The organism is Phocaeicola dorei, assembly GCF_013009555.1.
Classification (GTDB): domain Bacteria; phylum Bacteroidota; class Bacteroidia; order Bacteroidales; family Bacteroidaceae; genus Phocaeicola; species Phocaeicola dorei.
Genome location: NZ_CP046176.1, coordinates 4909227 through 5024569, shown reverse-complemented (window position 1 = coordinate 5024569; position 115343 = coordinate 4909227). Strand labels below are relative to the sequence as shown.

The 115343-nt window shown below is 41.1% G+C and carries 80 protein-coding genes, 7 tRNA genes and 2 pseudogenes (2 of these 89 cut by a window edge); 63 read left to right on the top strand and 26 right to left on the bottom strand.

Features of this window, described 5'->3' with window-relative positions; all coding sequences use genetic code 11:
* The 17 genes from GKD17_RS20535 to GKD17_RS20455 all read left to right on the top strand — a co-directional run.
* Positions 1 to 1249 carry the 3' portion of a RagB/SusD family nutrient uptake outer membrane protein gene (locus GKD17_RS20535; protein ID WP_032933493.1) on the top strand. Its footprint begins 395 nt before the window's first position, so only the last 1249 of its 1644 coding nucleotides appear in the window; the start codon falls outside the window, past its left edge; it ends in the stop codon at positions 1247 to 1249.
* 102 nt (positions 1250 to 1351) lie between these two features.
* Positions 1352 to 3979: a glycoside hydrolase family 2 gene (locus GKD17_RS20530; protein WP_007839070.1), complete on the top strand. Its 2628-nt coding sequence runs from the start codon at positions 1352 to 1354 to the stop codon at positions 3977 to 3979.
* 125 nt (positions 3980 to 4104) lie between these two features.
* Entirely contained in the window at positions 4105 to 6174 is a 2070-nt protein-coding gene (locus GKD17_RS20525; protein WP_007839068.1) for a beta-L-arabinofuranosidase domain-containing protein, read from the top strand.
* 12 nt (positions 6175 to 6186) lie between these two features.
* Positions 6187 to 7731: a family 43 glycosylhydrolase gene (locus GKD17_RS20520; protein WP_007839066.1), complete on the top strand. Its 1545-nt coding sequence runs from the start codon at positions 6187 to 6189 to the stop codon at positions 7729 to 7731.
* A 26-nt stretch (positions 7732 to 7757) separates the two neighbouring features.
* Entirely contained in the window at positions 7758 to 10151 is a 2394-nt protein-coding gene (locus GKD17_RS20515) for a beta-L-arabinofuranosidase domain-containing protein (RefSeq protein ID WP_032936873.1), read from the top strand.
* A gap of 19 nt (positions 10152 to 10170) precedes the next feature.
* Positions 10171 to 12594 carry a glycoside hydrolase family 127 protein gene (locus GKD17_RS20510; RefSeq protein ID WP_007839062.1) on the top strand — a complete coding sequence of 808 codons (2424 nt, stop codon included), beginning with the start codon at positions 10171 to 10173 and terminating at the stop codon, positions 12592 to 12594.
* A 4-nt stretch (positions 12595 to 12598) separates the two neighbouring features.
* On the top strand, positions 12599 to 13597 hold the full coding sequence (locus GKD17_RS20505; protein ID WP_007841253.1) for a family 43 glycosylhydrolase: 999 nt from the start codon (positions 12599 to 12601) through the stop codon (positions 13595 to 13597).
* A 2-nt stretch (positions 13598 to 13599) separates the two neighbouring features.
* Positions 13600 to 16026: a glycoside hydrolase family 127 protein gene (locus tag GKD17_RS20500; protein WP_007839060.1), complete on the top strand. Its 2427-nt coding sequence runs from the start codon at positions 13600 to 13602 to the stop codon at positions 16024 to 16026.
* Between the two features lie 80 nt (positions 16027 to 16106).
* The gene (locus GKD17_RS20495; protein WP_007841252.1) at positions 16107 to 16346 is read left to right on the top strand and encodes a hypothetical protein; all 240 of its coding nucleotides are present in this window, start codon (positions 16107 to 16109) and stop codon (positions 16344 to 16346) included.
* A gap of 300 nt (positions 16347 to 16646) precedes the next feature.
* On the top strand, positions 16647 to 19526 hold the full coding sequence (locus tag GKD17_RS20490; protein WP_032936869.1) for a two-component regulator propeller domain-containing protein: 2880 nt from the start codon (positions 16647 to 16649) through the stop codon (positions 19524 to 19526).
* 152 nt (positions 19527 to 19678) lie between these two features.
* Positions 19679 to 23005 (top strand): SusC/RagA family TonB-linked outer membrane protein, encoded by a 3327-nt coding sequence (locus GKD17_RS20485; protein ID WP_007839057.1) that lies wholly within the window; start codon positions 19679 to 19681, stop codon positions 23003 to 23005.
* 22 nt (positions 23006 to 23027) lie between these two features.
* Positions 23028 to 24725: a RagB/SusD family nutrient uptake outer membrane protein gene (locus GKD17_RS20480; RefSeq protein WP_007841246.1), complete on the top strand. Its 1698-nt coding sequence runs from the start codon at positions 23028 to 23030 to the stop codon at positions 24723 to 24725.
* 97 nt (positions 24726 to 24822) lie between these two features.
* Complete coding sequence (locus GKD17_RS20475; RefSeq protein ID WP_007839055.1) at positions 24823 to 27405, top strand: glycosyl hydrolase 115 family protein; 2583 nt, start codon at positions 24823 to 24825, stop codon at positions 27403 to 27405.
* A 15-nt stretch (positions 27406 to 27420) separates the two neighbouring features.
* Entirely contained in the window at positions 27421 to 30261 is a 2841-nt protein-coding gene (locus tag GKD17_RS20470; RefSeq protein ID WP_007839054.1) for a glycoside hydrolase family 2 TIM barrel-domain containing protein, read from the top strand.
* A 253-nt stretch (positions 30262 to 30514) separates the two neighbouring features.
* Complete coding sequence (locus GKD17_RS20465) at positions 30515 to 32815, top strand: TonB-dependent receptor domain-containing protein (protein WP_371741505.1); 2301 nt, start codon at positions 30515 to 30517, stop codon at positions 32813 to 32815.
* A 54-nt stretch (positions 32816 to 32869) separates the two neighbouring features.
* Complete coding sequence (locus GKD17_RS20460) at positions 32870 to 34270, top strand: DUF4374 domain-containing protein (RefSeq protein WP_007839052.1); 1401 nt, start codon at positions 32870 to 32872, stop codon at positions 34268 to 34270.
* Positions 34271 to 34349: 79 nt separating this feature from the next.
* The gene (locus GKD17_RS20455) at positions 34350 to 35483 is read left to right on the top strand and encodes a PepSY-associated TM helix domain-containing protein (protein ID WP_371741504.1); all 1134 of its coding nucleotides are present in this window, start codon (positions 34350 to 34352) and stop codon (positions 35481 to 35483) included.
* Positions 35484 to 35585: 102 nt separating this feature from the next.
* Here GKD17_RS20455 and GKD17_RS20450 read toward each other — a convergent pair whose 3' ends face one another.
* Both GKD17_RS20450 and eno read right to left on the bottom strand, forming a co-directional pair.
* A complete protein-coding gene (locus GKD17_RS20450; protein WP_005850609.1) occupies positions 35586 to 36509 on the bottom strand; it encodes a magnesium transporter CorA family protein in 924 nt (307 codons plus the stop codon).
* Between the two features lie 288 nt (positions 36510 to 36797).
* Positions 36798 to 38078: a phosphopyruvate hydratase gene (gene eno / locus GKD17_RS20445; protein ID WP_007839046.1), complete on the bottom strand. Its 1281-nt coding sequence runs from the start codon at positions 38076 to 38078 to the stop codon at positions 36798 to 36800.
* A gap of 240 nt (positions 38079 to 38318) precedes the next feature.
* Here eno and ahpC point away from each other — a divergent pair, with 240 nt between their 5' ends.
* From ahpC to GKD17_RS20430, 3 genes are all read left to right on the top strand, one after another.
* Positions 38319 to 38885, top strand: a complete 567-nt coding sequence (gene ahpC / locus GKD17_RS20440) for an alkyl hydroperoxide reductase subunit C (RefSeq protein ID WP_007839044.1) — start codon at positions 38319 to 38321, stop codon at positions 38883 to 38885.
* A 12-nt stretch (positions 38886 to 38897) separates the two neighbouring features.
* Positions 38898 to 40448 carry an alkyl hydroperoxide reductase subunit F gene (gene ahpF / locus GKD17_RS20435; protein WP_007839042.1) on the top strand — a complete coding sequence of 517 codons (1551 nt, stop codon included), beginning with the start codon at positions 38898 to 38900 and terminating at the stop codon, positions 40446 to 40448.
* Positions 40449 to 40587: 139 nt separating this feature from the next.
* Positions 40588 to 41610 (top strand): LacI family DNA-binding transcriptional regulator, encoded by a 1023-nt coding sequence (locus GKD17_RS20430; protein ID WP_005844540.1) that lies wholly within the window; start codon positions 40588 to 40590, stop codon positions 41608 to 41610.
* Between the two features lie 80 nt (positions 41611 to 41690).
* On the opposite strand, the gene GKD17_RS20425 is transcribed toward GKD17_RS20430, so the two are convergent.
* The 5 genes from GKD17_RS20425 to GKD17_RS20405 all read right to left on the bottom strand — a co-directional run bounded on the left by GKD17_RS20425 (position 41691) and on the right by GKD17_RS20405 (position 51220).
* Complete coding sequence (locus GKD17_RS20425) at positions 41691 to 43256, bottom strand: glycoside hydrolase (protein ID WP_007839040.1); 1566 nt, start codon at positions 43254 to 43256, stop codon at positions 41691 to 41693.
* Between the two features lie 12 nt (positions 43257 to 43268).
* On the bottom strand, positions 43269 to 44867 hold the full coding sequence (locus tag GKD17_RS20420) for a glycoside hydrolase (RefSeq protein ID WP_007839038.1): 1599 nt from the start codon (positions 44865 to 44867) through the stop codon (positions 43269 to 43271).
* A 116-nt stretch (positions 44868 to 44983) separates the two neighbouring features.
* Complete coding sequence (locus tag GKD17_RS20415; RefSeq protein ID WP_007839031.1) at positions 44984 to 46642, bottom strand: RagB/SusD family nutrient uptake outer membrane protein; 1659 nt, start codon at positions 46640 to 46642, stop codon at positions 44984 to 44986.
* A 17-nt stretch (positions 46643 to 46659) separates the two neighbouring features.
* The gene (locus GKD17_RS20410; RefSeq protein ID WP_007839026.1) at positions 46660 to 49698 is read right to left on the bottom strand and encodes a SusC/RagA family TonB-linked outer membrane protein; all 3039 of its coding nucleotides are present in this window, start codon (positions 49696 to 49698) and stop codon (positions 46660 to 46662) included.
* 22 nt (positions 49699 to 49720) lie between these two features.
* Positions 49721 to 51220: a hypothetical protein gene (locus GKD17_RS20405; RefSeq protein WP_005844552.1), complete on the bottom strand. Its 1500-nt coding sequence runs from the start codon at positions 51218 to 51220 to the stop codon at positions 49721 to 49723.
* Between the two features lie 213 nt (positions 51221 to 51433).
* Between GKD17_RS20405 and GKD17_RS20400 the strand changes: the two genes are divergently transcribed.
* Entirely contained in the window at positions 51434 to 55474 is a 4041-nt protein-coding gene (locus tag GKD17_RS20400; protein WP_007839023.1) for a hybrid sensor histidine kinase/response regulator transcription factor, read from the top strand.
* Positions 55475 to 55722: 248 nt separating this feature from the next.
* Here GKD17_RS20400 and GKD17_RS20395 read toward each other — a convergent pair whose 3' ends face one another.
* From GKD17_RS20395 to GKD17_RS20360, 8 genes are all read right to left on the bottom strand, one after another.
* Entirely contained in the window at positions 55723 to 57462 is a 1740-nt protein-coding gene (locus GKD17_RS20395) for a histidine-type phosphatase (protein WP_007839021.1), read from the bottom strand.
* A gap of 6 nt (positions 57463 to 57468) precedes the next feature.
* Positions 57469 to 59748 (bottom strand): GH92 family glycosyl hydrolase, encoded by a 2280-nt coding sequence (locus tag GKD17_RS20390; RefSeq protein WP_007839019.1) that lies wholly within the window; start codon positions 59746 to 59748, stop codon positions 57469 to 57471.
* A 2-nt stretch (positions 59749 to 59750) separates the two neighbouring features.
* Entirely contained in the window at positions 59751 to 61163 is a 1413-nt protein-coding gene (locus GKD17_RS20385) for a glycoside hydrolase family 28 protein (protein ID WP_007839016.1), read from the bottom strand.
* A 25-nt stretch (positions 61164 to 61188) separates the two neighbouring features.
* Positions 61189 to 63522 (bottom strand): GH92 family glycosyl hydrolase, encoded by a 2334-nt coding sequence (locus tag GKD17_RS20380; RefSeq protein WP_032936861.1) that lies wholly within the window; start codon positions 63520 to 63522, stop codon positions 61189 to 61191.
* Between the two features lie 19 nt (positions 63523 to 63541).
* Positions 63542 to 64354, bottom strand: coding sequence for a glycerophosphodiester phosphodiesterase family protein (locus GKD17_RS20375; RefSeq protein WP_007839010.1), 813 nt, complete (start codon positions 64352 to 64354; stop codon positions 63542 to 63544).
* 73 nt (positions 64355 to 64427) lie between these two features.
* Positions 64428 to 66068 carry a RagB/SusD family nutrient uptake outer membrane protein gene (locus GKD17_RS20370; protein WP_007839009.1) on the bottom strand — a complete coding sequence of 547 codons (1641 nt, stop codon included), beginning with the start codon at positions 66066 to 66068 and terminating at the stop codon, positions 64428 to 64430.
* Positions 66069 to 66088: 20 nt separating this feature from the next.
* Positions 66089 to 69112 carry a SusC/RagA family TonB-linked outer membrane protein gene (locus GKD17_RS20365; protein ID WP_007839008.1) on the bottom strand — a complete coding sequence of 1008 codons (3024 nt, stop codon included), beginning with the start codon at positions 69110 to 69112 and terminating at the stop codon, positions 66089 to 66091.
* Between the two features lie 75 nt (positions 69113 to 69187).
* A complete protein-coding gene (locus GKD17_RS20360; protein WP_257229903.1) occupies positions 69188 to 69454 on the bottom strand; it encodes a hypothetical protein in 267 nt (88 codons plus the stop codon).
* Between the two features lie 113 nt (positions 69455 to 69567).
* On the opposite strand from GKD17_RS20360, the gene GKD17_RS20355 reads away from it, so the two are divergent.
* Positions 69568 to 70341, top strand: a complete 774-nt coding sequence (locus tag GKD17_RS20355) for an IS5 family transposase (protein ID WP_007839296.1) — start codon at positions 69568 to 69570, stop codon at positions 70339 to 70341.
* A 1-nt stretch (position 70342) separates the two neighbouring features.
* Here the strand turns inward: GKD17_RS20355 and GKD17_RS20350 are convergent.
* The 3 genes and pseudogenes from GKD17_RS20350 to GKD17_RS20340 form a co-directional block, all read right to left on the bottom strand.
* Positions 70343 to 71209: pseudogene (locus GKD17_RS20350) on the bottom strand (acyltransferase family protein); the annotation flags it as partial.
* 7 nt (positions 71210 to 71216) lie between these two features.
* The gene (locus GKD17_RS20345) at positions 71217 to 73481 is read right to left on the bottom strand and encodes an alpha-N-acetylglucosaminidase (protein WP_007839002.1); all 2265 of its coding nucleotides are present in this window, start codon (positions 73479 to 73481) and stop codon (positions 71217 to 71219) included.
* 82 nt (positions 73482 to 73563) lie between these two features.
* Positions 73564 to 77748: a hybrid sensor histidine kinase/response regulator transcription factor gene (locus GKD17_RS20340; RefSeq protein WP_257229901.1), complete on the bottom strand. Its 4185-nt coding sequence runs from the start codon at positions 77746 to 77748 to the stop codon at positions 73564 to 73566.
* A gap of 8 nt (positions 77749 to 77756) precedes the next feature.
* Between GKD17_RS20340 and GKD17_RS20335 the strand changes: the two genes are divergently transcribed.
* The gene (locus GKD17_RS20335) at positions 77757 to 78098 is read left to right on the top strand and encodes an ISAon1 family transposase N-terminal region protein (RefSeq protein ID WP_007843962.1); all 342 of its coding nucleotides are present in this window, start codon (positions 77757 to 77759) and stop codon (positions 78096 to 78098) included.
* 25 nt (positions 78099 to 78123) lie between these two features.
* Positions 78124 to 79077: an ISAon1 family transposase gene (locus GKD17_RS20330; RefSeq protein WP_229103367.1), complete on the top strand. Its 954-nt coding sequence runs from the start codon at positions 78124 to 78126 to the stop codon at positions 79075 to 79077.
* Positions 79078 to 79197: 120 nt separating this feature from the next.
* Here the strand turns inward: GKD17_RS20330 and GKD17_RS20325 are convergent.
* Together GKD17_RS20325 and GKD17_RS20320 are read right to left on the bottom strand one after the other, a co-directional pair.
* Positions 79198 to 79271, bottom strand: a tRNA-Asn gene (locus GKD17_RS20325).
* A gap of 24 nt (positions 79272 to 79295) precedes the next feature.
* Positions 79296 to 79369: transfer RNA gene (locus GKD17_RS20320), tRNA-Asn, on the bottom strand.
* Between the two features lie 80 nt (positions 79370 to 79449).
* On the opposite strand from GKD17_RS20320, the gene GKD17_RS20315 reads away from it, so the two are divergent.
* Both GKD17_RS20315 and GKD17_RS20310 read left to right on the top strand, forming a co-directional pair.
* Positions 79450 to 80436: an adenosine kinase gene (locus GKD17_RS20315; RefSeq protein WP_007838998.1), complete on the top strand. Its 987-nt coding sequence runs from the start codon at positions 79450 to 79452 to the stop codon at positions 80434 to 80436.
* Positions 80437 to 80479: 43 nt separating this feature from the next.
* Positions 80480 to 82174: a S41 family peptidase gene (locus tag GKD17_RS20310; RefSeq protein WP_007838996.1), complete on the top strand. Its 1695-nt coding sequence runs from the start codon at positions 80480 to 80482 to the stop codon at positions 82172 to 82174.
* Between the two features lie 65 nt (positions 82175 to 82239).
* Here the strand turns inward: GKD17_RS20310 and GKD17_RS20305 are convergent, their stop codons facing one another.
* A complete protein-coding gene (locus GKD17_RS20305; RefSeq protein ID WP_007838994.1) occupies positions 82240 to 84537 on the bottom strand; it encodes an outer membrane beta-barrel family protein in 2298 nt (765 codons plus the stop codon).
* Positions 84538 to 84658: 121 nt separating this feature from the next.
* Here GKD17_RS20305 and GKD17_RS20300 point away from each other — a divergent pair, with 121 nt between their 5' ends.
* Positions 84659 to 86044: a sensor histidine kinase gene (locus tag GKD17_RS20300; protein ID WP_007838992.1), complete on the top strand. Its 1386-nt coding sequence runs from the start codon at positions 84659 to 84661 to the stop codon at positions 86042 to 86044.
* Between the two features lie 25 nt (positions 86045 to 86069).
* Entirely contained in the window at positions 86070 to 86771 is a 702-nt protein-coding gene (locus GKD17_RS20295) for a response regulator transcription factor (RefSeq protein WP_007848306.1), read from the top strand.
* Positions 86772 to 86821: 50 nt separating this feature from the next.
* Here GKD17_RS20295 and GKD17_RS23650 read toward each other — a convergent pair whose 3' ends face one another.
* From GKD17_RS23650 to GKD17_RS20275, 5 genes and pseudogenes are all read right to left on the bottom strand, one after another.
* Complete coding sequence (locus GKD17_RS23650) at positions 86822 to 87358, bottom strand: GNAT family N-acetyltransferase (RefSeq protein ID WP_032936881.1); 537 nt, start codon at positions 87356 to 87358, stop codon at positions 86822 to 86824.
* A gap of 51 nt (positions 87359 to 87409) precedes the next feature.
* Positions 87410 to 87778, bottom strand: a pseudogene (locus GKD17_RS23645) (GNAT family N-acetyltransferase); the annotation flags it as partial.
* A 114-nt stretch (positions 87779 to 87892) separates the two neighbouring features.
* A complete protein-coding gene (locus GKD17_RS20285) occupies positions 87893 to 88384 on the bottom strand; it encodes an outer membrane protein (protein WP_007838985.1) in 492 nt (163 codons plus the stop codon).
* Between the two features lie 45 nt (positions 88385 to 88429).
* The gene (locus GKD17_RS20280) at positions 88430 to 88954 is read right to left on the bottom strand and encodes a gamma carbonic anhydrase family protein (RefSeq protein ID WP_007838983.1); all 525 of its coding nucleotides are present in this window, start codon (positions 88952 to 88954) and stop codon (positions 88430 to 88432) included.
* 9 nt (positions 88955 to 88963) lie between these two features.
* Positions 88964 to 90745, bottom strand: a complete 1782-nt coding sequence (locus GKD17_RS20275) for an aminopeptidase P family protein (protein WP_007838981.1) — start codon at positions 90743 to 90745, stop codon at positions 88964 to 88966.
* 168 nt (positions 90746 to 90913) lie between these two features.
* Here GKD17_RS20275 and rpsU point away from each other — a divergent pair, with 168 nt between their 5' ends.
* From rpsU to rplE, 35 genes are all read left to right on the top strand, one after another.
* A complete protein-coding gene (gene rpsU, locus GKD17_RS20270) occupies positions 90914 to 91105 on the top strand; it encodes a 30S ribosomal protein S21 (protein ID WP_005844817.1) in 192 nt (63 codons plus the stop codon).
* Positions 91106 to 91182: 77 nt separating this feature from the next.
* On the top strand, positions 91183 to 92064 hold the full coding sequence (locus GKD17_RS20265) for a tyrosine-type recombinase/integrase (RefSeq protein ID WP_007838977.1): 882 nt from the start codon (positions 91183 to 91185) through the stop codon (positions 92062 to 92064).
* Positions 92065 to 92079: 15 nt separating this feature from the next.
* On the top strand, positions 92080 to 92379 hold the full coding sequence (gene hpf / locus GKD17_RS20260; RefSeq protein WP_007838975.1) for a ribosome hibernation-promoting factor, HPF/YfiA family: 300 nt from the start codon (positions 92080 to 92082) through the stop codon (positions 92377 to 92379).
* Positions 92380 to 92477: 98 nt separating this feature from the next.
* A tRNA-Thr gene (locus GKD17_RS20255) sits at positions 92478 to 92551 on the top strand.
* Between the two features lie 45 nt (positions 92552 to 92596).
* Positions 92597 to 92679 (top strand) — tRNA-Tyr (locus tag GKD17_RS20250).
* Between the two features lie 33 nt (positions 92680 to 92712).
* Positions 92713 to 92785 (top strand) — tRNA-Gly (locus GKD17_RS20245).
* Positions 92786 to 92794: 9 nt separating this feature from the next.
* Positions 92795 to 92866, top strand: a tRNA-Thr gene (locus GKD17_RS20240).
* Between the two features lie 51 nt (positions 92867 to 92917).
* A complete protein-coding gene (tuf, locus tag GKD17_RS20235) occupies positions 92918 to 94102 on the top strand; it encodes an elongation factor Tu (protein WP_007838973.1) in 1185 nt (394 codons plus the stop codon).
* A gap of 58 nt (positions 94103 to 94160) precedes the next feature.
* A tRNA-Trp gene (locus GKD17_RS20230) sits at positions 94161 to 94233 on the top strand.
* A 16-nt stretch (positions 94234 to 94249) separates the two neighbouring features.
* Entirely contained in the window at positions 94250 to 94444 is a 195-nt protein-coding gene (gene secE, locus GKD17_RS20225) for a preprotein translocase subunit SecE (protein WP_007838971.1), read from the top strand.
* A gap of 13 nt (positions 94445 to 94457) precedes the next feature.
* Positions 94458 to 95000 carry a transcription termination/antitermination protein NusG gene (gene nusG, locus GKD17_RS20220; protein WP_007838969.1) on the top strand — a complete coding sequence of 181 codons (543 nt, stop codon included), beginning with the start codon at positions 94458 to 94460 and terminating at the stop codon, positions 94998 to 95000.
* A 60-nt stretch (positions 95001 to 95060) separates the two neighbouring features.
* The gene (rplK, locus tag GKD17_RS20215; protein ID WP_005844826.1) at positions 95061 to 95504 is read left to right on the top strand and encodes a 50S ribosomal protein L11; all 444 of its coding nucleotides are present in this window, start codon (positions 95061 to 95063) and stop codon (positions 95502 to 95504) included.
* A 15-nt stretch (positions 95505 to 95519) separates the two neighbouring features.
* On the top strand, positions 95520 to 96218 hold the full coding sequence (rplA, locus tag GKD17_RS20210) for a 50S ribosomal protein L1 (protein ID WP_007838960.1): 699 nt from the start codon (positions 95520 to 95522) through the stop codon (positions 96216 to 96218).
* Positions 96219 to 96233: 15 nt separating this feature from the next.
* Entirely contained in the window at positions 96234 to 96752 is a 519-nt protein-coding gene (gene rplJ / locus GKD17_RS20205; protein WP_007838958.1) for a 50S ribosomal protein L10, read from the top strand.
* A 46-nt stretch (positions 96753 to 96798) separates the two neighbouring features.
* Positions 96799 to 97173 (top strand): 50S ribosomal protein L7/L12, encoded by a 375-nt coding sequence (gene rplL / locus GKD17_RS20200; RefSeq protein WP_005844832.1) that lies wholly within the window; start codon positions 96799 to 96801, stop codon positions 97171 to 97173.
* Between the two features lie 102 nt (positions 97174 to 97275).
* A complete protein-coding gene (rpoB, locus tag GKD17_RS20195; protein ID WP_007838957.1) occupies positions 97276 to 101088 on the top strand; it encodes a DNA-directed RNA polymerase subunit beta in 3813 nt (1270 codons plus the stop codon).
* Between the two features lie 38 nt (positions 101089 to 101126).
* Positions 101127 to 105413 (top strand): DNA-directed RNA polymerase subunit beta', encoded by a 4287-nt coding sequence (rpoC, locus tag GKD17_RS20190; protein ID WP_007838956.1) that lies wholly within the window; start codon positions 101127 to 101129, stop codon positions 105411 to 105413.
* A gap of 209 nt (positions 105414 to 105622) precedes the next feature.
* A complete protein-coding gene (locus GKD17_RS20185) occupies positions 105623 to 105964 on the top strand; it encodes a DUF3467 domain-containing protein (protein ID WP_005844838.1) in 342 nt (113 codons plus the stop codon).
* Between the two features lie 189 nt (positions 105965 to 106153).
* Entirely contained in the window at positions 106154 to 106567 is a 414-nt protein-coding gene (gene rpsL, locus GKD17_RS20180) for a 30S ribosomal protein S12 (RefSeq protein WP_005844840.1), read from the top strand.
* A gap of 150 nt (positions 106568 to 106717) precedes the next feature.
* The gene (gene rpsG, locus GKD17_RS20175; protein ID WP_007838948.1) at positions 106718 to 107194 is read left to right on the top strand and encodes a 30S ribosomal protein S7; all 477 of its coding nucleotides are present in this window, start codon (positions 106718 to 106720) and stop codon (positions 107192 to 107194) included.
* A gap of 31 nt (positions 107195 to 107225) precedes the next feature.
* A complete protein-coding gene (gene fusA, locus GKD17_RS20170) occupies positions 107226 to 109343 on the top strand; it encodes an elongation factor G (protein ID WP_007838947.1) in 2118 nt (705 codons plus the stop codon).
* Positions 109344 to 109425: 82 nt separating this feature from the next.
* A complete protein-coding gene (gene rpsJ, locus GKD17_RS20165; protein WP_002558075.1) occupies positions 109426 to 109731 on the top strand; it encodes a 30S ribosomal protein S10 in 306 nt (101 codons plus the stop codon).
* Between the two features lie 21 nt (positions 109732 to 109752).
* Complete coding sequence (gene rplC, locus GKD17_RS20160) at positions 109753 to 110370, top strand: 50S ribosomal protein L3 (RefSeq protein WP_005844847.1); 618 nt, start codon at positions 109753 to 109755, stop codon at positions 110368 to 110370.
* Positions 110370 to 110996, top strand: a complete 627-nt coding sequence (gene rplD / locus GKD17_RS20155) for a 50S ribosomal protein L4 (RefSeq protein ID WP_007838944.1) — start codon at positions 110370 to 110372, stop codon at positions 110994 to 110996. Before rplC ends, rplD begins: the two co-directional genes overlap by 1 nt.
* Before the next feature lie 21 nt (positions 110997 to 111017).
* Positions 111018 to 111308, top strand: a complete 291-nt coding sequence (rplW, locus tag GKD17_RS20150; RefSeq protein WP_007838943.1) for a 50S ribosomal protein L23 — start codon at positions 111018 to 111020, stop codon at positions 111306 to 111308.
* A gap of 5 nt (positions 111309 to 111313) precedes the next feature.
* Positions 111314 to 112135 carry a 50S ribosomal protein L2 gene (rplB, locus tag GKD17_RS20145; protein ID WP_005844853.1) on the top strand — a complete coding sequence of 274 codons (822 nt, stop codon included), beginning with the start codon at positions 111314 to 111316 and terminating at the stop codon, positions 112133 to 112135.
* 22 nt (positions 112136 to 112157) lie between these two features.
* A complete protein-coding gene (gene rpsS, locus GKD17_RS20140) occupies positions 112158 to 112427 on the top strand; it encodes a 30S ribosomal protein S19 (protein WP_002558070.1) in 270 nt (89 codons plus the stop codon).
* A 36-nt stretch (positions 112428 to 112463) separates the two neighbouring features.
* The gene (gene rplV / locus GKD17_RS20135; protein ID WP_005844856.1) at positions 112464 to 112874 is read left to right on the top strand and encodes a 50S ribosomal protein L22; all 411 of its coding nucleotides are present in this window, start codon (positions 112464 to 112466) and stop codon (positions 112872 to 112874) included.
* Between the two features lie 6 nt (positions 112875 to 112880).
* Positions 112881 to 113612 (top strand): 30S ribosomal protein S3, encoded by a 732-nt coding sequence (gene rpsC / locus GKD17_RS20130; protein ID WP_005844858.1) that lies wholly within the window; start codon positions 112881 to 112883, stop codon positions 113610 to 113612.
* A 21-nt stretch (positions 113613 to 113633) separates the two neighbouring features.
* A complete protein-coding gene (gene rplP, locus GKD17_RS20125; RefSeq protein ID WP_005844860.1) occupies positions 113634 to 114068 on the top strand; it encodes a 50S ribosomal protein L16 in 435 nt (144 codons plus the stop codon).
* A gap of 6 nt (positions 114069 to 114074) precedes the next feature.
* Complete coding sequence (rpmC, locus tag GKD17_RS20120; RefSeq protein ID WP_005844862.1) at positions 114075 to 114269, top strand: 50S ribosomal protein L29; 195 nt, start codon at positions 114075 to 114077, stop codon at positions 114267 to 114269.
* An 11-nt stretch (positions 114270 to 114280) separates the two neighbouring features.
* Entirely contained in the window at positions 114281 to 114538 is a 258-nt protein-coding gene (gene rpsQ, locus GKD17_RS20115; RefSeq protein ID WP_005844864.1) for a 30S ribosomal protein S17, read from the top strand.
* Between the two features lie 2 nt (positions 114539 to 114540).
* Positions 114541 to 114906: a 50S ribosomal protein L14 gene (gene rplN / locus GKD17_RS20110; protein WP_005844866.1), complete on the top strand. Its 366-nt coding sequence runs from the start codon at positions 114541 to 114543 to the stop codon at positions 114904 to 114906.
* A 20-nt stretch (positions 114907 to 114926) separates the two neighbouring features.
* Positions 114927 to 115250 (top strand): 50S ribosomal protein L24, encoded by a 324-nt coding sequence (gene rplX / locus GKD17_RS20105; RefSeq protein ID WP_007838941.1) that lies wholly within the window; start codon positions 114927 to 114929, stop codon positions 115248 to 115250.
* A protein-coding gene (gene rplE / locus GKD17_RS20100) for a 50S ribosomal protein L5 (protein WP_005844870.1) crosses the window boundary here: on the top strand, positions 115250 to 115343 show its beginning. The gene runs 464 nt beyond the window's last position; the window shows 94 of its 558 coding nt (coding positions 1-94); its start codon is at positions 115250 to 115252; the stop codon falls past the right edge of the window. Before rplX ends, rplE begins: the two co-directional genes overlap by 1 nt.

The following is a 115343-nucleotide window of genomic DNA, read 5'->3' as shown; positions in this document are numbered from 1 at the left end:
GCCTGTGACGGAAGGTAAGGATAATTATTTGGCGGAGTTAAAAGCGGTAAGGGCTTCTTATTATTATATGCTTTGTGATTATTACGGCAATGTACCCTATCTGACCCGTTTTGATGTTCCTCAAGGTTTTCTTCCCGAACAAATCAGTCGTAAAGCCTTGAATGATTCTATCATTGCCGAAGTGACAGCCGCCCTTCCTTTATTACCGGAGAATGTTGATGAATCGACTTACGGACGTTTTACCAAATGGGCTGCTTATGCTTTATTGGCCAAGATGTATATCAATGCGGAGGTGTATACGGGAACCCCACAATGGCAAAAGTGTCTGGATGCCTGTGAGGAGATCATAAAATCTGGTAAATTCTCGTTGGCGGGAAATCAGAAAGATGTATTCAAGGCTGATAATGAGGATTGTACGGAAGCTGTTTTTGCTGTTCCTTTTGATCAAAGTTACGCCGGTGGATTGAATATATTCAATTACGCTCTAAACGGTCAGTTCTCTCAGGTATATTCCACTAAGAGTTTTGGTGGTTGGGGAGGTTCGGTTGCTGTTCCGCAATTTATAAATACATTTGATCCGGATGACAGTCGTCTGACCGAGAATTATTTGATGGGACAGCAAGTGTATCCCGATGGTTCCAATGTGTTGTGCGAGATAGGCAACAGTCAGGGGATTCCTATGAATATTGTAAATGTGGTTCCGGGGGTTGATTGGGCTGAGGAATTACATGGATATCATTTGGCAAAGTATGAGTATGTTGCCGGTATGTCTCCTGGTGCTATGAGTAACGATGTTTTCCCCTTCCGCTATACAGATATATTGATGATGAAAGCTGAATGTTTGTTAAGGACTGGAAAAGCGGACGAAGCGGCACAAATTGTAACAGAAATCAGACAACGCGCATTCAAGTCTGCTCCGGAAAAAGCGGTAGTCACTGGTGCGGAACTGATGGGAGGGAGTACCTATGATTATGGATTGCGCGAAACAACCTATTTGGACAAGATTAAAAGTCCTAGAACAACTCATGAAGGTGGAGCAGATATAAAATATGGTCGCTTTTTGGATGAATTGGGTTGGGAGTTTAACCAAGAAGGAAGAAGAAGGCAGGACTTGATTCGTTTTGGAGTATGGACAACTAAATCATGGCTTTCTCATTCTGCTACAAATGATATAAATAAGAACTTGTATCCTATTCCAAGAGCTGAATTGGATAAGAATGGTAAGTTAAAGCAGAATCCGGGATATTAGTGGATTGGTAATGAACAGACTGTCCGAAAACCTGTTTGGCACTTTTTGTCATGTGCGGTTCCGGACAGTCTTTTTCTTTTAATATTTATTTGAAGTGATGGTATGAAAAGGTTTGCCGGTTGGTTGTTGTTTTTCTGGGGATGTATATGTTGTATATGTGCCTCTGAAATTTCTATAACAGATTCATGGAAGTATAAAGCAGAGAATGATGAACGTTTTTCCAGTATGGATTGGAATGATTCTGATTGGGTAACTGTAGATTTGCCCCATACTTGGAATGCCGGAGATGTGATTGACGAGCAACGGGGATATAGGCGCGGCATATCTTGGTATAGGAAGAAGTTGTTCATTCCTTCAGAGGCACGGGATAAGAAAATAACTCTTCGTTTTGATGGAGTGGCCAGCAAGGCAGACGTCTATTTAAATGGGAAATTATTGCAAACTCATTTGGGGGCATATACCGCTTTCGGAGTTGATATAACTGATATCTGTGAAGTTGGAAAGGAAAATCTGTTGGCGGTAAAAGTGGATAATAGTTCTTCTTTGGGGGAAATCCTTCCATCGGTTTCCGGAGATTTTTCTATTTTTGGGGGTATTTATCGCAGGGTGTTCTTGCAATGGACGGAAAGAGTGCATTTTGTGACAGAACCTTATGCAGCTGTTCCAGTAAGGATACAAACCCCTGAAGTGTCGGTATCTGAGGCGTCAATGCAAATTGTGGCTTTTCTTAAAAATGACTTTACCGATACAAAGCACGTGCACGTCAATGTTTTTCTTTGCGATGAAATGAATCGGATTGTGAAAGAGAAACAGTTGAAACTGAAACTGATTCCAGGCAGGAAATATCCTATATCCACTTCTGTAGGAAGGATAGAGAATCCTCATTTGTGGTCTCCTGAATTACCTTATTTATATACGGTAAAAGTGCAGGTATGCGATGCCAAGAATGGAGAAATGTATCAAGAAGTAATTTCTCCGGTTGGATTCAGATGGTTTTCGGTGGACAAGACAGGCTTTTATCTGAACGGGAAGTATCTTAAATTGAGGGGAGCTGCACGGCATCAGGATTATGCAGGTTTGGGAACGGCTATTCCCGTTGAAATGAATCGTAGGGATATGCGGTTGCTGAAAGAAATGGGAGCTAATTTTGTGCGTATCAGTCATTATCCTCAAGATCCGGAAATATATCGAGCCTGTGACGAATTGGGGTTGATAGTATGGTCTGAAATTTGTGTTGTGAATGAAGTGAGAAAAAATACGAAATTCGCTCATAACTGCAAAGAAATGTTGAAAGAGATGATTCTTCAGAACTACAATCATCCATCGGTGGTACTATGGGGGGCTATGAATGAATTATGGGATTACCATAAGCAAGCTATTGTGTTGGCTAGGGAATTGGAGGCTTTGAAAAAAGAGCTGGATCCTTATCGTCTTTCTTGTGTCGCCTTTCATGCTTTTACTTGGGAGAAACCCTATACACAGTCTAGTAAGGAGATGTTTAATATTTCGGATGTTAACGGGGTAAATGTATATGAATCTTGGTATCAGGGAGATTCTGCTACGATTGCACCTATGTTTGATAAATTTTGTAGTTATTCTACTGCAAAACCTCGTTTTTTGTCGGAATTTGGAGCAGGAAGCGATGAACGTATCCATTCTTATACTCCGCGTACATTTGATTTTACTCCGGAATTTCAATTGGATTTTAATCGCAGATATATCAATGAAATGGAGAAACGTCCGGATTATATAGGTTATTCTATTTGGAATTTGGTTGATTTTCAGGTGGACGGTCGTGGTGATAGCAAGCCTAATCTGAATCAAAAAGGAATGTTGACAGAGGATCGTCGGAAGAAAGAGATTTATTATTACTGTCAGGCTCGTTGGTCGGACATTCCGATGATTCATATTGCCGGGGCCGATTGGACGAAAAGGGTGGAAATTTGTGATGATAGTATAAATGTGCGTAAGATCAGTGTTTTTTCTAATCAGAAAACGGTGGAGTTAATTCATAATGGAAAGTCTTTGGGAGTGCGTGAAGTGGTAAATGGGGAAGCTGTTTTCGTAGTTCCTTTTATAAACGGAGAGAATCTGCTGGATGCCCGAAGTGGGGCACTTTCAGACAGGCTGAAGATACAGATGAGATTGTTATCTTCCCGTCTTACTGACAGTGATGTGCTTTTGGACGGTCTTTGTATTAATTTGGGACAGGAGCATTGTTATTTTATAGACCCGCAGCTTCAGGAAATATGGATACCCGATAAACCTTATACAAAGGGAAGTTGGGGATATATGGATGGAAAACCTTTTAACTCCTGGCCGGGATCATCACATGATGGAGTTAGGTATGGAGTAGGGGCTGATATAAAAAATACTTTTTTAGAGCCTCTTTTTCAGACCTTTTTAATTGGTACGACTTGTTACCGGCTGGATGTTCCTGACGGAGTATATGAAATTGGCTTTTATTTCACGGAACCTTTCAGTAAGGATGAACGGAAAAATATTGTGCGTACAGGTGTTTCTGCCGAGGGACAACGTGTATTTGATGTGTCAGTCAATGGAGAAAAATTGATAGAGTCATTGAATCTGGCTGATTCTTATGGCGAGCAGACAGCTGTTGTAAAGACACTTGTGGTCAATGTGCGGAATCATGAAGGACTGGAGATTCTGCTTTCTCCTCAAAAAGGACAAGGTGTTATTAGCGGATTAAAAGTAAAGAAAATACGATGATATGGGCTGAAAAACTTCTGAATGGGTAAAATGGTTATATTCTTTCTTTTTCTGACAAGATTCTTTTCCATGAAACTCAGGGACAGATGTACTTTTGCTGATGTAAAATTTGAATAAAAAACGGTATGTTTAAGAAAAAGAGAAATATAGGGAAATTGTTATTAGGTTCCTTTTTGATTGTGGCTGTACTGACGGCATGTATGGAGGAGAAAAGGGAGATGAAGATAGATATGCTTTCACGTCCCGGTACGATAGATAGGAATGTCAGTTATCAGGGAAATCGTTTGCCTTTGAAACCATTGCATTTTATAAAATTGCCGGTAGGAACCATTGAGCCGGAAGGCTGGCTGAAAAAGTACCTGTTGTTGCAAAAAGAGGGATTAACCGGGAAACTGGGTGAAATTAGTGCGTGGTTGGATAAGAAGGATAATGCGTGGTTGCTGTCTGGTGGAGATCATGGTTGGGAAGAAGTCCCTTATTGGCTGAAAGGATATGGTGATTTGGCTTATATCTTAAAAGATTCTGCTATGATTGCAGAAACAAAAGTCTGGATTGAAGCAGCTATTCAGAGTCGGCAACCGGATGGCTTTTTCGGTCCGGTGAATGAACGTGGAGGGAAGAGAGAACTTTGGGCGAATATGGTAATGCTTTGGTGTTTGCAATCTTATTATGAATATTCTGGTGATAAGAGAGTGTTGACTTTGATGACTGATTACTTTAAATGGCAACTGACTGTCCCCGATGATAAATTTTTGGAAGATTATTGGGAGAACAGCCGTGGGGGGGATAATCTGTATAGTGTTTATTGGCTTTATAACATCACAGGAGAACAATTCCTGCTGGAGCTTGCTCGGAAACTTCATCGTAATACGGCAGACTGGACAAATGAATCGGATTTGCCTAATTGGCATAATGTGAATATTGCACAGTGCTTTCGTGAACCGGCTACTTACTATATGCTTAGTGGTGATTCGGCAGATTTGCAGGCATCTTATCGAGTGCATCATCTGGTGAGACGTATTTTCGGACAGGTGCCGGGAGGTATGTTCGGAGCGGACGAGAATGCCCGTTTGGCTTATATTGATCCACGACAAGGTACAGAAACTTGTGGATTTGTAGAACAGATGGCGTCTGATGAGATAATGCTTCGTATGACCGGTGATCCTTTTTGGGCTGAGCATTGCGAGGAGGTCGCTTTCAATTCTTATCCGGCGGCGGTAATGCCTGATTTCAAAGCTTTAAGATATATTACTTGTCCCAATCAGGTGGTGAGTGATTCTAAAGATCATAAACCCGGAATTGATAATGGAGGTCCTTTCTTGGCTATGAATCCTTTCAGCAGTCGTTGCTGTCAGCATAACCATGCGCAAGGCTGGCCTTACTATATTGAAAATTTGGTTTATGCAACTCCGGATAACGGGCTTGCCGCCATTATTTACGGTCCGTGTTGTGCACAGGCGAAAGTAGGGGTAAACGGAACTGAAGTTATTCTGAGAGAAGAAACAAACTATCCGTTTGAAGAAATGATTCGGTTTACAGTGCAAGTTTCCGGTAAAGTGGATTTTCCATTATATCTTCGTGTACCTGCTTGGTGCAAGGGGGCTACATTAATAGTTAACGGAGAAACGGTAGCTGCTGGTATGGAGTCTGGTAAATGTGTTCGTTTGGATAGAACTTGGAGTAATGGAGATGTGGTAATCTTGCAATTACCCATGTCTTTATCTGTTCAAAGATGGCAGACCAATCAAAACAGTGCCAGCGTGAATTACGGTCCTTTGACTTTCTCTCTGTTGATAGAGGAAGAGTATAGAAAAGTAAATAGTGCAGAAAATGCTATATGGGATTCTAAATGGCAGAAAGGTGCTGATGTCAATGCTTGGCCTACTTATGAAATCTATCCTCAAAGTGCTTGGAACTATGCTTTGAAATTGGATGATAGGGTTTTGGAGCAATGCTTGAAAGTCGAGAAGAGAGAATGGCCTTCAGACAATTATCCTTTTACTGCTGATAACGTTCCTCTAGTGATAAAAGCACAAGGGAGAAGAGTGCCTTCTTGGGGTATAGATCAATATGGCTTATGTGGTGTGTTGCCGGAAGAAGGGGCTCCGAAAAGTGAAATATTGGAAGATATAACCTTGATACCGATGGGAGCTGCCCGTTTGCGTATCTCGGCATTTCCTGTAACTTATGAATAATTTTATATTACTATGAAAAGACTGTTATTTGTGATTCTATTGACAATTATGGGATGTTGCGGTGTACATGTGCAAGCCGTTGGGTACGAAAAAATTATTAATCCGGTATTGCCGGGTGATCGTCCTGATCCTACTGTCATTGAAATAAATGGAGAGTATTGGGCTGCTGCGACTTCTAATGAATGGTCGCCGTTGTTCCCTATTTTTAAATCAAAAGATTTAGTGAACTGGGAATTGGTGAATTATGTTTTTCCGGATGGAGCACCTGATTGGGCATTGAATAATTTTTGGGCCCCGGAATTATCGTATGATGAGAAACAGGGAAAGGTTTATCTGTATTATACAGCCCGTGACAAGAGGACAAAGAGATTATCGTGTGCGGCGGCGGTAGCTGATTCCCCGATGGGGAGGTTCAAAGATTTGGGACCGTTGGTTGCTCAGGAACCAGGCTCTATTGATGCTTTTGCTGCAAGAGATGAGAAGGGTAAACTTTATCTTATATGGAAAGAAGATGGCAACAGTATGGGCTTGCCTACAAATATTTGGGCACAGGAGATGACGGAGGACCGTACCCGTCTGATAGGAGAAATGACTTCCTTGTTTTGTAATGACACTCCTTGGGAGGAAGGGCTGGTAGAAGGGGTATGTGTTTTTAAAAAGCAGGATTATTTTTATATCTTGTATTCGGCAGCTAGCTGTTGTGATAAAAAATGTAATTATAAAACAGGAGTAGCCCGTTCCAAATCTTTGCTGGGTAAATGGGAGAAGTATGAAAAGAATCCTATACTGGTAGACAATCAGGATTGGCGTTGTCCCGGACATGGTACTATAGTTCGGAAAGATGGAAAGGAGTTTTATTTGTATCATGCTTATAATAGGAGTGGTTCGGTATATGTCGGACGTCAGGGCGTGTTGGAGGAATTGTGTTGGGGAGAGGATGGCTGGCCTTATTTTAGGAACGATGCCGTTTATAATCGTCCTAATTTGTCTTTGGATTATGTGGATTCCTTTAAGGGTAATACACTAGCTCCCATTTGGCAATGGAGGGTAACCCAGAAAATAGATTATCAGACAGGAAAAAACGGATTACATCTAGGAGCATCTATGGAAAACAGGGAATTGGGTACTCTGCTGGTACAACCTGTCAAGGCTTTGAATTTTTCGTTGACTGCTACTGTTGATAACCGGAAAAGTATGGCTGCGGCTGGTATCGGTATTATTGGTGGAGCTCATAATGGATTTGGCGCTCCTTTAGCCGGTATTGGCATATCAGTTTTGAAAGATAAGGTGGAAGTATGGAAAAATGTAGATGGTAAAGTTGATGTCTTGGCTCAAAGTGCTATAACGGTGTCAGCAACGACACAGGTCAGGATGACTGTGAAAGACGGGTATTGGCTTTGCTTTGAGTTCCGGAAAGGGCAGAGGTGGATACCTTTGGCAACGGAAATAGATGCTTCGCCGTATGTTCCGTGGGGAATGGGCTTCCGCATAGGCTTGTGTGCTAAAGGGGGAGACGGAACCTTTGCTGATTTCCGTAAGATTGAATTGATTCATTGATTGTGTTTTTTATAAAATCTGTTACCATGAAAAAATATAGGTTAGTATTCGTTTTAAGTATATTGTTTTTAGGAGTGATCAAGTTGACTGCATCGGAATATGAGCAGGTGCGCAAAGCACCTCGTGTACATGTTCCGGTATGGCAGTCATTTGCACTGTCGGAAGTCGAATTAACCGATAGCTATTTTAAGAAAGCGATGGATTTACATAAAGGATATCTGCTGTCGCTGGATGTAGACAGGCTCATTCCACACGTACGCCGTAGTGTCGGTTTGCAGGGGAAAGGAGATAATTACGGAGGATGGGAGAAGCATGGTGGATGTACCTATGGTCATTATATGTCTGCTTGTGCCATGATGTATGCTTCTACAGGCGAGAAAGCCTTGCTGGATAAATTGAATTATATGCTGGATGAACTGCAAGAGTGCCAAAAACAGACCCCGGATGGTTGGTTCATTACCGGTAAAAGAGGAAAGGAGGGTTATTTGCAGTTGCTTCAAGGGAATGTGGTGCTTAACCAGCCGGATGAAACCGGACAACCTTGGAATTATAACCAGAATGGGAACTCATGGTATTGTATCCATAAGATTTTGGCGGGATTGAGGGATGCATATGTCTATGCAGGTTGTAGGCAAGCCAAGGATATATTGATGCCTTTGGCGGATTTTATTTCTCATATAGCCTTGAATAGCAATAGGGATCTTTTTCAAAGTACCTTGAGTGTGGAACAGGGGGGGATGAATGAAGTTTTTGTTGATATTTATAGTATTACCGGAGATAAGAAATTTTTGCAGACGGCAGAAAGGTTCAATCATATCAATGTTATTTATCCGATTGCTAACGGAGAAGATGTGTTATTCGGTCGCCATGCTAACGATCAAATACCTAAATTTATGGGAGTAGCCAGAGAGTATGAGTTCTCACCCAATGATATTTATTATCAGGCTGCCCGTAACTTTTGGAATATTGTAATTAAAGATCACACATTGGCCATCGGTGGAAATAGTTGTTATGAGCGTTTTGGCGTACCGGGTGAAGAAAGCAAGCGGCTGGACTATACTTCGGCAGAAACTTGTAATACATATAACATGTTGAAATTGTCAAGACAGTTGTTCATGTTGGATGGTGATTATAAATATCTGAATTACTATGAACATGCTTTATATAACCATATTCTTGCTTCACAAGATCCTGATATGCCGGGCTGTGTGACTTATTATACTTCTTTGTTGCCGGGATCATTTAAGCAATATAGTACTCCGTTTGATTCTTTCTGGTGTTGTGTGGGTACAGGGATGGAGAATCATTCTAAGTATGCCGAATCCATTTATTTTAAGGATAACCAAGAATTGCTGGTCAATCTGTATATTCCTTCACGTCTCCACTGGAAGGAAAAAGGTTTGAAGCTGACTTTGGATACTTATTTCCCGGAGTCGGATACGGTTACAGTAAGGATGGATGAAATAGGGAGCTATACAGGAATGCTTCTGTTCCGTTATCCGGATTGGGTGAGCGGTGATGCTGTAGTTCGTATTAATGGAAAGCCGGCACAGACGGAAGCACATAAGGGAAGCTACATTCGCCTGTTGGATTCTGTTAAGAGCGGAGATGTGATAACATTGGTTTTCACACGTAACTTATATATTGATTATGCAAAGGATGAACCTCATTTCGGCTCTGTCATGTATGGCCCGATATTGCTTGCGGGAGGATTGGGGACGGATGATATGCCCGAAGATAGGGTTATTGACAATCGTGCTTGTCGTGAATCGCTTCCGGCAAAGAATATTCCTATGTTAGTGGGTCCATTGGCCGATCTGGATAGCTGGATACAATGTTCTTCACAACATCCTTTACGGTTTACAGTAAAGAATGGAGGTGGACAACAAGGGGTAGGGTTGATCCCTTATTTTCAAATGCATCATCAGCGGCATACTGTATATTGGAAACTTTATTCTCCGGATGAATTTGTTTATCGTACTCGTTCTTTAACGGATGAAGTGAAGATCGGTGACGAGAAAGATGAAGGGAAACATGCGTTGCAAGGGGAGAATGATTCTATTTATTGGCATGATTATTTTTGGGCAAAGAATACTCGGTTCCGTATGGCAAAAGACGGATGGTTTTCTTACACACTTCATATAAATAAAACGGAACAAAAGCCTTATCATCTGATTTGTCGTTTCTGGGGAGACGAGCCTGATACTTGTCAGTTTGATATATTGATTGACGGCAACTATCTACGTACTGTCAGTTTGAATCGAAAACTATATCTGACCTATGTGGACGATGTGTATTCTATTCCTGCAGACTGGACTCGTGGAAAGGATAAAGTGAATGTTACTTTCCGTGCTGCTCAAGGGAAGAATGCCGGAGGATTGTATGAATTGAAAATTACTTCAGATACGAATTATAGATAAACTTTAAATATAGATTACCATGAAAAAAACGTTGGTTATATTATTCGTCGCCGGGGTTCTTGCCGCGTGTAAGTCGACGGATAGCAATAAATCTGATTATCAATACAAGGATGTACCTTTTACCAATGTACACTTTTCTGATAATTTCTGGGCATCTCGTATTGAAACCATTCGTAGTGTTACCGTGCCTTTTGCTTTTCATAAATGTGAGGAAACTCATCGTATAGATAATTTTGCAGTAGCGGGGAAACTGATGGAAGGAAAGTTCAATTCCCCTTATCCGTTTGATGATTCGGATGTGTATAAGATAATGGAAGGAGCTGCTTACTTGTTGGCGGTGAAGGAGGATAAAGCGCTGGATATGTATATGGACAGTCTGATTCATCTGATAGGAGCTGCGCAGGAACCGGATGGTTATCTTTATACTACTCGTACTATTGGCGGGGATTCGCAACATCCGTGGGCTGGCAGTAAAAGATGGGAAAATGAACGTGACAACAGCCATGAATTGTATAATGTAGGACACATGTATGAGGCGGCTGTAGCTCATTATCTAGCTACCGGAAAACGTTCATTTCTTGATATAGCCATTAAGAGTGCGAATTTGTTGTGTAATACCTTTGGTCCTGAAGAAGAAAAGATTACTGTAGCGCCAGGGCATCAGGAAGTGGAGATTGGGCTGGTAAAGCTTTATAGGGTGACAGGAGATAAACGTTATTTGGATTTGTCACAATTCTTTTTGGAGGCTCGTGGAAAGTATGACAAATATGATCGGAATAGTGAGGATCAGTTCCGTAACGGATCTTATTGGCAGGATCATAAGCCAGTCATTGCTCAGGATGAGGCTGTAGGCCATGCAGTGCGGGCTACCTACATGTATGCTGCTATGACAGATATAGCCGCTTTGAAAAACGAGCGGCATTTTGAAAATGCTGTGGGTAAATTATGGGACAATGTAGTAGGGAAGAAGATGTATATTACCGGAGCTATTGGTTCAACTCGTCATGGAGAAGCGTTTGGTAAAAACTATGAGTTGCCTAATAGTACAGCTTATTGTGAAACATGTGCTTCTATTGCCAATTGCATGTGGAATTTACGCATGTTCATGCTGCATGGTGATGCCAAATACATTGATGTGCTGGAACGTTCTTTGTATAACGGGGTGTTGAGTGGCATTAGTCTGGGTGGAAAGAAGTTTTTTTATCCAAATGTCCTCTCTTGCGATGAAAATGGCTCAGAGCGTAGCGAATGGTTTGATTGTTCTTGCTGCCCTTCTAATCTAGCTCGTTTTATTCCTTCGGTGCCAGGGTATGTGTATGCCACTTCTTCCAAAGGATTTTATGTGAATCTGTATGGTGCCAACCATGCTGATGTAGTTCTAAAGAATGGAAAGCATGTACAGGTGGAACAACAGACGGATTATCCGTGGAATGGAAAGATAAAGTTGATATTGACTCCGGAAACCCCGGAAGATTTTGCTGTTATGTTGCGTATTCCGGGATGGGTAAATAGTCAGCCTGTACCTTCCGATCTTTATACTTATACCAGGCATGATAAAGGAGCCGTAAAAATTACAATCAATGGAAAACCCCGGGATTTTGTAATGGAGAAAGGATATGCCGTTTTATCCGGTAGTTGGAAACAGGGGGATACAATTGAACTAAGTCTTCCGATGGATGTCCACAAGGTTTCAGCAAATGATAAGGTTGCTACGGATGTGAATCATCTTGCCGTAGAGCGTGGCCCGATAGTTTATTGTGCAGAGTTTGCTGACAATGGAGGGACTGTATTGAATTATGTGCTGAAACCGGAAACGGCTTTTGAGGCTGCTCCTGCTTCTATGTTGGGAGGTGTGGAGATATTGAAAGGAACCACAGAACGCATTATTGCCGAGAATGATTTTAAGGAAATAAAGTCTGTGACAGATTCTATCCTGCTTATTCCTTATTATGCACGGTCTCATAGAGGAAATGGTGAAATGGCTGTGTGGCTTCCTTCCGATGAGAATATATTGAAAGATCAGCTAAAAGAACGTGCCCGTATTACGGATAAAGTTTTTATCGGTAAAGAAAGTTCGGAAACTGCGCATCAGTTGAAAGGTGAGAATACTCATACGGGAGGACCAAATACATGGCGTGATGCCTCGGATGGTGGATGGTTTTCGTATACCCTGAGAGTAGATCCGGTTCAACCGATGGAATTGGTTTTGACTTATAGCAGTACAGATGGAGGAAATCGTGAATTCGAGATATTTGCCGAACATGAAAAGATAGGGGAGCAAAAATTACGGGTGGAAACTTTTAGTGCATGGATTGATAAAGTGTATCCTATTCCTGTTGATTTAACTCGGGGGAAAAGTCATGTAACTGTTAAGATACAGGCTTTGCCCGGTATGATTGCTGGAGGTGTGTTTGGTTGCAGAATGCAGAAGCAAAAAAAATAGGCCTATGAAACGCTATATTATGACCACCGGATTGATGTGTATATGCGTGTTTTGTTCTTTAGCCCAAAAACAAATGATGTATGGAGATACAAGCCGTATTGGAATACCTTTTTCTAAAGATCCTCATGTAGTGGAGTTCCAAGGTAAATATCTGATGTATTATTCTATTCCTCCAAAGCAGAATGGAAACGCGGAAGCGCAAGGTTGGGGAATAGGCATTGCCGGGAGCAAGAATCTGAAAGATTGGCATCGTATTGGAGAAATCATACCTCAAACAGCTTATGAGTCTAAAGGGTTATGTGCTCCGGGTGCTTTGGTAAGAAATGATACGGTTCATCTATTCTATCAGACGTATGGTAATGGTGCTAAAGATGCTATTTGTCATGCATGGTCTGAAGATGGGATCCATTTTGTACGTAATGCTACAAATCCTATTTTTTCTCCGGAAGGGGAGTGGAACTGCGGGCGTGCCATCGATGCGGAGGTCGTTTTTTTAAAGGATCGGTATTATTTATATTATGCAACTCGTACTCCTGATTATTCTACCCAAATTATAGGAGTTGCAATGGCACCTGCACATACGGATTTTTCGAAACAGGCATGGAAGAGTCCGGTGAATCATCCGGTGCTTGTTCCCGAATATCCTTGGGAAGAGAAGTGTGTCGAAGGAGCATCTGTTGTGCAGATGGGAGATGAGATGTTTATGTTTTATGCCGGGGCCTATAATAATCGTCCTCAGCAGATTGGAGTTGCTAAAAGTAGTGATGGTATTCATTGGACAAAACTTTCTAATAAACCCTTTCTGATGAATGGTGATCCTGGAACATGGAATTGCTGTGAGTCCGGACATCCTCATCTCTTTAAAACAAGGAAAGGAAAAACATATTTATTTTATCAAGGGAATGATGACTTTGGTAAAACTTGGTTTCTTTCGAATATGGAGGTCAAATGGAAGAATAGACATCCTTTTATCGCTCATTATATAAATCAAAAAGCACATTAAATATGAAGAAAATATTTCTTTTTCTATATACCTTATTGGTCTTTTCCGGTGTATACGCACAAGAAAACAAGGTAAAGGTGGAGCCGGTGAATGGAGATAAAATTTCTTTGTTCTCTTTAAAAGAAGTCCGTTTACTGGATAGTGATTTTAAACATATCATGGACCTGAACCACGCCTATATGCTTTCTTTGGAACCTGACCGTTTGCTGTCTTGGTTTCGGAGAGAAGCAGGTTTGACACCTAAGGCACAACCCTATCCTTTTTGGGAATCTGAGTATATGAACGGGCATGGACCTTTACCGGGACATATTATGGGGTTTTATCTGTCTGGAATTTCTATGATGTATGATTCTACGGGAGATACTGCAATTCTAAGTAGATTAAGCTATATCTTGGAGGAGTTATCTCTTTGCCAGCAAGCTGGAGGTGATGGATATTTGTTACCTACTATTTGCGGTAGAGCTATTTTCGAGAATGTGCTGGATGGAAATTTCAAGACTTCTAATCCTTTTATTGAGACTCCTTATGACAAATGCTGGGAACCTGTGTATGTCATGAACAAGATCATGTTGGGGCTTTATCAGGTTTATATGCGATGTGATTTATTACAGGCAAAAGAAATATTGGTAAAGATGGCAGACTGGTTCGGCTATTCAGTCATTGACAAGTTATCACATGATGACCTTCAAAAATTGTTGGTGTGCGAGCATGGCTCTATCAATGAGTCTTTTATAGATGTTTATCAGATAACGGGTGAGGAGAAGTATCTTAAGTGGGCACAAAGACTCAACGATGAGGATATGTGGGTTCCCATGTCTGAAGGAAAGGATATATTGGAGGGTTGGCATGCTAATACCCAGATTCCTAAATTTACAGGTTTCGAATCTGTTTATCGTTATGATAGTAATGAACGTTTTACCACAGCTGCCCGTTTCTTTTGGGATACAGTAGTGAGAAAACATACTTGGGTGATGGGAGGTAACAGTACAGGAGAACATTTCTTTGCTCCTGAGGAATTCGAGCATCGAATAGAATTGAACGGGGGACCTGAATCTTGTAATTCGGTTAATATGCTTCGTCTGACAGAGAGTTTATATTGTGATTATGCCGAGGTGGAGAAAGTGGATTATTATGAGAAAGTCTTATTTAATCATATTTTGGCCAACTATGATCCTGATCAGGGTATGTGTGTGTATTATACTTCCATGAAACCGGGACACTATAAAATTTATGGAACTAAATATGATTCTTTTTGGTGTTGTACCGGGACGGGGTTTGAGCAAACAGCAAAGTTTGGGCAAATGATTTATGCTCATACAGATGATGCCTTGTATGTAAATATGTTTATACCATCGGTAGTTACATGGGATAAAGGAATCAGTATTCATCAGGAAACTGCTTTTCCTGATGAAGGTGTTACTAGTCTTACTGTTTCCGGAGAGGCTGTTTTTAATTTAAAGATACGTTGTCCTTATTGGGTGGGAAGTTCGTCACTCAATGTAATTGTAAATGGTAAGAGAGAGAAAATAAAGGCTGGTGTGGATGGATATGTTTCAATAAACAGGCAGTGGAAAGATGGAGATAAAGTACGGATAGAGCTACCTATGAAATTGGAAATAGTGCCTTTGAATGAGGCGACTCATTATCTTGCTTTGAAATATGGGCCTATTGTTTTGGCAGCTAGAATTAGTGACGAGCATTTATCGAAAGATGATTTCAGATCTGCACGTTCTACTGTTGCTATGAAAGATTATCCAGTGATAGATGTGCCGGCTTTTATAGGGGATATCCGGAAAATACCGGCTGCTGTTATCCGGAAAAAAGGAGAGAAGCTGGCTTTTTTGTGTAGTAAGGATAATGTAGTATCCAAGCCTGTAGAGCTGGTTCCTTTTAATACTATTCACTGGAGCCGCTATGCCGTATATTTTCGGCATTATGATAAGAAAGAGAACTATTTGGCCGAGCTGAAGAAATCGGAGCAATTTAAGCAAGAAGAGGATAACTTGAATAAAAGAACTGTAGACAGGGTCATTATTGCAGATGCTGAATCTGAGAAAATGCATAAAATGGAGGCAGTAAATTCTACAGCTGGTGAGAATTGGCGGGATGCTTCTAAAGGTGGATATTTTATGTATGAAATGAAAGTTCGGAAAGAGATGGAACAGTCTGTTTGCTTACAGCTTTTGGGAAGTGATTCGGGTAATCGTATTTTTGATGTTTTGATTGATGGTAAATGGATAGATACTATTGATTTGTCTAAACCTTGTAAAGAAGGAAAAGGACTGTATAGATGTTATATTCATATTCCTGCTGAATATATAAAAGCAAGAAAAAATGTAACAGTGAAATTTCAGGCAAAGAATGGTTGTATAGCTGGGGGGATTTTTGATGTAAGGATTGTGTCTGCCATTTCGGTTCAAGACATGTAAATAAGAGCAGCTTTCGTTTTTAAAACATTCTCCATAGTTCGACTGTTCTAATGATAGTACAAACGGAAAAAATAATGATTATGGAAAAATATTTTATTCATAGCAATGAACTGCATTTGATTGATGTGGATAAAATTCATCAGGCAGTGGAAAGGATCGTGGACTCATTGGATATGGCTGCCGGATCAACTTGTCATTTTGATCTTTATAAAGTGGTGGAAACCTATTTTAAAGATTTGGATAAAAGAAGGGAAATAAACTGCTTATTGGGTATTGTGGATACGGAGGAGGAATTGGAGGAAAAGATGGAAGGCTTTTGAAATCTATTTTTTAATTTGTTTTGTTTTCTATTCTTTATCTATTTTTACTGGGTGAAGATAAGTCTTCCTTTTTCATACTATTTCTGTTTATAAGACAGAGATGGTTTTAAAGTTTGTAAAGGCAGTTGGTTCATACTGAACCGACTGCCTTTTTATCTGAGTTCTATTGGTGGTTCTTGGGAAATTATATATTAGGAGTAATCTCATAGTATAGGGTTATACATGATTCTTTATTCTGAAAACTTTATTTAATTCTTAGGTTTTTGTAAGTTTGCTAAATGAAATCTAATAGAAAATAGAGTGAAAACATTTAGACTAGTATTCATGATTCTGATAATGAGTGGATTAATATTTCAGGGGAGAGCTCATGTCTGTTGGGACGATCTAGAGTTCAAACAGTTTTCCACTCCTGAAGGATTACCGAATAGCATGGTTCACCAAGTGTATCAGGACCGTGACGGATATATTTGGATTCCTACTTTCTATGGATTGTTTCGTTATGATGGTTACGAGGTACGTACCTATAAATCAAATCTTTATACCCCTGGTCTTCTGGTTAATAATAATGTGCTTTGTGTGGAAGAAGATTATTCTCACCGGCTTTGGATTGGGACTCACGAGGGACTCTGTATGCTTGATAAACGGACAGGGAAGATGAAAAAATTGCAACTGGATGGAGTCAGCAAACAACGGCTGAATGAAATTCATGTAACAAAAGAGAACCGGGTTTATCTGGGGTACATCCGTGGAATGGCTTATTATGATGAAATGCAGGATACATTGGCTTTGATGACTCGGAAGAATTGTAGAGGGGACGTACCCGAATCTGTGAATATTCAAACTTTGTTTGAGGATGTAAATGGTGATTTGTTGATAGGTACCTGGAAGGATGGGCTTTATCGTTATTGCATAAAGGAAAATACATTTTTGCACTATCCGCCTTTAGATGAAGAGAACTCTGTTTTGGCTTTGTTTCAGGACTCTAGAGGGGTGATGTGGATAGGAACTAGTGGGTCCGGGCTGTATAAGGCCCATTTTTCATCCGATAGGAAAACGGTTTCTTTTGAAGGTTATAGACATGATGCCCGAAATGTTTCTTCTTTGCCGTCTGATTATATTTATTCGATTCATGAAGATTTACAGACACGTTCGTTATGGTTGGGTACTAGAGAGGGTGTTAGTGTGATGGAACTGGCTGATGAGGGAAAGTTTATCAATTATCAAGAATCTGGCTCTACACATTATCTTCCTGTCCGCGAGGTGAACACAGTCTTTAGGGATCGAAGCGGATTAATGTGGATCGGTACTAAAGGGGCTGGTGTCTTTCATGTCGATACTAGGAAACGTTCCTTTAATGTAATTTATCCTCGTGGCAACGATAAATCTTTTACAGATTTGATTTCTACATTGTATGTGGAAGAAAATGGAGCTCTTTGGATAGGTATGGGCTATGGATTGGATTATCAGCATGGAGATAAAAAAGTGACATTGTTTCCTTCGAAACGTCCTTATCATATTTCTTATAGCCCGTTAACCCGTGAGGTGTTGCTTGCTGTGCATGACGAGGGGATGATAGTTTGTCGTGACGGACAAATAATACATCAGTATAAGACCTCGAATTGCGGTTTTGTTCCTCATGATTTAGTGTATTTAGTTCACGAGGACCGTAAGGGAAACCGCTGGTTGTGTACCTATAAAGGACTTGGAGTGCGTTACCGGGACGGGCGTGAGTATTGTTTCAATCGTTTGTCCAGAGCAGACGAATTGCTTGGCCGGGAGATGACCACGATGGTTGAGGATAATGACGGCTCATTATGGTTGGCAACCAACAATAATGGTATTGTTCATGTTACAGGGGATATGGAACGTCCGGAATCGTTGCAGTGTAAGAACTATTGTATGGAGAATGGTTTGCTGTCGGTTAATACTCCTCTTTGTTTTTTGTTGGATAGAAGCGGACGGATTTGGGTCGGGACAGAGGGCAGCGGACTTTGTTTATATGATGTGCAAAATGATTGTTTCAAGTCTGTTCATAAGGAGTTTAATTTGCCCGGAGATATGGTTGGCAGTATGCAGGAAGATAATAGTGGTAATCTGTGGTTGGGTACCAATCAAGGGCTGGCAAAGCTAACCATATCCGGAAAGGAAAAGGGCAGGGTACGTATCTTTACAGTTGCCGATGGGTTGGCGGATAATTTCTTTAATCAAAATGCTTCTTTCTATCGTGATGGTACCTTCTATTTTGGATGCAGCAGGGGAATTGTGACTTTCAACTCGGAAGTGGTGGAAGAGAAACATGCTGATATTTCTTTATGCATAACTGATATCTTGGTGGATGGAAGACCATTGGAACAGATGTCGGATAAGAAAAGAAAGGAGATAACTCCTTTTACTTCCGATTTTACAGACAGATTAGTTATTCCTGCCTCATATTCCCATTTTACCATTTGTTTTGCATCGCTGACTTATAATCGTCCCCAGCAAAATAAATATGCGTACAGGTTGCAAGGCTTTGATGCTGATTGGCATTATGTGGACGCTTCCAGCCGGACTGCCTATTATTCCAAATTGCCTGCAGGGGAGTACGTGTTTCAGCTACGGGCAACGAATGAGAATGGTGATTGGGGTGACGTGAGAGAAATGGAAATTATTATTGAACCACCTTTCTGGGCTACTTGGTGGGCTTATTTTATTTATGTATTATTGGCTATACTGTTTATGGTATTGATATGGTGGGAGATTCGTCGGAGGCTGTTATTGCGTAATCGTAGGTTTTTGCAGGAAGGTGAGACGGACAAGGTGCATCATCTAAAATTGCAGTTCTTTACGAACATACCTTCGGATGAAGAAAAGTTTTTGCAGGATGCTGTCGCCTGTGTGAACCGTCATTTGGATGATCCCGATTTTGATGTTCCGCAGTTTGTAGATGAGATGGCAACCAGTCGTACAACGTTGCATAAGAAATTGAAATCTTTGACGGGATTGAATACAACTGGCTTTGTACGTAGTATCCGTCTGAAGGCGGCTTGCAGGATGATGGATGAAAATCCGAATTTCCGCATTTCCGAACTGGCTTATAAGGTCGGGTTTAATGATCCCAAGTATTTTTCTATCTGTTTTAAGAAGGAATTTGGTATGCAGCCTACAGAATATTCGATGAAATCGGGCAAAAACGCTTGAACATGCCAAGGTGGACAAGGTTGAAATATGTTCCTAAAAGGTGGAGAAAACATGCTTCAACCTTATCGGGAGATGCTTCATCTCTGTAAAATGAATAGCTGATTACTTTTGTGGCATTAAAACTTTAATGTCTAATTTAAAAAGGTTGGCTAATGAAATCTAATTTTTATGGAAACAGAAAATCGCTTCTTGCGGTTTTTATTTGTGCAGCTTTTCTTTCAGGAAGTCATGTTGCTTATGCGGTAAATGAATCGTTATTGGTTTCTGCGTACCAGCAGCCTAGTAAGATTAAAGGAACTGTAATAGATGCAAATGGTGAGGTTGTTATTGGTGCCAGTGTGGTGGTGAAAGGAACCGCTAATGGGACTATAACAGATATTGATGGGAACTTTATTCTTTCTGATGTCCCTACCAATGGGACGATTCAGGTAAGTTTTGTTGGATACAAGACTTTGGAAATCCCAGTTAAAGGGCAGACTTCTTTCAGTCTGACTTTAATGGATGATACCGAAGTATTGGATGAAGTAGTGGTGGTAGGTTATGGTACCATGAAGAAATCAGATTTGACAGGTTCTGTAGGTTCTATATCTTCTGAAAAACTCGCTGCTAGAGGTACTACCCGTTTGGAAGATGCATTACAAGGTGCGGTTCCGGGAGTAAATATCACTCAATCCAATAGCCGTGCGGGTGGCGGATTTAATATTCAGATACGTGGACAGGCATCTATAAATAAACAGGCTGCTCCTCTTTATGTAATTGATGGTATTGTGTGCTCGTCTATGGATTTTTTGAATCCCGAGGATATTGAGCGGGTAGACGTCTTGAAAGATGCCTCGTCTACTGCTATCTATGGCTCACGTGCTTCTGCTGGTGTGATTATGATTACAACCAAAGGTGCGAAGGGGGCAGGAAAACCTCAACATGTTTCTATTTCGTATGATGGATATTATGGGATACGTAAGGTTGTCCGTATGCCTGATTTTATGAATGCTCAAGAATTTATAGATTATCGTTTTGCACGTCATACTCTTTTAACATCAGATGTCTTTGATGGTTCTAGTCGTAAAGGAGTAGATGCGAACGGTATTCCTCATTATGAAATTAAACAATCTGATTTGGAAACTACGTTTCTGAAACGTGATGGTGGTACAAACTACCGTGATTCCCAAATTTATGAGATGATGATGTCGGGAACAGATGGTTATGACTGGACAGACCTCGTAACTCGGACAGGTAATCAGCAGAATCATTATATCAGTGCCAACGGAGCCACAGAAAAAATTAATTATCGGTTAGGAGTTGGTTATCAAGGGGAAGAAAATGTGTTCAAACATAATGATTATTCCCGTTTCAATATCAAAGGTGCTTTTGATGGAAAAATTTCCAAAGTATTTGAAGCTGGATTATCTGTGAATATGGCTTATACGGTGCAAGATGATTTTAGTACCGATGGAACTTATTGTCCGTATGAAAACGCTTTTTATTTCAATCCTTTTGTTGCACCTTATGATGAAAATGGTAACATTATCAATAATCCAGGGTCAAAGGATGCTTTTGGGTCTACCGGACAATTCACTTCTACTGTTAGCCCACTGAATGATTTAGAGGATGAAAACTATACTAATCAAACTCGCAAATTTCATGTCTTTGGCAATGTATATTTGCGTACTAATATAATGGATGGATTAAAATTTGCGACTACTTTTTCACCTAACTTTTATCATGGGCGTCAAGGAAAGTTTAATGCTACTGGAGTGAATGACCGTAATCCGCTAGGTTCCAATTATTATCAGGTGAACGGAACGAACTCTGCAGAGGTTGAGACGACAGACCGTATGGACTGGACTTGGGATAATCAGCTTGATTTTAATAAAACAATAGGTGATCATACGTTTGGCGCGATGGGTTTATTCTCCATATATCGTTCTGATAAAGAAATTTATAGATTGAAAGGCTTTGGTATTTCGGATGATATGCTTTCTTTTCATGCCTTGGATAAGGCTTCCGGTGATAAGGAGATAGCTTCTTCCTATACAGCATCTACTTTGGTCTCAGGAGCTCTTCGTTTGAATTATTCATATAAAGGTAAGTATATGGCGACAGCTACAGCACGTGCTGATGGTTCTTCACGCTTTGCAGAAGGTAACCGTTGGGGATGGTTTCCTTCCGTTGCTTTGGCATGGCGTATGTCAGAAGAAAGCTTTTTAAAAGGTACTCATTGGTTGGATAATTTGAAATTGCGTTTGTCTTATGGAGTTACCGGTAACAACAATGTGGATGATTATGTGACAATAGCTACAGCTTCAGGACCTAGTTATGTGGTATTGGGAGGATCGGAAATACAAGGATATTACCCTAATGGGCTTGTTAATACGGGACTCATTTGGGAAAAGGTAAAAGAGTTTGATTTAGGATTGGATTTTAGTGTATTGAGTAATCGTATTAATCTGACAGCCGATTTTTATCATCGTTTGTCTGATGGGCAGATTATGGATAGGATTGTTCCTGTTGAAACAGGTGAAACAAAAGCTACTTTTAATGTCGGTTCAGTTCGTAATACCGGAATTGAATTAGGAATGCAGTTTGGCATTATTCGGAGTAAAGATTTTATATGGGATTTAAGTGTGAATTATTCTCGTAACTGGAATAAAATATTGGAACTTAGTAATGGGAAAGTGGATGAAATTGCATCCAATCGCTTTATTGGTGAGCCGTTAAATGTATTGCGTGACTATATTCATACTGATGTGATAACTGATAAAGGGGTAACGATGCACACTAAAGATGGGGATATTCATTATACTTTGCAAGAATTGTATGCAAAGTATGGTTCGAAATATAAGTGGTATGAAGGTCAGATAGCTGTGAATGATTGGAATAATGATGGCAAGATTACGGATGAAGATAAGCAAATATATGGTTGTACAGATCCTAAATGGGTGGGAAGTTTAAGTTCAAATATGTATTATAAAGGTTTCGATTTCTCAGTAATGATTTATACTAAACAAGGACAATGGGCTCGTAGTTATTTCCATGATAAATATATGAAATGGTCTGATCGTGGTAACCAACATATGGCAATGGATTTTTATATTCCTAAAGGGGCGCCTGTTATTGACCATACTACCGGTGATATTGTATATGCCACTGAAACTCATTACGGTGAATATCCTTATCCGAATAATTCCGATACTTCGGCAGGTGGATATTTTTCTGATAAAGGTAGCGCGAAGGGAGAAGGCTTTCAGTATCAGAAGACTTCTTTTGTAAAGGTAAAAAATATCTGTTTGGGATATACTTTCCCTAAGAAGTGGATTACTAAAGCAGGATTACAGCATTTGCGTCTTTATATCAATGTGCTTAATCCATTTTGTTTTACGGATTATGATGGATTTGATCCTGAATGGGCAAATGCTAAATTAACTGATGGTGGTCCTGCATCGGTAACTTATCAGATAGGTGCGAATATTAAGTTTTAATTTCAAAGGAAAGGTAAATGATATGAAAAAATATATATATACGGCAGTCATATTGGTTGGCTTTGTTTTGACTACAAGTTGTGAAGATTTTCTGACTACAGATAATAAGTCAAATGTAACGGACAAAGAATATTTCTCGACTAAGACAGGTTTTGAATCTTTGGTATCAAATGCTTATAGTACTTTACGAGATGTTTATGCAGTATCCAGTTATACTACTTATTTTAATGCAGGTACGGATATGTATGCTGATGGGCGTAATTATATCAATGATGAGTTGCATGAATATGAAACTTTAAATCCTGAAAACAGTGTGATGAAAGAGCTTTATACGGCATGTTATAAAGGTATCCGTGCGGCTTATGCTATAAAACATTATGCGGCGGATGCAGTTATTGATGAGAATTTGCGTAGCAGGCGTGTGGATGAGGCACGAGTATTGGCGGCGAATTATTACTATATATTGGTAAATACTTTCGGGGGGGTACCTTTGATGAAAGATTATGTGGCTGATGTTCAAACCGGATATCCTAAATCTTCGGTGGTTGATGTTTACACTTATATTATTGAGGAATTGGAGAATGTAATAGCTGCCGGAGCTATGGAAAAGTCTACCGCTTTGGATGGTGGTGGTCGTATAAGTATTGAATCGGCTCGTGCGTTATTAGCTAAAACTTATTTAGCAGCAGCTTGGGATTTAGATAAAAAAGATTACTTTGCCAAAGCAGCCCAAGTAGCAGATGACGTGATAGCTAATCGTGCTTTGGTTACTCCTTTCGAGGATCTTTGGAGAGCGGATTGTAGTGGAGATGATAACGAAGAATTTATTTGGGATGTGGAATATGACTATGCTACGGCTGCTAATACAGTCAGTGGTGGGCATCCGTGGAGTTCCTTTTATTGTAATCATATGGGGGGGCAAGAAGATCATGGAAAGGGGAGTACTTCTGCTTTTATTGCGACTTTACATGCTTTGCAGTGTTTTGAAAAAGGCGATATACGCTATGGGGTAACGTTTATGAAGGAGTTACCTGATATTGTTACTGCATCCGCTTATTGGTATTGGGATTGGTATAAGAATGGTGGAACTTTTATAGGAATTCCTTTGAAACGTTACTATCCGGCATGGTATGAAACAGAAGAAGATATCGATGCATGGAAAGCTCTTGATCCTGAAAATCGTAAAAATACATGGATACTACCGATGTCTGATCATACACGGGATCCTCAAGAATATATGCCTGGAGAAATTGATTATGAGGAATTTGTAACCTATTCTTATGGGGGCGCTCCTTGTCGTAAATTTGATGATTCTAATACTGCTAGTTATTCTAATAAAACAGATTATCGTGATGTACATATTATTACGCTTCCTGAGATTTATTTGGTAGCAGCAGAGGCTTATTTAAAAGCTGGTGATAAGGGAAATGCTTTGCTTCGTTTGAATGAAGTGCGCCGACGTGCACGGCTTGATGCGGTAACTGAAATAAATGTGGATGTTATTTTAAAAGAACGTGCTTGTGAGTTATTTGGACAGGGATCTCGATGGATTGATTTAAGACGTACACAGAAATTGGTGGAGTATAATGATTTATATAATCCTCAGATAAAAGGGCGGGCCGCACAAATGATTGGAAAGAAATTACTTCGTCCTATTCCTCAGGCGGCGATTGATGCGAATGAGTTGATGAGTGCTGAAGATCAGAATCCAGGGTATTAGTAAGGTGATTAGATAGTATTGAGATGTGTTTAGGACGGGGATGTTATGATATATGGCATCCTCGTTATTAAAAAAATCAATTAAAGTAGAATAACTGATGAATGTGAAATTAAAAAGGGAAAGTCGATTATTGATTATGGCTATAACCAGTGTAGCTTTGTTTGTGCATATTGTAGTGATTTGTGCAGCTAGTACAAGAGAGGTTGTTGCCAATAAAGAATTTGTTTGGTATAATGGTAAACGTCCTATTACTTATTCCTTGCCTGGATCTGTTTCTCCAGTAGTGGCGGTAGCACTGGATATGTTTAAGGGTGACATGCAACAGGTGACGGGGGTATTACCTCAAAAAACTCTTTTCGGAACGGCGGTTATTAATATTATTCAGTTGGATAAAAACAAGTCTATCCTAAGAGATCTCCGTAAAGACGGAATCCCGGTGGATAGTATTGTTGCCAGAAAAGACGCTTTTTTTATAAAGATAAGAGAAAATCAGTTGTTGGTTGTAGGAAGTGACGGTCGGGGAACTGCTTACGGCATACTTGAACTTTCCCGCTTGGCAGGAGTGTCTCCATGGGTATGGTGGGGAGATGTGACACCGATGAGAAAAGAGCGATTGACCCTTCCGGCTGATTATTCTACTTTTCAGAGTCCATCGGTAGAGTATCGTGGAATCTTTTTAAATGATGAAGACTGGAGCTTGCAGCCTTGGAGCTGGAAAAACTTTGAACCGTCTGATATAAAAGGACGTATTGGTGCACGTACTTATAAAGAAATCTTCAAATTGCTGATGCGCCTTCGTGCCAATGCTATTTGGCCGGGAATGCATGGAATTACGACTCCGTTCTACTTTGTGCCGGGAGCTAAAGAAGCAGCTGACAGTTGCGGCATTCTCATCGGTACTTCGCATTGCGAGCCAATGATGCGCAATAATGTAGGTGAATGGAAAGTCAATGAACGGGGTGACTATAATTACATAACAAACCGTGAAGGGGTACAATCCTATTGGATAGAACGGCTGAAAGAGGCTGGACCTTATGAAAATTTCTACACCATGGGTATGCGAGGTATTCACGACAGTGGAATGGAAGGGGTCAAGACCCTTCAGGAAAAGACCGATGCACTGCAACAGGTTATTGACGACCAGCGCAAGTTATTATCGAAGTATGTAGATAAAGATGTGGAGAAAATTCCCCAGGCTTTTGTCCCCTATAAAGAAGTGCTTCAAATAATGGAGAATGGCTTGCAACTGCCGGAAGACATCACTTTGATATGGTGTGATGACAACTATGGCTATATGACCCGTTTAAGTGACAAGGAACAGCAAAAGCGTAACGGAGGTGCCGGAGTGTATTATCATCTCAGTTATTGGGGGCGTCCGCATGACTATATGTGGTTATGCACTACCCAGCCGGGATTGATTTATAGTGAAATGAAACAGGCATACGATTGCAATGCCCGCCGTTTGTGGGTGGTTAATGTGCACGATTTGAAACCCGCGGCATACGATTTGGAACTCTTTCTGGATATGGCATGGAATATCAATTCCGTATCTCCATCTACTCTTGTGGAGCATCAGAAGAGCTGGCTTTGCCGCGAATTTGGCAAAGAAGCAGGAGAAAAATTATTGCCTGCCATGTTAGAGTTTTATCGCCTGTGCGGCATCCGTAAACCGGAATTTATGGGTTGGAACCAAGTGGAGCTGGACAAGAAAAAATATACTAAAGGCTGGTCTCCGGTTAAAAATACGGACTTTAGCTTAACCGAATTTGGCGGCGAACTGGATCGTTATCTGGAATCCTATGAAGCCATTAAAGAGATTTTATCGGAAGTGGAACCAATGATTCCTCAGGAACGCAAAGATGCTTTCTTTGCCCAAATTAAGTATCCTGTATTTGGCGCTGCTGCCATGAGCACAAAGATGCTGGAGGCACAAAGAGCACGTTGCATCTCTCCGGGAAGCTGCGACACGACTTTATGGACCCGCGAAAGTCAATTAATGGCTGCCTGTGCCAAAAGCATTAAAGCTTACCAGGAAATCCGCGATTTGACAGATTACTATAACAATGAACTGGCAGATGGCAAATGGAAATACTCCATGTGCCATAATCCGCGGGATTTATATGTGTTCTATCCGCCTGAAGTTCCCATATGGCTGACAGATAAGGAAATAGAGAAATATGCTTCTTTTAGAAGACCAAAATCGTTACCTTTGGAGGAAGTGGCTAAGGATCATTGTATTGTTTCTAATGCTTGCGATTATACAAACGCATCTAAAGGGGTCGTGACGATTCAATCATTGGGACATAGTATGAATGCTGTTTCCGTACCAAAGGGAAAGTCAATTACTTTTGAGTTTGATTGTTTATGGGATGGAGAGGCGATACTGCGCACTGCCGTAATCCCGACACAACCTAATGATAAAGGAGATATTCGTTTCAGTGTTAGTATAGATGGTGAAAAGCCTCGGATATGTTCTATTAAAGAGCCGTTTCGTTCGGAAGGATGGAAACAGAATGTACTCCGTGGACAGGCTGTTCGTGAAACTGGTCATCAATTGACGAAAGGAAAGCATACTTTATCCATCACTGCTTTGGATGATCATGTCCTGATAGATCAATGGATGATTGATTTCAAACCAGACAGAATGTTCTATGTATTTCCAGTTCAACCAACCTATTAATGTAGCATGAATTGTATGAAGAAAATTATTGGACTGTTCATTATTTTATTATGCTTTTGCACGACAAAAGCTCAACAGACAGAAGTGAGGTATCTTTCCGGTACAGGACCGGATCATACTGTGAAGTGGAATTTCTGGTGCTCTTCAGGTATGAACTCTCAAAAGTGGAGCAAGATAGATGTTCCGTCTTGCTGGGAACAGCAAGGTTTTGGAGGCTATACCTACGGGCGCTATTATATTTATAAGGAACACGAGAAAGAAAAGCAATATGATGCCTACAGGAAACATGATTTTTGCGATGAATACGGCATCTATCGTCATTGTTTTGATGTTCCGGACACTTGGAAAGGCAAACAGATAAGTATTGTATTTGAAGGTGTTATGACTGATGCTGAAGTGAAAATCAACGATGTCATCGCTGGCCCTGTTCATCAGGGATCATTCTATCGTTTTTCTTATGATATCACGGACAGACTGAAATTCGGGAAAACGAATTTGATGGAAGTGACGGTGAAGAAGCAGTCGGCTGATAAATCAGTTAATGCAGCGGAGCGCCGGGCTGACTGGTGGCTTTTCGGAGGTATCTATCGTCCTGTATATCTGACGGCAAAGCCTCGCACGCAAATAGAACATATAGCGGTGGATGCCCGTGCTGACGGTACGTTGCACACAGATGTATATTTGAAAAATATTTCCAAAGGACAACAATTGGAACTGTCGCTCATTTCCTGTGATTCACAGCTTCCTATAGGGCGGCAGGTATGCGGGCTTTCGACGGAAGAGAAACAGATACTTACCACACATTGGAACAATATCAGGACATGGGATCCTGAACATCCCAACCTTTACCGGCTCACGATGCGTCTTCTTTCCACAACAGGAGATGTTGTGCACGAGATTACGGAGCGCATAGGATTCCGTACCATTGAATTCCGTCCTGAAGATGGCGTATATCTGAACGGTACTCGTCTTTTAGTGAAGGGGATTAACCGTCATTGCTTTGATCCGGAAACAGGTAGGACAATCAGCCGGGAACTCAGTCTGAAGGATGCTTTGCTCATTAAGCAGATGAATATGAATGCCGTGCGTTCACATTATCCACCAGATACTCATTTTTTAGAGGCGTGTGATTCCATAGGTCTTCTTTATCTCAATGAATTATGTGGTTGGCAGAATAGCTATAGCACTGAAATAGCAGAAAAGTTACTGCCTGAGATGATATTTCGTGATGTGAATCACCCGTGTATCTTTGTTTGGGCAAATGGTAACGAAGGAGGATGGAATACTGCTGTTGACAATCGTTTTGCCGACTATGATCCGCAGAAACGTCACGTCATTCATCCGTGGGCGGATTTCAATGGCTTGGATACACGTCATTACCCTAATGGTACGGATAACATGTATCGGTTGGAACGCGGGCATAAGGTTTTTATGATGACGGAGTTCCTGCATGGCCTCTATGACCGTGGACAGGGTGCAGGCCTCAAAGGACTATGGTCAAAGTTTAAGGCAAATCCACTTTTTGCCGGTGGCTTCCTTTGGGCATATGTGGATGAAGCTGTCCGCCGTACAGATACCGGACAAATGGACACTTACGGTCCTAATGCTCCCGATGGTATTGTGGGGGCAAATCGCGAAAAAGAAGGCAGTTTTTATACTGTTCGGGAGGTATGGTCACCCATTCAAATACATCCATTAAAAATAACTTCTTCTTTCAAAGGAGATTTTTATGTAACTAACGATTACTTATTCAGCAACTTAAGCGAATGCCGGATGAAGTGGAAGGTAATGCGTTTACCTATTCCACAGGTGTCCGACAGCCCCATCTGCTTAGCGGAGGGCGGCGTACTGTTACCTGCGATTCAGCCTGGCGAGAAGGGGATAGCCCACTTTGATTTGCCTGAGAAATTCTTCAATGGAGACATCTTGGAATTGGAAGCCTACAATGTAGCGGGAGATATGATATGTAATTGGACGTTTCCTATCAAGAATAACCGTAAGTACTTTATAGAATACAGGTATTTACAACCGACAACAACTGCTACTGCCAGATATCAGACAGACGACAATAGTATTACACTGATAGCGAATGGAGTTACAGCAACATTCAACAAAGCGAATGGTAATTTGGTAGAAGTGAAGAACGGTAGCAAGATCATACCATTGTCTGATGGTCCTCTCCCGGTCGGGATGAAGATGCTTTTCTGTTCTGCTAACCTAAAGATGCAAGGTGATACTGCCATTTATACCGTAAAATATAAAGGTGCGGCCGACTCCATTGTCTGGAGAATGGCACCTGACGGATTGCTTGGAATGGATGCATTAGTGCTGAATTACAGAGCAAAGAACAAGTTTGACGGTGTATACTTTGACCGTCCGGTTCTTAATTTCGGTTTTTCATTCTCTTTTCCTGAAAAGAACATCAGTGGGATGCGTTGGTTAGGCAAAGGTCCTTACCGGGTATGGAAGAACCGTATCGAAGGAACGAATTATGGTATTTGGCAGAAGGACTACAACAATACGGTGACGGGAGAATATTATCATCAGCTTATTTATCCGGAATTCAAAGGGTATCATGCAGATCTCTATTGGGCAACACTCCAATCAAAGACAACACCGATGACAGTTTATTCGGAAACTGACGGTATTTTCTTTCGCGTCTTCACTCCGGAGGAGCAGCGTGACCGTGAAAGCCGTGGAATATCAGTAAAGGAATATCCTGCTGGAGACCTTTCGTTCTTATTTGAAATTCCGGCTGTCAACTCTCAGGGGACAGGAGGAGAGGCTTCTTATATTAAAATTAATAAAGGGGATGATGGCTTTAGAATGAAGCTATGGTTTGATTTCCGGAACTAGACCCGATAGCGTGTTTATTGCATAAATACCTATAAAGAGCTATTGCGTAGTATATATATTCTGTAAAATGGGGGAAAAGATTACCGATATCAGGTGATTGTTTCCCCCTTTCTTTTTATAGAACTTTGCATTCCCAAAAATTAAGAATTTAGAATTATAGGTATTCATGGTAAGAAGACAGTTACAAAGGATTAGTTTAGGATCCCTTTTTTTAATAATCGGAGCGATATCTATCTTTGCACAACCTAAGATAATGGTATCCGGTAAAGTGATATCCAAAGAAAAACAGGAAGTCGTAGATTTTGCGACCGTATATTTGAAGGGTACAACTTATGGCTGTACAACGAATGAAGAAGGTATTTATCATCTTCATGCACCGGCAGGGAAATATACACTGGTTGTTTCGGCTATAGGATATGAAACTATAGAAAAGCCCATAACTTTAGTTCATGGAGAAAGGATTAAGATGAATGTAATGATTGCCCCGTCAGTGACTGAGTTGGATGAAGTTGTAGTGGTATCTAACGGGGTTTCCCGTGTGAAACGTTCCGCATTCAATGCGATAGCTGTAGATACAAAAGAGTTCCAGAATTCTACCAAAAATCTGAGTGATGCTTTGGCTAAAGCTCCGGGAATGAAACTCCGTGAGTCAGGTGGGGTAGGTTCGGATATGCAATTGATGTTGGATGGTTTCAGTGGCAAACATGTGAAGATATTTATTGACGGTGTACCTCAGGAGGGAGTAGGGAGTTCTTTTGGCTTAAATAATATTCCTGTGAATTTTGCAGATAGGATTGAAGTGTATAAAGGGGTGGTTCCTGTAGGATTTGGCACGGATGCTATAGGTGGTGTTATCAATATTGTAACCAATAAGAAGAGACGTAATTGGTTTTTGGATGGCTCCTATTCATACGGGTCGTTCAATACGCATAAATCGTATGTGAATTTCGGACAAACTTTCAAAAACGGCTTTACTTATGAAATAAATGCTTTCCAAAACTATTCGGATAATGATTATCATGTGGACGCACCGGTAGAGGACTTTGAAACCGGAAGAATTGATAAAGATAAAAGGGTACGTGTTAAGCGCTTTAATGATACCTATCATAATGAGGCGGTTATAGGTAAGATTGGCATTGTGGATAAGAAATGGGTAGACAGATTGATGTTGGGCTTTACTTATTCACATATGTATAAGGAGATACAGACCGGAGTACGTCAGGAAATAGTTTATGGGGAAAAACATCGTAAAGGACATTCGTTGATGCCGTCATTGGAGTATAATAAGCGTGACTTATTAATCAAAGGTCTGAATGTGGCATTGACTGCCAATTATAATAAAAATGCAACGGCAAATATAGATACAGCTTCATATAAGTACAATTGGTTGGGTGATAGGAAATTAATGAACTCACCCGGTGAACAATCCAATCAATATTCACGGGCGGATAATAACAATTGGAATGGAACATTAACTGTTAATTACCGTCTGGCGAAAATACACATGCTGACCTTTAATCATGTGTTGAATACTTTCCGCCGTTCTAATACTTCTTTATTGGCTAAGGTGGAATCGGAGGATGCCATCGCTAAAGAAACCCATAAGAATATCTCCGGATTATCCTATCGGTTGATGCCGTCTGATAATTGGAACCTCTCAGTGTTTGGAAAATATTATAGTTTGTATGTAGCAGGTCCTATGGCTACGACTACGAATCAGGATGATTATGTCCGTACTACCCGAAACATGAATTCCATAGGGTATGGAGCTGCGGGAACTTATTTCATTCTATCCGGTTTGCAGGCAAAATTGTCATACGAAAAAGCATATCGTCTGCCTACTATTGAAGAAATGTTTGGAGATGAGGATTTGGAAATGGGAGATATCAGTATAAAACCTGAGAGTAGTGATAATTTGAATTTTAATTTGAGCTATAACAGAACATTTGGCAGGCATTCTGTATATATGGAAGGTGGAGTGATTTATCGGAATACGAAAGATTATATTCAGCGTAATATTGCGGATTTGAGTGGTGGTAAATATGCTGCGAAATATATTAATTACGGTAAAGTATTGACGAAAGGATATACTGTTTCTGCTCGTTACGGTTTTGGCAATTGGGTGAGTATAGGAGGTAATTTTACCAAAATGGATGTACGCGACAATATGAAAACATCTATTTCCAGCAGTGCGGAAAATTTGGCTTATAAAGAACGGATGCCGAACCTGCCTTATATGTTTGCTGATTCGGATGTTACTTTTTATTGGCGGGATTTAGGAAGGAAAGGCAATATGTTGACAGTGTCTTATGATAATCAATATCTGCATAGCTTTACTTATTATTCTTCCCGAATAGGCTCAAATAAGGGGGACTATGTGGTACCTGATCAATTCTCACACAATATATCCCTTTCTTATAGTTTGCAAAAAGGACGATATAACGTATCATTGGAATGTCGTAACTTCACAGATGAGAAGTTATATGATAATTTTAGTCTTCAGAAGGCCGGTCGGGCTTTTTATGGTAAACTGCGTGTTTGTTTCGGTAATTAAAGAATTGGAAAAAGTTTATAATTAATTGGATTTTAAATTAAATAGAAGAATAAAATGAAGAAAGTTTTCTTTTTGAATGGATTTGTTGCTATTGCCATAGTAGGAATGGTGTTGAGTGCATGTACGGATAATGAGCCGGATTACGGTTCGGGTACCGAGGCTAAAGGTGAGTATGTTATTGCATCTTCGGTCACAGCGTCTGGAAATACAACGAATGTGCTGCTTACTTCTGAAACGTTGGATAAAGGCACTGTTTCTACAGTGAATAATGGTCTTGTGAATGATGGCGCAACTCAATGGGTGTTTTACAAGAATCAATATCTTTATGCACTGACTTATAATCAAGGGAATGCAGGTACGACCCGTTCTTATATCATGGATTCAAATAATGAAGTAAAGGCTCGTTCGGGGGAGTTTGCCATAAAGAGATTTACTACTTACGGTATTTATGATAAATATATCATGACCTCGTCTACCGGTGACGGACCCACTGCGTATGCTGATGAGAATGGATATTTACCAAAAATGTTTTTGCTTTCTTATTTGGATGTATCTGCTGAAACATTTACAACGAATGATACTCAAAATAAGGCTTATATGTCCGAGAACTTCTTGGGAAATGGAGAATATGTAACATTGGCCGGCATATTGGAACAAAATAATAAGCTGTATAGCGCTGCTATTCCAATGGGGTTAAGTCAATATGGATCGGCCACTGACGGGGGAAAATGGATACTTCCTGGCAATGATGATTTGGTAAAGACAGAAGACGGTGGTTCCAACAGCAGCAGTTATAAAAAAGGCGAATTGCAATGGACGCAATATCCCAACAAATGCTGGGTCGCTATTTTTGATAATGAAACGCTGACTACTAAAAAGATTATTGAGACTGATAAAATCAGCTATGCTTGTGGGCGAATGAAGTCTCAATATTACCAAACTATTTGGGCGGCAGATAATGGTGATATTTATGTATTTTCTCCTAGTTATGCCAAAACAATGGCTGATAAACGGCAACAGACTACCTTGGATGCTGGAGTCGTACGTATAAAGGCTGGAACAGAAGAGTTTGATCCTGATTATTATTATAGTATCGAAGCGCAGACCGGAGGTAAATCTTTCATTCGTTGTTGGCATATTACGGGAGATTATTTCTTGTTGTTGATGTATGATCGTCCCTTGACTGAAACTGGTTTCACAGCTAATCAGTTAGCGATATATAAAGGAGAAACCGGAAAACTTACTTATGTAACCGGCTTGCCTTCTGCCGATTTGATCTCTGGCTTTGGTAATACTCCGTATGTGGAGAATGGATATGCCTATATGGCTGTAACTACAACAGAAGGATATCCGTCTATTTATAAAATAGATCCGGTTGGTGCGGTAGCGACAAAGGGTGTTTCTATAGAAGCGACACAAATCAGTGGCGTCGGTAAACTGCAACCTCAGAACTGAGTATTGTAATAATATAGTGGGAGTCTGCGGGCAGTATGTGCTTATGCAGACTCTTTTTATGAATTGTATTGAAGATTTTATGAAGAAAATATTTCGCCAAATACATCTTTGGCTTTCTGTTCCTTTCGGGTTAATCATTACCTTGATTTGCTTCTCGGGAGCTATGCTGGTTTTTGAAAATGAAGTGATGGAACTGGCTAGGCATGAACTCTATTATGTAAAAAAGGTAGAGACAGTTCCACTTCCTGTTGATCGATTATTAGAAGAGGTAGAACTCACGTTACCCGACAGTGTGTTTGTGATAGGAATCAGTGTTTTTTCTGACCCGGAACGCGCTTGGCAGGTGAATCTGTCCAAGCCTCGTCGTGCTTCTATGTATGTGGATCAATATACTGGTGAGATTAAAGGTAAATATGAACGTCCTGCATTTTTTGTGACTATGTTCAGGCTGCATCGCTGGCTGTTGGACAGTATGAAAGCGGATGGCGGAGTCTTTTGGGGAAAAATGATTGTAGGTGTCAGCACCCTGTTGTTTGTCGTGGTTTTGATATCGGGTATCGTTATCTGGTGGCCTCGTACACGAAAAGCCTTGAAAAATAGTTTAAGAATATCTGTCGGCAGGGGCTTTAGAAGATTTTGGTATGACCTGCATGTTGCAGGTGGAATGTATGCGCTGTTTTTTTTATTGGCTATGGCCCTTACCGGGTTAACATGGTCTTTTGGATGGTATCGGGCAGGTTTCTATAAAGTGTTTGGCGTGGAAGTACAACAGGGAGGTACACATAGTGGGGTGACTCTGCGTGGTGGTAGAGGTAGTGATCAACCTGGAAAGAATGTTTCTCATTCTTCGTCCTATGTTTGTTGGCAACAAGTTTATGAACAATTAGCCCTAAATAATCCCGGTTACAAACAGATAACCTTATCAGATGGGGTAGCAAATGTTTCTTTCAATACCTTTGGTAATCAACGTGCTTCCGACCGTTATAAATTCAATCCTCATAGTGGTGAGATTGATGAGGTAGTTTTATATAAAGATGCTGAGAAGGCTGGAAAGATTCGCGGATGGATCTATTCTGTACATGTTGGTAGTTGGGGCGGTATGCTTACTCGTTTACTGACGTTTATAGCAGCTTTGATAGGAGCCACCTTGCCATTAACAGGATACTATTTATGGATAAAACGTATTTGGAGAAAGAAATCAAGAGTAAATTGAATCTCTTTGTCATAAGATTAGGGGGCGAAAAGAGTTTTATCAGTTTTATCATATGACCTGTTGTCGTGAATGACAGGTCATATGATATTGTTACAGGATTTTTTAGAACCACTTTATCTTCCTGAAAATAACAAAGGCCAACGCAGACAATGTGATGGACGCCAAAATAATAAAACTAAAAGCATGTGGTAATGCATCTACATGTACATCTACGTTCATTCCATAGAAACTAGCTATTAATGTGGGTACCATCAGAATGATGGAAATACTGGTCATGCGTTTCATGATGGTGTTCACATTATTGGATATGATGGAAGCAAATGCGTCCATGGTTCCGGTTAAGATATCACTGTAGATATTTACCGTGTTATATGCTTGTTTTAATTCAATGACTACATCTTCTACCAAATCGCGGTTTTGATAATCTTTTTCCTGGAAGATACTTTGCAATTTACCTACCATCACCTCATTTCCACGAATGGACGTATTGAAATAAACCAATGTTTTTTGTAGTTTCATCAATCTTAGCAGGTCCTCATTACGTATGCTCCTTTCCAATTCTTTTTCTGCGGCAGCTACATCATTGTTTATTTGTTTCAGATATTTCAAGAACCATACGGCAGATGAGTAAATTAACCGTAAAATCAGTTCAAATTTATTAGGCACAATGATTCCTTTACGTCGGGTGTGGTCAATGAAATCAGGAATCATTTCAGTGGAGTGATAACACACGGTAACAATGATTTCATTATTTGTAATGATACCGATAGGGATAGTGATATAAGGGATGCTTCCCTGTTGTTGCAGGGGGATTCGGATAATGGTCAGTAGCCAGTTGTCTTCCGTATCCGTTCGTGGACGTTCATCCATATCGGCGATGTCCTCTAAAAAAGCTTCGGGGACTTTTAATTCTTTAGTCAGAAACTCAAAATCACTTTGGTCGGGGCATTCTACATTCACCCAGCAGTTTGGCATCCATTGTGGCTTTTCTACAAAGCCATTTTCACAATAAAGATATTTTCTCATCTTATTGCCTCCTTTCGTTCATTTATATCCGTTCAGAGGCATTCAGAGTAGTGATTGCCCTGTCGGATCAGTTAATACTATTGCACGTTCGTGGTATTGAATCGTCCATTTTTATTGATTGTTTTTTGTTTAAAGCGGTACAAAAGTACATAAAACCTTTAAAGGACAGACAGAAGACAGGAGGCTTTTATATTTTTTTTAAGAATGTCATCGGAAAGCAATATCCAAAAAAAATAGCGCCTTTTCTCAAAGACGCTATCCGATTACATAAATGTACAAAAGATCCAATTATTTGATTCGTTTGTAACCATATACGGCCAAATTACCCAGTTCCTCTTCAATACGGAGTAACTGGTTGTATTTTGCCATGCGGTCGCTCCGGCTCAATGAGCCTGTTTTGATTTGTCCACTATTGGTAGCTACGGCAATGTCTGCAATGGTTGCGTCTTCCGTTTCTCCTGAGCGGTGGGAAGTAACAGTGGTATATCCATGACGATGAGCCATTTCAATAGCATCCAGTGTTTCACTTAAAGAACCTATTTGATTGACTTTGATCAGGATAGAGTTGGCGCATCCTTGTGCAATACCTTTTGAAAGGAATTCTACATTGGTTACGAACAAGTCATCACCTACCAGTTGGCAACGGTTGCCTATACGTTCGGTCAGCTTCTTCCACCCTTCCCAGTCATTTTCACTCATACCGTCCTCAATAGAATCGATAGGATACTTATTAATCAATTCTTCCAGATAATTAATTTGCTCGTCAGTCGTACGTTTTTTGCCTGTTTCTCCTTCAAAAATCGTATAGTCATAAACGCCATTCTTATAGAATTCAGAAGAAGCACAGTCCATACCAATCATGACATCTTTACCCGGTTCATAACCTGCATTCTTGATGGCTGCCAGAATAGACTCAATGGCATCCTCGGTTCCGTTCAAGGCAGGAGCAAAGCCACCTTCATCGCCTACGGCAGTGCTCAGACCGCGGTCATGCAATACTTTTTTCAGCGCATGGAATACTTCGGCTCCCATGCGTAAACCTTCGTGGAAAGATGGAGCACCTACAGGACGAATCATAAATTCTTGAAAAGCAATGGGAGCATCACTATGTGAACCGCCATTGATGATATTCATCATTGGAACCGGCATTACGTATGTATTCGTCCCACCTATGTATCTATATAAAGGTATATCCAGATAGTTTGCGGCTGCTTTTGCTACTGCTAGCGATACGCCTAAAATGGCATTGGCTCCGAGTTTGGATTTAGTGGGAGTACCATCTAATGCTAACATCTTTTTATCAATGGCACGTTGTTCCAGTGCTGAGCAACCAATTAGCGCCGGGGCAATGATTGTGTTTACATTGGCTACAGCTTTTAAGGTTCCTTTTCCATTATAGCGAGTTTTGTCACCATCGCGTAGTTCTAATGCTTCGTGTTCTCCGGTTGATGCTCCTGACGGAACCGATGCACGACCTGTGATTCCTGATTCTAATGTAACATCGACTTCTACTGTGGGATTACCACGTGAGTCTAATATCTCGCGGGCTATAATTTTTTCTATTTTCATACTACATGTACTTTTAAATAATTATTCTAATATAAACTATTGTTGTTAAAATATTTAGCATCCTTTTAACTCCATGCAAAATTCGATTAAAAAAATCGTTTATCCAATACCTATTTATGGTGAATCTTGTTCTATACAATCCTAATAATTAGGTATTGTGGAAGGTGCTGAAGTCGGTTACCTTTGCAAATGTAATAATTACAATTTAAAAATCAGTTTTAATTTAAAAATAAAAAGAGTATGGAACCAATTATTAATTCACAAGTTCCTGAATTTAAAGTTCAGGCATTCCATAATGGAGAGTTTAAAACCGTAACTAATAAAGATATTGAAGGTAAATGGGCTATTTTCTTCTTCTATCCTGCTGACTTTACGTTTGTATGCCCTACCGAACTTGTAGATATTGCTGAAAAGTATAATCAGTTCAAAGCAATGGGAGTGGAAGTATATTCTGTAAGCACCGATTCACATTTCGTTCATAAAGCATGGCATGATGCGTCTGAAAGCATCCGCAAAATCACTTATCCGATGTTGGCAGATCCTACAGGTGCTTTGTCGCGTGCATTTGGTGTGATGATTGAAGAAGACGGTATGGCTTATCGTGGTACTTTTGTAGTGAATCCCGAAGGCAAGATCAAATTAGCTGAAATTCAGGACAACAGTATCGGGCGTAATGCTGATGAACTTCTTCGTAAGGTAGAAGCTGCCCAGTTTGTAGCCACTCATGATGGTGAGGTTTGTCCTGCTAAATGGAAGAAAGGTGCTGAGACCTTGAAACCGAGTATTGATTTGGTAGGTAAAATTTAAAGTATAGAACTCATGTTAGATAGTGCGATAAAAGATCAGTTAAAAGGTCTTTTTGCCCAATTGGAAGCGCACTATACTTTTGACATCTTCGTCCACCCTCAGCACGAAAGTCGTGCCGAGTTGGTGGACTTGTTGGAAGAAGTGGCTTCCTGTTCGGATAAACTTTCCTGTCGGTTGCAGGATAGTGAAGGGCTGAAGTTTATCCTTTTAAAAGAGGGAGAGGATACGGGAATCATATTCCGTGCCGTACCTGGTGGCCATGAATTTACTTCTTTGTTAATGGCTGTTCTGAATGCTGACGGCAAAGGAAAGAATTTTCCGGACGAGTTTATTACCAGACGTATCAAGGCGTTACGGGGACCGATTAGTTTGACCACCTATTTGTCTCTGACCTGTACCAATTGTCCCGATGTGGTTCAAGCTTTGAATATGATGGTACTTCTGAATGGTCAGATACGCCATGAGGCAGTAGATGGATCTATAAATGAAGAAGAAGTGGAACGGATGAAAGTACAGGCTGTTCCTACTGTATTTGCTGATGGTGAACAGATTCATGTGGGGCGTAGCAGTATGGGGGATCTGTTGGAGAAGCTGGAAGCCCGTTACGGTTCGGTGGAATTGGAAGCTGTTGAGACAAAAGAATATGATGTACTGGTAGCCGGTGCTGGTCCTGCTGGTGCGACAGCTGCTATCTACTCAGCTCGTAAAGGGTTGAAAGTAGCAATAATAGCCGAGCGTATTGGTGGACAAGTCAATGAGACAATGGGGATTGAGAACTTGATATCTGTGCCTCAGACTACCGGTAAACAGTTGGCTCAGGATCTGAAAAAACATTTGGCGGAATATCATATTGATATTTTAGAAAATCGCCGGATAGAGAAAGTGGAAGTGACAGAGGGCATGAAAGTGTTGTCTGTGAAAGGTGGAGAAACGTACAAGGCTCCCGTATTGATCATTGCTACCGGGGCGAATTGGAGAAAATTGAATGTTCCCGGTGAAGAAAAATACATCGGTCATGGAGTTGCTTTCTGTCCTCATTGTGACGGACCATTTTATAAAGATAAGGAAGTAGCAGTCATAGGTGGTGGAAACTCTGGGGTTGAAGCTGCTATTGATTTGGCGGGAATCTGTTCCAAAGTGACTGTATTCGAGTTCATGGATACTTTGAAAGCGGATACTGTTTTGCAGGAGAAAGCTAAAAGCCTGCCCAATGTGGATATTATTACTAATACTCAAACGGTAGAGGTGTTAGGAAACGGTGATAAAGTGGTGGGGCTTATAAAGAAAGACCGTTCATCCGAAAAAGAAGAGATCTTTGCCTTGGATGGTATTTTTGTCCAAATAGGTTTGACTGCCAATAGCGCTTTGTTTAAAGAATTGCTGGAAACGAACCGCATGGGTGAAATTCTGACTGATAAAAATGGCCGGACCTCTGTAAAAGGTATCTATGCTGCTGGAGATGTAACGGATGTTTCCTATAAACAGATAGTTATAGCAATGGGGGAAGGCGCCAAGGCTGCTTTAGCTGCATTCGAAGACCGGATGCGCGGAACGATTTATTAGTGATAAGTGATTGGTGGTGAATAGTGGGTGCATATCGCAGTATTTACCACTAATCTTATCACTAAAAAATGCACTCTTTGTATGTATATTGGTGAGAATATGCTTTCTTTGTAGATGAATCACCGTTTACAGCATTGATATGGCAGAATCGAGACGTACTTCATTGAAAGATTTGGCACAGATATTAGGTGTATCCATACCTACAGTATCCCGTGCCTTGAAAAATAGTCCCGAAATCAGTCGGGAACTTTGTATTAAAGCTCAAAAATTGGCAAAAGAGATGAATTATCACCCCAATCCTTTTGCTATGAGTCTCCGGAAAAATACTCCCCGTACCATTGGAGTAATTGTACCTGATATTGTTACTCATTTCTTTGCGTCTATTTTAAGTGGTATAGAAGATACCGCTATAGCAAACGGCTATTTTGTTATCATCACGACTTCCCATGAGTCATACGACCATGAGAAAAGAAATATTGAGAATTTGGTCAATATGCATGTGGAAGGTATTATAGGTTGTTTATCTCAAGAAACAACAGATTATGCCCATTGGTTGAGTTTGGATGATATGAATATGCCGCTTGTTCTATTTGATCGTGTTTGCATGCCTGACCGTTTTTCTACGGTAGTGGCTGATGGAGTATATTCTGCTCAGATGGCGACACAGCACTTGTTGGATCATGGAAGCAAACGGATTGCTTTTATCGGTGGTGCAAACCATCTGGATATAGTAAGAAAGAGAAAACATGGTTACCTTGAAGCGTTAAGGGAAAATAAGATACCTATTGAGAAAGATTTGGTTGTGTGTCGGAAAATTGATTTTGAAGAAGGGAAAATAGCAACAGAAATTTTATTATCGCTTCCGGAGCCTCCCGATGCGATTCTTGCCATGAATGATACATTGGCATTTGCCGCTATGGAAGTGATTAGAAATCATAATCTTCGTATTCCTCAGGATATAGCGCTTATTGGGTATACAGATGAGCAACATGCCAATTATGTAGTGCCTCGCCTTTCGGCCGTCTCGCATCAGACTTATAAGATGGGGGAAGCCGCATGTCAGATGTTGATTGATAAGATTAAGGGAGATAAAAAAATCAGGCAAATCATTATTCCTACTTGTTTGCAGGTGAGGGAAAGCAGTATAAAAAGGAAGGATTGAGAACCGAAATGTATTTTAAGAAGAGAATAAGGCTGAACTCTTCACAAAGAGCCAACCTTATTTCTTTATATATTGGAGTATTATTGAGTGACCAACGTAATAATGGAACGTGCCGGAATCACAACTTTTTCATGGTTTTTGATGCTTCCCACCGGTAGAAGATTCTCTCCATCTTTATCCGAAGTACGATAGATTTTCCAGTTTTTTATAATTCCGTTACGCTGATAGAAAGTAAACTCTTTATCTTCCGCTGCATAATTAATCATAACGAAAACCTCCTTTCCGTCTGTATTTTGGTATGCTGAACACATTAGTCCGGTTACATCCGTATCGCCTTCAGGAATGATTTTCCCTTGGTCGTCTTTGGCTATAATTGCTTTCCGAACAGCTCCCGGGCGTATAAATCTACTGTAGTTTCCCAAAGCCCACATTAATTTGGAGTCTTTCACCTCACCATTCAGAAAAGTCGGATCACTATACTCACGGATTAATCCGTCCTTATAATCTCCACCGATAGATCGCCACCATTGCCAACTGCGAGCACCTGCATATACAATGTCATGATGAATGATCCGTGCTACATATAATGCTGTCTTCATGGTGAAGTCATATCCTCCGCCTCCGCCGATTTCTTCGTCATTGCCCATGATACAGGTTTCTGTCTGCCAGAAATCCACCTTATACTTGTCTAAAGTATCTTTTAATTGACAACGGATATTGTGTAAATTATTCAGAGGAGTATTAGTCCAATAACTATGCCCTACCATCAGCCGGGGAACATTGGGAGTATTACCCAGATAGGTGGCTGTACTGTCCGGATTAAAGAAAGACTGGATTTGATACCCCCGTTCCCAATTAGTCATGTGAGTATCGAACATACAACGATAGTCAGAGGACTCATTGACTAGAATCTGTGTGTCAATTTGGTTATTTACGAACTCTTTACTGATGAGGCGTATGGCACGGGCTATTTCGCGGTTGGTAGCCGGTGTACCTTCTTGTTTGGGGCCAATCCAGTTCCAATGCCCATCGGGTTCATTGAATGGACAGAGGTAATTGAACTTGATTCCATCGTGTTTCTCCACCCCTTTTATGACATTGGCAAGAAAACGGGCAAAATTCTTATAATGCTCTTCCTTTAAGTTTAAGGTTCCTCCACGGCCTGTGTTGGTGGCAAGACCGTTTTGTGTGAAATACACGGGAGGTGAATTAAGAAATGCCAAAAATTTGTTTACACCTCGTTCTTTTGCCAGACGCAGGAAGTTGCGCTGCCCTTGTTGTTTATTCCAATTATAGTTACCATCTGCTTGAAGGAAACATTCGGCACGCATCCAGGGAGAGGCTATCTGGCTGGCTTCTCCTTGTTCCGCACTTCCGGCTCCTACATTGAAACGCCATAAAGACAGACCGATTCCTTTAGGTTGTCCGTTTTCATGGTTTTCCGTACTGAACAGCCAGTCGGCTACTTGGTTTTGTTTTTCTTGTGGCCATAAGCCTATAAATTGCATGCTCCAACAGTCTGATGCTCCGAAATAGTCCATGGTTTGACAGGGTTGGTCTGTTTCTATTTCAAAGTGAATGGCAGGATGCTGAGCAAACAGGTTTGCTGTTGCAAATAAAGAGAATAATAATGCTTTGTATTTCATAAAGTTGAGGGATTATTTCAGATTATAAATGACAGTTGTAACACTTTCCGAAGGCACAATTACTTGTTGGTCTGCCGTGACGTGTACCTCTTGCAAATTTTTGTTATTTGTTGTTATATAAGTAGTGATGGAGCTTATTTCACTTACCCATTCTTTATGAATTTCGTTTAGCCGGACTCCTTTTTCTGATAGATTGGTATAAACAGCAACAATTTTATCTTTTTTCGGTGAAATCCATGCTGACCCGAAGAAACTGGATGATTCATTCATGTTAAGCATGATACGGCGATAACCCGGTCGGATGAATAGGCTGTAGTTACCTAATACCCAAAGTGTGGGAGTAGCTTTATAAGTGCCTTCTTTCTCTATATCCCCATAAACTCCATCGGAGGGTTCCAGTGAAATCAGTAAGAAGCGGTTTTTGTGTCCCCAGCGGGGGATATCCATTGAGGTCCAGTAGCTCCAGGAGGAAACTCCTGCTATAGTTAGGTCATTGTGTATTACTTTTGACATATAAAGTGCAATGTCCATTTCGGTTGCTTGGTCATAGCCTATAAACTCGGAAGAGCTGTATCCGTCGCCTAACATACTCCACTCACTTTGCCATATTTCTACATCATATTGTTGGGCTGCTTGGGCCAGTTGTTTCCGGACATTACGCATACCATCCCATGTGCCATCTGTCCAGTAGCTGTGGCCGCAGATAAGTTTCTTTACATGAGTCAGGTTGCCTATATAGGTGGAAGTTCCAGGTGTGAAAAATGCTGAAAGTACGTTACTGTGGGCGGCATCATTCTTAAATTTGTAGAGATATTCATAATCTCCAGATTCCCCTGGAAGAATATCAATAGAAAGACCGGCAGAAGTGATGGCGGTATCCAATTCACGTATAAGTCTGGCTACTTCATCATTAGTCCATCCGCTGCCTTCCTGGCCGCTGTCCCATTTATATTGGGGTTCGTTAACTGGTGAGATATGTGTCACTGGATATCCTTCGTTTACATAGTATTTTGCTACATCTGACATGTATCTGGCAAAGTCCGTATAACGTTCATCCTTCAAATTAGAAATTCCTCCGCTATTGGAGAATCCTTTTCCGTTGGAGGTATATTGTACAGGAGGGGTATTGCTGAAAAGTACTATACTCTGACAACCAAACTCTTTGGCACGCTGCAAGAAGTAGCGCTGCCCTTTACAGCGTGTCCAGTCTAATGTTAAGTCATCAGTCAGATAAGATTCTGCTCTGCGTGATTTGTCTTCTATTCCACTTGCTTCACCTTGTTCTGCACTGCCACCACCTAGATTCATACGCCACATGGAGAGTCCTATACCTTTAGGTTGTCCTGATTGTATTTCAGAAGAGAATAGCAGTTCACTGATTTTGTCACGATTCGTTATCCAGCTTTTTCCTACGAAGGCAGGTGCCCAACAATCTGATGCGCCAAATCCTGTCAGAGTCTGAAAAGATTGTCCGGCATCTATGGTTACTGTTTTTTCTACGTTTATGCTGTTGTCCGGTTGCCCCGATGTATCCGGTGTTTGGGGAGAATCGTCACTGCAGGCTACAGTAGAAAAGAACAGTGGAAGAGTAAAAATATATTTTAGTTTCATTATTTTAGATGGATTAAAAAATAGTCGCGGATAATCCTAGCAAACTATCCGCGACAGAATATAAAGACCTATTGAATGTTTAATTCCTGTAACAATCTGTTCTTTTTGGAAAATGATTAATTCCAGCCCGGATTTTGGGTGATAGAACCATTAGACATTGTAATCTCATATAAAGGTATCGGGAATACCATATCCCGGTTTTCGTTGAAGCTGATTCCTTTATCACTTGCCTCACCTTGATTTTCCCATTCGTAAATGTCGCGGGTAGCGGGATCTGTATTGTATTTTACAAATGTACCGTTTGCTCCCATCAGGTTACAAATCATTTTCTTGCCATTGTCATCTGTCCAACGGCGGATATCATAGATTCTGTTTTGTTCCCATGCCAGTTCCAAACGACGTTCTAGCCGGATAGCTTTGCGAAGCTCGTTCCCACTGGATGTGACAGCAGGTAATTTTACACGATTCCGTACCTCATTAAGGTAGGTACGTGCTGTACCATCTTCGCCCAATTCGTTGCAGGCTTCAGCATACATCAACAATACATCTGCATAGCGTAAGATACGATGATCTAATGGAATTTTGTCGATATTGTATACTTCCGGACGTTTTTCAATAGGTACAAAATACTTCCGGACAATACGTGCTGATTTATGTTGTGACGGATCTATAATATAACATTCGGGATCCCAACCGTACTTTTCGATATAATCTTTATAATTGGCGATTTTTGTGTTGTTTTCAACGAACTTGTCGAAGTTATTCTCTCCGGCAATTTCTGTACAACCCGTTTTAATGATGGTCCAACGTAAACGTTCTGTATCTCCTGCATCGATGTAGGCTTGTTCAAGGTTGGCGGTTGGCTGTCCCCAAGACCATCCGTCGCCGGGGCCACTACGGGCACCGGTAATAACAGTCAAAGAACCACCCAATGCATAAGTTCCATCATACATATATTGTACTTCAAACAGACTTTCTTCGCTATTGTTATGGTCAACATCCCATACATCACCGAAGTTGTCGAGTAATTTATATTCACCTTCGTCGATGACTGTTTTCAATACATCATGTGCCTCTTGCCATTTGCTTTGGTAGAGGTAAACCTTTCCCAATAGGCCTAATGCAGCTCCACGGGTAGCGCGTCCCATATCTGTAGCAGCATATTGACTACGTTGTGGCAACACACCAGCAGCGGCTTTTAAATCATCTTCAATGAACTTATATACATCTTCGGCCGAAGCGCGGGTAATACCTTGTATTTCTTCGGGCAACAGGAAGCCTGTAATGAGAGGTACACCACCAAAATTCTTCACAAGTTCAAAATAGAAGTATCCACGGAGGAAACGTGCTTCGGCTACAAGCCGGTTCTTCATTTCTTCATCTGAGAAATCAGCTTGTGAAATGCGTTCTACTGCGATATTGCAACGTAGAATGCCTTTGTATCGATACTGCCAAAAGTTGGAGATGGCACCATTGCTTTGTCCGGTACCTTGATAGTGGGCCAAAGAAATATAGTCACTTTGACTTTGGCTGGTATTGCCCATCCAACCGTCATCACTACACATCTCGGAAAGCAACCATACTGTGTTGATATTCCACCATCCGCCAAAAGTAATGGCCTGGTAACAACCAGTAATAAATGCTTCGGCTTCTTCTGCACTTTGGAAATAAGTATCCAAATTTTGTTGCCCGCGCACTTCCTCTGTTAGGAAATCCTCACAAGAAGTGAATGTCAGCGAGGCAATCATTGTTAATATTGTTAATATCTTTTTCATGGTTTATACCTTGAGGGTTAAAATCTTAAATCAATTCCAAATAAGAAAGTACGTGGGTTAGGATAAGCGATGCCGTCAATACCGGTTTCAATTACACTGCCATCTTTACCAATCTGTGGACGTTCAGGATCCATACCTGAGTAGCTAGTGATAGTGAAAGGATTTTGAGCCGACAATGAGAGACGCAATTCGGTTCCGTTCAACCACTTCTTGGGGAGTGTGTAACCCACTTGTAATAGTTTGCAACGCATATAAGAGCCGTCTTCTACAAAGAAACTTGAAACGCGTGTGTAATTCTGATTCAAATCATTGTAGGACAGGCGAGGAATATCGTTGCTGGTTCCTTCGCCATGCCATGCTTTCTGCAATGTACCTGCCCAAACGTTTTGCCCACTTACGCCGGAGTATAAACCTTTGGTCTTATTGAAAATATCATTACCGAATGTACCATAGAAGTTGGCTGTGAAATCGATGTTTTTATAGCTGAAACCCAAGTTCAAACCTACCATCAAATCGGGATATGGGTTACCGATCCATGTTTTATCATTTTCATCTAGAACTCCGTCATGATTCAAATCCTTAAAGCGGATGTCACCGGGTTGGGCATTGGATTGTACCAGCTTGCCATTTTCGTTGGTGTGAGCATAAACTTCATCCCAATTTTGGAAAATACCATCGGCTACGTAGCCGTAGAAGCGTGAAATCAAGCCACCGTCTTCATTACGGATAATTTGGTCGCTGTTGAAACCTCCAGTTTGGATAGGACCGTCACCGGAGAATTTAACAGCTTTATTTTTCACTGCGGAAAGGTTCACCCCCACATTATATCGGAAGTCTGCTACTTTGTCGTGCCAGTTCAGACTTAATTCCCAACCGCTAGCTTTCATACTACCTATATTCATCCATACTGTACTGTTCCAGTCGGGGTATCCGATGGCGAAGATATTTTGTTTCTGATAGAGCATATCAGAAGATTTCTTTTGGAAATACTCAAAGGTCATGTCTAGACGGGAGTCAAGGAAGGACATATCCACACCTACGTTCCAGTCTTCTACTGTTTCCCATTTTAGCAAATTATTGCCCACGCCTGATACCATAGTACCTGAAACACGTCCTGGAGTTGTACCAAATACATAATCAGATTGTCCTAACAAAGTCAGCGTAGCATCATTATCTATGTTTTGATTACCTACACGTCCCCAACCTCCGCGTAATTTCAAGTTACTGAAAATCTTCTGGTCTTGCATGAAGCTTTCACTGATGATACGCCATGAAGCAGAAACAGAAGGGAAGATGGCATATTTGTTTCCTTTGGGGAAACGAGAAGAACCGTCTGCACGAATAGAAGCTGTTAGATAGTAACGATTGTCATAGTTATACATCACGCGTCCTAAATAAGATACTAATGTGCTGTAAGCAGTTTTACCTTCTGACTTTTGGTTTTGTGTACCGGCATTTACTTCCTGCATTTGATCCATATTATTAGGCACATCGTCACGTGAGGCTTTTGATTGGAATTCAGCAAAGCGTTCAGCTGTAAAGCCACCCATTACATTAATATTATGCTTTTCTGCAAAAGTCGTGATGTAAGTAGCAGTATTAGTCCAGTTCCAATCAAGCCATTCCTGCATTTCACGGGAAACATTGCTTAATGTAGATTGTTCCAAAGCATCAATATAGAATTCAGGAGTGAATTTGTCTGTACGGCGGAAGTGTGCATTAGCGCCGAACTGCGTGCGCAGGGTCAGTTTTTGAATAGGGTTTATCTGTAAATAAGTATTTACAATTGTACCCATTTCACGGGAGTGGGAATTTTGGCGAGCCAATGAACCGGCAGGGTTCCACTCCTGGTTGTTGTAAGAACGCTGATAGTTATTGAATTCGTTATCCACCCATTGATCTTCCGGCTTGAATATAGGAGTTGTGGGGTCCATAGACATGGCAGCTGAAAAAAGATCGGGGGTATCATCCCATGATTCTACACGTGGGGCAATGTCGAAACCCATTTTTACATATTTATTAAATGTATATTCTGTATTAAGGCGTGCGTTGATTTTGTCCCAATAACCATAGTCATATTGTGAATTGTTACGGTAGTAACCCATACTCAGGTTATAAACCAGTTTGTCTGAACCACCGGAGATATTGAGTGAGTAATTTTGCACTAAAGCAGTTTTGTTGATTACTTCGTCCCACCAGTCTGTTCCTCCGGGATTGGTAGTAGCGCCTGTATCATTCCAAATAGAAGTTCCTCCGTCATTTGTGTATCGGGTATTGAATACTTCTTTATATTCGGCGGCATTAGCCATTTTGGGTTTTGACAATGTTTGGAAACCTGCAGATGCATTAAAACTGATATTTGTTTTTCCTGCCATTCCTTTTTTGGTTGTGATTAGAATGACACCGTTAGAAGCACGTGTTCCGTAAATGGCAGCAGCCGAAGCGTCTTTTAAAACTTCCATAGATTCAATGTCATTACTGTTTAGGAAGTTGATGTTTGTACCTACCGGCATGCCATCTACTACATACAAAGGATCGGTTCCGTTTACTGTTGTTACACCACGGATTAGAACTTTTGGTTGTGCGCCCGGACCACCACCACTGGTTACTTGAACACCGTTGATTTTACCTTGCAAGGCGTCCATTGCATTACCGGTTACAGTTTCGGTAATTTCTTTTCCTTTTACGGTAGATATAGAACTGGTCAGGTCACTTTTTTTCACGGCTCCATAACCAATAACCACTACTTCGTCCAGTAATTCACTGGCATCTTTCAGCACTACATTGATAACGGTTTGTCCGTTTACCTTTATTTCTTGAGTCTCATATCCTATGCTGGAGAACACAAGTACGGCATCCTTGGCAACATCGTTTAGTGAATAATCACCATCAATACTTGTAATAGTACCTGTACCTGTACCTTTTACTTGCACTGTTGCACCAATCATCGGTTCTTTATCTGAAGCCGAGGTTACTACACCTTTTACAGTGATGGTCTGCGCATAGCTACATAGACTTGTCAGCGCAAGACACAATAATAATATTTGCTTTTTCATATCTTAAATCTAATGTTACTTGTTAATTGGCCGGAATGAGTTTAGCTCTTTCCAAATGAGCGTCGAATATAAGTTTATAATTCCCTGTGACGTTCACTGTTGGTTTTGCCCAATTGTCACCTACATGATCGGGTTTGGTCCATGCCGGATTGGTATATTTGGCTTCTTTACCATAATATCCGAAGATCTCCGGTTCGTCTGAGTTGTCTACACGCCACGTGCAATAATTCCACCATCCGTCGGAGTGCCAGTTATGAATAACGAAATTCATTTTAGTACCTGCCTCCAGGAATAGGGGGGTATCCAAATAGAACAGGTGAGGATTGGTCTTATCTTGAGTGAAACGCAGGACTTCAGTTGGGCTACTGGTCATATATCCGAAATAGAATTCCTGTAACCACGAACCACCGTCACCCCATGTGTCAAGGCTGATAGAACCGTATGTGTGAGGTATGGGGTCTACAGCATCGGCAATTGAGTAAGTTTTCAGATTGTATGTACTGTTCTTCACATCAATATTAATTTCATAATAAACATTGGCTTGGTCAAGTACGATTGGCATTGCTGTTTCGGGATCGTCTGTCAGTTTGGTGTTATCCTCTGGATCAAGCCCGAAACAAATAGGAGTGAAGTCACTCTTTTGTGGTAAGAAGAATATTTTAGTTCCGGCTTTTTGACAGTAATAATTTGCTTTATACTGATATTCACCTGTATGTTCAATTACCATCGGTACCCCGAATATATCACTATTCAGTTCTTCGGCAGTTGCCACATCTGCCAGATACATTTTGGGAAAATCCGGCATTTCTGAGATATTCAATACACTGGTGGTAGTGGTTGAGTTTTCTTTCTTGTCAAAAGCGGTAATTGTCACATTATAACTTTTCGGTTCATTGGGGAATACTATTATTTCGGCAAAGTTCAATGAACTTTTTCCATCAGCATCTACACGGCGGTTGTCAAACCCGTCTATACCTGGAATATTAATTGTGACATAATCCAATGCACGATCATCTGTAGCCGTGAACCGAAGATTGAATTTCGTTTCATTTTTCATTAATACTGTAACAGTGGCATCCGGGGCAGCAGAAAATACCGGAGCTGCAAAATCTCCGTCCATTGTGATTAATACATCTTGAGATATACTGCGTCCTCCTACATCGGTTACAGTAACTTTGACTGTGAAACGTTCGCCGATTTCATTTCGGTTTATGTCAAAGTAATAACTTAAATCATAACTCTCTTGCGGAGCACCATAGATTTCGATTAAATCAATTGTCTTGTTCAAATGCAGGTCGGCACATTGTAGGCTGATAGAAGCAATACCGTCTTTGTCTTCTAATGTCCCTTCAATAGTAAATCGATGTCCCGCTCCGGACTCGATGTGGTCTGTTGCTAATGTCATTGTTGGATTTTGCCCGTCTACATCGGGGTAGTCGTTATCATCACTACATCCCGTACATAGGTTTGCAGTTACAAGAAAAGCCCATAACATGGCACCATACAAATGTTTCTTTTTCATATTTTATTAGTATTTGAAGATTAAACATCTACTCTAATAGAGGACGAATTAAATTCGTTAGTGGTGCAAATGTACGTGAAGAAGAATTAAAATCCTGATATAAATCTTGCAGAAAAGGGAGGTAAATCTTGCAATGCATGATTTATGTATCTAAAATACAGACTTTATTTGTATTTTTGAACCATATTATTTAACAATGTGTACACTGATGCTATGAGAAAGATATTCGTACTTTGGCTCTTGCTGCTGCCGGTTGTTTCATTGGCACAACCTTATTCTGTTAAGCAGCTTGGTATAGAGAAGGGATTATCCAATAATTATGTGGTGAGCATTGCTCAAGACAAACAGGGCTTTCTGTGGTTTGCCACGGAGGAAGGGTTGAACAAATTCGATGGTACCCGTTTCATTACTTATTTGAAGAATGAAGATTTGACAAGGCAGGGTATAACAGGCAATGAACTGAATTGTTTGTTGGATGATCCTCAGGATTCTATCCTTTGGATAGGCACGCAAAGGGCCGGTCTGAATGCGTATGACTATGTAAATAACACTTTTCTTTGCTATAGGCATGATGGCGAGAACCCCGAAAGTCTGATAACGGATGATGTTACTAAGATTGTGGCAGCTACAGATGGTAATCTTTGGATTACGACATATTGGCGGGGAGTAGATTATTTCGATAAAAAGGCTGGAAAATTCATTCATTACAATACTCAAACAGTTCCGGGATTGGCTAGCGATAATATTTGGTCGGTTGTTGATGGAGGAGATGGAAAGTTGTATATGGGGCATGTGCATCATGGATTCAGTGTGTTGTCTCTTAAAGATAAAAAAGTAAAGAACTTTATGCATGACCCTGAAGATCCGGTCAGTTTGCCAGGTAATGGGGTAACTTGCATTTATAAGGACTTAAGCGGTAATATTTGGCTGGGAACAGACCGGGGGCTGGCACTGTTCAATCCGGAAGCCGAAAATTTTATCCATTTTCATCATAGTGAGGACGGGGTTCCTCATACCGTATTTGATATCAGACAATTTGATGGGAATAAACTTTGGATTGCCATGGAATTTGGAGGAATAGCCATTTTGGATTTAACGCAACGTATGTTTCTTTCTCCTGACCAAGTGCGTTTTCAATATATAAAGGAAGGGGATGATGAATACAGTCTCTCTAATTCTACTGTACGTTGTTTGTTTCAGGACTCCTTTAAAAATGTATGGGCTGGTATGTGGGGAGGTGGAATTAATTTTCTTAGCCATGAATCTTCCTATTTTAATGTTTATAGTTATTCTCCTATCCAGCATTCGGGTAGTAGCCTGAATAATAAGACAGCAAGTAGTGTATGCGTAGCAAGGGATGGAAAGTTATGGATCGGAACCGATGGGGGAGGCATCAATGTATTTGATAAAGGCAAGCGGGTGGCGGTTTATAAAGAAGAAACCGGTGATTTGACTGATAATTCCATACAGGCTGCACTTTGTGATTCGGAAGGAAACCTTTGGTTTGGATCGTTTATGGGAGGAGTGGATTTTTATGATGTGAAAAAGAAAAGTTTTCACCAGATTTTTCCTAAAGATAAAACAGGGGAAGATGTGCGTGCACTGTATGAAGATGCAGAATATGTATGGATAGGAACTAGTAATGGCATCTATAAGGTACGCTTGCATGATAAAGGCATTGCAGATCATTATACAGTAGAGAATAATCTGGTGAGATGTATCTCGAAAGATAATCTTAATCGTTTATGGATTGGTACTTTCGGAGGAGGATTAGGGGTTTTTGATGAACATTTTCAGTGCGTTAAACTTTTTAACGTGACTTCTCTTTTTCCCTCTAATACTATCAATACTGTTTATATGGATAGTCAGAACAGAATGTGGATAGGAACGGGAGAAGGTCTGGTTTGTTTTCCATCCTCTCAGAGTTGGGACTATAAAGTATATCGCAGTGAGGAGGGTTTGTCCAATGTCCATATACGTGCCATTACGGAAGATAATCATGGAAATATATGGGTGAGCACCAATAAAGGTATCAGCTGCTTGTTGAAAGACAAGGAGGTTTTCTATAATTACGATCATTGGGATAATGTGCCTATGGGCAATTTCATGAGTGGAAGTGTGGCGGAAGCTAAGGATGGAACACTTTATTTTGGCTCAATCAATGGCTTATGCCGTTTTAATCCAGATCAGGTATTGGAAAAACGAGAGTCACCTGCTGCAATTATTACGGAGATGCGTATATTCGGCCCGTTGCGTGATACGGACAGTAATGAAAAGGTGATGGCGCTTGAAGGCCAGTCGGAAGTACGTTTAAGCTATATGCAAAATAACTTCAGCGTCACCTTCAATATACAGAATTATGCCTTGGCCGATCAAGTGGAATATGCTTATATGTTGAAAGGGTTGGAAAATTCATGGTATACAGTAACCGATCCTAATAATGTGACTTTCCGTAATATACCTCCGGGAAATTATTGTTTTCAGGTAAAGACAAGAATACGGAATCAGGAATGGGCGGATGAGATAGCTTCTCTGGATATCCGTATTGACCCGCCTGTATGGCTTACGTGGTGGGCCAAGTTATTTTATATTCTTTCGGGTGTTTCTGTCCTGTATTTTATTCTTCATGCCTATAAAAAGAAACTGGATATGGAGTCTCTCTATGAGTTGGAGAAGAAAAATCATGAGCAGGAACAGGAGCTGAATAATGAGCGTTTACGTTTCTATACCAATATCACACATGAGTTGCGTACCCCTTTGACGTTGATTCTGGGACCGTTGGAAGATATGCAGAAAAGTAATTCTTTATCAGGGAAAGATTCACAGAAAATATCGGTTATCCATCAAAGCGCCATCCGGTTGTTGAACCTGATTAATCAGATACTGGAGTTCAGAAAAACGGAAACCCAAAACAAGAAATTATGTGTAAGTCGTGACAATCTGGCAGCCCTTGTACACGAGATCGGACTGAAGTATAAGGAATTGAACCGGAAACCTGAGATTGATTTCTGTCTTGAGATTGAGCAGGAAGATATGTCTTTGTTTTTTGATAAGGAGGTAGTAACGATTATACTGGATAATTTGATCTCCAATGCTATAAAATATACAGAGAAAGGAACTATAACTTTAGGATTACATCAGGTGGTCCGGAATAATATACACCATACGGAAATCAGTGTGAGTGACACCGGTTTCGGTATTGCTCCCGATGCATTGCCTCATATTTTTGACCGTTATTATCAAGAGGGAAGCGAACATCAGGCTTCAGGAACAGGTATTGGTCTGGCTCTGGTAAAGAACCTGGTAGTTTTGCATGAGGGGGAGATCAGGGTTGAAAGTTCTTTGAATGTGGGAAGTACTTTTTATGTCAGTCTGCTGACGGATAACACGTATCCTCATGTGCTGCATGCTGACTCGACGGAGAAAACTTCCGATGAAAAGGACGAAAAAGAAGAAAATATAGAACCTGTGCATAGTGGTAAGCGTATTCTGCTGATAGTGGAAGATAATAGGGACATCTGTGATTATATTGTAGAATCTTTCTCGGACGATTTTGAAGTGAGGACTGCCGCCAATGGTGAACAAGGTTTGGAACAAGCGTTGGGCTGCATTCCTGATATTATAGTCAGTGATATCATGATGCCGGTGATGAACGGTATCGTGATGTGCCGGAAATTGAAAGAAGACTTGCGTACCAGCCATATTCCCATTATTTTGCTGACGGCAAAGGATTCTTTGCAAGATAAGGAAGAAGGGTATCAAGTAGGTGCTGACTCTTATCTGACAAAGCCTTTCAGTGCTACTTTGTTGCATAGCCGTATCCATAATTTGCTTGAATCCCGCAAGTTGTTGGCAGAGCGTTTTAATACGAATCCCATACTCATTGACAAACGTGCGGCAGTAACCGAGTCTATGAATAAATTGGATAATGAGTTCCTTGAGAAGATTAACAAGCTGATTGAAGATCGTCTTTCTTCTGAGAAAATTGATATCGGTTATTTGTCGGACGCCATGTGTATGAGTAATTCTACCCTATATCGGAAGATGAAGGCATTGACCGGACTTTCCACCAATGAATATATCCGCAAAATAAAGATGCAATATGCGGAACGTCTGTTATTAGAAGGGAAATACAATATTTCAGAGGTCGCATTCAAGGTGGGAATTAACAGTACGGTCTATTTCCGTCAGTGTTTTAAAGATGAATTCGGTATGGCTCCTTCTGATTATCTGAAAAAGATAAAACCGGAATAGAGTGGTTGTGTAAGCCGTTTCTTCCATATAGTTAAGCCTTTTTTTACAGTCATCTGCTACAGACTCCGCCAGTGGACTGTAAGGTCTGCTTAGGTGGACTATACAGTCTGCTGCAATGGACTCTACGGTCCATTGAGGGAGTCTGTAGTAGGTAACCGTAAGAAAAGGCTTAATTGTAGGCAAGAAAAGCCTTAGTTAATGGGGAGATTGGACTTTGAAGGAAAGTTGCTGTTTCTCAATTTGTATGTTTATAAATGATTGTAGACTGCTTTCACCGTTTCCCATTTATAATAAGGAGCAATAGGGCTGTCAATGGGTAATTTGACTTCATTTTCATTATGTAGCAATTTTACAATAACTTCTCCTTGTTTATTCTTGAAAAAGATTAATTGAAGGTTGGCTCCCATAGGTGAAACACGGAAATCTTGCCAGGCCAGGTAATATCGGTCGGGATCTGTTTCTTGATTGGAGCATCCTTCTACTTGCATGAGTGCCAACAGACGGATCAGGTTGGTATCATGTCCGAAACGGAGGGTGGCGCAAGGAGTTCCTTCACGGATGGCGCGGTCGGCACTTTCTATAATATTCTTCAATAAAGATTTTGCACTCTCGGGGGCTGCTCCCTGATTGACGGGAGCATTGGCATTGCAAATATACATCCGATAATTCACAGACTGCCAGATACCGAATAATTCTTCTTTTTCAAACAAATCATAAAAGGATAGAGGCAACTCTACATCTTGCATGTCGGAAGCAATCCAATAAAGTCCCATCATGAGCTCGCGGGGATTCCTGACTTCTTTGGGATTTTTGAAAAGTGAAGTGATTAAACGTTCCGGATGAATATGATTTTCTTCGAATGTATGGAAAGCTGTTCTCCATGGCGCACTTGCCGAACCCAGCTTTTCGGCTTCGGGTGAAGTATAGGCAATGTAGTCCATGTGTCTTTGGTTGGCTTCGCGGGTGATCTGGAGGGAGGGGGTTAGTTCTTTCAGTTGTTCTGTGAATGCGGACATGCTCATGATACAACGTACGGAAACGCTCGAACGTGCTGATATGTTGGCGCTGTCCCGGAATATATGGGGATATTGTTGATAAAGCCGTTTGGCAATGGCTTTATGTTGTCGTTCTCCTAATGGGGTCAGGTTTCCTCCGCGCCCACGGGCATTTTCCCATACTTTCTGGAGTCTGAGCCTCACATCTTCACCTAAATCGGTAAGTCCTGATTTATTGTGAAACGTATCAAAAACACGAATGACTTCTAGATAACGTTCGTCCGAAGTCATCCAGCGGGACCCATGGCGTCCGTAATGGCTGACGTAGAAAGGACTGTAACCTTCGGGTACCGGAGTTTGTATGCCGTTTGGTGTGGGATAAGCATAATAGATGCTGCCCATTTTTTCCGGGCTGTGGATGATCTCTTCTTTCAGATTGTGTGGGGGGAGAGTTACGGGGGCTACTTTCCAATTGATGCCGAGCGGATTATTTTGTATTTCCCATATCAGAGGGAAATCCGGATTATCCATAATCCACATTTCGCATCCGTCTACTGAGTCGTTTACATGCAGTAAGGAATAGCCCATAGCTTGTGACTTCGTATCAGCCAGTTGGTATTCTGTCTGATTATAATGAAATGCCTTTTGGCTTTTCAATTCCTGAAAAGCGGTTGCTGAAAGTAGGGCAAAGGTTTCTTGAATGGGGAGACAGATATGCTGTCCGTCTTCCGGCTGTAAGAAGCTTAGTCTGACCGCCGTTTTTAAAGCTTCTTGGGGCATGGCGTAGCTGCCTGATTGCCATCGGGTGTTTCTTTCAATTCCCCAATGTAGATAAAGGGTGTCGTTGGACTGATTGAAAGTAAATTGGTACTTTCGGGTTTGTCCATGCAGTTTAAATACAAATAACAGAGGGTTGGTAATGATATCTTGTGCCATTACATTTCCCATCAGGCTGCCGATAAGCAGAAAGTATATAAAAAGTTTTTTCTTCATCGTATGTTACTCTTTAGATTCAGGAAATAGTTTGCTCCCCCAGTTACCGGGACTGGGGCCCATTTTTAAAACCAACTCGCCTCCTTTGATGATATCATTATGGCGGATGGCGGAATATGGATAATTCTTTCCATTTAATAATATCGACCGGATATACTTGTTCTTTTCGGAAAGCCCTTCGGTTTTGATCGTGAATGTTTTGCCTTCCTGTAAATGGAAACGACTCTCTGTCAGTAGAGGGGTATGGATTAAATAATAGTCTTGTCCGGCATTGGGGTACAACCCCATCATGTGGAATACCAACCACGATGACATGGCTCCGGAGTCATCATTTCCGGGAAGACCGGCAGAACCGTCATTATAGTTTTTCTGGATAATTTCATGGATGCGGTCGCCGCTTTTATCCGGACGCCCTACCCAGTGGTATAGGCAGGGAGTGAGGAAGGAGGGTTCATTATTCACATTGAAGAAACCCTTGTCAAAGAAAATATCCAGCCGTTCGTCAAACTTCTCTTTTCCGCCACATTGTTCAATGAGTCCGGGTACGTCATGCGGAATGCTGAGTGAATATTCCCAGGAGGAGGCTTCATAAAAGAACATGTTCCACCAAGGAGTATACCAAGGACCTTCAAAGGTAACGGGAGTATATGTGAAGGTGGGTTTCTGGATATGGGAGTTTCCGAAAGGTATTTTGTCTAACCAGTTTCCTTCTTTATCCCGGGGAAGTATGAATCCTTTGACTCCTGCATGTTCATAATCGGCCCGCCACAAGTTCTTCCAGTTGGAAGATTGTTTCAAGTATTGCTGGTACAAGTCTGTCTTGCCTAGTCCTTTTGCTACTAAGGCTATGGTATAATCACAATAGGAGTATTCTATTGTGCGGTTTCCGGCTCGGGGAATACCGTATGGAATATATCCCAATTCCAGATAAGGAATCAGTCCGCCTCTTCCCTCCGCTTCTTCGTTACCTCCGGGCGGTATGGTCGCATCTTTCAGCATAGCTTCCAAAGCCAGATGGTAATCTATGTTTGGTAGTCCTTTTACAAATGCATCGGCTATAACAATTTCGGCGTTGGAGCCGCCTTGTGTCCGTCCGTTACAATTTCCGCTTCGTGCATCAGGCATGTAGCCGTCCCGTTTATAGATATTGATCAGTGAACGTACAATGTCTGTTTCTCTTTGAGGGTCAATCAGTGTGATAAGTGGAGTTGAGGTGCGGTAGGTGTCCCAGATAGCATAAAAATCATCATAATAAGGTTCCGGATCACTCCATAATGGATTTTCACCGGTACGGTCTACAGGCATTAACATGGTATGATAGATACCGGTATAAAACATACGCTTATATTTTTCGGGTGTATTTGAGGCTATATCAATGCGTTGCAATAAGTTTTCCCATTGTGCCAATAAGGCTTGCCGGGTGTCCTCAAATGACCAATGAGGTATTTCGTTCCATACATTCTCTCTGGCTTTGAGAGAACTGATAAATGAAATTCCGACTTTCAGTTGAATGGTATTTGCAGAAGAAGGGAAACGCAACAAAGCTCCGGTTTTTTGTTGGGAGTCTGGCTGGTATCGTTCATTGCTGATCTGGTTTCCTTTCCATGTGGCCGTTTGTACAAAGGGATGGTCGGTTACTGCATAAAAATAAACGGTGTAGGCACGTCCGTTATTCCAACCTCCGCGAATACGGGTATATCCCATTACTTCGTGATCGGATATGATTTGAATTTCCGAACCTACAAATTGTTGTGCTTCGCGGGCATCGGGGGTCGGTTGTTCACCCAGGAAGAAGCCGGCGTCAACCAACAGGGATTTTAAGGAATCTTCGGGATAGGTGAATCGGTAGAATGAGGCGCGTGGAGCAGTTGTTATTTCAGTATATATGCCTGTTCTCTGGAATTCGGTAGCATAATAGCCCAAGCGGATTGTTTCATCTTTGCGATAGTCTATATGATTGAGCTGATCCATACCTTTGCCAAAAGGCATGACAAGTATGTTGCCATATTTAGGACCTCCTCCTGTCCCGCTGACGTGTACTTGGGAGAAACCGTTGACTTGTTCGGGCATAGGCAGCCAACCACTATTGGGATGGACAGTGCAATCGGGCGATGGTTTCACCATACCATAAGGGCAGGAGGGACCGATAAATACCCGTCCCAGTCCTTCCGAACCGATTTTGGGATCTACGTAATCAGAAAGTCTGGCTTCCTGTGCCGCGACCGTCACGGGCAGCAGCAGGAAGACCAGTCTTAACAAAGAAACTTTGAATGGAATGTGGGTCATAATTATTTCTTGTTTATTTTTACACGTATTGTATTCTTCTCTTTGATATCTCCTCCGGCTTGTGTCAATTGAGGGAAGGCCCAATAAATGTTACAGCCGGTAATCCGAATATCCGAAGCGGTGTCCAGATAGAAAGCATAAGTCTTGTCATATACAAAACCATCTCCGTTACAAGGACGTTTGTCATACACACCGCCTTCATAATCGGTACGTTTTAACAACTTGACATCTATTTCATCAAAATAGATATGGTGCACCTTCTCCGGAGTGTCTCCCCCTACGAAAATGCCGTTTTCACTAGTGCATTTAATCTGATTGAAGAAAATGTTGCTGACTTCTCCCGAGTGTCCTTTCGTTGCACCTTTGGGGAAACGCCAGCCTGCATCTTTATGATTGCCTACGGCACGAGGGTATGAGGTGACATAGATAGGTTCCGCTTTACCCCACCATACATCAGAATAGAACATACAGTCTACTAATATATTGGAGAAAATGACATTGCTCACAGTACCTTCATCCCGGTTTTGTATGCCGATGCCCCGGTTGCTGTTTTTGATAATGCAATTATTGAATAATACATTATCAATCTTGTCCATATTTTCCGAGCCTATCTTAATAGCGCATGAGCGTGAAGTCATGACGCAATTAGTCACTACAATATCTTCGCAAGAGCCATATTCTTCAAATTCCCGACGATTCTTCAGGCAAATGCAGTCATCACCCGATTCAATGAAGCAGTTTGCTATACGTACTTTTTTGGAGTGATCCACATCAATACCGTCACCGTTACGTATTTTTAGATTATTCAATAAAGAGATGCCGTCAATCAAAGCATCATAACAGCCTATCAGATGTACTGTCCAATAAGCACTGTTCCGGATCGTGATGTCACGGATAACGGTCTTCTCCACATTGATAAGGGTAAGCACATGTGGGCGTGGATCAAAATCAGTGACGGGCTTCAGTTCGTAGGAATCATCCAGTTCTTTGCCCATGAAGGCGATTCCGTTTCCGTCTATTTCTCCTGTACCGGTAATGGATATTTGTTTTAAGTCTTTTCCACTGATCCACATCATTCCTTCGCCACGGTTTTCGCGGAATGCGCTTTCTGTATAGATGCTTTCATCGGGGTTGGCTAGCAATCGGGAGTTGGGTTCCAAATGGAGATTCACATAGGATGCCAGTTGCAGTGGGCCACATAGAAAGGTGTGTCCGGCAGGAATGATTACGGTTCCTCCACCGGCAGCGGAACAGGCATTGATAGCACGTTGTATGGCGGCAGCATCATCTGTTTTGCCATCTCCTTTTGCTCCAAAGGCTATAATGTCATACGTATTTCCCTGATGGGGGGTGCTGCATCCTGCTACGAATAACAGAAAGCAGCATAAGAGGCTGATAATAGGTTGTTTCTTCATATCTATGTTTTTTTATTTTTGACGTTTATTTCATTGTTTCTGGAGGTAGGCTGAGGGTAGATGCTCCCCAGTTCGGGTTCGGATTCGGTCCCATCTGGAACTCTAACGTTCCTCCCTGTACTATATCCTGATGTGTAAAGTAATTCTTGTCATACTCTTTTCCGTTCAGGCGCGCCGACTGGATGTATACATTCTTTTCATTAGCGTTGTGGGCCAGTATGGTGAACGTCTTTCCATTTTCCAAACAGATGCTCATCCGGGGAAAAGAAGGGCTTCCTATTATATAATAAGGTGTACCGGGACATACCGGATAGAATCCCATAGCAGAAAATACATACCAGGCAGACATTTGCCCTGCGTCATCATTACCTGACAGTCCACCGGGAGCATTCAGATATTCTGTTTCCATAATATGACGCACCTCGCGTTGGGTTTTCCAAGGCTGTCCGGCATAGTTGAAGAGGTAGGCTATCTGGTGGCAAGGTTCGTTGCCGTGCCAGTAGCGGTGTTCGCTGAACATGGAATCCAGTTTGGCGATGTATTTTTCTTTTCCACCCATACATTCCATCAGTCCGTATACATCATGGGGAGCATACCAAGTATAGTGGCAGGGAGCTCCTTCGGTGATGAAGCGGGTGAAGGAAAAAGCGTTACCGGTATCGCTGAGGAAACTGCCGTCAGCGTATCTGCCTTGGGCATATCCGGTGCCAGGGTTTATTACGTTACGGTAATATCGTGCACGTATCATTAGTGTATCATAAAGTTCTGTTTTTTGTGGATCAGGAAAGTTATCATCTGATGTTTCCAACTTTTGCAGAACTTGGGCCAATACGAAATCATCGTATGCATATTCTAAAGTACGTGATACTTGTTCGCAGGTGTGAAAGGCTTCCGGTACGCTGTCTTCCAAAGGAATGTATCCATATTTCAGATAAGAATTCAAGGCGCGTCGTCCCATTCCGTTTTTGTATTCTTCATAGGTGGAGGGGGTCTTGAATGCGTTCCGGAGCATTCCTTCGCAAGCTTTGTTGATATCAAAATTACGGATTCCTTTGATATAGGCATCTCCCAGTGCGGAGATGCAATGATCGCCTATCATGGCTGCGGTATAACTGTTCCAACAAGGGAATATAGGCAGCCAGCCACCTTGTTCATATTTGTCCACCAATGATTGCATCATGTCTCCGGCTTTCTTTGGGGTCAGGATATTGATTAACGGATGGAGAGCGCGGTAAGTATCCCACATACTGTAATCTTCATAGTAATTTCTACCGTTGGCTGATTGTCTGAACGGGTGTCCTGTGGAGAAAGAAGGGTAGCGCCCGTCTACATCATTGAATGTACGTGGCAGGAATGAGGCACGGTAGAGTGCTCCGTAAAATTTTTCTTTATCGTTTCGGCTGTTTGTCTGTACTGTAACTTGTGAAAGCCTTTGTTCCCAGATGGAGTTCAGTTCCTGCCGGGTGCGGTCAAAATCCCAATGAGGTATCTCGGTGTCCAGATTCTTTTGAGCGCCTTCCATGTCAGTAAAAGAGGAAGCGGCTTTGATTAATACGGGTTCTTCTGGGTGTATTTTGAACCGGAGATATGCACCTATACCTGTTCCATCGGCTATCTGTCGTTGTCCGGCGAAGAGACTGTCATGCCGGAATGTTCCATATTCCTCTATTTCATTTTGATATTCAATGACAAAGTACCCGTTGTATCCGGCGGGGGCTCCCCAGCCTTGATAGATACGGTGTACGGGATTGTATCCGCGTATCTGTTTTTTTATAGTATCGATTTCAATATATCCTTCTCCTTCATCGCTGTTAGGATTGACTATGAGATAAGCATCTTCCGGTTGGTTATAAGTGAATCGGAAAATGGCTGAACGGGAACGTCCGGTCATTTCTGCAAAAATGGAATAATCTTTGAGAAGGACGGAGTAATAGGCAGGCGTTGCTGTTTCTTCTTGGTGAGAGAACAGGCTTCCTCGGTCTTGGGGGAGATATTTCAGTGTACCCGATACAGGCATCAAGGTCATGGAACCGTAATCTTGTGTACACCCTCCGACAATCCAATGTGAATTGCGGAACCCCTGTATCTTCTTATCTTTGTAATAATAGGGAGCCTTGCATTTTATTTCTGTATCTTGTGTCTGGGGAGTCCAAAAGTTCATTCCGTTGGGCTCTAGGACGGCAGGCAGCGTCTGTCCGTACTCTTCGGTATTTTTGCCGAAAAGTCCTGCGGTATGGGTTACGCTCGGTGCAGTTCCCGTACGGGTATCTACATAGGACAATAGGGATTCTTCCTGATGTCCGGTGCAAGACATGAACAGGCTACATAGAATCAGCAGATAAGATAGGGTACTTTTCATGGCTCTTCTTGGAAAAGGGTTATTTTTTAATCTCCTGACGGAGCATTTTTACAAAGAGTTCCGGCCGGTCCAGATTGACTAAATTGGGATGGGCTTCAATCGCTTTTTTATATTCTTTTTCACTCGCATTCTGAATAGCAGCCATTATCTTGATATGATTGCTTTTGCAGAATTCTTTGAATTGAGGGGTGATATTGAGGATATCTGTTTCTACATAGGCCGGGGTGCATATTTTCATCCATTTCTTCAGAGCCGCTATATTGGAGGCATTTACTTTAATCTTCATTTCCGGAGCGATTCTGATAAATTCTTTCAGCATTTCAGAGTCTGCAAACCAGAAGAAGCTTTTATTTTCATATCCTTTTTGGCGTACTAATATAACCAAATCTTTTATCGGAGTTCCTCGTTTTACATCAAAAAAAATGTGTGCCTTTCCTTGTAGGGTGTCTAGCATTTCGGCTATACGGGGTACGTGAATGCCGGTAAATCGAGAACTAAACCAACTGCCGGCGTCTAATTTTTCAATATCTTTGGATAGCATATCTTGAATGGGACCTTTACCGTTGGTAGTACGGTCCAAAGTTTCATCGTGCAGATTATAAAGTATATTGTCTTTACTTTTGCGCACATCCACTTCTATCCAGCCGGCTCCATGTTCCAATGCAGCTAGAGCTGATGGAATGGTGTTTTCCGGCGCTATATGGTTCGCTCCTCTGTGTACTACGATTTCGATAGAGTCCTGGTACATCATTTTTTGGGCATATATAGGAGATGGGAATAATGCCAAGATAGATGTCGCAATATGAAGCAATAAGATTTGATGAAGTTTCATGAATTATTTTTTGCTTTAAAGGTTTTTATAAGAGCTTGCTGTAACAAGCCCTTATAAAAACTTATTTAATTTATTAATAACCGTAATTTTGCTTCCAGTTGGTGTTTGAATTCATCAAGCCGACAGATACAGGAAAGATCCTACGCCATTTTTCGGTTTGAGCTTCCGGATGATATTGATTTTTATATCCCCAGTCGTCTTCGAACTTTCCAAAACGGATTAGATCATTACGTCGCCATGTCTCTGCATAAAATTCACGGCCACGCTCTTCAAGTAACTCGTTTAATGAAGGAGTATGCTCTAATAATGGAGCGTTACAATAGCTGCGTATTTGGTTGAATAGGGATTGTGGCGTGTCGCCGTTAGTGGCTGTTGCCCCCCGTAGAATAGCTTCTGCTTTCATCAGCAGAATATCTGCATAACGGAGGATAGGTACATCATTGCTTTGATTGCGGTTATAGAGGTTATAATCGTCTGCTTGAATAGCCCATTTGATGCATCGGTATCCCTGGCACCATGCGTTCAAGTCATTTCCAAGATCCATTTGGTCATTCAAGATGGTGATGTTCTTGGTGAGGACAACTTGTTGTCCGTTGTATATATAAGGTTCTGTTCCCATTGTATGTGTGCTGATGTCATAATAGTTGATCGCACCTTTCATGATGATCTCATTGCGTTCATCTCCTTCCAGGCAAAAACGGTCTGCCGCCTCGGGAGTAACGATGAAAATGCCTCCGGCATTTTGGGATAGTGTTATGCCGAACAGTCCTTTACCGTCCGCACCATCATTGTTGAATTTAGGCCAGAATTGGAAACGGGCGTAAGTATTGGCTCTGGTTGATGTTTCATTATTTTGGTATGGCATTGCATAGATGAAATCCTTAATCTGATAGCCGTTGTCTGGCATGAATTTCTTGCGATAACCATCACTGAGATTGAAATGACCGGAGGCGATGATATCATCGCAATATTTTATGACATCATTCAATTTGGAATTAGTCATGCTTGGATCATAAGTAGCTACATCATCACAGGTATAAACAGCCCAGTTTATATAGAGTTTGGCAAGGAGAGCCTCAGCCATCCATTTGGTTGGTTTGCCATAAGTGGAAGCATCAACATCTTCTTTTAAACCGCCGGAAGCCAAAGCACGGAGCAGGTCGCTTTCGATAAATTTTGTAATTTCGGAACGGGGAGAACGGTCGATAGCTTCAGAATCGCCGATCAAGTGGTCTAATTTGGGAGTTGCTCCGAATGTATCCATAAAAATAAAATGATAGAAAGCACGCATGGCAAGTGCCGGAGCAATCAAGGCTTCCTGTTCGGCATTGTTTTCATCTTCTCCACCCAAGTCAAAAATTGCTTGGTTGCATTTTGTGATTGCAGCCGGAATATCACCAGCCCAGTCCACGTGTGCGTCGCCTGGAAGGCTGGCGTGAAGAGAGGAATGGATATAGTTGCCGCCATCATACCAGTTACCACCAAATGTTACTGCCATGAACTCATCGGAAGACAGCAGGGCAGCTTCCATATAACGACGTCCTAATGCTCCGCCGAATCCATAATACAAACCTGCCATTTTAGCTTCCTTGGCAATTTCGGAATCCGGGTATTCGGTATAAGTGGACTTAAGATCCACATTTAGATCTGTGCAGGCGGAGAAGGTAAGCAGACTACCTACCAGCCAGGTTGTTAATTTTATGTTATTTTTCATATCAGTTTTCAATTATATGGTTAGAAGTTCACGTTTAGACCGATCATAAATGAACGGGTACGCGGATAGTAATTGGTACGTCTGTCCATGCCCGGTTCCAAGCCTCCAAGGTTGATTTCCGGATCACGGCCGGAGTAACCGGTAATGGTGAATACATTATTACAAGTGGCGTATAGCTTGAGCGAGTTTATCCAGTTACCAATTTTGCCGAAAGTATATCCCAATGAGACTGAGGACAGACGGAAATAACTACCGTTCTCTATCCAGCGATTGGATGGTGCTTGAGATTGTGTGTCAGTAGCACGGTGTTCGGTAGCTACGCTTTTTAATACATTGCGGCCTTCTTTCACAAAAGAAACATTAGAGTATTGTTCTGCAGTGGCGTTGTAGATATCTTGTCCAAAAACACCAGTAAAGAATAAATCGAGATTCCAGTTCTTGTATTGGAAGTTATTGCTCCAGCCTAAATTTAAGTCAGGTTGTGCGCAACCGATAATAGTACGGTCTCTGTCTGTTTCAGGATCTGTGGTCGTTTCGCCTGTACGTTCACCCGTTTCAGGATCGTGTACATAAAAGATGGATACTCCTTGGTTATTGTAGCCGGCCCATTCGTAGGTGTAGAAGGTGCCGATAGGATGTCCTTCCATGATGCGCTGTACGTCTGCATTTGAAGAATAACCTGCGATTTCAGGATCGGCTGCACGGATATAATCTACGGAATATTCGCTGTTGGATATACTTTCTACGTTATTTTTATTATGAGATAAGTTCAAACTGGTTTGCCAAGAGAAATTTTTTGTTTGTATGGGAGTGGCATTAATGGTAAATTCAATACCTTTATTGCTGATATCTCCCACATTGGCCGGCATGGTTCCGAAAGGATAGCGGTTTGTGGAAACCTCGTAAGTGTATATCAGGTCGCTGGTACGCTTGTCATAGTATTCGATGGTTCCTCCTAATCTGCCTCCAAAGAAGCTGAAGTCCAGCCCGATGTTCAACATGGCTGTACGTTCCCATTTTAGGTCTGGATTGGCATTTGAGGCGGCTGCCAGGGTATGGTAACTATTCTGTGTGCCATTGGCGTTTGTATAGTTGAACCAACCTGAAGTACTGTAAGTCTGGATAGCCGAATAAGCTCCGAATCCGAGTGAGTTACCACTAACACCATAACCAACACGGAACTTCAAGTCATCGAAAACATTTAAATCTTTGATGAACTTTTCTTCGCTCATACGCCATGCCAACGATGCAGATGGAAAAGTTCCCCAACGGTTGTTCTTTCCAAAGGCAGAGGAGCCGTCACGGCGAATTGTTGCTTGAAGCAGGTATTTGCTGTTGAAGGAGTAGTTGATACGTCCATAAAATGAGATCATACGTAAAGTTTCCAAATGACCGTTATTATTGCTGGTGATACCGCCATTCTGCCAATCCATTTTATTGGCAAGGTTCAGATTATAAAAAGTGGTGTTATCATTGTAAAAGTCGTAGACATCCAGACCGAAACTGTCATTGTCATCATTCTGTTCCCATGAATAACCGGCCATCAGGCCCAGTTTGTGGATATTGGCGAATGTATGATCATAGTTTATGTATGTTTCAAGAATTTTTTTCTTGTTTTCTGTTGCAATACGTTTAGCTTCGCCATTTCGGGTGTTATATTGGGATTTGCTGGTATGGTATTCGTTCCATATATATTGTTCGTCTTGATAGGAAAGACTTAAGTTCCATTTTAAGTCCTTAGTGATATCTAAAGTACCTTTGGCTGTTCCTTGAAGGAGTTTCTTGTTGTTTTCAAAAGTATCTTCATTGATCATGGATACAGGATTGAAGTTTTGGGAGATAGTTTTGTCGCTATACCAAGAACCGTCTGCGTTGGTGACAGGAACTAGTGGAGAATAATAATTCATGGCGTCGAATACGGATTGGCCATCTTTGGCGGAATCAACGGTGGTACCTTTTGATTGTGCGGCATTCATGTTAAAGGCTAAGGTGAGCCGATCATTCAGTGCTTTGGTTTGCAAAAATGCGCGGCCGCCGAAACGCTCGAAATCTGTACCACGTACGATACCTTGTTTGTTTTGATAACTCATGCTGGCACTGTATTGAGTCTTTTCTGAACCGCCATTGATAGAAACGTTATGGTTATGACTGATTGCTGTGCGCAGTACTTCATCGTTCCAATTGGTGTTTGCTCCTTTGTCATTCGGAAGAGTGATGTTATTTTCCTTGGCATAGGTGCGGAGTTCGTCGGCAGTCATCATATCTAAACGCTTGGCAATGTTGTCAAATGCAAGATATGCGCTGTAGTTTACAGAAGTGTGCTCACTTTTACTACCTTTTTTGGTGGTAATCAAGATTACACCGTTAGCAGCCTTGGAGCCATAAATAGCCGTTGCAGAAGCGTCACGAAGTACGTCAATGCTTTCAATATCTTCGGGAGCAATCAGACTTAATGACATACCGGGAATACCGTCAATAACATAATAAGGTTCCATTGCCGCACCGGTACGCAGAGAAGAAGCCCCACGTAAAGAGATAGAAGCAGTACCAGAAGTCGGATCGCTGCTTTGTACTACCGTCAAACCAGGGACTTTACCTTGCAGCAACTGTCCAGGGTCAGAATAAACTCCTATATTCAGTTTGTCTGCTTTCACAGTGGTAATGGAGCTGGTTACATCCTTACGACTCATGCTGCCATAACCTACTACCACAACTTCATCTAATGTTTTAGAATCTTCTTCCATAATAATCTTCAAAGAAGATCCTTTTACTGTAATTTCCTGGGTAGTGTAACCCACGTAAGAGAATACGAGTGTCTTTCCTTGTGCTACATTCAGTGTAAACTGTCCGTTAAAGTCAGTGATAACACCGTTGGTAGTACCTTTTTCCACTACATTTACCCCGATGAGAGGTTCTCCGGTTTTGTCCGTAACAAGACCGTTGACTTGACTTTGAGCAAATGCCAGTGTACTGTTTAATAGGAGTAATGCAAAGACTACTATCTGTGCAACTGTCCTTTTGGTTAGAGATTGTACGTTTAGCATAGAATTTAATTTTGGTTTTGATTAATATGTTCTTGTTTAATACTGTATAGTTCTCTATATATTGTGAATCTGTTGTTACAGTTTGATGTATATTTTCTTAAGATATAGTGGATAACCGATACACCCCAAAAACAGAGTGAAAACGAGGGCGTAGACGGCTGAGGCAAGGTAGGCGTCGGTTATTCCTGAATGAATGGCTGCATAGGCTGCCGCCTTCCATCCGGTACTTCCCATCATAATGGAAAGTACTTCGCTCAATACATAGAGGAATAGGGGGTTGACGCCGAAGATGATGAAGAAGCGGCACCATTTTTGTTTATTCCTTATGTCTATATAATACATTAGAAACTGTTTTGAATTGATTTAAGAATAATGTTATAGGGCTACATACAATTCAGAATCAGCCGGTCAATTGGAAAAATGTTATATCTTTAAAGGTACCAAACAATAAAGTTATGACACAGTATCCAACCGACCTGACTGAAAAACAGTGGCAAGTTATAAAAAATATTTTAGAGCCGCAAGCGAGGAACCGAAAACATTCGCTTAAAGAGATAATGAATGCCATCCTTTATATCAACAAGACCGGCTGCCAGTGGCGTATGCTTCCTTCTGACTTCGCCCCTTGGCAAACCGTCTATTACTACTTCCGTAAATGGAAGCTTGAAGGCGTGTTTGAAGAAGTGATGGATACCTTGCACGCTTTCATCCGTAAACAGGCAGGACGGCAGGAAAGTCCCAGTCTTGGCATCATGGATTCCAGAAGCGTAAAGACTTCCCATCATGTTGATTCAGACCGTGGTATAGACGGGAACAAGAAAATCAAAGGACGGAAAGAGCACATCATTGTCGATACGCTTGGCCTTCCGTTAGCCGTCGCAATCCATGAGGCCAACCTGCATGACAGCAAGGGCGCCCCACAAGCCATAGAAAAACTCGCTTATAAATTTCCGCGTTTGGTGAAAATCCTGGCGGACGGAGGCTACAGGGGAGATTTGGCTGATTGGGTCAAGAAGAAATTCGGATGGATATTGGAGGTCGTACTCAGACCGGACGAATGTCCATCCAAATTTCAGGTACTGCCCAAACGCTGGATTGTGGAACGCTCTTTCTCATGGCTGGAAAACTTCAGAAGGCTGACCATCGATTACGAATTCCTTGCTGAAACCGCAGAAGCTATGGTACAGATTGCATTCATCCAAATCATGCTTAACAGATTTATCGAATGAAATCAAAACAGCTTCTTAGTGTGGCAAGTGACATGGAAGCCGCTCCGCAGGTCACCAAAACAAAAGTAGGAGACCATATTCTTTTATTTAAAGGCAGCACATCTGCCAATAAATAGCCGATACTTATCAGAATGAATCCGGTCAAGAACAAACGGAGTACTTTGTTTTCTGTCTGATGGCTTTGTATTATCCATTTTCCACATGAAAAACCGATACAAGTGTGGGCGATAGCAGAGAGAGTGCTTACAAATCCTTCCGGATCAATCGGGCTCTTTTGATAGAGATGCGCTTCGCCGAAAAGTTGCCTGTCAATAATGGATAAAATATTGCTTTCATCGCAGGCATAACCGTTCCCCATGCATAATATGACAGTGTAACTTACCAGTAAGATAAAGGTTAATGCGGGGATGAACTTATGATTCATAAATAGGGCTGTAAAAGAAATAACACAGTAACATAAAGCAATGCGTTGCAGTACCCCGGGAATGCGCAGATGGACAAAAGGCAGGAAGTCACCTTCACATACATGGTCAAACCAACCGATTGCCCATCCGATGCATAGAATAAGAAATGTGCGTTTCAATATCTTGGTTACCACTTGTAGGGAAACGTTGAAATTGAATTTGTTTAATGAAATATATGTTGAAATACCCATGATGAACAGAAAGAAAGGAAAAACCAAGTCACAAGGTGTCAGTCCGTTCCATACAGAATGTTGCAAAGGTGCATACGACACTTTGCCTCCTGCATTGTTGACCAGAATCATCCCTGCTACAGTGATGCCCCTGAGTGCATCGAGTGACAAAAGCCTCTTTTTAATGGGCGGTGCCTGCTGTGCGGTTTCTGTATTGAGCTCTTCCTTTTTCATCTTACTATCAATTGTTTATCAATGTTATAGCCTCTTTCGCTACTTCTATACAATCACCTTCGGCAGATGCCGCATAGGTGTTCTTTGCCAGTGTCCATGGTTCTTCCAGGGCATACCAATCTATGGTCATGGCTGGATTATCGGCAGTGGGGGTTGATGAATTACCTACTGGCAGTACAGGAAGTTTGCCATCCAGTTGGTCTTGCAGTACTTGCCAGTATTTTTCCCAACGTTTGTAATAAAAGTCGCGCAGCAGCCCGTTCCACTCCTTATGGGCATAATCTCGTAATTTGCCGATGTCGGCGCAGTAGCGGTTTCCCCATGTGGTGATTTGTACGCGGGCGTTCCATTCGTAGAGGTCTTTCTCTTCAGGTGTGATTCCCAGATTGCGCGCTTGTTGAATCCAGTTTCCGACTTTGAATTCCTTGCGTGTGCCCAGCAGCTTGTCTTGCATCATCAACAGTTCCAAGAACTGTCGGGTATGTGTGTTGTAATTTTTTTTGTCGAAGCTTTTAAAGTCGGCAACAGCGTAATTGTACACTATTCGGGCACGGTCGGCAATGGCTTGTCGGGTGATGTCCACCAGGTCATATTCAAAGTTGTTATTACCGCGATATTTGTCTGCCACGCTCACCATCAACCGTGCGGCTTCTGTTGTGGTAGTGGGATCGTAATAGTTGCACATTTTGCTCCAGCTGGATGCTTGGAAATTATTCAGCGATGGACGCCCACAAAAGATACTTTCGTGAGGACCTTGTTGGTTGTTGCCTGCCGGACAGTTATAGATACCGTTTGTCAGGATCTGCCAAGCTTGCTGGATAGATTCATCGTCTGTGCCATAGCGTGCGCGGATGTATTGTTTGATCCATTCTTCTTTGGTAAACTTTTCTGCACGCCAAGGAAGTTCGCACATCAGTTCGAACATAACGGGATTATTTTCAATGCCTTCCATCGTCAGACCGATGCCTTTTAGCTGAGCGGCCAGTGGATTGTTCTTGGTCAGGTAGAAATTGTGAAGAAGCTGGTCCATCCTTCCATGCAAGCCCACGTTCCCCCCGAAATTCTCCAACAGGCAGAACAACCAGTTGTGTTCTTCGTATCCTTTGTCTCGTTTCCATATAGAGGGAATGCCCCACATGGGACGACATTCGCTAAATAAATCAAGGATAAGCAGATCGCCGGGATTCAGCGCTTTCATCATTTCCGGACGTGGGTTTTCTGTCCATCCCTGCACCACCCACACAGCTTTCGGATTGGCCTTTTTCATAGCGTCCATAATAGCCCTGCCGGCTTTGCCGAAGTCTAGTTCGGCAGGTAAGTTTTTGGCTTCATGAAAAGGGTCGATGGAGTAGTAGTCACTTGTTCCATACAGTTTTTCGGTTTCTTCGTAAAATAGATTGGCAATCCGGGTAAACTTAGGGTCGTCGGGTAGTAAGATTCCCGGTCGGTCGAATCCGTTCCATTTGTTGAGGGTGCTTTGGGCGGATTCCGAGGAAGTGTCGCCTGCCGTTTTCTCTTCCTTCCCACTATCAATACGCTTTCCCAAATCCAGCTTGGAGGGGATCATACCTGAATAACCGGGCAGTACGGGGTGCATTCCCCATTCTTTCATTCGTTGCAATATCTTTTTTTGCAAGGCTTCTTGTTGTTCATACCAACTGTCGGGATTAGGGCCTCCCCATCCTTCCAGATTGTTCATTTCCCACCAGGCAAGGAATGCCGGACCGGCAATAAAATTATTGATTTGCTGTTTGGAAAACCCCAGCCGGAGTAATAGGTTACGCCATACACATTCATGTCCTACGGCAGCGAGCGGCAGGTTGATTCCGTGTAGTGCCATCCAGTCCAGTTCCTTTTCCCAACGTTTCCAGTCCCAGAATGCCATGGAGTAAGAGTAGGTGCAGTAATTGAAGTCATAACGCAGGGCTAGGTTTGTTTCGTGGCGTTCCTTACGGAGGACGGGAGGAAGAACATCGGGTAGTGAGGCATACATACCGTTCCATGACAGATGGATTCCGGCATGATACTTTAAGTACCAGTTGATGCCGGTTGCTATATTAATATAGGTGTTACCTCGTATCACTACCTTGTCGCCTTTCCGGTCTAACTCGAAAAAGTCGTTAGAGCTTTTGTGTAGTTCGACTACGAACTTGTTCGATGCTCCCTTGTCTATCCTTTCCAGCATTCCCTTGATAGGGTTTGCCAGTATACCGGAGGGGAGTAGTATCAGCCAGCTCAATAATAAGAATATGTTTTTCATATACATTTGCATTTCTGTTTTTTACAAATGTAAGGGAAACAAAGCTTTCTATAGGAGAATATGGTGCACAAATGGAGTAAAATAGTAAAGTGAACTATTTTCTTCCAAAATATTCGCTTGGAAGTACTCCAAACAGCTCTTTGAAGCATTTTGTGAAATATTTGGGGTCGTTAAAACCTACAGCATATGCGATTTCTGCAATAGAAATGTTGCATTCGACTTTGGTTAAAGTCTCTTTTGCCACATTTAATCGGTAGTTTCTCATAAATTGGCCAATGGATTGCCCTGTTAAGGATTGTAATTTCTGATTGACTAATGTTTTGCTGTATCCCATATCGCGGATAAAGCGCTCTAAGTTATAATCCGAGTCGGCATAATGTTCTTTCATTAAATTGATTGCCGATGTCATAAATGTGTTGTCTTTGGAACTAGCGTTTATATTCAATGTTTCACAATTCATACTAGTGGAGAACATGGATTTGTATTTCTGGCGTAAGGCAAGTATATTTCGGATACGTAATTTTAGAATAACCTCATCAAATGGTTTGCACAGATATTCATCTACTCCTATTTCGTAGCTGATTCTTTCTTGGGCTTCGGACCGGAGGGCAGTGAGCATGAGAAAGGGGATGTGGGAAGTAGCCAGATTAGCTTTTACCTGGCGGGATAATTCATTCCCGTCCATGACGGGCATCATCAGGTCGCTGACAATCAAATCAATCGTTTCTCTTTGAATCAAGTAAAGAGCTTCTGCACCGTTCTGTGCTTCTTTTAATTGATAATTGTTTTTGAGAATGGAACAAATATAAGTACGCATATCTGCATTATCTTCAACAATGAGGATGGTTTCCTTTTTCTCGTTTCCATTGGCAGGAATGGAAAGTGGGTGTTCATTCTGCTCATATTTTTCTTTTTCTGATTCGGCTTGGGGGATACCTTTTTCCAAAGGTAATAGTATTCTGAAGAAAGCTCCTTGCTTGGGATTGTTTCCTGCATAGATGTTGCCTCCGTGTAGAGAAATGATTTTCTTACATAAGAATAGTCCGATTCCTGTGCTGCTTTGTCCATAAACGGGATATTTGATGCTCTTTTTGGATTGGTAGAAGCGTTCGAAAATACGTTCTATATCTTCGGGTACGATACCATTACCTGTATCTTTTATATCTATGAACAGCCAGGTATGGTTGTCTTTGTCGGTAAGGGAAGCCACATACAAACTTATTTTTCCATAATCGGGAGTGAATTTAACAGCATTGGATATCAGATTAATAATGGCTTTGCGCATATATTCAACATCAAATATCCAAAACGGGGTACAGAGCCGGAAGTAGGTGATGATGTTTATGTTCCGTTCATGGGCAAATACTTCGAAAGGCATTAATATATTTTGTATAAGGCGGATAAAGTTTTCGTTTGTCTTATTTAATACAACTTTGTCTGCATCTAACTTTCTGAAGTCCATTAATTCATTGACTAGTGATAGCAGATAATTGGAATTCCGTTCAGCTATTTGTAGCTGTTTCTTTACTTCCGGCTCATGGCTTTCGTCAAGGGCGCGTTGGATGGGACCGTTGATTAAAGTGACTGGTGTCCGGAATTCATGAGTGATATTGGTGAAGAAAGCAATTTTTTCTTCCGTTACCTCCTCGACGTGTCGTGCCATTATTTCTAGTTGTTTATTTTGTAACTCTAGCTCATGGGTGCGTTGGGCTACTTCTTTTTCCAGTTGTTTTTTCTGTTGACGGTACAGACTTATTTTCCATTGATAAAAATAATAGCTGCCTACGGTGATCAGAATGGCAAGCAATAAATAGAACCACCAGGATTTATAGAAATAAGGAGTGATGGTTACTTTGACTTCCGTTATTTTATCAGACCAATGTCCTTTCTCGTCTGTGGCACGGACTTGGAACACATATTTTCCGGAGGGAATGAAATTGTATCTAGCAGTATGTTCGCCAGGAAGGGTTTCTGTCCATTCATTCTCATAATTTTTCAAGCGGTAGGCATATTTCACTCGGTTACAGTTTCCATAGTTTAAGGTGGAAAACTCGATGGAAAAACCATGATCTTTTTCGTGCAGACGGATGGTATGTAAATTTGTTACCGCGCAGGGAGTTTTTCCGTCTGCTGGAGGATAGACCATGGTACCGGCGACACTGATTGAGGTCAGTTTGACTTTGGCATCCTGCTTTTTTATCTTGGCTATATCGGGGGTGAAAGCGACTAATCCGTTTATAGTACCGAAATATAACAGATTATTTTGGGGAGAATAATAAGATGCGTTCCAATAAAACTGATTATTGGGCAGTCCGTCTTCTTTTGTATAATTGGTGAAAGTCATGGTTTGTGTATCCAGTTGGGCGATGCCGTGGTTGGTGGACATCCACAGATGTCCCGTTTTATCTTCCACAATACCTATAATGGTATTATTGGGTAACCCATCCTTGCGGGTGTAGTTATGAAATGTGAACTGTGTTCCATTTTCTTCCGCTAGTTGATATAGTCCGTTCCCATTTGCTCCCAGCCAGATGGTACCATTATGATCTTCTATGATACAGTTTATTTTTTCTAATTGCAATGAAGTGGGTTCCGTCAGTTTATGTTTTAAATAGGTATAGCTGAATTGTGTGGAGGAAATGGAGAACGAGTATAAATCCATAATGAAAACTCCTTCAGATGTTCCCATCCAAAGACGTTTCTTGCGGTCGATAATGATGGACCCTACCGCATCGAATTCATTGTCGGAACGGTCAAACAAGACCCGGGTGAAACGCTTGGTCTTTTTATGGTAGAAATGAAGCCCTCTGGTAGTACCAAACCATAAACCATTGTTCATGGTGTCTTCACAGGCGCTGCTTAGAAAATCTCCCTCCAATCCTATGGAGTCTTCCCGGATATGGCGTTGGAAAGTTTGGTTATGGGGTATATTTAGATTTAGTTCATTGATTCCGACCCCCCAAGTATATGCCCATAAATGATTTTCGGAATCAATGAGAATGCCACGGATGGAGTTGTTACTAATGGAAGTGGGATTATTCTGGTCAAAAGTATAATGGATGAACTCATCGCTGCCTTTGCTCTTTTTGTTGAGTCCTCCCTCTACTGTTCCTACCCATAGATTTCCGTCTTTGTCTTCGCTGATGGTATTGACCGGATTGGGGGAAAGAGAGGTTTCTCGCAGATAGTTGTATTGCCACACATACGTTTGCAGACAATTGGGAGTCAATAAATTGATTTCTCCTATCTCAGTCCCTACCCAGATATTCTCATTGTCGGTCAGCAGGCAGTTGATGAAATTACAGTTCAACGACTTGTCAGGCATTTCATTGTTTTGGCGGATATAAGTAAAAGTATCGGTATCCCGATTGTATACATTGAGTCCGTTCAGAGTGGAAACGATGACATCTCCTTTGCTAGTCAGTTTAACTCCGGTTATATAGGCTTGACTTAGCATTCCGGGGCGATGATTGGAGTAACGGTACCGGTTCAAACTCTGCTGGGTATGGTTATACTTGAAGAGTCCGCGATTGGTTCCTATCCATAACAATTTCCCGTCAGTTTCCATGCAGAGAATTCTCCAGTCTTCTGAGAAGGGTTTCAGCAGCTCCGATACCATGCTGGTTTTCAGTAAGTGGTTGCTCCCTTTTTCAATACGGCATACATGATTATCTATGCCTGCACAGATGTATTCTTGCAGGTCAATAACAGCGTGGATGGGGGATTCTGTATCTTTTTTCAGTTTATAGTAATCTTTTATTTGCCCGTCTACGCCTAGTTCCAGATACCATAGATTCTTGTCTGTCGATATCCACAAATTATTCTGCTTGTCCCGATAGATGGATGCAATGTAGTTACTTGCTAGAGATTTCAATTCGGCAGGCAGTTCTTTGTCCGTGTCTATCTGTGTATAATGTTTCAAGTCAATGAGGTCTATTCCTTCTTCCGACCCTATCCAGAGTCGTTGAAACTTATCCTCACAGACTTTATGCACGTAGTCGTTTTTCAAGCGAATGGAGTGGGACTGGGAATTATAATGAATAAATTGATAGCCGTTATACCGTCCTATTCCATTATTAGTAGCTACCCAGATATATCCTTGAGTGTCTTTGTAAATATCATTGATAAAGTTATGGGGTAACCCAGTATCTTCTGTAATAAAGCTGAAATTATATCGGTTGAAAAAGTTATGTAAGTTTTCTCCAAATAAAGGGTCAACGTAAAATCCTGAGGGGTATATCCGATAAAATCCTATCTTTGTGTGAAACAAACGAATCATCAGCGATTATGGAAACTAACGGTTACCGTCTCCTTCTTCCCGAAGGTACCTTGGATTATTTCAACATTTCCGATGTAAAGGAAAGCAGTAGTGAAATCGTGATTTACCTGGAAGAGAAAAATGAGCTTCCCGGTGAATATTCGACTGTCAAAGTGGAAAGCAAAGGCTTCTACGACCCTGTAGTAGTCCGGGACTTCCCCATCCGTGGCAAGAATCTTTTCCTGAATATCCGCCGGCGCCGGTGGATTTTGAAAGACGAGGGGCGTTACGTAAGCCGTAACTGGAAACTGGTAGCGGAAGGCAGCCGTATGACGCATGAGTTTGCGTCTTTTTTAAAAGAATTATATTGATACGCTTCCTGTCAGTTGTAAGCTGCTGGGAACCCTGTTCGGTGTGGACGGTGAGCTTCTTGAACGTCAATACCGCAACCACTTGAGCGGTTATCTGAAATGGGAGTCTCTTCCTCATGCCGGGGACTGGCTTCTCTTTGAGAAGAATATAGGGGCCTATGTGGGTATAGATGAAGTCTGCCTTTCGCGTGGTGAGCTCTATACTATCCTCATAAACAAGGAAAAGACAGGCCGTTCAGGCAGCATCATCGCCATTGTAAAAGGTACAGATGTAAGGAGTGTCACCTCCGTATTGCTCCGTCTCTCCCGGCGCAGACGGTTTCAGGTAAGGGAAATCACTATGGATATGGCTCCTAATATGGAACAGATCGCCCGTGTCTGCTTTCCTGCGGCACGCCGTGTTACTGACCGTTTCCATGTGCAGAAGCTGGCTTTTGAAGCTTTACAGGAAATGCGCGTGAAGGCACGCTGGGAGGCTTTGGACAAGGAATCAATACAGATCGCATACGCAAAGGCGTGCGGGAAGATATACCATGCCCCGACCTTTGAGAACGGGGATTCGCGCAAGCAATTGCTCGCCCGCAGTATCTATCTGCTGTATAAAAAAGAGTCATTATGGACTGAATCCCAACGCATACGTGCCGGTATCCTCTTCAGGGAATATCCCGACCTGAAGAAGGCATACTATCTTTCCATGAGGCTCGGGTTGATATATCACCAGTGCAAGCACAAGGACACCGCTCTGACAAGACTTGCCAGATGGTATGACGAAGTTGAAAAGTCCGGCTTTCTTGCGTTCGGAAGGGTAATACGTTCCATACAGACACATTATCTGGAAATCGTCAACTTTTTCGACAGGCGTTCCACCAACGCAGCTTCCGAATCGTTCAATGCCAAAATCAAGGACTTCAGAACACAGTTCAGAGGAGTAAAGGACAGGACTTTCTTTCTATTCAGACTGACTAAAATTTATGCTTAATCTATGAATCCCTCAGGTTTTTACGTTGACCCGAGATTACAATGGAATTACAAAAGAATGTGATGAAGGCTTTTATTATATATAGTAATAAAAAAGGCTCGCTATCTGCGAACCTTTGTGCTCTTCGTCTTGGACTTGAACCAAGGACCCTCTGATTAACAGTCAGATGCTCTAACCGACTGAGCTAACGAAGAAAATTGCATTTGACTTTAAAAGTGCTCTTCGTCTTGGACTTGAACCAAGGACCCTCTGATTAACAGTCAGATGCTCTAACCGACTGAGCTAACGAAGAAGGTTTTTCTCTCAAATGCGGTGCAAAGATAATAGGTTTTTCCGAAATATGCAATATCTTTGCAGAAAAATTTTAGATAAATGGATAAAATAATTGGAATGGGCAATGCATTGGTTGACGTTCTTGTTACTTTGCAAGATGATTCGCTACTAGATGAGATGAGTTTGCCCAAAGGAAGTATGCAACTTATAAATGAAGATAAATTTCTGAAAATCAGTGGTAAATTCTCTGATATGAAAACGCATAAAGCTACAGGGGGAAGTGTGGGAAATACAGTCTTGGCATTAGCTAATCTAGGGGCACATCCGGGATTTATCGGAAAGATAGGAAACGATGATTTTGGGCAATATTTTAAAAAAAATGGTTTGAAGCAGGGAATTGACATGAAATTACTTGCCGGTGATTTACCTACAGGAGTGGCTTCTACTTTCATTTCACCGGATGGAGAACGTACTTTTGGCACTTATTTGGGAGCTGCTGCCACTATGAAAGCCGAAAATCTGACGTTGGATATGTTTAAGGGATATGCATATCTATATATAGAAGGATACTTGGTACAGGATCACGAATTGATTCTTCGTGCTATGCAATTAGGCAAAGAGGCTGGATTGCAGATCTGTTTGGATATGGCCAGTTATAATATTGTGGAAGGGGACCTGGAATTCTTCGATATTTTGATAACTAAATACGTGGATATTGTTTTTGCTAATGAGGAAGAGGCAAAGGCTTATACAGGCAAGGATGCTTGGGGGGCTATTAATGAAATTGCTTCTAAATGCAGTGTTGTAATAGTAAAACTAGGTGCCCAAGGTTCATGTATAAAGAAAGGTACGGAATGCATCAAACTAGAGGTACCTCCGGTAAAAAAGGTCGTGGATACCACTGGTGCGGGAGATTATTATGCAGCAGGTTTTCTGTATGGGCTGACTTGTGGTTATTCTTTGGAGAAGTGTTCCATTATAGGTTCTATTTTAGCATCCAATGTGATACAAGTGGTGGGTACAACCTTATCAAAGAAAAAATGGGACGAAATAAAGTTAAATATAGAGGTCCTTCTACAGGCTTGAATAGAATAATGTATTAATTTGCGGTTCACAAATACATAAAGTGATGAAGTGGAATAGTAAGAAAATATTGTTAATGATTTGCGTGGGCCTGGCAGGTGGCGCTTTGTTTAGTTTTAATAAAGGTGATGACCGTAATTTCCAAATAGCAAAAAACTTGGATATCTTCAATGCGATATTCAAGGAATTGGATATGTTTTATGTTGATACTATTGATCCTGAGAAAGTGATAAAATATGGTATTGATGCTATGTTGGCGCAGACCGACCCTTACACGGAGTATTATCCTGAAGAAGATAATACACTAAAGGAAATGACTAGCGGAAAGTTTGGCGGTATCGGATCGGTAATACGTTATTATACTCCCCGAAAGCGTGTGGCTATTATTGAACCTTCCGAAGGAAGCCCTGCAGCCGAAATAGGATTGAAGGCTGGTGATATCATCATGGAGATCAATGGAAAAGATATGCTCCAGGGAGACAGAATTCCCAATGATCTGACCTCGTATGTCAGTGATAATTTGCGTGGTGAGCCGGGAACAACTTGTGTGTTGAAAGTTGAGAGACCTACTTCTGATAGTACTTACGTGCCAATGGAATTTAAAATAACCCGTTCTACCATCCGTACAAACCCTGTACCTTATTATGGAATAGTAGACAATAATGTGGGATATATCGTTATCAGTACTTTTGCTATAGAGAATTGTTCAAAAGATATAAAGAAGGCATTGATAGAATTGAAACAGCAAGGTGCTAAATCTATTGTTCTCGATTTGCGTGGCAATGGTGGTGGTTTGTTGGGGGAAGCGGTGAATGTGGTGAATTTCTTTGTACCGAAAGGGAAAGAAATTGTGGTAACAAAAGGCAAGATTAAACAAGCTGGTACCACTTACAAAACAACGAATGAACCGGTAGATACAGAAATTCCGCTGGCTGTGCTAGTGGACGGTTCTACAGCTTCGGCATCCGAGATTGTTTCAGGTTCCTTGCAGGACCTTGACCGGGCTATTGTGGTAGGAAGCCGTACGTATGGTAAAGGGTTGGTACAGGTTCCTCGTGAATTGCCTTATAACAGTAGCATGAAAGTAACTACTGCAAAATATTATATTCCCAGCGGACGATGCATTCAAGCTATTGATTATGCTAAACGTAATGCTGACGGGTCTGTGGCCCGTACTCCGGACAGCCTGACCAATGTATTCCATACAGCAGCCGGACGTGAAGTGCGTGATGGTGGCGGTATTCGTCCGGATGTGGAGGTGAAAGTTGAAAATTTCCCAAACATTATGTTTTATCTGCTTAATGATGATATGATTTTTGATTATGCTACCCAATATTGTATCAAGCATTCTCAGGTAGGGGAAGTGAAAGACTTTACAATAACAGATGCTGACTATGTTGATTTTAAGAAGATGTTACATAAGCGTAAGTTTACTTATGATCGGCAAAGTGAGAAGATGCTGAAGAACTTGAAAGAAATAGCAGAGTTTGAAGGATATATGGATGGGGCAAAAGAAGAGTTTGCCGCTTTGGAAACGAAATTGACGCATAATTTGGATCATGAGTTGGACAGGTTCTCGAAAGAGATAAAAGATGCTATTGCTCAGGAGATTTTGAAACGTTACTATTTCCAACGTGGCGCGATACTGCAACGCTTGAAAGATGATCCTGATCTGAAAAAAGCTATTGAGACATTGAATAATCAGTCTGAATATAGTAAGATACTTTCTGTTATGAAATAATCGAATGAGGGGCGGATGTACGAATCTGCCCCTTATTACTGTGTTATGATACTATTGATGATGCTTTATTTGAATCGGGAAGTGTCTATTGGTTTATGCTGTTTTTCTTTATAGCCTCCGAACTTGTAAGTAAAGGATAAAGTTACGTTGCGTGAATAACTGTTGATGTGCATGTCCATATACTGCCCTTTATTGCGCAGTGTTACATCTATATCTCCTTGCATTGAATTGAACAGATCAGTGGCTTTCAGTTGAAGACTCGCCTTTTGGTTGGCAAAATTCCATCGCAACCCGGCATGGATGGCCCATACATTGCTTAAATCATAATTTCCCTGAATGGATGGGCTTAAATAAAGTCCGGTCAGTTCCATGCGTATGTCCGGTTGGGTAGACAGCGTTAGGTTATTCTGTAACATTCCCAATCCAATCCATTTGCTGTGGTTGAAAGAAAGGTCGAAGAATTTATCACATTTCGCCTGCCTGTATTCTGCTTGTAGTGTGGCACGGCTGTCCAGCCAATGGCCTATTTTGAAGGGAATGATGGCAGTGGCTGAAAAACTTTGCTGATAATCCCAGTTCAGGGTCTTGTAAATCAATGTCAGGCGTTCCGTACTCTGATAAGCCAGTTGCTGAAATAAATCGGGCTCATAGTCATAAGCTAGGCTGAAGATATACTTGTTCTTTAAAATATAATTCAGATTTACGGAATAGTCGGTGGATGGCTTTAACATTGGATTGCCTTGTACTTCTTCATAACCACTTATATAGCCGGTACTTTCGCTCAGATCCCAGTAGCTGGGATAGGTTTTATCTGAAGTGAATGCAAGTTGTAAAATATGCGCTGGGGTCATTACGTATGTTAATTCGGCTGTAGGATAAGCCGCCCATGCATGATAACGGGCCGTTTTGTAGTATTCTCCGGTTATGGATGCGCTGAAAGACAAACGTTCTCCCATATTTTTGCTGAATCCGACATAGAAGTCATATGTATATTCGTTATAACGATTGTCTGTGTTAAGTTCGCTCATATCTGTTCCGTTTTGGGTATGATAGAACTGAGTATTATGGTCACTGGCATAAGTCAAAGAGGTGCCATAATTCAAGGTCCACTCTCGTGGTAGTGTGTGTGACTGGTCTACGTATATTTTCCAGCGGTCTATTATTTGTCCGCTAGTCGTATGAAATTCGCTTGTTTGTTTTTTGTTGTCTTTGTTGGTGAATTGCTGATGACTTTCGGAATGGTAGGAGGTATAATTTATTCCAGCTTTCATACCGAAGCCAGAGAGATAATCTAAAGCGAGATTGTGCATTTGAGCCTCCTTTTTTGTCCGATTGTCTGCGGTTGTGATGTTCCCGTCGGAATACGAATGATTATCGTTGTTAGGGTTGAAGATACCGGTATAGGCCAAATTGATATGAGCACTACCATTGAATTTATATTCAGCGCCTGTCCGTACATAATGTGTTATTCCTTTTCTGTCAATGTTATTGTGTTGACAGATATCATATACATTATTTTTTAAGGTGTGGTGTGAGTACGTATCTGTAGTTTGTCTGTTTTGTTCATAATGGGTATTATATAGCAAGTCTATATTCCATTTAGGAGTGGTGTAAAGTAGGCTGATTCCTCCTTGTGTGCCATTTCTGTAATTGTATAGATATCCGGCATTAACTTCTCCTTGCAACCCGCTTTCTTCCGGACGATAAACTTTCAAAAGTAAGTTGATGGCAGCACCTCTTATATGATATTGCGGCGGTGTGCTATACATAACTTCTACCTTTTCTACACGTGAAGCCGGAGTGTTTTTTAATAAAATGGCTAACTGTTCGTGACTCATTGTTGTGGGTCTTCCGTTTAGAATAATGCTCAGATTGTGTGCGCCTGCCAATGAAAGGTTGCCGTTTATTTCTTGTACACCGGGTAATTGCTGAAGGATTTCATAAGCATTGTTCACGATTCTATGTGTGGTGAGTTGTGACAGATCATACGATAATTTTCCTTCTTCCACTTTTACAAGAGGGCGTTCCCCTTTGACGATAACTTCGTCCAGGGCATAATCTTTACTTTTCAGGGTAATCGTGCCTGTGTCTTCTCCTGTAGTTGTCAATAAGAGGGTTTCGTACATGATGTGTTGGAAAATCAGCCGATAAGATGCTGGTTGCCGGTTGAACCTAAAGCAACCGGTGGTATCTGTGATTACGGCGTCCACGAAAGTAGAATCAATGGTTTGTAGGATGACGGTTGCACCGTCAATGGCTTGTGCATGGATGTTTATAACCTTTCCGGTAATGGTTTGTGCAGCGGTTGTTCCTATAATCCAAAATAAAAATAGCGATGTGATGATAAAATTTTGCTTTTTCATATCTATTTGTTTTTAATATTTTCTTTAACTTTGACGAAACAAAAGTAGGGAGACTTTTTTCCTTACCTGGTTAATAGCAGGTTAACATTACGTTAACAAAGTATGGATAGGATATAAGTGTATGACAATCAAACATATTCGTTGGGTGGCTTGTATTGGACTGTTGGCAATCATCAGTTTGCAGTACGTTTGGCTTGTAAATACTTATAAGCTAACTAAGGAAAGTATACAGTTCAGAAGCAATGAAGTATTTAGAGATGCAACGATGCGTGAGGTGTTTTATCGCATGGAAGTATATCAAGATTCTTTGCAAAAGAAGTATAAGGACAGAGATACTTCCATTATGGTTAGAATAAGCTTGGATGAAGATTATGATCTTTTTAAGGATGACAGGGTTGATGAAAATGTGAACCAATGGTTGATGTCCAATATGCAGGTTTCCATGCAAGAGATTGTCAAGAGGGATTATAAATTGTCTGTTTCTTTGTCAAGTTTAGATTCTATTTATCGGACAGGTCTTGCTGCCGAAGGATTGGATGCAGAGGTAATAACCTGTGTGACAGATTCGCTGGGGAATATTCTTAGAAGCTCCCGTTCCATACAGGTGGGGGATTATGGTTTGTTGAAAACCGGATTACAACCTATCAATTATAAACGCACGGAGAATCTTCAGGCTTTTATTGTTAATCCTTATTGGATTATTTTCCAACAGATGACCTTGCTTCTCATTGCTACTGTCTTGATGATGGCAATGATTGTCTATTGTCTTGTTTATCAGATTCGTATTATTGCCCATCAGAATAAAATAGCTAGAATGCGTGAGGATTTCTCATACGCCATGATTCATGAGATGAAGACTCCTCTTGCCTGTATCTTGATGGGGACCCGAATGTTGAAATCAGGAAAGTTGGATATTTATCCAGATAAACGTGAGAAGCATTTTCAGATATTGGAGGACGAGAGTGAACATTTATTGTCACTGACCAACAAGGTGCTGACGCTGTCAAAATTGGAAAATGCTCAATTGAGGCTTTGGAAAGAGGAGGTACAACTCCGTCCGATGTTAGAGGACCTCATTGAGAAATATACTGCTAAGGCAGATAAACCTGTACATTTCTCTCTTCGTTTGGAATCAGAATGGGTATATGCTGATGAAGAATTCTTGAAAGAAGCTATTGGTAATTTGGTAGACAATTCTATAAAATATTCAGGTGAAGAGGTGGAAATACAGATTTCATCCTTGCGCCAGGACCATAACTTTTATTTGATAAAGGTAAGAGATAACGGCATGGGTATTCCGTTGAAGGATCAGAGCCGTATCTTCGAGAAATACGAACGTGCTTCGGCTGCCGACCGCAGCCGTAAAGGTGGTGCGTCAGGTTTCGGACTGGGTTTGAATTATGTTTTCCGCGTGGCCGAGGCGCATGGTGGAAAAGTGTGTGTGGAAAGCATTGAAGGGGAGTATAGTGAATTTCTTCTTTTTTTGCCGAGTGAGGAGAGGGTATAAATGTTTTTTAAAGAAGGAAGATGATATGATAAAACTGTTGTTGGTAGAAGATGATACTAATCTTTGTTACATTATCCGTGGTGGATTGGAGGATATGATAGGTGGATACGAGGTGATGACTGCTTCCAATGGCGAGGAAGGGCTGAGGATATGGAAGGAGCAACATCCCGATATCATTATTTCAGACATTGAGATGCCTGTTATGGATGGTTATGAAATGGTACGTCGTATCCGGGAAACGGATGGATTTATTCCCATTGTTTTTACCTCGGGTAGAGTTTCGCCTAAAGATGTGGTGAAAGGTTATGAACTGGGAGTGAATAATTATATTAAGAAACCTTTTTTGGCGGAAGAACTGGATGCGCATATTGGTGCCTTGTTGAAAATGAAGCAGGGAATGGGAGCTGCTAATGAAAGTGAGGTTTATCAGATTGGTGAAAATTATACATTTGATGCTGTTCATGCAGTATTAAAGTGTTCGTCGTGTGTACAAAAGACAATGACGGAACGCGAAGCGAAACTGCTTCAGATGCTTTGTAAAAAGAAAAATGAACTAGTAAGACGGGATGTTATTCTTTCAAGACTATGGGATACGGAGGATGATTTTTTTGCATCACGTAGTCTCGATGTTTTTGTTACTCGACTTAGAAAACTGTTTGCTGATGATGAACGGATACAGATAAAGACTGTGAAAGGAGTGGGGTTATGTCTTTCGGACAAAGGATGAATATGTGTAATATAACATTCATTGTAAGTTCTTTTGGCATTTTTTGAACATTAAGTGTTTTTAAGCAACTCGAAAAGATGGGCATTGGTGAAATGACCATTCTTGAAAATGGATTTTGTCATTATCCCGACTTTGTTGAAGCCGGCCTTTTCTAATACTCGCATGGAAGGAAAGTTGTGCTCAAAGACAAGTGCGAATATACGTATTGTATTCGTATAAGTGAAGTAATGGTAGATGGCTTCTTGTAATGCGTCGGTTACAATACCTTGGTTCCAATATTTTTCTCCGATAACATACCCTACTTCGGCATTGAAGCATTCCACATCTGTGCCGGGTATAAATCCGATATTACCTACGGCTTTTCCATTGACTTCAATACAAAAATCATGAATACCTTCTTTTTTCTTGATGAGGTCAATAAAGGTTTCTGCATGTTCCAGCCTGTAAGGGTGGGGGAATACATTGCGGCAATTGTCCCAAATCTTTTTGTTATTCAGTTCTTGAACTAATGAATGAGCGTCTTCTGTTTGCCAGGTACGTAGTGTGTACTTTTGCTTTTGTACAAATACAGCATGATAGCGTCTCATGGGGGTGCTGCAGAGTCCGTGGTAATTTTGTTTTTCTCCTACGACAGCAAATCCCAGACTCTGGTAGAAAGGAATGGCGTAAGTAGAAGAATTAACCGTGGTTTCAATGGAAGGATGAAGGGCGAAGACGTAGTGGAAAAGGGTTTTCCCTAATCCTTGCCTGTGATATTCAGGCTTGATAAAAAATAAGGAGATATGTTTACCATTATTTTTTATACCTAAAATGCCTGTTAGGACTTTATTGTTAAAACTACCGTAAAATGTGATTTCGTCTATATATTTTTCGTTATAAATAAAGCTTTTGAAAAATTCTAATCCCTCATCGTTGAAATCTTCTTTGCTGGTAATGGTGAAAACTTGCCAGGATAGTTCGATAGCTTTTGGGAGCTCATCTTTTGTGAGTAGTCGTATTTTATTCATAGTGTGCCATATTTGTAAGTTAGTGTAAAAATAGGTAGAGCAGGTTTGTTCTTTGTAAGGTGAAGAAGGATAAAGGTGCATTTAAAAGCACTTTTATCCTTCTCTGGTTATTAATTAGAAATTATAGGCTACGCCAAGATTGAATACTGCTTGATCTAAATCGCTAATTAATTGGTATTTAATGTCGAGGTTTAGACTCCAGCTTTTATCTAAGGTAAACTCCATGCCTGCCCCTAAATTAACTCCGAATTTTCCATCACTTCCACTGACATCGTAATCGCCTACTTTTCCTAAATCCAAATGCCAGTTAGTGTATGTAAATCCTGCTAATGGATATAAACTTACATTGCTTGCTATGGGAAAAAGGTAGTGGATATTTGCATTGATGTCAAACATGCTAAGTCCGTCATTTTTAAAAAAGTAATTCATAGATGGCTCGATTCTGATTTGATCAGTAATATTATATTGATATTTCAGACCAAGACCAATACTCTCTATTTCAGTTCCATAACTTAGATTACCACCAATAGCTTGCTTTCCTTTTTGTGCAAAAACAGAACTAAAACTTAAAAGCGTCATGCATGCTGCAATAATAATTTTTTTCATAATCAATCATTTTAAATGAATACTAACTTTTCTTTATATGTAGAATTATTTTTCTTCCTCCTTAAACCAGGAAGCATACATTAAATATCCATTGGCAATTTTCTGATTGAGCTCTTTGCTCTGTGCCTCGGGAATTTTTTTGACGAATTTGGCTGGAACTCCTGCCCATAGGCTTCCAGGTTCGATGACGGTGTTACTGAGTACTAGTGCTCCAGCAGCTACAATAGCTCCTTCACCTATGACAGCGTGGTCTAGTACGGTAGAGCCCATTCCAATCAGAGCGCCGTCTTTTATAGTCGCGCCATGTATGGTTACATTATGTCCTACAGAAACATCATTCCCGATTTCTACAACTGATTTTTGATATAGTGTGTGTACTACACTGCCATCCTGGATATTTACGCGGTTGCCTATGCGGATAGCATTAACATCGCCGCGTAATACGGCGTTAAACCAAATGCTGCAATCTTTTCCGATTACAACATCACCAATAATAGTGGCATTATCGGCTAAATAACAGTTTTCGCCGATTTTTGGAGTGAATCCTCTTACTGATTTTATAAGTGCCATAATTAATTTCTACCGTTTTAAAGGAGATGTTACTTCTTTTAACCACTCGCGTTCCTCGTTGTTCAATTCCGGGCTCAAACAATTGTAAACTTTTTCATGATATTGGTTGAACCATGTTATTTCTTCATCGCTCAGCATATCTGTTAGGATGGCTTCTTTGTCAATAGGGCAGAGGGTAAGTGGTTCGAATTTATAGTAAGTACCGAATTCTGTCTCTTGTGACGGAACAATTAACATGGTATTTTCCGTACGTACTCCATGACGGCCGGCTTTATATATACCGGGCTCGTTGGTTACTGTCATGCCTGGAACAAGTAAGGCTGGCATGTGGTTCATGCGGAATTGGTGAGGACCTTCGTGTACATTCAGGAAACAACCTACACCGTGGCCTGTTCCATGCAGGTAGTTGATTCCGGCTTTCCACATAGGGAGGCGGGCCAGCGCATCTAGTTGTGTTCCGCAAGTTCCATGTGGAAATTGAGCCATTGAGAGTTGGATAAATCCTTTTAAGACTAATGTGTAATCCGTTTTTTCTTCTTTCGTGAGCGCTCCTAAAACGATGGTACGGGTAATATCAGTTGTTCCGTCCAAATATTGTGCTCCACTGTCCAGCAGCAGCATACCTTCAGGTTTTAAGGGGATATCGGTTTCGGGGCTTGCTTCATAGTGAACAATAGCGCCATGATCTTTATATCCGGCAATGGTGTCAAAACTGATACCATTGAAGTAGTCTTGTCCGGCACGGAATTCGTATAATTTCTTATCTATACTTATTTCAGTTTCATTTCCAGTAGAAACAGCTGTTTTCAGCCAGCGGAGAAATTTAACCATGGCTATTCCGTCGCGTTTCATAGCGCGATGGAAGCCTTCTATTTCCGTCTCATTCTTTACCGCTTTTAAAAAAAGTACAGGTGAAGGAGCTATTTCTATTAAAGAATGGGTGCAGGCTGCTGCATGAATGGCTGCATTGATACTAGCTGACAACAGGAGTTTGCCGGTAAAATCTTTTAAATCTTTTTCAATTGTTGAATAAGGTTTCACTGTAACTCCGTTTTCTGCTAGATAGTCTTTTACTTCATCTGACAGTTTATTCTCTATTATATATAAGGTGGAACTATATTCCGTGATGAGAAGGTAACTCACAAAAACCGGATTGCAGTGTACGTCACTTCCCCGCAAGTTTAGAGTCCATGCCACTTCATCCAGTGCAGAAATTAGAATGCCTGTGCAACTGTTACGACGGGTGGCTTCTTGTATTTGAGTGATTTTATCCTTGCAACTGAGACCGGCATATTTCAATTCATGTATAAAAACTTTGTTGTCGGGCAATGCAGGCCGGTCTGTCCATAATTCATTGAATGGATCGGGAGTAAGGGTTAAGTGTATCTGTTTTTTTTCTAATTCTTTCTGTAAGTTGCTTGTTTCTTGATAGCTGTTAACCCAACCGTCTATACCCACATTATCTTCTGAATTCAATACACAGCCCAACCACTCTACAATGGAAGGAGTTTCCGGTAATCGTTCTTTGAATAAAGTAATGCCTGTGTTTTCCAATTGTGCGGTCGCTTGAAGAAAATAGCGTGAATCTGTCCAAAGTCCGGCTTTATCCAGCGTTACGACAACTGTACCTGCCGAACCTGTGAAACCTGATATCCATTTACGTGCTTCCCAATGTTTGGGGATATACTCTCCCGAGTGGGGGTCCGTACTGGGGATAATAAAGGCTGAAAGCTTGTGTTTACGCATGAAATTGCGCAGACTAACTATTCTATTTATAATTTCCGATTTCATTTTAATAGGTTTATAATGGTTTGTACTGGAAAGCAAAGATACGATTTCTAGATTATTTTAAATAAATAATTGCGGAAAGTTTTGTAAATAAAGAAAGTATGTGTAATTTTGCGCCGCAATTTGACTATCTGAAAATATTAATAACAACATATTTAATAATTAAAAACAATGATTGTAGTACCAGTAAAAGAAGGCGAAAACATTGAAAAAGCGCTGAAGAAGTTCAAAAGAAAATTTGAGAAAACAGGTGTTGTAAAAGAACTAAGAGCTAGACAGCAGTTTGACAAGCCGTCTGTATTGAACAGGCTGAAAAGAGAACGTGCTATCTATGTTCAGAAACTTCAGCAAGTAGAAGAATAATTAAAAACTCGCACATTCTTTGAATAATTGAATTCTTTTTCATATATTCGTTGCTGAATTGATAAGCGACGTTTCTTATGATGACAGACTCTTTTTTGGATTATCTTCGGTTTGAAAGAAACTATTCTGAGAAAACAATAGTTAGTTATGGAATAGATCTGATTAAGTTTGAAGAATACATCAGGGGAAAAGATGAGAATGTCGATTTTACAACGGTAGATGCTGATTTGGTTCGTGGTTGGGTGATGAACCTGATAGAGGACGGATATACATCTGCTTCTGTAAATCGGAAACTGAGTTCACTCCGATCGTTTTATCGTTTCCTTCTAAAGAAAGGTGTGATAGGGGAGGATCCGATGTTGAAAATCATTGGTCCGAAAAACAAGAAGCCTCTTCCTGTATTTCTGAAAGAACGTGAAATGGACCGACTTTTGGATGATGTTCCTTTTAAGGAGGATTTTACAGGTTGTCGGGATAGAATGGTATTGGAAATGTTTTATGCTACAGGCATGCGGCTTTCCGAGTTAATAGGGCTGAATGACGTGGATGTCGATTTCTCTGCATCTCTGATAAAAGTGACAGGGAAGAGAAATAAACAGCGGTTGATTCCTTTCGGTGAAGAACTGCGAAGGGCGATGTTTGTTTATTTGAAGATAAGGAATGAAGTGTTACCTGAAAAGGCTGGGGCGTTCTTTGTTTTAAAGAACGGAAAACGGATGTATCCTGGAAAGGTATATCTTTTAGTGAAACGGAACCTTTCAAAAGTGGTATCGCTGAAAAAAAGAAGTCCGCATGTGTTGAGGCATACTTTTGCAACTGCTATGTTGAATAATGAGGCAGAGTTGGGCGCGGTAAAAGAATTACTGGGTCATAGTAGTCTGACTACAACGGAAATCTATACGCATACGACTTTTGAGGAACTTAAAAAAGTTTATGAACAAGCTCATCCAAGAGCGTAAAAAAAGGAGGTATTTATGGAAGTTAGAATTCAAGCTATTCATTTCGATGCAACAGAAAGACTTCAGGATTTTATCCAGAAGAAGACTGCTAAGTTAGAAAAGTATTGTGACGATATAAATAAAGTGGAGGTGTCATTAAAAGTTGTAAAGCCTGAAACTGCAATGAATAAGGAGGCTAGTATGAAAGTGTTGGTGCCTAATGGAGAATTTTTTGCAGAAAAGGTGAGTGATACATTTGAAGAGTCGGTTGATGTGTGCGTAGATGCGCTTTCCAAGCAATTGACAAAATATAAAGAAAAACTGCGCGGTAAATAAAAAAAATCGCTGAAAGTTTTTGAGATTTAAAATAAATATCTAACTTTGCAGCCGCTTAACCATCCAAGGTGGAATGGTTGTGAAGTTAGGTATGACAAGCCTCTTTAGCTCAGTTGGCCAGAGCACGTGATTTGTAATCTCGGGGTCGTTGGTTCGAATCCGACAAGAGGCTCAAGAAAAGGTGCTGAGAAGCTAGTTGTTCTTTGAAAAATAAGTTGGGCAAATACCAGAGTGGCCAAATGGGGCAGACTGTAAATCTGCTGTCTTTCGACTTCGGTGGTTCGAATCCATCTTTGCCCACACTTTTTGAGACTTGAAAGGTCTTTGGTTTTTGCGGAAGTAGCTCAGTTGATAGAGCATTAGCCTTCCAAGCTGAGGGTCGCGGGTTTGAGCCCCGTCTTCCGCTCTTTTTTTTGCTGTTATAGCTCAGTGGTAGAGCACTTCCTTGGTAAGGAAGAGGTCACGAGTTCAAGTCTCGTTAACAGCTCTTTAATAACGTAATTGCTGATTATTAATCAAATAAATAACAAGTAAAGCTATGGCTAAAGAGAAATTTGAACGTTCGAAACCGCACGTTAACATTGGTACTATCGGTCACGTTGACCACGGTAAAACCACTTTGACTGCTGCTATCACTACTGTGTTGGCTAAAAAAGGTCTTTCAGAATTGCGTTCTTTCGATTCTATCGACAACGCTCCTGAAGAAAAAGAAAGAGGTATTACTATCAATACTTCTCACGTAGAATATCAAACTGCAAATCGTCACTATGCTCACGTTGACTGTCCGGGTCACGCCGACTATGTGAAAAACATGGTTACGGGTGCTGCTCAGATGGATGGTGCAATTATTGTTTGTGCTGCAACTGATGGCCCGATGCCTCAAACTCGTGAGCATATCCTGTTGGCTCGTCAGGTAAATGTACCTCGTTTGGTCGTTTTCTTGAATAAGTGTGATATGGTTGATGACGAGGAAATGTTGGAATTGGTGGAGATGGAAATGCGTGAATTGCTTTCATTCTATGATTTCGATGGCGATAATACTCCTATCATTCGCGGTTCTGCATTAGGTGCTTTGAATGGTGTTCCTCAATGGGAAGAGAAAGTAATGGAATTGATGGATGCAGTTGATACGTGGATTCCATTGCCTCCGCGTGATATTGATAAACCTTTCTTGATGCCTGTTGAAGACGTGTTCTCTATTACTGGTCGTGGTACTGTTGCTACAGGTCGTATCGAAGCTGGTGTTATCCATGTAGGTGACGAAGTTGAAATCCTTGGTTTGGGTGAAGATAAGAAATCTGTTGTTACTGGTGTTGAAATGTTCCGTAAATTGTTGGATCAAGGTGAAGCTGGTGATAATGTTGGTTTGTTGTTGCGTGGTATCGACAAAAACGAAATCAAACGCGGTATGATTTTGTGTAAGCCGGGTCAGGTTAAGGCTCACTCTAAGTTTAAAGCTGAGGTTTATATCTTGAAGAAAGAAGAAGGTGGCCGTCATACTCCGTTCCACAATAAATACCGTCCTCAGTTCTACTTGCGTACAATGGACTGTACAGGTGAAATCACTTTGCCGGAAGGAACTGAAATGGTAATGCCTGGTGATAACGTAACTATTACAGTTGAGTTGATTTACCCGGTTGCATTGAATGTAGGTTTGCGTTTCGCTATCCGCGAAGGTGGACGTACTGTAGGTGCTGGACAGATAACAGAACTTCTTGACTAACACTTGGATAAATATATATGATCAGTTCTCGGTCGTAAGGCTTCGGGAACTGATTTTTACGGGAGTAGCTCAGTTGGTAGAGCACCGGTCTCCAAAACCGGGTGTCGGGAGTTCGAACCTCTCCTCCCGTGCTAAACTTGAAAGAATATGTTTCAGAAAGTAGCAAATTATTGTAAAGAATCTTACGACGAATTAGTCCATAAAGTATCATGGCCGACTCGTAAAGAACTTTCTAGTAGCGCAGTGGTTGTTTTATATGCTTCCCTACTCATTGCGTTAGTCGTTTTTCTTATGGATTCAGTCTTCCAGTTTGTAATGGAGGATATTATCTATCCGCACTAATTAATTGAATAAAATGTCTGAGATTGAAAAAAAGTGGTACGTATTACGTGCTGTTAGTGGAAAAGAAAGCAAGGTTAAAGAATATCTTGATGCTGACATTAAGAACAGTGACCTTAGCGAGTATGTGTCTCAGGTGTTGATTCCTACCGAGAAAGTGTATCAGGTTCGCAATGGTAAGAAAATTGTGAAAGAAAGAAGTTATCTTCCCGGATACGTTTTAGTCGAGGCCGCTTTGGTCGGTGAAGTTGCTCATCATTTGAGAAACACTCCGAATGTAATCGGCTTCTTGGGAGGTTCCGAAAATCCGGTTCCTTTGAGACAATCGGAAGTGAATCGTATACTTGGTACGGTGGATGAACTTCAGGAAAGTGGTGAGGAACTTAATGTACCTTATACCGTAGGCGAAACAGTGAAAGTTACCGTTGGACCGTTCAGTGGCTTCAGTGGTCTCATTGAAGAAGTGAACACCGAAAAACGGAAGTTGAAGGTTATGGTTAAGATCTTCGGACGTAAAACTCCGCTGGAACTTGGCTTTATGGATGTCGAGAAAGAATAATGCATTCTGTTACGTGCATTGGACTTTCGCTATAATTAATATATAAAAATTAGAAACAAAATGGCTAAAGAAGTTGCTGGACTAATCAAATTACAGATTAAAGGAGGCGCTGCAAATCCATCACCTCCCGTTGGACCTGCTTTGGGTTCTAAGGGTATTAATATCATGGAATTTTGCAAGCAATTCAATGCCAGAACCCAGGACAAAGCAGGTAAAATTTTACCTGTAATCATTACCTACTACGCAGATAAGTCTTTTGATTTTGTTATCAAGACTCCTCCCGTAGCTATTCAATTGCTTGAATTGGCTAAGATTAAGAGTGGTTCTGCTGAGCCTAATCGTAAGAAAGTTGCCGAAATTACATGGGAACAAGTTCGTACGATTGCTCAGGACAAAATGGTTGACTTGAACTGCTTCACTATCGAGTCTGCTATGACTATGGTAGCTGGTACAGCTAGAAGTATGGGTATCGCTGTAAAAGGGGAATTCCCGGGTAATAACTAATAAACTTCAATTATAATGGGTAAACTGACAAAAAATCAAAAGTTGGCTGCAGAAAAAATTGAAGCAGGGAAAGCATACTCACTGAAAGAAGCTGCACAGTTAGTTAAAGATATTACTTTTTCTAAATTTGATGCTTCATTAGATATTGACGTACGTTTAGGTGTAGACCCTCGTAAAGCTAACCAGATGGTTCGTGGTGTAGTTTCGCTGCCTCACGGAACAGGTAAGCAAGTACGTGTTTTGGTTCTGTGTACACCTGATGCTGAAGCTGCTGCAAGAGAAGCTGGCGCTGACTATGTTGGTCTTGATGAATATATTGAAAAGATCAAAGGTGGATGGACTGATATTGATGTAATCATTACAATGCCGTCTATCATGGGTAAGATCGGTGCTTTAGGTCGTGTTCTTGGTCCTCGTGGATTAATGCCGAATCCTAAGAGTGGTACTGTAACTATGGATGTAGCTAAGGCTGTTAAGGAAGTTAAGCAAGGTAAGATTGACTTTAAGGTTGATAAGAGCGGTATTGTTCATACTTCAATTGGTAAGGTGTCTTTCACTGCAGATCAGATTCGTGATAATGCGAAAGAATTTATCGCTACTATCATCAAATTGAAACCAAGCTCAGCTAAGGGTACCTATATTAAGAGTATTTATCTTTCAAGTACTATGAGTAAGGGTGTCAAGATTGATCCCAAAACTGTAGAAGAAAACTAATAATAAGGAGGAATCATGAGAAAGGAAGATAAAGGCGTTATTATTGGTCAGTTGGCTGAAACCGTTAAGCAATACGGACATTTTTACTTGGTTGACACAACTGCTATGGACGCAGCTAAGACAAGTGAACTGAGAAGAAAATGTTTCAAAGCCGGTATTAAGCTGGTTGTTGTGAAGAATTCTTTGCTTCACAAAGCTCTGATGAGCATGGAAGATGTTGATTTCTCTCCGTTGTTCAATTCTTTGAAAGGTACAACTTCTGTAATGTTTAGCGAAGTAGCTAACGCTCCTGCAAAGTTGTTGAAAGAATACAAAGAGGACATTCCTGCATTGAAGGCAGCTTATGCCGAAGAAGGTTTCTATGTAGGTGCAGATCAACTGGATGCTCTCTGCAATATCAAGAGTAAGAATGAGGTTATCGCTGACATTATTGCATTGTTGCAATCACCGGCGAAGAATGTTATTTCAGCTCTTCAATCAGGTGGTAACACCATTCATGGAGTACTTAAAACTCTGGGCGAACGCGCCGAATAATCAATTTTATAATCAATTAGTAACAAACAATTAAAATCATACAAAAATGGCAGATTTGAAAGCTTTTGCAGAACAATTAGTTAACTTGACAGTAAAAGAAGTTAATGAACTTGCAACTATCCTTAAAGAAGAATACGGTATTGAACCTGCTGCTGCAGCTGTAGCTGTTGCTGCTGGTCCTGCTGCTGGTGCAGCTGCTGCTGAAGAAAAAACATCTTTTGATGTAGTTTTGAAGAGCGCTGGTGCTGCAAAATTGCAGGTTGTTAAAGCCGTTAAAGAAGCATGTGGTCTTGGCTTGAAAGAAGCTAAAGACATGGTAGACGGTGCTCCTAGCACAGTAAAAGAAGGCTTGGCTAAAGACGAAGCTGAATCACTGAAGAAAACTTTGGAAGAAGCTGGAGCTGAAGTTGAGCTTAAATAATATTAGCCTGAGTATCAGGTAATACGGTTAGGAATCCTCTGGTAGAGGATTCTTAACCTTTTTGTGTCTATATTATTATTAAGTTCTACAAAATATTAACAAATGTCTTCAAATACTGAAAATCAAAGAGTTAATTTTGCTTCCATTAAGAATCCGATGAAGTATCCGGATTTCTTGGAAGTGCAATTGAAGTCATTCCAAGACTTTTTACAGTTGGATACCCCGCCCGAAAAACGTAAGAATGACGGGCTGTACAAGGTATTTGCTGAAAACTTCCCTATCGCTGACACTCGTAATAACTTTGTCCTTGAATTCTTGGACTATTACATTGACCCGCCTCACTATTCAATAGACGAGTGTCTGGAGCGTGGCCTCACATACAGCGTGCCCTTGAAGGCGAAATTGAAGCTGTATTGTACTGATCCTGATCATGAAGATTTTGACACAGTCATTCAGGATGTTTATCTGGGTCCTATTCCGTATATGACTCCGAAAGGAACTTTTGTAATTAATGGTGCAGAACGTGTAGTCGTTTCTCAGTTGCATCGTTCTCCGGGGGTATTCTTTGGTCAGAGCGTACATGCTAACGGTACGAAATTGTATTCTGCCCGTATTATCCCGTTCAAAGGTTCATGGATCGAATTCGCAACAGACATCAATAATGTGATGTATGCGTATATCGACCGTAAAAAGAAATTGCCTGTTACTACTCTGCTGAGAGCTGTAGGCTTTGAAAATGATAAAGATATCCTCGAAATCTTTAACTTGGCTGAAGACGTTAAAGTTAACAAGACTAATTTGAAGAAAGTCGTAGGAAGAAAACTCGCTGCTCGTGTTTTGAAAACATGGACAGAAGATTTCGTAGATGAAGACACTGGTGAAGTAGTTTCTATTGAACGTAATGAGGTTATCATCGACCGTGAAACTGTAATTGAAGAGGAGCATATCGATGAAATTATTGATTCAGGCGTTCAGAATATCCTTGTTCACAAGGAAGAGGCGAATTCATCCGACTATTCTATTATATTTAATACTCTTCAGAAAGACCCGAGTAACTCTGAAAAAGAGGCTGTGCTTTATATCTACCGCCAGTTGCGTAATGCAGACCCGGCTGATGATGCCAGTGCCCGTGAGGTTATCAACAACCTGTTCTTCTCTGAAAAAAGATATGACCTTGGTGAAGTAGGCCGCTATAGAATCAACAAAAAGTTGGGTCTGACTACGGATATGGATGTGAAGGTATTGACAAAACAAGATATTATTGAAATCATCAAGTATCTGATTGAGTTGATTAATTCTAAAGCGGATGTTGATGATATTGACCACTTGAGCAACCGCCGTGTACGTACGGTAGGCGAGCAGTTGTCTAACCAGTTTGCGATTGGTTTGGCACGTATGTCTCGTACTATACGTGAACGTATGAACGTACGTGACAATGAAGTGTTTACACCGATTGATTTGATTAATGCAAAGACAATTTCTTCTGTTATCAATTCATTCTTTGGTACAAATGCTTTGTCTCAGTTCATGGATCAGACTAATCCGTTGGCTGAAATCACTCACAAGCGTCGTTTGTCAGCGTTAGGTCCTGGTGGTTTGTCACGTGAGCGTGCCGGTTTCGAGGTTCGTGACGTACACTATACTCACTATGGTCGTTTATGTCCGATCGAAACTCCTGAAGGTCCGAATATCGGTTTGATTTCTTCTTTGTGTGTGTATGCTAAGATTAATGAGCTTGGCTTTATTTCAACTCCTTATCGTAAAGTAGCTGATGGTAAGGTGGATATATCTGATGAAGGTATTGAATATCTGACAGCCGAAGAAGAAGAGGATAAGATTATCGCTCAGGGTAATGCCCCGTTGGATGATGAAGGTAAATTTGTTCGTGAGAAAGTAAAAGCCCGCCGTGATGCTGATTATCCGGTTGTTACTCCTGACCAAGTAGAGTTAATGGATGTTTCTCCACAGCAGATCGCTTCTATTGCTGCTTCTTTGATTCCGTTCTTGGAACATGACGATGCTAACCGTGCATTGATGGGATCGAATATGATGCGCCAGGCAGTTCCTTTGTTGCGTACAGAAGCTCCTATCGTAGGCACAGGTATTGAAAAACAATTGGTTGAAGACTCTCGTACTCAGATTGCTGCAGAAGGTGATGGTGTTGTAGAATATGTAGATGCAACGACTATCCGTATCCTGTACGATAGAAATGAAGATGAGGAATTCGTAAGCTTCGAACCTGCTTTGAAAGAATATAGAATTCCTAAATTCCGTAAAACCAACCAAAGCATGACTATTGACCTTCGTCCTACTTGTGATAAGGGCCAACGTGTGAAGAAGGGTGATATCCTGACTGAAGGATATTCAACTCAGGGTGGTGAGCTTGCATTGGGTAAAAACCTGTTGGTGGCTTATATGCCTTGGAAAGGTTATAATTACGAGGATGCTATTGTATTGAATGAACGCGTTGTACGTGAGGACTTGCTGACTTCTGTACACGTTGATGAATATATTTTGGAGGTCCGCGAAACGAAACGCGGTATGGAAGAATTAACTTCTGATATTCCTAATGTGAGTGAAGAAGCTACCAAAGATTTGGATGAAAACGGTATTGTACGTGTAGGTGCACGTATCGAACCGGGTGATATCTTGATTGGTAAGATTACTCCGAAAGGTGAATCAGATCCTTCTCCGGAAGAAAAATTGCTTCGTGCTATTTTCGGTGATAAGGCAGGTGATGTGAAGGATGCTTCATTGAAAGCTTCTCCGTCATTACGTGGTGTCGTTATTGACAAGAAGTTGTTCTCACGTGTTATCAAGAGTAGAAGTGAGAAGAATGCCGATAAGGCTATTCTGCCTAAACTGAATGATGAATTCGAAGAAAAGGCAGCAAAACTGAAAGATATTTTGATTGAGAAACTATTGGTTTTGACTAATGGTAAGGTTTCCCAAGGAGTGAAAGATTATTTGGGAACGGAAGTTATTGCCAAGGGGGCGAAGTTCACCAAACGCGATTTGGAATCATTGGATTATACTATTATCCAGTTGAGCAAGTGGACAGCTGATGCTCATAAGAATGATATGATTCGCGACTTGGTGATGAATTATTTGAAGAAATATAAAGAATTGGATGCTGAATTAAAGCGTAAGAAGTTTGCTATCACTATCGGTGATGAACTTCCTGCGGGCATTATTCAGATGGCTAAGGTTTATATTGCCAAGAAGCGTAAGATTGGTGTAGGTGATAAGATGGCGGGACGTCACGGTAACAAGGGTATTGTTTCTCGTGTGGTTCGTCAGGAAGATATGCCGTTCTTAGCAGATGGTACTCCAGTAGATATCGTATTGAATCCGTTGGGTGTGCCTTCTCGTATGAATATTGGTCAGATTTTCGAAGCCGTATTAGGTCGTGCCGGAAAAGAGTTGGGTGTGAAATTTGCTACTCCTATTTTTGATGGTGCTTCTATGGATGATTTAAATGAATGGACAGATAAAGCTGGATTGCCTCGTTATTGTAAGACTTATCTTTGTGATGGTGGTACAGGTGAACGCTTTGACCAACCTGCAACAGTGGGTGTAACTTATATGTTGAAACTAGGGCACATGGTTGAAGATAAGATGCATGCCCGTTCTATCGGTCCGTACTCCCTTATTACTCAGCAGCCGCTTGGTGGTAAGGCACAGTTCGGTGGTCAGCGTTTCGGAGAAATGGAAGTTTGGGCGCTTGAAGCATTCGGCGCAGCACATATCTTACAGGAAATTCTGACCATTAAGTCTGATGACGTTGTAGGACGCTCAAAGGCTTACGAAGCTATTGTGAAAGGTGAACCTATGCCAACTCCGGGTATCCCCGAATCTCTGAATGTATTGTTACACGAACTGAGAGGTCTTGGCTTGAGTATCAACCTTGAATAATAAAAAAATATAACTCTTTACATTATAAATAAGGAAGTATGGCTTTTAGAAAAGAAACTAAGATAAAGAGTAATTTCTCGAAAATCTCAATTGGCTTGGCTTCACCCGAAGAAATCCTTGAGAATTCGAGCGGTGAGGTGTTGAAGCCTGAAACGATCAACTACCGTACTTACAAACCGGAACGTGATGGTTTGTTCTGCGAGCGTATTTTCGGTCCGGTGAAAGATTACGAATGTCATTGCGGTAAGTACAAACGTATCCGTTATAAAGGTATTGTTTGTGACCGATGTGGCGTTGAAGTGACTGAAAAGAAGGTCCGTCGTGAACGTATGGGACATATTCAGTTAGTTGTGCCTGTAGCGCATATTTGGTATTTTCGTTCATTGCCGAACAAGATCGGTTATTTGTTGGGGCTGCCTACAAAGAAACTAGACGCTATTGTATATTATGAACGTTATGTGGTTATTCAGCCGGGTGTGAAGGCTGAAGATGGCATTAATAAATATGATTTGCTTTCTGAAGAAGAGTATTTGGATATCTTGGATACACTTCCTAAAGAAAACCAATATTTGGAAGATACAGATCCGAATAAGTTTATTGCTAAGATGGGGGCAGAAGCTATTTATGATCTGCTCTCAACTTTGGATTTGGATGCTTTATCTTATGAATTACGTCATAAAGCAAGTAATGATTCTTCGCAGCAACGTAAGAATGAGGCTTTGAAGCGTCTGCAGGTAGTTGAATCGTTCCGTGCATCTCGCGGACGTAATAAACCTGAATGGATGATTGTACGTATTGTGCCGGTTATTCCTCCTGAACTGCGTCCATTGGTTCCGTTGGATGGTGGCCGTTTTGCTACCTCTGACTTGAATGACTTGTATCGCCGTGTGATTATCCGTAACAACCGTTTGAAGAGACTGATTGAAATCAAGGCTCCCGAAGTGATTTTGCGTAACGAAAAACGTATGTTGCAGGAGGCTGTCGATTCCTTGTTCGATAACTCACGTAAATCAAGTGCAGTGAAGACTGACGCTAATCGTCCATTGAAATCACTGTCCGATAGCTTGAAGGGTAAGCAAGGACGTTTCCGTCAGAACTTGCTGGGTAAGCGTGTTGACTACTCTGCTCGTTCGGTAATCGTTGTTGGTCCTGAATTGAAGATGGGTGAATGTGGTATTCCTAAACTGATGGCTGCAGAGCTTTACAAGCCGTTTATCATCCGTAAGTTGATTGAACGTGGTATTGTGAAGACTGTAAAATCTGCAAAGAAGATTGTAGACCGCAAGGAGCCTGTGATCTGGGATATCTTGGAACATGTCATGAAAGGTCATCCTGTATTGCTGAACCGTGCGCCGACTCTGCACCGTTTGGGTATTCAGGCTTTCCAACCGCATATGATTGAAGGTAAAGCTATTCAGTTGCACCCATTGGCTTGTACAGCGTTCAATGCCGACTTCGATGGTGACCAGATGGCGGTTCACTTGCCTTTGAGTAATGATGCGATTCTGGAAGCACAGATGTTGATGCTTCAGGCTCATAACATTCTGAACCCTGCTAATGGTGCTCCTATTACTGTGCCTGCACAGGATATGGTACTTGGTTTGTATTATATTACCAAGTTGAGAAAAGGGGCTAAAGGTGAAGGCTTGACTTTCTACGGTCCGGAAGAGGCTTTGATTGCTTATAATGAAGGTAAAGTGGATATTCATGCTATCGTCAACGTAGTGGTGAAGGACTTGGACAAAGATGGCAAAATCGTAGATGTGATGATGAAAGAAACCTCCGTAGGGCGTGTGATTGTAAATGAAATCGTTCCGGCGGAAGTGGGGTACTTGAATACCATTATTTCCAAAAAGTCTTTGCGAGATATCATTAGTGATGTTATCAAAGCTGTCGGTGTTGCACGTGCTTGTGAATTCTTGGATGGTATTAAGAACTTAGGTTACTATATGGCGTTCAAGGGTGGTCTGTCATTTAACTTGGGTGATATTATTATCCCGAAAGAAAAAGAAGAACTGGTAAAACGTGGTAATGAGGAAGTGGAACAGATTATGATGAACTATAACATGGGTTTCATTACTGACAATGAACGTTATAACCAGGTTATCGATACATGGACTCACGTGAACAGTGACCTGTCTGATATACTTTACAAGACGATTAAGAATGATGACCAAGGCTTCAATTCAGTATTTATGATGCTTGACTCCGGGGCCCGTGGTTCTAAAGAGCAGATTCGTCAGTTGTCTGGTATGCGTGGTTTGATGGCGAAACCGCAGAAAGCCGGTGCTGAAGGCGCACAGATTATTGAAAACCCTATTCTTTCAAACTTTAAAGAAGGTTTGTCTGTGTTAGAGTATTTTATTTCTACCCACGGTGCTCGTAAAGGTTTGGCGGATACTGCGTTGAAGACTGCTGATGCGGGATACTTGACCCGTCGTCTGGTAGACGTGTCGCATGATGTGATTATTAATGAAGAAGACTGTGGAACACTTCGTGGTTTGGTTTGTACGGCCTTGAAGAATAACGATGAAGTTATTGCTACTTTGTACGAACGTATTCTAGGACGTGTTTCTGTACATGATATCGTCCATCCTACTACTGGTAAACTGATTGTAGCCGGTGGAGAGGAGATTACAGAGGATATTGCGCAGGAAATCGAGGATTCTCCGATTGAAAGCGTTGAAATCCGTTCGGTATTAACTTGTGAATCTAAGAAAGGGGTATGCGCTAAGTGTTATGGACGTAACTTGGCATCCAGTCGTATGGTTCAGAAAGGTGAAGCAGTCGGTGTAATCGCTGCTCAATCTATTGGTGAGCCGGGTACACAGTTGACATTGCGTACATTCCACGCCGGTGGTATCGCAGGTAATATGGCTGCTAATGCAAGCATTGTCGCCAAGAATAATGCACGTTTGGAATTCGAAGAATTACGTACGGTAGATACGGTTGATGAAATGGGTGAGGCTGTGAAAGTGGTAGTCGGTCGTTTGGCTGAAGTCCGCTTTATCGATGTGAATACAGGAATTATCCTGTCAACTCATAACGTGCCTTATGGTTCAAAATTATATGCTGCGGACGGTGATATTGTTGAGAAAGGAAAACTGATTGCTAAGTGGGATCCGTTCAACGCTGTTATCATCACAGAGGCTACTGGTAAGATTGAATTCGAGAGTGTGGTTGAAAACGTAACTTATAAGGTAGAGTCTGATGAAGCTACCGGTCTGCGTGAAATTATCATTATCGAGTCTAAGGATAAGACAAAAGTACCTTCTGCCCATATTGTAACCGAGGATGGTAATTTGATCCGTACTTATAACTTACCCGTGGGGGGGCATGTTGTGGTTGAAAACGGTCAGGCAGTGAAAGCTGGTGACATTATTGTGAAGATTCCTCGTGCTGTAGGCAAGGCTGGTGATATCACCGGTGGTCTTCCTCGTGTTACAGAGCTGTTTGAGGCTCGTAATCCATCTAATCCTGCTGTCGTTTCTGAAATAGACGGTGAAATTACTATGGGTAAGATTAAGCGTGGTAACCGTGAAATTATTGTCACATCTAAGACAGGTGAAGTGAAAAAGTATTTGGTGAATCTGTCTAAACAAATATTGGTTCAGGAGAATGACTACGTTCGTGCCGGAACTCCGCTGTCTGACGGTGCGATTACTCCTGCTGACATTTTGGCCATTAAAGGTCCCACGGCTGTACAGGAATACATCGTAAATGAAGTGCAAGACGTTTACCGTTTGCAGGGTGTGAAGATTAACGACAAACACTTTGAGATTATTGTTCGTCAAATGATGCGTAAGGTAGAAATCGATGAGCCGGGCGATACTCGCTTCTTGGAACAGCAGGTAGTGGATAAGCAAGAGTTTATGGAAGAAAACGATCGTATTTGGGGCAAGAAAGTAGTTGTTGACGCTGGTGATTCTCAGAATTTGCAGCCGGGTCAGATTGTTACTGCTCGTAAGTTGCGTGATGAGAACAGTATGTTGAAACGTCGTGACTTGAAGCCTGTTGAGGTACGTGATGCTATTCCTGCTACATCTACCCAGATTTTGCAAGGTATCACCCGTGCCGCTTTGGGAACTTCGAGTTTCATGTCTGCTGCATCATTCCAGGAAACAACGAAAGTTTTGAATGAAGCTGCTATTAATGGTAAGGTTGATAGATTGGAAGGTATGAAGGAAAATGTGATTTGTGGTCACTTGATTCCTGCTGGTACTGGTCAGCGTGAATTCGAAAAGATTATTGTTGGTTCGAAGGAAGAATATGACCGTATTCTTGCCAATCGTAAGAATGTACTCGATTATAGTGAGGTAGAGTAATTTTAATATATACACTGTAAAAGAGGCTGATTTCTGTCTAAGAAATCAGCTTCTTTAGGTTTATTATAGTAGATGCTATAGGAAAATTATATAGAATAATAAGTATGTTGTATTATTACAAATAAATGTCTATATTTGTACTCCAACCAAAGAATAGGAGTTGGGGATATTGAGATTCAGAATATTTTTTAATGCTAAAGTATAAAATCATGGAAAACGAAAAAAATAATAATCAGTTGCAGATAGAGTTGAAAGAAGAAGTAGCTCAAGGAACGTATGCAAATCTTGCCATTATCACCCATTCCAGTTCGGAATTTATTGTTGATTTTGTGCGTGTAATGCCGGGATTGCCCAAAGCTGGAGTGCAGTCACGTATTGTACTGACCCCTGAACATGCAAAACGTTTGATGTATGCATTACAGGAGAATGTTGCAAAATACGAACGTAATTTTGGACCTATTCGAATGCCGGAAGAAATGAATGGGGGAAATAATGGACCGGATGGAAAAACATTCATTCCTCCTATAAGCGGATTTAAAGGGGAGGCATAAGGGCTTTTGTAGCAAAAATAACATAGTAGTCTGTTTTTCAAAAACTTTTTTTGAGAAACAGACTATTTTTATTAGTAGAAAGTATTGTTTATTAAAATGTTATTCGTAACTTTGCAGCCCAAAATGTATAGTTTTGGACTTAGTATAGCAAATTAATAAACAATATATAATAATTAAAAATCAAACAAAATGCCTACTATTCAACAATTAGTAAGAAAAGGAAGAGAGGTTTTGGTTGAGAAGAGTAAATCTCCGGCACTGGATTCATGTCCTCAAAGACGTGGCGTTTGTGTTCGTGTGTATACTACTACTCCGAAAAAGCCGAATTCAGCAATGCGTAAAGTTGCTCGTGTGCGTCTGACTAACTCTAAGGAAGTAAACTCTTATATTCCGGGAGAAGGTCATAACTTGCAGGAACACTCAATCGTGTTGGTGCGTGGTGGTCGTGTGAAAGACCTTCCGGGTGTACGTTATCACATCGTTCGTGGTACTTTGGATACAGCTGGCGTAGCTGGTCGTACACAAAGACGTTCTAAATATGGTGCTAAGCGTCCTAAAGCAGGACAAGCTGCAGCTCCTGCAAAAGGAAAAGGAAAGAAGTAAACCGTAACTGAATTCCTGAAACAAAGAATATTTAATTTAAGTTTTGGTTTGTTGGAATAAGCTATAAAGGTTGAGTAAATGTTTCAGAGGAAGCGTTGAAGTAAACGGAAAAAGTGCAGCCCCAAACAAAAACATTATTTTGAGAAAAAAATGAGAAAAGCAAAACCAAAAAAACGTGTGATCCTTCCGGATCCAGTATTTAATGATCAGAAGGTTTCTAAATTCGTAAATCACTTGATGTATGATGGGAAAAAGAATACATCTTATGAGATCTTCTATGCAGCACTGGAAACAGTGAAAACAAAACTTCCTAATGAAGAAAAATCATCTTTGGAAATTTGGAAGAAAGCCTTGGATAATGTAACTCCTCAGATTGAAGTAAAGTCTCGTCGTGTAGGTGGCGCTACTTTCCAGGTTCCTACTGAAATTCGTCCTGATCGTAAAGAGTCAATCTCAATGAAAAATTTGATTCTTTTCGCTCGTAAACGTGGTGGTAAATCAATGGCAGATAAACTGGCGGCTGAGATTATTGACGCTTTTAACGAACAGGGTGGCGCTTACAAGCGTAAAGAAGATATGCACCGTATGGCTGAAGCTAATCGTGCATTCGCTCACTTTAGATTCTAATCAAGTAATAATTAATAAGTAAAGGACGAAAATGGCTAAACATGATTTGCATTTGACCCGCAATATCGGTATCATGGCTCACATCGATGCCGGTAAGACAACGACTTCAGAACGTATTTTGTTCTACACTGGCTTGACTCACAAAATTGGTGAGGTGCATGATGGTGCAGCAACAATGGACTGGATGGAGCAGGAGCAGGAACGTGGTATTACTATTACATCTGCTGCTACTACTACTCGTTGGAAATATGCGGGAAATACTTATAAAATAAACTTGATTGATACTCCGGGGCACGTTGATTTTACTGCTGAAGTAGAACGTTCTTTACGTGTCTTGGATGGAGCTGTTGCAGCTTATTGTGCGGTAGGTGGTGTTGAACCTCAGTCAGAAACCGTATGGCGTCAGGCTGATAAATATAATGTTCCTCGTATCGGTTACGTTAATAAAATGGACCGTTCTGGTGCTGACTTTTTCGAAGTCGTTCGCCAAATGAAGGATGTATTAGGTGCAAATGCTTGCCCTGTGGTAATTCCTATTGGTGCTGAAGAGAGTTTCAAGGGGGTTGTTGATTTGATCAAAATGAAGGCTATTTTGTGGCACGATGAAACGATGGGTGCAGATTATAGCGTAGAAGAAATTCCGGCGAACTTGGTTGATGAAGCTAATGAATGGAGAGAAAAAATGCTCGAAAAAGTAGCTGAGTTTGACGATGCTTTAATGGAGAAATTCTTTGACGATCCTTCTACAATCACTGAAGAAGAAATCTTGCGTGCTTTGCGTGCAGGTACATTGAAGATGGATATCGTTCCGATGTTCTGTGGCTCTTCATTCAAGAATAAGGGAGTTCAGACATTGCTTGACTATGTTTGTGCATTCTTGCCTTCTCCGTTGGATACGCCTGCTATCGTAGGTACTAACCCGAGCACAGGAGCAGAGGAAGATCGTAAACCTAGTGAGGATGAAAAAACGTCAGCTTTGGCATTTAAGATTGCAACTGACCCCTATGTCGGACGTTTGACTTTCTTCCGCGTTTACTCTGGTAAGATAGAGGCTGGTTCATATATCTATAACACTCGTTCAGGTAAAAAAGAACGTGTGTCACGTTTGTTCCAAATGCACTCAAACAAACAGAATCCTGTAGAGGTGATTGGAGCTGGTGATATTGGTGCCGGTGTTGGTTTCAAGGATATCCGTACAGGTGATACGTTGTGTGATGAAGATGCACCGATTGTGTTGGAATCAATGGAATTCCCTGATCCTGTAATTGGTATTGCGGTTGAACCTAAGACTCAGAAAGATTTGGACAAGTTGTCTAACGGCTTGGCTAAATTAGCTGAAGAAGACCCGACATTTACTGTTAAGACTGACGAACAGTCTGGACAGACTATTATTTCCGGTATGGGTGAGCTTCATTTGGATATTATTATCGATCGTCTGAAACGTGAGTTTAAAGTAGAATGTAACCAAGGTAAACCTCAGGTTAATTATAAGGAAGCTATCACTAAGACTGTTGAATTGCGTGAAGTTTATAAGAAACAGTCTGGTGGTCGTGGTAAGTTTGCCGATATCATTGTGACAATCGGTCCGGTTGACGAAGACTTTACACAAGGCGGTTTGCAGTTTATTGATGAAGTGAAGGGAGGTAATGTTCCTAAGGAATTTATCCCATCAGTTCAGAAAGGTTTCCAGACTGCAATGAAGAATGGTGTATTGGCTGGCTATCCGCTTGATTCACTGAAAGTAGTTTTGAAGGATGGTTCATTCCATCCGGTTGACTCTGACCAGTTGTCATTCGAAATCTGTGCTATTCAAGCCTACAAAAATGCATGTGCTAAAGCAGGTCCTGTATTGACTGAGCCTATTATGAAACTGGAGGTCGTAACTCCTGAAGAAAACATGGGTGATGTTATTGGTGACTTGAATAAGCGTCGTGGGCAAGTCGAAGGTATGGAATCAAGCCGTTCTGGAGCTCGTATTGTAAAAGCTAAAGTGCCTTTGGCAGAAATGTTTGGTTATGTAACAGCTTTGCGTACTATTACTTCAGGTCGTGCAACATCATCTATGACTTACGATCATCATGCTCAAGTTTCCAGCTCTATTGCTAAAGCTGTACTTGAAGAAGTGAAAGGTCGCGTAGACTTAGTATAATAAAAAAGCAGGGGCAACGGGTTAGCGAATGACTCTTAATCCGGCCCCACTTTATATTTAATCATTTTTAATTTAAAATCTAATGAGTCAAAAAATTAGAATTAAACTGAAATCTTACGATCACAACTTGGTAGACAAGTCTGCTGAAAAGATCGTTAGAACAGTGAAGGCAACAGGTGCTATTGTTAGCGGTCCTATTCCATTGCCTACACACAAGCGTATTTTCACGGTAAACCGTTCGACTTTCGTTAACAAGAAGTCACGTGAACAGTTTGAATTGTCTTCTTACAAGAGATTAATCGACATCTATAGCTCAACAGCTAAGACAGTAGACGCTCTGATGAAGTTAGAATTACCGAGTGGAGTTGAAGTAGAAATTAAAGTTTAATGCATTTAAAAATTAACTGAAATGCCAGGATTATTAGGAAAGAAAATCGGAATGACATCCGTTTTCAGTGCTGATGGTAAAAATGTACCATGCACTGTTATCGAAGCTGGTCCTTGTGTAGTTACTCAGATTAAGAGTGTTGAGAAAGACGGCTATGCGGCTGTTCAGGTAGGTTTCCAGGACAAAAAGGAAAAACATACTACCAAACCTTTGATGGGGCACTTTAAAAAAGCTGGTGTAACTCCGAAGAGACACTTGGCCGAGTTCAAAGATTTTGAAACAGAATTGAATTTGGGAGACACTATTACAGTGGAATTATTCAATGATGCAGCTTATGTTGACGTTGTTGGTACTTCTAAAGGTAAGGGCTTCCAAGGTGTAGTTAAAAGACATGGATTTGGTGGGGTAGGTCAGACTACTCATGGTCAGCACAACCGCGCTCGTAAGCCGGGTTCTATCGGTGCATGTTCTTACCCTGCAAAAGTATTCAAAGGAATGCGTATGGGTGGCCAAATGGGTGGTGACCGCGTTACTACACATAACTTACAGGTATTAAAAGTGATTCCGGAACACAATCTTCTTTTGATTAAAGGTTCGGTACCGGGTTGCAAAGGTTCAATCGTAATAATTGAGAAATAATGGAAGTTAACGTATTAAATATTAAAGGTGAAGACACCGGAAGAAAGGTTACGTTAAACGAATCTATCTTCGGAATTGAACCCAATGACCACGCTATCTATTTGGACGTTAAGCAGTTTATGGCTAACCAACGTCAGGGAACTCATAAATCTAAAGAAAGAAGCGAAATCAGCGGTTCTACTCGTAAATTAGGTCGTCAGAAAGGTGGTGGCGGTGCTCGTCGTGGTGATATCAACTCTCCGGTATTGGTGGGTGGTGCTCGCGTATTTGGTCCTAAACCTCGTGACTATTGGTTTAAGTTGAATAAAAAAGTTAAGACATTGGCCCGCAAGTCGGCATTGTCTTATAAAGCTCAAGAAAACGCAATTATTATTGTTGAAGACTTTACATTTGAAGCTCCAAAAACTAAGGATTTCGTTTCTATGGTAAATAATCTTAAAATTACTGACAAAAAGTTGCTTCTCGTTTTGCCGGAAGCTAATAAAAATGTATATTTGTCAGCTCGTAACATCGAACGTGCTAATGTGGCAATTGCTTCTGCATTAAATACTTACAATGTATTGAATGCTGAAACTCTTGTTGTTACAGAAAACTCGCTCAAGGCTATCGAGAATATCTTATCTTAATTTAAAAAGGAGGCTTAGATAATGGGAATTATTATTAAACCGTTGGTTACTGAGAAAATGACTGCAATTACCGAGAAGTTAAATCGATTCGGTTTTATTGTACGTCCTGAAGCTAACAAGTTGGAAATTAAGAGTGAGATTGAAGCTTTGTATAATGTTACAGTAGTAGATGTAAATACGCTAAGATACTCGGGAAAGAGTAAAAGCCGTTACACTAAGTCTGGAATCATCAATGGTCGTACGAATGCTTATAAGAAAGCTATCGTAACATTGAAAGAAGGCGATACTATTGATTTTTATAGCAATATTTAATAAAGATGGCAGTACGTAAATTTAAGCCCACAACACCGGGGCAAAGACATAAAATTATTGGTACTTTTGAAGAGATTACTGCATCGGTACCAGAAAAGTCTCTTGTATTTGGAAAGCGCTCAACAGGTGGTCGCAACAACGTTGGTAAAATGACAATGCGCTATATGGGCGGTGGTCACAAGAGAAAATACAGACTTATCGATTTCAAGAGAAACAAAGACGGTGTACCCGCAGTTGTTAAAACTATAGAATACGATCCGAATCGTTCGGCTCGTATTGCTTTGCTGTTTTATGCTGATGGTGAAAAGAGATATATTATTGCTCCTAATGGATTGCAAGTTGGTAGCACATTGATGTCTGGAGCGAATGCAGCGCCTGAGATTGGTAACGCACTTCCGCTTGAAAACATCCCCGTTGGTACTGTAATTCATAATATTGAATTGCGTCCGGGTCAAGGTGCAGCTTTGGTGAGATCAGCTGGTAATTTTGCTCAGTTAACTTCAAGAGAAGGCAAGTATTGTGTGATTAAATTGCCTTCAGGTGAGGTAAGACAAATACTTAGTGCTTGTAAGGCTACTATTGGTAGCGTTGGTAACTCTGATCATGGATTGGAGTCTTCCGGTAAGGCAGGTCGTACTCGTTGGATGGGGCGTCGTCCTCGCAACCGTGGTGTTGTTATGAATCCTGTTGATCACCCGATGGGTGGTGGTGAAGGACGTGCTTCAGGAGGTCACCCAAGATCACGTACAGGCTTGTATGCTAAGGGCTTGAAGACAAGAGCTCCGAAGAAACAGTCTTCTAAGTATATTATTGAGAGAAGAAAGTAATAACTGATTAATTGAGTAAATTATGAGTCGTTCATTAAAAAAAGGTCCATATATTAACGTTAAACTTGAAAAGAAAGTGCTTGCTATGAATGAAAGCGGCAAGAAGGTTGTCGTTAAGACTTGGGCTAGAGCTTCAATGATCTCGCCTGATTTTGTAGGGCACACAGTTGCAGTTCATAACGGAAATAAATTTATTCCTGTTTACGTTACAGAAAACATGGTAGGACACAAATTGGGTGAATTTGCACCGACACGTACATTCCGCGGCCATGCAGGTAATAAGAAAAAATAAGCAGGATAATCTGAAGAAATAATAAAGTAATAAATAATGGGAGCAAGAAAAAAAATATCGGCTGAAAAAAGAAAAGAAGCCCTTAAGACCATGTATTTTGCAAAATTGCAAAATGTTCCTACCTCTCCGCGGAAAATGCGTCTCGTGGCTGACATGATTCGTGGTATGGAAGTGAACCGTGCACTGGGTGTCTTGAAGTTTTCTTCTAAAGAAGCTTCTGCAAGAGTGGAAAAACTGTTGCGCTCTGCTATTGCTAACTGGGAACAGAAAAACGAACGTAAGGCAGAAAGTGGCGAATTGTTTGTAACAAAGATTTATGTTGATGGTGGTGCAACACTGAAAAGAATGCGTCCGGCTCCGCAGGGAAGAGGTTACAGAATTCGTAAACGTTCAAATCACGTGACTTTGTTCGTTGATTCTAAGAGTACTAATGATAATCAAAATTAAGACTAGATGGGACAGAAAGTTAATCCGATAAGCAACCGTTTAGGAATTATCAGAGGATGGGATTCTAATTGGTACGGTGGCAATGATTATGGTGATGCTTTGTTGGAAGACAGCAAAATCCGTAAATATTTGAATGCCAGACTTGCAAAAGCCAGCGTTTCAAGAATTGTTATAGAACGTACACTGAAATTGGTGACAATCACAGTTTGTACAGCGCGTCCAGGTATTATCATTGGTAAAGGTGGTCAGGAAGTTGACAAACTGAAAGAAGAGTTGAAGAAAATCACGGACAAAGATATTCAGATCAATATCTTTGAGGTGAAGAGACCTGAGTTGGATGCTGTTATTGTAGCTAATAATATCGCTCGTCAGGTAGAAGGTAAGATTGCCTACCGCCGTGCCATCAAGATGGCTATCGCTAACACAATGCGTATGGGCGCTGAGGGTATCAAAGTGTTGATTTCAGGACGTTTGAATGGAGCAGAAATGGCTCGTTCTGAAATGTATAAAGAAGGAAGAACTCCGTTGCATACTTTCCGTGCAGATATTGACTACTGTCATGCAGAAGCTTTGACTAAAGTTGGTTTGCTGGGTATTAAAGTATGGATTTGCCGTGGTGAAGTGTATGGTAAGAGAGAATTAGCGCCCAACTTTACTCAGACTAAAGAAAGCGGTCGCGGTGGAAACGGCAACAATAACGGTGGTAAGAACTTCAAAAGAAAGAAAAACAATCGCTAACGGATTTGAATTTTAGGAATTATGTTACAACCGAAAAAGACAAAATTCAGAAGACAGCAGAAGGGCAGTCAGAAAGGAAATGCTCAAAGAGGAAACCAATTGGCTTTTGGATCATTTGGTATTAAATCTTTGGAGACTAAATGGATTACAGGTAGACAAATTGAAGCTGCACGTATTGCGGTAACAAGATATATGCAACGTCAAGGACAGATTTGGATCCGTATTTTCCCGGACAAACCTATTACTCGCAAGCCTGCTGATGTGCGTATGGGTAAAGGTAAAGGTGCTCCTGAAGGTTTCGTTGCTCCGGTTACCCCGGGACGTATTATTATCGAGGCAGAAGGTGTTCCTTATGAGGTAGCTAAAGAAGCTTTGCGTCTTGCAGCACAGAAGCTTCCTGTTACTACTAAGTTTATAGTTAGACGTGATTACGATGCTCAAAATCAAAATGCTTAATTTATTATGAAGATTGCAGAAATTAGAGAAATAGCTACCAATGAATTGGCAGAAAGAATTGAAGCTGAAGTAGCCAATTACAATCAGATGGTTTTAAATCATTCTATCTCTCCGCTGGATAATCCTGCACAGATTAAAAAGTTACGCAGAACGATTGCGCGTATGAAGGCAGAATTGCATCAGAGAGAACTTAACAAATAATAATGGTCCTCATGGAAGCTAGAAATTTAAGAAAAGAAAGAACAGGTGTTGTAGTAAGCAATAAGATGGATAAGACCATTACTGTTGCTGCTAAGTTTAAAGAAAAACACCCTATTTATGGTAAATTCGTTTCTAAAACGAAAAAATACCATGCTCATGATGAAAAGAATGAATGTAATGTAGGTGATACAGTACACATCATGGAAACTCGTCCTTTGAGCAAAACTAAGAGATGGAGATTGGTTGAAATAATTGAAAGAGCTAAGTAATTATGATACAAGTAGAATCCAGACTTACAGTGTGTGACAACAGTGGCGCTAAAGAAGCTCTTTGTATCCGCGTATTAGGTGGTACAAAGAGACGTTACGCTTCTGTAGGGGATGTCATTGTAGTTTCTATCAAGAGTGTAATCCCCTCTAGTGATGTTAAAAAAGGTGCAGTATCAAAGGCTTTAATTGTACGTACTAAGAAAGAAATCCGTCGTGCTGATGGTTCTTATATTCGTTTTGATGATAATGCTTGCGTATTGTTGAATAATGCAGGTGAAATTAGAGGAAGTCGTATTTTTGGCCCTGTTGCAAGAGAATTGCGTGCTGCAAACATGAAAGTGGTATCACTTGCACCTGAAGTACTTTAATTTTGTAAAAGATTTAAGTAATGAGTAAATTACATATAAAAAAAGGCGATACAGTTTACGTAAACTCTGGTGAAGATAAAGGTAAAACTGGCCGTGTGCTGAAAGTTCTTGTTAAAGAAGGACGTGCACTTGTAGAAGGTATCAATATGGTATCGAAAAGTACCAAACCTAATGCAAAGAACCCTCAGGGTGGTATCGTGAAGCAGGAAGCTGCTATACATATCTCAAACTTGAATGTGGTTGATCCTAAAACAGGCAAGCCAACACGTGTGGGAAGAAGAGAAAGTTCTGATGGTAGAACATTTGTTCGTTATGCTAAAAAATCAGGAGAGGAGATTAAATAATGAGTAATACTGCTAGCCTTAAGAAAGAATATGCAGAGCGCATTGCGCCTGCATTGAAGAATCAGTTCCAATATTCTTCAACAATGCAGATCC

What these genes read in the sequence shown, in the direction of transcription:
- GKD17_RS20530 (WP_007839070.1), top strand. Translation starts at nt 1,352, where the DNA reads ATGAAAAGGTTTGCCGGTTGGTTGTTGTTTTTCTGGGGATGTATATGT.
- GKD17_RS20525 (WP_007839068.1), top strand. Translation starts at nt 4,105, where the DNA reads ATGTTTAAGAAAAAGAGAAATATAGGGAAATTGTTATTAGGTTCCTTT.
- GKD17_RS20520 (WP_007839066.1), top strand. Translation starts at nt 6,187, where the DNA reads ATGAAAAGACTGTTATTTGTGATTCTATTGACAATTATGGGATGTTGC.
- GKD17_RS20515 (WP_032936873.1), top strand. Translation starts at nt 7,758, where the DNA reads ATGAAAAAATATAGGTTAGTATTCGTTTTAAGTATATTGTTTTTAGGA.
- GKD17_RS20510 (WP_007839062.1), top strand. Translation starts at nt 10,171, where the DNA reads ATGAAAAAAACGTTGGTTATATTATTCGTCGCCGGGGTTCTTGCCGCG.
- GKD17_RS20505 (WP_007841253.1), top strand. Translation starts at nt 12,599, where the DNA reads ATGAAACGCTATATTATGACCACCGGATTGATGTGTATATGCGTGTTT.
- GKD17_RS20500 (WP_007839060.1), top strand. Translation starts at nt 13,600, where the DNA reads ATGAAGAAAATATTTCTTTTTCTATATACCTTATTGGTCTTTTCCGGT.
- GKD17_RS20495 (WP_007841252.1), top strand. Translation starts at nt 16,107, where the DNA reads ATGGAAAAATATTTTATTCATAGCAATGAACTGCATTTGATTGATGTG.
- GKD17_RS20485 (WP_007839057.1), top strand. Translation starts at nt 19,679, where the DNA reads ATGAAATCTAATTTTTATGGAAACAGAAAATCGCTTCTTGCGGTTTTT.
- GKD17_RS20480 (WP_007841246.1), top strand. Translation starts at nt 23,028, where the DNA reads ATGAAAAAATATATATATACGGCAGTCATATTGGTTGGCTTTGTTTTG.
- GKD17_RS20475 (WP_007839055.1), top strand. Translation starts at nt 24,823, where the DNA reads ATGAATGTGAAATTAAAAAGGGAAAGTCGATTATTGATTATGGCTATA.
- GKD17_RS20470 (WP_007839054.1), top strand. Translation starts at nt 27,421, where the DNA reads ATGAAGAAAATTATTGGACTGTTCATTATTTTATTATGCTTTTGCACG.
- GKD17_RS20465 (WP_371741505.1), top strand. Translation starts at nt 30,515, where the DNA reads ATGGTATCCGGTAAAGTGATATCCAAAGAAAAACAGGAAGTCGTAGAT.
- GKD17_RS20460 (WP_007839052.1), top strand. Translation starts at nt 32,870, where the DNA reads ATGAAGAAAGTTTTCTTTTTGAATGGATTTGTTGCTATTGCCATAGTA.
- GKD17_RS20455 (WP_371741504.1), top strand. Translation starts at nt 34,350, where the DNA reads ATGAAGAAAATATTTCGCCAAATACATCTTTGGCTTTCTGTTCCTTTC.
- GKD17_RS20450 (WP_005850609.1), bottom strand. Translation starts at nt 36,509, where the DNA reads ATGAGAAAATATCTTTATTGTGAAAATGGCTTTGTAGAAAAGCCACAA.
- eno (WP_007839046.1), bottom strand. Translation starts at nt 38,078, where the DNA reads ATGAAAATAGAAAAAATTATAGCCCGCGAGATATTAGACTCACGTGGT.
- ahpC (WP_007839044.1), top strand. Translation starts at nt 38,319, where the DNA reads ATGGAACCAATTATTAATTCACAAGTTCCTGAATTTAAAGTTCAGGCA.
- ahpF (WP_007839042.1), top strand. Translation starts at nt 38,898, where the DNA reads ATGTTAGATAGTGCGATAAAAGATCAGTTAAAAGGTCTTTTTGCCCAA.
- GKD17_RS20430 (WP_005844540.1), top strand. Translation starts at nt 40,588, where the DNA reads ATGGCAGAATCGAGACGTACTTCATTGAAAGATTTGGCACAGATATTA.
- GKD17_RS20425 (WP_007839040.1), bottom strand. Translation starts at nt 43,256, where the DNA reads ATGAAATACAAAGCATTATTATTCTCTTTATTTGCAACAGCAAACCTG.
- GKD17_RS20420 (WP_007839038.1), bottom strand. Translation starts at nt 44,867, where the DNA reads ATGAAACTAAAATATATTTTTACTCTTCCACTGTTCTTTTCTACTGTA.
- GKD17_RS20415 (WP_007839031.1), bottom strand. Translation starts at nt 46,642, where the DNA reads ATGAAAAAGATATTAACAATATTAACAATGATTGCCTCGCTGACATTC.
- GKD17_RS20410 (WP_007839026.1), bottom strand. Translation starts at nt 49,698, where the DNA reads ATGAAAAAGCAAATATTATTATTGTGTCTTGCGCTGACAAGTCTATGT.
- GKD17_RS20405 (WP_005844552.1), bottom strand. Translation starts at nt 51,220, where the DNA reads ATGAAAAAGAAACATTTGTATGGTGCCATGTTATGGGCTTTTCTTGTA.
- GKD17_RS20400 (WP_007839023.1), top strand. Translation starts at nt 51,434, where the DNA reads ATGAGAAAGATATTCGTACTTTGGCTCTTGCTGCTGCCGGTTGTTTCA.
- GKD17_RS20395 (WP_007839021.1), bottom strand. Translation starts at nt 57,462, where the DNA reads ATGAAGAAAAAACTTTTTATATACTTTCTGCTTATCGGCAGCCTGATG.
- GKD17_RS20390 (WP_007839019.1), bottom strand. Translation starts at nt 59,748, where the DNA reads ATGACCCACATTCCATTCAAAGTTTCTTTGTTAAGACTGGTCTTCCTG.
- GKD17_RS20385 (WP_007839016.1), bottom strand. Translation starts at nt 61,163, where the DNA reads ATGAAGAAACAACCTATTATCAGCCTCTTATGCTGCTTTCTGTTATTC.
- GKD17_RS20380 (WP_032936861.1), bottom strand. Translation starts at nt 63,522, where the DNA reads ATGAAAAGTACCCTATCTTATCTGCTGATTCTATGTAGCCTGTTCATG.
- GKD17_RS20375 (WP_007839010.1), bottom strand. Translation starts at nt 64,354, where the DNA reads ATGAAACTTCATCAAATCTTATTGCTTCATATTGCGACATCTATCTTG.
- GKD17_RS20370 (WP_007839009.1), bottom strand. Translation starts at nt 66,068, where the DNA reads ATGAAAAATAACATAAAATTAACAACCTGGCTGGTAGGTAGTCTGCTT.
- GKD17_RS20365 (WP_007839008.1), bottom strand. Translation starts at nt 69,112, where the DNA reads ATGCTAAACGTACAATCTCTAACCAAAAGGACAGTTGCACAGATAGTA.
- GKD17_RS20360 (WP_257229903.1), bottom strand. Translation starts at nt 69,454, where the DNA reads ATGTATTATATAGACATAAGGAATAAACAAAAATGGTGCCGCTTCTTC.
- GKD17_RS20355 (WP_007839296.1), top strand. Translation starts at nt 69,568, where the DNA reads ATGACACAGTATCCAACCGACCTGACTGAAAAACAGTGGCAAGTTATA.
- GKD17_RS20345 (WP_007839002.1), bottom strand. Translation starts at nt 73,481, where the DNA reads ATGCAAATGTATATGAAAAACATATTCTTATTATTGAGCTGGCTGATA.
- GKD17_RS20340 (WP_257229901.1), bottom strand. Translation starts at nt 77,748, where the DNA reads ATGATTCGTTTGTTTCACACAAAGATAGGATTTTATCGGATATACCCC.
- GKD17_RS20335 (WP_007843962.1), top strand. Translation starts at nt 77,757, where the DNA reads ATGGAAACTAACGGTTACCGTCTCCTTCTTCCCGAAGGTACCTTGGAT.
- GKD17_RS20315 (WP_007838998.1), top strand. Translation starts at nt 79,450, where the DNA reads ATGGATAAAATAATTGGAATGGGCAATGCATTGGTTGACGTTCTTGTT.
- GKD17_RS20310 (WP_007838996.1), top strand. Translation starts at nt 80,480, where the DNA reads ATGAAGTGGAATAGTAAGAAAATATTGTTAATGATTTGCGTGGGCCTG.
- GKD17_RS20305 (WP_007838994.1), bottom strand. Translation starts at nt 84,537, where the DNA reads ATGAAAAAGCAAAATTTTATCATCACATCGCTATTTTTATTTTGGATT.
- GKD17_RS20300 (WP_007838992.1), top strand. Translation starts at nt 84,659, where the DNA reads ATGACAATCAAACATATTCGTTGGGTGGCTTGTATTGGACTGTTGGCA.
- GKD17_RS20295 (WP_007848306.1), top strand. Translation starts at nt 86,070, where the DNA reads ATGATAAAACTGTTGTTGGTAGAAGATGATACTAATCTTTGTTACATT.
- GKD17_RS23650 (WP_032936881.1), bottom strand. Translation starts at nt 87,358, where the DNA reads ATGAGACGCTATCATGCTGTATTTGTACAAAAGCAAAAGTACACACTA.
- GKD17_RS20285 (WP_007838985.1), bottom strand. Translation starts at nt 88,384, where the DNA reads ATGAAAAAAATTATTATTGCAGCATGCATGACGCTTTTAAGTTTTAGT.
- GKD17_RS20280 (WP_007838983.1), bottom strand. Translation starts at nt 88,954, where the DNA reads ATGGCACTTATAAAATCAGTAAGAGGATTCACTCCAAAAATCGGCGAA.
- GKD17_RS20275 (WP_007838981.1), bottom strand. Translation starts at nt 90,745, where the DNA reads ATGAAATCGGAAATTATAAATAGAATAGTTAGTCTGCGCAATTTCATG.
- rpsU (WP_005844817.1), top strand. Translation starts at nt 90,914, where the DNA reads ATGATTGTAGTACCAGTAAAAGAAGGCGAAAACATTGAAAAAGCGCTG.
- GKD17_RS20265 (WP_007838977.1), top strand. Translation starts at nt 91,183, where the DNA reads ATGATGACAGACTCTTTTTTGGATTATCTTCGGTTTGAAAGAAACTAT.
- hpf (WP_007838975.1), top strand. Translation starts at nt 92,080, where the DNA reads ATGGAAGTTAGAATTCAAGCTATTCATTTCGATGCAACAGAAAGACTT.
- tuf (WP_007838973.1), top strand. Translation starts at nt 92,918, where the DNA reads ATGGCTAAAGAGAAATTTGAACGTTCGAAACCGCACGTTAACATTGGT.
- secE (WP_007838971.1), top strand. Translation starts at nt 94,250, where the DNA reads ATGTTTCAGAAAGTAGCAAATTATTGTAAAGAATCTTACGACGAATTA.
- nusG (WP_007838969.1), top strand. Translation starts at nt 94,458, where the DNA reads ATGTCTGAGATTGAAAAAAAGTGGTACGTATTACGTGCTGTTAGTGGA.
- rplK (WP_005844826.1), top strand. Translation starts at nt 95,061, where the DNA reads ATGGCTAAAGAAGTTGCTGGACTAATCAAATTACAGATTAAAGGAGGC.
- rplA (WP_007838960.1), top strand. Translation starts at nt 95,520, where the DNA reads ATGGGTAAACTGACAAAAAATCAAAAGTTGGCTGCAGAAAAAATTGAA.
- rplJ (WP_007838958.1), top strand. Translation starts at nt 96,234, where the DNA reads ATGAGAAAGGAAGATAAAGGCGTTATTATTGGTCAGTTGGCTGAAACC.
- rplL (WP_005844832.1), top strand. Translation starts at nt 96,799, where the DNA reads ATGGCAGATTTGAAAGCTTTTGCAGAACAATTAGTTAACTTGACAGTA.
- rpoB (WP_007838957.1), top strand. Translation starts at nt 97,276, where the DNA reads ATGTCTTCAAATACTGAAAATCAAAGAGTTAATTTTGCTTCCATTAAG.
- rpoC (WP_007838956.1), top strand. Translation starts at nt 101,127, where the DNA reads ATGGCTTTTAGAAAAGAAACTAAGATAAAGAGTAATTTCTCGAAAATC.
- GKD17_RS20185 (WP_005844838.1), top strand. Translation starts at nt 105,623, where the DNA reads ATGGAAAACGAAAAAAATAATAATCAGTTGCAGATAGAGTTGAAAGAA.
- rpsL (WP_005844840.1), top strand. Translation starts at nt 106,154, where the DNA reads ATGCCTACTATTCAACAATTAGTAAGAAAAGGAAGAGAGGTTTTGGTT.
- rpsG (WP_007838948.1), top strand. Translation starts at nt 106,718, where the DNA reads ATGAGAAAAGCAAAACCAAAAAAACGTGTGATCCTTCCGGATCCAGTA.
- fusA (WP_007838947.1), top strand. Translation starts at nt 107,226, where the DNA reads ATGGCTAAACATGATTTGCATTTGACCCGCAATATCGGTATCATGGCT.
- rpsJ (WP_002558075.1), top strand. Translation starts at nt 109,426, where the DNA reads ATGAGTCAAAAAATTAGAATTAAACTGAAATCTTACGATCACAACTTG.
- rplC (WP_005844847.1), top strand. Translation starts at nt 109,753, where the DNA reads ATGCCAGGATTATTAGGAAAGAAAATCGGAATGACATCCGTTTTCAGT.
- rplD (WP_007838944.1), top strand. Translation starts at nt 110,370, where the DNA reads ATGGAAGTTAACGTATTAAATATTAAAGGTGAAGACACCGGAAGAAAG.
- rplW (WP_007838943.1), top strand. Translation starts at nt 111,018, where the DNA reads ATGGGAATTATTATTAAACCGTTGGTTACTGAGAAAATGACTGCAATT.
- rplB (WP_005844853.1), top strand. Translation starts at nt 111,314, where the DNA reads ATGGCAGTACGTAAATTTAAGCCCACAACACCGGGGCAAAGACATAAA.
- rpsS (WP_002558070.1), top strand. Translation starts at nt 112,158, where the DNA reads ATGAGTCGTTCATTAAAAAAAGGTCCATATATTAACGTTAAACTTGAA.
- rplV (WP_005844856.1), top strand. Translation starts at nt 112,464, where the DNA reads ATGGGAGCAAGAAAAAAAATATCGGCTGAAAAAAGAAAAGAAGCCCTT.
- rpsC (WP_005844858.1), top strand. Translation starts at nt 112,881, where the DNA reads ATGGGACAGAAAGTTAATCCGATAAGCAACCGTTTAGGAATTATCAGA.
- rplP (WP_005844860.1), top strand. Translation starts at nt 113,634, where the DNA reads ATGTTACAACCGAAAAAGACAAAATTCAGAAGACAGCAGAAGGGCAGT.
- rpmC (WP_005844862.1), top strand. Translation starts at nt 114,075, where the DNA reads ATGAAGATTGCAGAAATTAGAGAAATAGCTACCAATGAATTGGCAGAA.
- rpsQ (WP_005844864.1), top strand. Translation starts at nt 114,281, where the DNA reads ATGGAAGCTAGAAATTTAAGAAAAGAAAGAACAGGTGTTGTAGTAAGC.
- rplN (WP_005844866.1), top strand. Translation starts at nt 114,541, where the DNA reads ATGATACAAGTAGAATCCAGACTTACAGTGTGTGACAACAGTGGCGCT.
- rplX (WP_007838941.1), top strand. Translation starts at nt 114,927, where the DNA reads ATGAGTAAATTACATATAAAAAAAGGCGATACAGTTTACGTAAACTCT.